Annotated in this window: 103 protein-coding genes and 2 pseudogenes (2 of these 105 cut by a window edge); 58 read left to right on the forward strand and 47 right to left on the reverse strand. The window is 62.4% G+C overall.

Annotated elements, in window-relative coordinates; all coding sequences use genetic code 11:
* The 8 genes from ftsW to lpxC all read left to right on the forward strand — a co-directional run.
* Positions 1-343: the 3' portion of a putative lipid II flippase FtsW gene (ftsW, locus tag ACIQUF_RS20550; RefSeq protein WP_403135322.1), read on the forward strand. 869 nt of this gene lie to the left of the window's left edge; only the last 343 of its 1,212 coding nucleotides appear in the window; the start codon falls outside the window, past its left edge; the stop codon is at positions 341-343.
* Positions 333-1,412, forward strand: coding sequence for an undecaprenyldiphospho-muramoylpentapeptide beta-N-acetylglucosaminyltransferase (murG, locus tag ACIQUF_RS20555; RefSeq protein WP_403134829.1), 1,080 nt, complete (start codon positions 333-335; stop codon positions 1,410-1,412). Before ftsW ends, murG begins: the two co-directional genes overlap by 11 nt.
* Complete coding sequence (gene murC / locus ACIQUF_RS20560) at positions 1,405-2,856, forward strand: UDP-N-acetylmuramate--L-alanine ligase (protein ID WP_403134831.1); 1,452 nt, start codon at positions 1,405-1,407, stop codon at positions 2,854-2,856. The genes murG and murC overlap by 8 nt, the downstream gene beginning before the upstream one ends.
* Positions 2,853-3,809 (forward strand): D-alanine--D-alanine ligase, encoded by a 957-nt coding sequence (locus ACIQUF_RS20565; RefSeq protein ID WP_403134833.1) that lies wholly within the window; start codon positions 2,853-2,855, stop codon positions 3,807-3,809. Before murC ends, ACIQUF_RS20565 begins: the two co-directional genes overlap by 4 nt.
* 6 nt (positions 3,810-3,815) lie before the next feature.
* Positions 3,816-4,685, forward strand: coding sequence for a cell division protein FtsQ/DivIB (locus ACIQUF_RS20570; protein WP_403134836.1), 870 nt, complete (start codon positions 3,816-3,818; stop codon positions 4,683-4,685).
* Positions 4,686-4,699: 14 nt separating this feature from the next.
* Complete coding sequence (gene ftsA, locus ACIQUF_RS20575) at positions 4,700-5,962, forward strand: cell division protein FtsA (RefSeq protein ID WP_186477488.1); 1,263 nt, start codon at positions 4,700-4,702, stop codon at positions 5,960-5,962.
* Positions 5,963-6,017: 55 nt separating this feature from the next.
* On the forward strand, positions 6,018-7,214 hold the full coding sequence (ftsZ, locus tag ACIQUF_RS20580) for a cell division protein FtsZ (RefSeq protein ID WP_003251871.1): 1,197 nt from the start codon (positions 6,018-6,020) through the stop codon (positions 7,212-7,214).
* 112 nt (positions 7,215-7,326) lie between these two features.
* Positions 7,327-8,238: a UDP-3-O-acyl-N-acetylglucosamine deacetylase gene (gene lpxC / locus ACIQUF_RS20585; RefSeq protein WP_403134838.1), complete on the forward strand. Its 912-nt coding sequence runs from the start codon at positions 7,327-7,329 to the stop codon at positions 8,236-8,238.
* Between the two features lie 47 nt (positions 8,239-8,285).
* On the opposite strand, the gene ACIQUF_RS20590 is transcribed toward lpxC, so the two are convergent.
* Positions 8,286-8,741, reverse strand: a complete 456-nt coding sequence (locus ACIQUF_RS20590; RefSeq protein ID WP_403134841.1) for a DUF721 domain-containing protein — start codon at positions 8,739-8,741, stop codon at positions 8,286-8,288.
* Positions 8,742-9,044: 303 nt separating this feature from the next.
* On the opposite strand from ACIQUF_RS20590, the gene secA reads away from it, so the two are divergent.
* The 4 genes from secA (at position 9,045) to ACIQUF_RS20610 (ending at position 14,714) form a co-directional block, all read left to right on the forward strand.
* The gene (secA, locus tag ACIQUF_RS20595; protein ID WP_403134843.1) at positions 9,045-11,780 is read left to right on the forward strand and encodes a preprotein translocase subunit SecA; all 2,736 of its coding nucleotides are present in this window, start codon (positions 9,045-9,047) and stop codon (positions 11,778-11,780) included.
* Between the two features lie 88 nt (positions 11,781-11,868).
* Positions 11,869-13,086 carry a bifunctional glutamate N-acetyltransferase/amino-acid acetyltransferase ArgJ gene (argJ, locus tag ACIQUF_RS20600; protein ID WP_403134847.1) on the forward strand — a complete coding sequence of 406 codons (1,218 nt, stop codon included), beginning with the start codon at positions 11,869-11,871 and terminating at the stop codon, positions 13,084-13,086.
* A 54-nt stretch (positions 13,087-13,140) separates the two neighbouring features.
* Positions 13,141-13,773 carry a glutathione S-transferase family protein gene (locus tag ACIQUF_RS20605; RefSeq protein ID WP_403134849.1) on the forward strand — a complete coding sequence of 211 codons (633 nt, stop codon included), beginning with the start codon at positions 13,141-13,143 and terminating at the stop codon, positions 13,771-13,773.
* Positions 13,770-14,714, forward strand: a complete 945-nt coding sequence (locus ACIQUF_RS20610; protein WP_403134851.1) for a Nudix family hydrolase — start codon at positions 13,770-13,772, stop codon at positions 14,712-14,714. Before ACIQUF_RS20605 ends, ACIQUF_RS20610 begins: the two co-directional genes overlap by 4 nt.
* Before the next feature lie 60 nt (positions 14,715-14,774).
* Here the strand turns inward: ACIQUF_RS20610 and ACIQUF_RS20615 are convergent, their stop codons facing one another.
* From ACIQUF_RS20615 to ACIQUF_RS20635, 5 genes are all read right to left on the reverse strand, one after another.
* Positions 14,775-15,620 (reverse strand): hypothetical protein, encoded by an 846-nt coding sequence (locus ACIQUF_RS20615; RefSeq protein WP_403134854.1) that lies wholly within the window; start codon positions 15,618-15,620, stop codon positions 14,775-14,777.
* On the reverse strand, positions 15,617-17,710 hold the full coding sequence (locus tag ACIQUF_RS20620) for a T6SS effector BTH_I2691 family protein (RefSeq protein ID WP_403134856.1): 2,094 nt from the start codon (positions 17,708-17,710) through the stop codon (positions 15,617-15,619). The genes ACIQUF_RS20615 and ACIQUF_RS20620 overlap by 4 nt, the downstream gene beginning before the upstream one ends.
* Positions 17,711-17,835: 125 nt before the next feature.
* The gene (locus tag ACIQUF_RS20625) at positions 17,836-18,411 is read right to left on the reverse strand and encodes a cob(I)yrinic acid a,c-diamide adenosyltransferase (protein WP_403134859.1); all 576 of its coding nucleotides are present in this window, start codon (positions 18,409-18,411) and stop codon (positions 17,836-17,838) included.
* 1 nt (position 18,412) lies between these two features.
* A complete protein-coding gene (locus tag ACIQUF_RS20630; protein ID WP_403134860.1) occupies positions 18,413-20,443 on the reverse strand; it encodes an ATP-binding protein in 2,031 nt (676 codons plus the stop codon).
* A gap of 37 nt (positions 20,444-20,480) precedes the next feature.
* Entirely contained in the window at positions 20,481-21,398 is a 918-nt protein-coding gene (locus ACIQUF_RS20635) for a putative 2-dehydropantoate 2-reductase (protein ID WP_403134862.1), read from the reverse strand.
* Positions 21,399-21,500: 102 nt separating this feature from the next.
* Here ACIQUF_RS20635 and ACIQUF_RS20640 point away from each other — a divergent pair, with 102 nt between their 5' ends.
* The 3 genes from ACIQUF_RS20640 to ACIQUF_RS20650 all read left to right on the forward strand — a co-directional run bounded on the left by ACIQUF_RS20640 (position 21,501) and on the right by ACIQUF_RS20650 (position 24,310).
* Complete coding sequence (locus ACIQUF_RS20640; RefSeq protein ID WP_400800036.1) at positions 21,501-21,986, forward strand: YajQ family cyclic di-GMP-binding protein; 486 nt, start codon at positions 21,501-21,503, stop codon at positions 21,984-21,986.
* Positions 21,987-22,099: 113 nt separating this feature from the next.
* Positions 22,100-22,942: a mechanosensitive ion channel family protein gene (locus ACIQUF_RS20645; protein WP_403134865.1), complete on the forward strand. Its 843-nt coding sequence runs from the start codon at positions 22,100-22,102 to the stop codon at positions 22,940-22,942.
* A 123-nt stretch (positions 22,943-23,065) separates the two neighbouring features.
* Entirely contained in the window at positions 23,066-24,310 is a 1,245-nt protein-coding gene (locus tag ACIQUF_RS20650) for an MFS transporter (protein ID WP_403134867.1), read from the forward strand.
* 70 nt (positions 24,311-24,380) lie between these two features.
* Here ACIQUF_RS20650 and ACIQUF_RS20655 read toward each other — a convergent pair whose 3' ends face one another.
* Positions 24,381-25,928, reverse strand: a complete 1,548-nt coding sequence (locus ACIQUF_RS20655) for an AmpG family muropeptide MFS transporter (RefSeq protein ID WP_403134870.1) — start codon at positions 25,926-25,928, stop codon at positions 24,381-24,383.
* A 43-nt stretch (positions 25,929-25,971) separates the two neighbouring features.
* Complete coding sequence (locus ACIQUF_RS20660; protein ID WP_403134872.1) at positions 25,972-26,325, reverse strand: MGMT family protein; 354 nt, start codon at positions 26,323-26,325, stop codon at positions 25,972-25,974.
* 151 nt (positions 26,326-26,476) lie between these two features.
* Between ACIQUF_RS20660 and ACIQUF_RS20665 the strand changes: the two genes are divergently transcribed.
* From ACIQUF_RS20665 to groL, 5 genes are all read left to right on the forward strand, one after another.
* Positions 26,477-27,487: a DUF481 domain-containing protein gene (locus tag ACIQUF_RS20665; protein ID WP_403134874.1), complete on the forward strand. Its 1,011-nt coding sequence runs from the start codon at positions 26,477-26,479 to the stop codon at positions 27,485-27,487.
* Between the two features lie 78 nt (positions 27,488-27,565).
* The gene (locus ACIQUF_RS20670; protein ID WP_403134876.1) at positions 27,566-28,297 is read left to right on the forward strand and encodes a HugZ family protein; all 732 of its coding nucleotides are present in this window, start codon (positions 27,566-27,568) and stop codon (positions 28,295-28,297) included.
* A 66-nt stretch (positions 28,298-28,363) separates the two neighbouring features.
* A complete protein-coding gene (locus ACIQUF_RS20675; RefSeq protein WP_403134877.1) occupies positions 28,364-28,825 on the forward strand; it encodes an FxsA family protein in 462 nt (153 codons plus the stop codon).
* 243 nt (positions 28,826-29,068) lie between these two features.
* Entirely contained in the window at positions 29,069-29,362 is a 294-nt protein-coding gene (locus ACIQUF_RS20680) for a co-chaperone GroES (RefSeq protein ID WP_016488938.1), read from the forward strand.
* 48 nt (positions 29,363-29,410) lie between these two features.
* Positions 29,411-31,054, forward strand: coding sequence for a chaperonin GroEL (gene groL / locus ACIQUF_RS20685; RefSeq protein ID WP_403134880.1), 1,644 nt, complete (start codon positions 29,411-29,413; stop codon positions 31,052-31,054).
* Between the two features lie 57 nt (positions 31,055-31,111).
* On the opposite strand, the gene ACIQUF_RS20690 is transcribed toward groL, so the two are convergent.
* Positions 31,112-31,840, reverse strand: coding sequence for a phosphatase PAP2 family protein (locus tag ACIQUF_RS20690; RefSeq protein ID WP_403134883.1), 729 nt, complete (start codon positions 31,838-31,840; stop codon positions 31,112-31,114).
* 181 nt (positions 31,841-32,021) lie between these two features.
* Between ACIQUF_RS20690 and colR the strand changes: the two genes are divergently transcribed.
* The 5 genes from colR to ACIQUF_RS20715 all read left to right on the forward strand — a co-directional run bounded on the left by colR (position 32,022) and on the right by ACIQUF_RS20715 (position 35,728).
* Positions 32,022-32,705 carry a two-component system response regulator ColR gene (gene colR, locus ACIQUF_RS20695; protein WP_003255215.1) on the forward strand — a complete coding sequence of 228 codons (684 nt, stop codon included), beginning with the start codon at positions 32,022-32,024 and terminating at the stop codon, positions 32,703-32,705.
* A complete protein-coding gene (locus tag ACIQUF_RS20700; protein ID WP_403134885.1) occupies positions 32,695-34,005 on the forward strand; it encodes a sensor histidine kinase in 1,311 nt (436 codons plus the stop codon). Before colR ends, ACIQUF_RS20700 begins: the two co-directional genes overlap by 11 nt.
* A 107-nt stretch (positions 34,006-34,112) precedes the next feature.
* Positions 34,113-34,793 (forward strand): class I SAM-dependent methyltransferase, encoded by a 681-nt coding sequence (locus ACIQUF_RS20705; protein WP_403134887.1) that lies wholly within the window; start codon positions 34,113-34,115, stop codon positions 34,791-34,793.
* A gap of 6 nt (positions 34,794-34,799) precedes the next feature.
* A complete protein-coding gene (locus ACIQUF_RS20710; protein WP_403134888.1) occupies positions 34,800-35,501 on the forward strand; it encodes a lipopolysaccharide kinase InaA family protein in 702 nt (233 codons plus the stop codon).
* Entirely contained in the window at positions 35,498-35,728 is a 231-nt protein-coding gene (locus ACIQUF_RS20715) for a hypothetical protein (protein WP_403134890.1), read from the forward strand. The genes ACIQUF_RS20710 and ACIQUF_RS20715 overlap by 4 nt, the downstream gene beginning before the upstream one ends.
* Positions 35,729-35,887: 159 nt before the next feature.
* Here the strand turns inward: ACIQUF_RS20715 and ACIQUF_RS20720 are convergent, their stop codons facing one another.
* From ACIQUF_RS20720 to ACIQUF_RS20760, 9 genes are all read right to left on the reverse strand, one after another.
* Positions 35,888-38,932 (reverse strand): multidrug efflux RND transporter permease subunit, encoded by a 3,045-nt coding sequence (locus ACIQUF_RS20720; RefSeq protein ID WP_403134892.1) that lies wholly within the window; start codon positions 38,930-38,932, stop codon positions 35,888-35,890.
* 13 nt (positions 38,933-38,945) lie between these two features.
* Entirely contained in the window at positions 38,946-40,094 is a 1,149-nt protein-coding gene (locus ACIQUF_RS20725; RefSeq protein ID WP_403134894.1) for an efflux RND transporter periplasmic adaptor subunit, read from the reverse strand.
* A gap of 202 nt (positions 40,095-40,296) precedes the next feature.
* Positions 40,297-41,394 carry a DUF1513 domain-containing protein gene (locus ACIQUF_RS20730; protein WP_403134897.1) on the reverse strand — a complete coding sequence of 366 codons (1,098 nt, stop codon included), beginning with the start codon at positions 41,392-41,394 and terminating at the stop codon, positions 40,297-40,299.
* Between the two features lie 2 nt (positions 41,395-41,396).
* The gene (locus ACIQUF_RS20735; RefSeq protein WP_403134900.1) at positions 41,397-42,461 is read right to left on the reverse strand and encodes an imelysin family protein; all 1,065 of its coding nucleotides are present in this window, start codon (positions 42,459-42,461) and stop codon (positions 41,397-41,399) included.
* An 18-nt stretch (positions 42,462-42,479) separates the two neighbouring features.
* Positions 42,480-43,907, reverse strand: coding sequence for a di-heme oxidoredictase family protein (locus ACIQUF_RS20740; RefSeq protein ID WP_403134903.1), 1,428 nt, complete (start codon positions 43,905-43,907; stop codon positions 42,480-42,482).
* A gap of 160 nt (positions 43,908-44,067) precedes the next feature.
* Positions 44,068-45,405, reverse strand: coding sequence for an imelysin family protein (locus ACIQUF_RS20745; RefSeq protein ID WP_403134905.1), 1,338 nt, complete (start codon positions 45,403-45,405; stop codon positions 44,068-44,070).
* 120 nt (positions 45,406-45,525) lie between these two features.
* A complete protein-coding gene (locus ACIQUF_RS20750; RefSeq protein ID WP_403134907.1) occupies positions 45,526-47,577 on the reverse strand; it encodes a putative bifunctional diguanylate cyclase/phosphodiesterase in 2,052 nt (683 codons plus the stop codon).
* Positions 47,578-47,835: 258 nt separating this feature from the next.
* Positions 47,836-48,432 (reverse strand): superoxide dismutase, encoded by a 597-nt coding sequence (locus ACIQUF_RS20755; RefSeq protein WP_012312902.1) that lies wholly within the window; start codon positions 48,430-48,432, stop codon positions 47,836-47,838.
* Positions 48,433-48,624: 192 nt separating this feature from the next.
* A complete protein-coding gene (locus tag ACIQUF_RS20760) occupies positions 48,625-49,224 on the reverse strand; it encodes a LysE/ArgO family amino acid transporter (RefSeq protein WP_403134910.1) in 600 nt (199 codons plus the stop codon).
* A gap of 90 nt (positions 49,225-49,314) precedes the next feature.
* On the opposite strand from ACIQUF_RS20760, the gene ACIQUF_RS20765 reads away from it, so the two are divergent.
* From ACIQUF_RS20765 to ACIQUF_RS20775, 3 genes are all read left to right on the forward strand, one after another.
* Positions 49,315-50,205: a LysR family transcriptional regulator ArgP gene (locus ACIQUF_RS20765; RefSeq protein ID WP_403134912.1), complete on the forward strand. Its 891-nt coding sequence runs from the start codon at positions 49,315-49,317 to the stop codon at positions 50,203-50,205.
* A gap of 46 nt (positions 50,206-50,251) precedes the next feature.
* Positions 50,252-51,247, forward strand: coding sequence for an NAD-dependent epimerase/dehydratase family protein (locus ACIQUF_RS20770; protein ID WP_403134915.1), 996 nt, complete (start codon positions 50,252-50,254; stop codon positions 51,245-51,247).
* Positions 51,248-51,334: 87 nt separating this feature from the next.
* A complete protein-coding gene (locus tag ACIQUF_RS20775; RefSeq protein WP_403134917.1) occupies positions 51,335-52,162 on the forward strand; it encodes an ATPase in 828 nt (275 codons plus the stop codon).
* Positions 52,163-52,282: 120 nt separating this feature from the next.
* On the opposite strand, the gene ACIQUF_RS20780 is transcribed toward ACIQUF_RS20775, so the two are convergent.
* Together ACIQUF_RS20780 and ACIQUF_RS20785 are read right to left on the reverse strand one after the other, a co-directional pair.
* Positions 52,283-53,332, reverse strand: coding sequence for an alkene reductase (locus tag ACIQUF_RS20780; RefSeq protein WP_403134919.1), 1,050 nt, complete (start codon positions 53,330-53,332; stop codon positions 52,283-52,285).
* A 17-nt stretch (positions 53,333-53,349) separates the two neighbouring features.
* Complete coding sequence (locus ACIQUF_RS20785) at positions 53,350-53,652, reverse strand: ArsR/SmtB family transcription factor (protein WP_403134922.1); 303 nt, start codon at positions 53,650-53,652, stop codon at positions 53,350-53,352.
* A 153-nt stretch (positions 53,653-53,805) separates the two neighbouring features.
* Between ACIQUF_RS20785 and ACIQUF_RS20790 the strand changes: the two genes are divergently transcribed.
* Positions 53,806-54,387 (forward strand): ACP phosphodiesterase, encoded by a 582-nt coding sequence (locus ACIQUF_RS20790; protein ID WP_400800107.1) that lies wholly within the window; start codon positions 53,806-53,808, stop codon positions 54,385-54,387.
* A 111-nt stretch (positions 54,388-54,498) separates the two neighbouring features.
* On the opposite strand, the gene ACIQUF_RS20795 is transcribed toward ACIQUF_RS20790, so the two are convergent.
* Positions 54,499-55,287, reverse strand: a complete 789-nt coding sequence (locus ACIQUF_RS20795) for a lysophospholipid acyltransferase family protein (RefSeq protein ID WP_403134924.1) — start codon at positions 55,285-55,287, stop codon at positions 54,499-54,501.
* The gene (gene olsB / locus ACIQUF_RS20800; protein WP_403134927.1) at positions 55,287-56,042 is read right to left on the reverse strand and encodes an L-ornithine N(alpha)-acyltransferase; all 756 of its coding nucleotides are present in this window, start codon (positions 56,040-56,042) and stop codon (positions 55,287-55,289) included. The genes ACIQUF_RS20795 and olsB overlap by 1 nt, the downstream gene beginning before the upstream one ends.
* Positions 56,043-56,187: 145 nt before the next feature.
* On the opposite strand from olsB, the gene ACIQUF_RS20805 reads away from it, so the two are divergent.
* The 7 genes from ACIQUF_RS20805 to ACIQUF_RS20835 all read left to right on the forward strand — a co-directional run bounded on the left by ACIQUF_RS20805 (position 56,188) and on the right by ACIQUF_RS20835 (position 61,614).
* The gene (locus tag ACIQUF_RS20805; protein WP_403134929.1) at positions 56,188-57,075 is read left to right on the forward strand and encodes an acyl-CoA dehydrogenase; all 888 of its coding nucleotides are present in this window, start codon (positions 56,188-56,190) and stop codon (positions 57,073-57,075) included.
* 47 nt (positions 57,076-57,122) lie between these two features.
* A complete protein-coding gene (locus ACIQUF_RS20810; RefSeq protein WP_403134931.1) occupies positions 57,123-58,202 on the forward strand; it encodes a serine hydrolase domain-containing protein in 1,080 nt (359 codons plus the stop codon).
* On the forward strand, positions 58,199-58,495 hold the full coding sequence (locus ACIQUF_RS20815; RefSeq protein WP_403134933.1) for an amidase: 297 nt from the start codon (positions 58,199-58,201) through the stop codon (positions 58,493-58,495). Before ACIQUF_RS20810 ends, ACIQUF_RS20815 begins: the two co-directional genes overlap by 4 nt.
* A gap of 44 nt (positions 58,496-58,539) precedes the next feature.
* Positions 58,540-59,121, forward strand: coding sequence for a YceI family protein (locus ACIQUF_RS20820; protein ID WP_403134936.1), 582 nt, complete (start codon positions 58,540-58,542; stop codon positions 59,119-59,121).
* 1 nt (position 59,122) lies between these two features.
* Positions 59,123-60,280 carry a phosphatidylserine/phosphatidylglycerophosphate/cardiolipin synthase family protein gene (locus tag ACIQUF_RS20825; protein WP_403134937.1) on the forward strand — a complete coding sequence of 386 codons (1,158 nt, stop codon included), beginning with the start codon at positions 59,123-59,125 and terminating at the stop codon, positions 60,278-60,280.
* Between the two features lie 51 nt (positions 60,281-60,331).
* Positions 60,332-60,910 carry a DJ-1/PfpI family protein gene (locus ACIQUF_RS20830; RefSeq protein ID WP_403134940.1) on the forward strand — a complete coding sequence of 193 codons (579 nt, stop codon included), beginning with the start codon at positions 60,332-60,334 and terminating at the stop codon, positions 60,908-60,910.
* 113 nt (positions 60,911-61,023) lie between these two features.
* Positions 61,024-61,614, forward strand: coding sequence for a GNAT family N-acetyltransferase (locus ACIQUF_RS20835; protein WP_403134942.1), 591 nt, complete (start codon positions 61,024-61,026; stop codon positions 61,612-61,614).
* Between the two features lie 82 nt (positions 61,615-61,696).
* On the opposite strand, the gene ACIQUF_RS20840 is transcribed toward ACIQUF_RS20835, so the two are convergent.
* Positions 61,697-63,220, reverse strand: coding sequence for a fumarate hydratase (locus ACIQUF_RS20840; RefSeq protein WP_403134944.1), 1,524 nt, complete (start codon positions 63,218-63,220; stop codon positions 61,697-61,699).
* A 248-nt stretch (positions 63,221-63,468) separates the two neighbouring features.
* Between ACIQUF_RS20840 and ACIQUF_RS20845 the strand changes: the two genes are divergently transcribed.
* Positions 63,469-64,389 (forward strand): iron-sulfur-binding ferredoxin reductase, encoded by a 921-nt coding sequence (locus tag ACIQUF_RS20845; protein ID WP_403134946.1) that lies wholly within the window; start codon positions 63,469-63,471, stop codon positions 64,387-64,389.
* A gap of 34 nt (positions 64,390-64,423) precedes the next feature.
* Here the strand turns inward: ACIQUF_RS20845 and pyk are convergent, their stop codons facing one another.
* Positions 64,424-65,878: a pyruvate kinase gene (pyk, locus tag ACIQUF_RS20850; RefSeq protein WP_403134948.1), complete on the reverse strand. Its 1,455-nt coding sequence runs from the start codon at positions 65,876-65,878 to the stop codon at positions 64,424-64,426.
* Positions 65,879-66,058: 180 nt separating this feature from the next.
* Between pyk and ACIQUF_RS20855 the strand changes: the two genes are divergently transcribed.
* The 3 genes from ACIQUF_RS20855 (at position 66,059) to sbcB (ending at position 68,403) form a co-directional block, all read left to right on the forward strand.
* Complete coding sequence (locus ACIQUF_RS20855; RefSeq protein WP_403134951.1) at positions 66,059-66,445, forward strand: tol-pal system YbgF family protein; 387 nt, start codon at positions 66,059-66,061, stop codon at positions 66,443-66,445.
* A 123-nt stretch (positions 66,446-66,568) separates the two neighbouring features.
* Positions 66,569-66,928, forward strand: a complete 360-nt coding sequence (locus ACIQUF_RS20860) for a PilZ domain-containing protein (protein WP_400800587.1) — start codon at positions 66,569-66,571, stop codon at positions 66,926-66,928.
* Positions 66,929-66,969: 41 nt separating this feature from the next.
* Positions 66,970-68,403, forward strand: a complete 1,434-nt coding sequence (gene sbcB, locus ACIQUF_RS20865) for an exodeoxyribonuclease I (protein ID WP_403134953.1) — start codon at positions 66,970-66,972, stop codon at positions 68,401-68,403.
* A gap of 83 nt (positions 68,404-68,486) precedes the next feature.
* On the opposite strand, the gene mvaT is transcribed toward sbcB, so the two are convergent.
* Positions 68,487-68,864 carry a histone-like nucleoid-structuring protein MvaT gene (gene mvaT / locus ACIQUF_RS20870; RefSeq protein WP_346614540.1) on the reverse strand — a complete coding sequence of 126 codons (378 nt, stop codon included), beginning with the start codon at positions 68,862-68,864 and terminating at the stop codon, positions 68,487-68,489.
* 296 nt (positions 68,865-69,160) lie between these two features.
* On the opposite strand from mvaT, the gene purU reads away from it, so the two are divergent.
* Positions 69,161-70,012: a formyltetrahydrofolate deformylase gene (gene purU, locus ACIQUF_RS20875; RefSeq protein WP_403134955.1), complete on the forward strand. Its 852-nt coding sequence runs from the start codon at positions 69,161-69,163 to the stop codon at positions 70,010-70,012.
* Positions 70,013-70,199: 187 nt separating this feature from the next.
* Here purU and ACIQUF_RS20880 read toward each other — a convergent pair whose 3' ends face one another.
* The 5 genes and pseudogenes from ACIQUF_RS20880 to ACIQUF_RS20900 all read right to left on the reverse strand — a co-directional run.
* Positions 70,200-71,192 (reverse strand): lysylphosphatidylglycerol synthase transmembrane domain-containing protein, encoded by a 993-nt coding sequence (locus ACIQUF_RS20880; protein WP_403134957.1) that lies wholly within the window; start codon positions 71,190-71,192, stop codon positions 70,200-70,202.
* Positions 71,189-71,953 (reverse strand): DUF2334 domain-containing protein, encoded by a 765-nt coding sequence (locus ACIQUF_RS20885; protein WP_403134960.1) that lies wholly within the window; start codon positions 71,951-71,953, stop codon positions 71,189-71,191. Before ACIQUF_RS20885 ends, ACIQUF_RS20880 begins: the two co-directional genes overlap by 4 nt.
* Positions 71,946-73,037: a glycosyltransferase family 4 protein gene (locus tag ACIQUF_RS20890; protein WP_403135326.1), complete on the reverse strand. Its 1,092-nt coding sequence runs from the start codon at positions 73,035-73,037 to the stop codon at positions 71,946-71,948. Before ACIQUF_RS20890 ends, ACIQUF_RS20885 begins: the two co-directional genes overlap by 8 nt.
* Before the next feature lie 164 nt (positions 73,038-73,201).
* A complete protein-coding gene (locus ACIQUF_RS20895; protein WP_400800589.1) occupies positions 73,202-73,966 on the reverse strand; it encodes a methyl-accepting chemotaxis protein in 765 nt (254 codons plus the stop codon).
* A 93-nt stretch (positions 73,967-74,059) separates the two neighbouring features.
* A pseudogene (locus tag ACIQUF_RS20900) lies at positions 74,060-75,145 on the reverse strand (cache domain-containing protein); the annotation flags it as partial.
* A 97-nt stretch (positions 75,146-75,242) separates the two neighbouring features.
* Between ACIQUF_RS20900 and ACIQUF_RS20905 the strand changes: the two are divergent.
* Positions 75,243-76,718: a helicase HerA-like domain-containing protein gene (locus ACIQUF_RS20905; RefSeq protein WP_403134962.1), complete on the forward strand. Its 1,476-nt coding sequence runs from the start codon at positions 75,243-75,245 to the stop codon at positions 76,716-76,718.
* A gap of 59 nt (positions 76,719-76,777) precedes the next feature.
* Here the strand turns inward: ACIQUF_RS20905 and ACIQUF_RS20910 are convergent, their stop codons facing one another.
* The gene (locus ACIQUF_RS20910) at positions 76,778-78,250 is read right to left on the reverse strand and encodes an inorganic phosphate transporter (protein ID WP_403134963.1); all 1,473 of its coding nucleotides are present in this window, start codon (positions 78,248-78,250) and stop codon (positions 76,778-76,780) included.
* Positions 78,251-78,578: 328 nt separating this feature from the next.
* Positions 78,579-78,779: a hypothetical protein gene (locus tag ACIQUF_RS20915; protein WP_400800167.1), complete on the reverse strand. Its 201-nt coding sequence runs from the start codon at positions 78,777-78,779 to the stop codon at positions 78,579-78,581.
* Positions 78,780-79,242: 463 nt separating this feature from the next.
* On the opposite strand from ACIQUF_RS20915, the gene pcaR reads away from it, so the two are divergent.
* The 9 genes from pcaR to pcaC all read left to right on the forward strand — a co-directional run bounded on the left by pcaR (position 79,243) and on the right by pcaC (position 88,735).
* Entirely contained in the window at positions 79,243-80,118 is an 876-nt protein-coding gene (gene pcaR / locus ACIQUF_RS20920) for a pca regulon transcriptional regulator PcaR (RefSeq protein WP_403134966.1), read from the forward strand.
* A 225-nt stretch (positions 80,119-80,343) separates the two neighbouring features.
* Complete coding sequence (locus tag ACIQUF_RS20925) at positions 80,344-81,687, forward strand: MFS transporter (RefSeq protein WP_403134968.1); 1,344 nt, start codon at positions 80,344-80,346, stop codon at positions 81,685-81,687.
* A 225-nt stretch (positions 81,688-81,912) separates the two neighbouring features.
* Complete coding sequence (locus tag ACIQUF_RS20930) at positions 81,913-82,773, forward strand: CoA transferase subunit A (RefSeq protein WP_403134970.1); 861 nt, start codon at positions 81,913-81,915, stop codon at positions 82,771-82,773.
* Positions 82,770-83,549 carry a CoA-transferase subunit beta gene (locus tag ACIQUF_RS20935; protein WP_400800178.1) on the forward strand — a complete coding sequence of 260 codons (780 nt, stop codon included), beginning with the start codon at positions 82,770-82,772 and terminating at the stop codon, positions 83,547-83,549. The genes ACIQUF_RS20930 and ACIQUF_RS20935 overlap by 4 nt, the downstream gene beginning before the upstream one ends.
* The gene (pcaF, locus tag ACIQUF_RS20940) at positions 83,546-84,751 is read left to right on the forward strand and encodes a 3-oxoadipyl-CoA thiolase (protein WP_403135329.1); all 1,206 of its coding nucleotides are present in this window, start codon (positions 83,546-83,548) and stop codon (positions 84,749-84,751) included. The genes ACIQUF_RS20935 and pcaF overlap by 4 nt, the downstream gene beginning before the upstream one ends.
* A gap of 126 nt (positions 84,752-84,877) precedes the next feature.
* Positions 84,878-86,167 (forward strand): MFS family transporter, encoded by a 1,290-nt coding sequence (locus ACIQUF_RS20945; RefSeq protein ID WP_403134974.1) that lies wholly within the window; start codon positions 84,878-84,880, stop codon positions 86,165-86,167.
* 9 nt (positions 86,168-86,176) lie between these two features.
* Complete coding sequence (locus ACIQUF_RS20950; RefSeq protein WP_403134977.1) at positions 86,177-87,529, forward strand: 3-carboxy-cis,cis-muconate cycloisomerase; 1,353 nt, start codon at positions 86,177-86,179, stop codon at positions 87,527-87,529.
* Between the two features lie 11 nt (positions 87,530-87,540).
* Positions 87,541-88,332 (forward strand): 3-oxoadipate enol-lactonase, encoded by a 792-nt coding sequence (gene pcaD, locus ACIQUF_RS20955; protein ID WP_403134979.1) that lies wholly within the window; start codon positions 87,541-87,543, stop codon positions 88,330-88,332.
* A 10-nt stretch (positions 88,333-88,342) separates the two neighbouring features.
* Complete coding sequence (gene pcaC, locus ACIQUF_RS20960) at positions 88,343-88,735, forward strand: 4-carboxymuconolactone decarboxylase (RefSeq protein ID WP_403134981.1); 393 nt, start codon at positions 88,343-88,345, stop codon at positions 88,733-88,735.
* On the opposite strand, the gene ACIQUF_RS20965 is transcribed toward pcaC, so the two are convergent.
* The 6 genes from ACIQUF_RS20965 to ttgA all read right to left on the reverse strand — a co-directional run bounded on the left by ACIQUF_RS20965 (position 88,732) and on the right by ttgA (position 97,662).
* Entirely contained in the window at positions 88,732-89,244 is a 513-nt protein-coding gene (locus tag ACIQUF_RS20965; protein ID WP_403134982.1) for a DUF962 domain-containing protein, read from the reverse strand. The two genes, pcaC and ACIQUF_RS20965, sit on opposite strands and share 4 nt — an antisense overlap.
* 68 nt (positions 89,245-89,312) lie before the next feature.
* Positions 89,313-90,236: a LysR family transcriptional regulator gene (locus tag ACIQUF_RS20970; RefSeq protein WP_403134984.1), complete on the reverse strand. Its 924-nt coding sequence runs from the start codon at positions 90,234-90,236 to the stop codon at positions 89,313-89,315.
* Between the two features lie 208 nt (positions 90,237-90,444).
* Positions 90,445-91,698 carry an OprD family porin gene (locus tag ACIQUF_RS20975; protein WP_403134986.1) on the reverse strand — a complete coding sequence of 418 codons (1,254 nt, stop codon included), beginning with the start codon at positions 91,696-91,698 and terminating at the stop codon, positions 90,445-90,447.
* Between the two features lie 202 nt (positions 91,699-91,900).
* A complete protein-coding gene (locus ACIQUF_RS20980; protein WP_403134988.1) occupies positions 91,901-93,355 on the reverse strand; it encodes an AdeC/AdeK/OprM family multidrug efflux complex outer membrane factor in 1,455 nt (484 codons plus the stop codon).
* Positions 93,352-96,504, reverse strand: coding sequence for a multidrug efflux RND transporter permease subunit TtgB (ttgB, locus tag ACIQUF_RS20985; protein ID WP_403134990.1), 3,153 nt, complete (start codon positions 96,502-96,504; stop codon positions 93,352-93,354). The genes ACIQUF_RS20980 and ttgB overlap by 4 nt, the downstream gene beginning before the upstream one ends.
* Positions 96,505-96,507: 3 nt before the next feature.
* A complete protein-coding gene (gene ttgA / locus ACIQUF_RS20990) occupies positions 96,508-97,662 on the reverse strand; it encodes a toluene efflux RND transporter periplasmic adaptor subunit TtgA (protein WP_403134992.1) in 1,155 nt (384 codons plus the stop codon).
* A 257-nt stretch (positions 97,663-97,919) separates the two neighbouring features.
* On the opposite strand from ttgA, the gene ttgR reads away from it, so the two are divergent.
* Positions 97,920-98,552 (forward strand): efflux transport transcriptional regulator TtgR, encoded by a 633-nt coding sequence (gene ttgR, locus ACIQUF_RS20995; protein WP_400800208.1) that lies wholly within the window; start codon positions 97,920-97,922, stop codon positions 98,550-98,552.
* A 72-nt stretch (positions 98,553-98,624) separates the two neighbouring features.
* Here ttgR and ACIQUF_RS21000 read toward each other — a convergent pair whose 3' ends face one another.
* Complete coding sequence (locus ACIQUF_RS21000; protein WP_403134995.1) at positions 98,625-100,076, reverse strand: MDR family MFS transporter; 1,452 nt, start codon at positions 100,074-100,076, stop codon at positions 98,625-98,627.
* A 355-nt stretch (positions 100,077-100,431) separates the two neighbouring features.
* Between ACIQUF_RS21000 and ACIQUF_RS21005 the strand changes: the two genes are divergently transcribed.
* On the forward strand, positions 100,432-101,301 hold the full coding sequence (locus ACIQUF_RS21005) for an oxaloacetate decarboxylase (protein ID WP_403134997.1): 870 nt from the start codon (positions 100,432-100,434) through the stop codon (positions 101,299-101,301).
* A 15-nt stretch (positions 101,302-101,316) separates the two neighbouring features.
* Here the strand turns inward: ACIQUF_RS21005 and ACIQUF_RS21010 are convergent, their stop codons facing one another.
* On the reverse strand, positions 101,317-102,225 hold the full coding sequence (locus ACIQUF_RS21010; protein ID WP_403135000.1) for a LysR family transcriptional regulator: 909 nt from the start codon (positions 102,223-102,225) through the stop codon (positions 101,317-101,319).
* 104 nt (positions 102,226-102,329) lie between these two features.
* Here ACIQUF_RS21010 and ACIQUF_RS21015 point away from each other — a divergent pair, with 104 nt between their 5' ends.
* Positions 102,330-103,205, forward strand: a complete 876-nt coding sequence (locus ACIQUF_RS21015; protein WP_403135001.1) for an MBL fold metallo-hydrolase — start codon at positions 102,330-102,332, stop codon at positions 103,203-103,205.
* Between the two features lie 27 nt (positions 103,206-103,232).
* Positions 103,233-103,847 carry an NAD(P)-dependent oxidoreductase gene (locus ACIQUF_RS21020; protein WP_403135004.1) on the forward strand — a complete coding sequence of 205 codons (615 nt, stop codon included), beginning with the start codon at positions 103,233-103,235 and terminating at the stop codon, positions 103,845-103,847.
* 6 nt (positions 103,848-103,853) lie between these two features.
* Here the strand turns inward: ACIQUF_RS21020 and ACIQUF_RS21025 are convergent, their stop codons facing one another.
* Complete coding sequence (locus ACIQUF_RS21025) at positions 103,854-104,729, reverse strand: LysR substrate-binding domain-containing protein (protein WP_403135006.1); 876 nt, start codon at positions 104,727-104,729, stop codon at positions 103,854-103,856.
* A gap of 114 nt (positions 104,730-104,843) precedes the next feature.
* Between ACIQUF_RS21025 and ACIQUF_RS21030 the strand changes: the two genes are divergently transcribed.
* Positions 104,844-106,481 (forward strand): 5-guanidino-2-oxopentanoate decarboxylase, encoded by a 1,638-nt coding sequence (locus ACIQUF_RS21030; protein WP_403135008.1) that lies wholly within the window; start codon positions 104,844-104,846, stop codon positions 106,479-106,481.
* Between the two features lie 3 nt (positions 106,482-106,484).
* Here ACIQUF_RS21030 and ACIQUF_RS21035 read toward each other — a convergent pair whose 3' ends face one another.
* Positions 106,485-107,405, reverse strand: coding sequence for an AraC family transcriptional regulator N-terminal domain-containing protein (locus ACIQUF_RS21035; protein ID WP_403135010.1), 921 nt, complete (start codon positions 107,403-107,405; stop codon positions 106,485-106,487).
* A gap of 202 nt (positions 107,406-107,607) precedes the next feature.
* Between ACIQUF_RS21035 and ACIQUF_RS21040 the strand changes: the two genes are divergently transcribed.
* Positions 107,608-107,901: a putative quinol monooxygenase gene (locus ACIQUF_RS21040; RefSeq protein ID WP_400800233.1), complete on the forward strand. Its 294-nt coding sequence runs from the start codon at positions 107,608-107,610 to the stop codon at positions 107,899-107,901.
* Positions 107,902-107,955: 54 nt separating this feature from the next.
* The gene (locus ACIQUF_RS21045; RefSeq protein WP_403135011.1) at positions 107,956-108,189 is read left to right on the forward strand and encodes a hypothetical protein; all 234 of its coding nucleotides are present in this window, start codon (positions 107,956-107,958) and stop codon (positions 108,187-108,189) included.
* Between the two features lie 12 nt (positions 108,190-108,201).
* Here ACIQUF_RS21045 and ACIQUF_RS21050 read toward each other — a convergent pair whose 3' ends face one another.
* The 5 genes and pseudogenes from ACIQUF_RS21050 to ACIQUF_RS21070 form a co-directional block, all read right to left on the reverse strand.
* Positions 108,202-108,807, reverse strand: a complete 606-nt coding sequence (locus ACIQUF_RS21050) for a flavin reductase family protein (RefSeq protein WP_403135013.1) — start codon at positions 108,805-108,807, stop codon at positions 108,202-108,204.
* 121 nt (positions 108,808-108,928) lie between these two features.
* Positions 108,929-109,174: pseudogene (locus tag ACIQUF_RS21055) on the reverse strand (hypothetical protein); the annotation flags it as partial.
* A gap of 268 nt (positions 109,175-109,442) precedes the next feature.
* On the reverse strand, positions 109,443-110,582 hold the full coding sequence (locus ACIQUF_RS21060) for a Fic family protein (RefSeq protein ID WP_403135016.1): 1,140 nt from the start codon (positions 110,580-110,582) through the stop codon (positions 109,443-109,445).
* Between the two features lie 158 nt (positions 110,583-110,740).
* Complete coding sequence (locus ACIQUF_RS21065; RefSeq protein ID WP_403135018.1) at positions 110,741-112,060, reverse strand: MFS transporter; 1,320 nt, start codon at positions 112,058-112,060, stop codon at positions 110,741-110,743.
* 269 nt (positions 112,061-112,329) lie between these two features.
* A protein-coding gene (locus ACIQUF_RS21070; RefSeq protein WP_403135021.1) for a sigma-54-dependent transcriptional regulator crosses the window boundary here: on the reverse strand, positions 112,330-113,313 show its 3' portion. The gene runs 351 nt beyond the window's last position; only the last 984 of its 1,335 coding nucleotides appear in the window; the start codon falls outside the window, past its right edge; its stop codon occupies positions 112,330-112,332.

The following is a 113,313-nucleotide window of genomic DNA, read 5'->3' on the forward strand; positions in this document are numbered from 1 at the left end:
GCTGGTGACCATCGCGCTGTTCGTCTTCGTTACCGTGCGCGCCTTGTACATTGGCCTGTGGGCCGAGAAGGCCAAACAGTTCTTTGCCGCCTACATGGCGTTCGGCCTGGCGTTCCTGTGGATTGGCCAGTTCCTGATCAACATTGGCGTGAACGTCGGCCTGCTGCCGACCAAGGGCCTGACCTTGCCGTTCCTCAGTTACGGGGGCAGCTCGCTGGTGATCTGTTGCGCCTGCGTGGGCTTGTTGCTGCGCATCGAATGGGAGAGCCGCACGCACCTGGGCAGTGAGGAACACGAATTCAACGAAAGCGATTTTGCCGAGGAGACCAGTCATGGCCGCTGACGGCAAGAACGTACTGATCATGGCAGGCGGTACCGGGGGGCATGTATTCCCGGCCCTGGCCTGCGCCCGTGAGTTCCAGGCGCGCGGTTACAGCGTGCACTGGCTGGGCACTCCGCGCGGCATCGAGAATGAACTGGTGCCACAGGCCGGATTACCGCTGCACCTGATCCAGGTCAGCGGCTTGCGTGGCAAAGGCAAGCTGTCGCTGCTCAAGGCGCCGTTCACTCTGGTCAAGGCGGTACTGCAGGCGCGCAGCATCATTCGTCAGCTAAAGCCGGTCTGCGTGCTGGGCTTCGGCGGCTATGTGACTGGCCCGGGCGGCGTGGCTGCGCGGCTGTGCGGTGTACCGTTGGTGATCCACGAACAGAATGCCCGCGCCGGTACCGCCAATCGCCTGCTGGTGCCATTGTCGGCGCGCGTCTGCGAAGCGTTCCCGGGCACCTTCGCCAGCGATGACAAACTGCGCACCACCGGCAATCCAGTGCGTGCGGAACTGTTCATGGACGCCCTGCGTGCCCCCCTGGCCGAGCGCCGCGCGCGCCTGTTGGTCATGGGGGGCAGCCTGGGTGCGGAACCATTGAACAAATTGTTGCCTAAGGCCCTGTCCGAAGTGCCCGCCAACCTGCGGCCCGAGGTGTTTCATCAGGCCGGCAAGCACCACGCGCCGATCACCGCCGAGCGGTATCAGGAGGCCGGTGTCGAAGCTCAAGTAGAACCGTTCATCAAAGACATGGCCCGTGCCTATGGCTGGGCCGACCTGGTGGTGTGCCGGGCGGGTGCCCTGACCGTGAGCGAACTCGCGGCGGCGGGCCTGCCATCGATGCTGGTGCCTTTGCCCCATGCCATCGACGATCACCAGACCCACAACGCCCAATATCTGGCTCGGGAAGGCGCCGCCTTCCTCATGCCACAAGCGACAACTGGCGCAGCGCAACTCGCTGAACGCCTGAACGAGGTGCTGATGCAACCCGAGAAACTCAACACCATGGCCGGCACCGCACGGCGCCTGGCCAAACCTGCGGCAACCAGCACCGTGGTCGATATCTGCCTGGAGGTGGCCCATGGTTGAAAGCCAAAAAGCCATGCCGCAGCCAAAGATGGGCCGTATCCGTCGCATCCACTTCGTCGGGATCGGCGGCGTGGGCATGTGCGGCATCGCTGAAGTGCTGCTGAACCTGGGCTATGAAGTGTCCGGTTCCGACCTCAAGGCGTCGCCGGTTACCGAGCGCCTGGAGTCGTTCGGCGCCGAGATCTTCGTGGGTCACCGTGCCGAGAACGCTGCCAATGCCGATGTGCTGGTCGTGTCCAGCGCCATCAACCCGGCCAACCCGGAAGTGGCCACCGCCCTGGAGCGGCGCATTCCGGTGGTGCCGCGGGCCGAAATGCTCGCCGAGCTGATGCGCTATCGCCACGGCGTGGCCGTTGCCGGTACCCACGGCAAGACCACCACCACCAGCCTGCTGGCCTCGGTGTTCGCCGCTGGCGGCCTGGACCCGACTTTCGTCATCGGTGGCCGCCTGACCGCTGCCGGCACCAATGCTCAGCTGGGCACCAGCCGCTACCTGATCGCCGAAGCCGATGAAAGCGACGCCAGCTTCCTGCACCTGCAGCCGATGGTCGCCGTGGTCACCAACATCGACGCCGACCACATGGCCACCTACGAAGGTGACTTCAACAAGTTGAAGAAAACCTTCGTCGAGTTCCTGCACAACCTGCCGTTCTACGGCCTGGCCGTGATGTGCCTGGACGACCCGGTGGTGCGCGAGATCCTGCCGCAGGTCAAGCGCCCGACCGTGACCTACGGGTTCAGCGAAGAAGCCGACATCCGCGCCATCAATGTGCGCCAGCAGGGCATGCAGACCCACTTCACCGTGCTGCGCCGCGACTGCGAGCCGTTGGAAGTGTCGGTGAACATGCCTGGCAACCACAACGTGCTCAACGCCCTGGCGACCATCGCCATCGCCACCGACGAAGGCATCAGCGACGCTGCCATCGTCCAGGGCCTGTCCGGCTTCCAGGGTGTCGGCCGACGCTTCCAGGTGTACGGCGAACTGCCGGTCGACGGCGGCAGCGTGATGCTGGTCGACGACTACGGCCACCACCCGACCGAAGTGGCCGCGGTGATCAAGGCTGTGCGCGGCGGCTGGCCAAGCCGCCGCCTGGTCATTGTCTACCAGCCGCACCGCTACAGCCGTACCCGCGATCTGTACGACGACTTCGTACAGGTGCTGGGCGATGCCAATGTGCTGCTGCTGATGGAAGTCTACCCGGCCGGTGAAGAACCGATCCCCGGAGCCGACAGCCGTCAGCTGTGCCACAGCATCCGCCAGCGCGGTGTATTGGACCCGATCTACATCGAACGTGGCGCCGAGCTGGCGCCGCTGGTCAAGCCGCTGCTGCGCGCTGGCGACATCCTGCTGTGCCAGGGTGCCGGTGACGTTGGTGGCCTGGCCCCGCAATTGATGAAAAGCCCGCTGTTCGCTGGCGCCAAGCAGGAGAAGAAGTCGAAATGACCAGCGCCTACGACAAGTTGCACTCGACCCTGGACGTCAAGGCGTTCGGCCGCGTCGCCGTGCTGTACGGTGGCAAGAGCGCCGAGCGTGAAGTCTCGCTGAAATCCGGCGCGGCGGTGATCGCCGCGCTGACCAGCGCCGGTGTCGACGTGGTCGCCATCGATGTGGGCGACGACCTGCTGACGCGCTTGCAGAACGAGAAGATCGACCGCGCCTTCATCATCCTCCACGGCCGTGGCGGCGAAGACGGCAGCATGCAAGGCCTGCTGGAGTGCCTGGGCATTCCTTACACCGGCAGCGGCATCCTCGCGTCGGCGCTGGCCATGGACAAGCTGCGCACCAAGCAGGTGTGGCAGAGCCTGGGTATTCCGACCCCGCGCCACGCGGTGCTCGCCAGCAAAGAGGATTGTGTTGCCGCCAGTGGGGAACTGGGCTTCCCGTTGATCGTCAAACCTGCCCATGAAGGCTCTAGCATCGGCATGGCCAAGGTGAACAGCGAGCAGGAACTGATCGCTGCCTGGCAAGACGCCGCTCAATACGATTCGCAAGTTCTGGTCGAGCAATGGATTCACGGCCCGGAGTTCACCATCGCCGTGCTGCGTGGCCAGGTGCTGCCGCCGATCGCGCTGGGCACCCCGCACGTGTTCTACGACTACGACGCCAAGTACATCGCCAATGACACCCAGTACCGCATCCCGTGCGGCCTGGATGCTGTCAAGGAACAGGAACTGATCGACCTGACCGCGCGCGCCTGCGATGCCATCGGCATCGAAGGCTGGGGCCGGTTGGACGTGATGCAGGACGAGCAGGGCCGGTTCTGGCTGCTCGAAGTCAACACCGCACCGGGCATGACTGATCATAGCCTGGTGCCCATGGCGGCCCGCGCGGCCGGCTTGGACTTCCAGCAACTGGTGCTGGCGATCCTGGCCGACAGCGTAGCGACGCGAGGTTAACCAGCCATGCAAGGCGCGATGATACGTCAGCAGCAACCCGTTACCGGCCGCAGCAAGCCGGTGCCGCGTGGTGCCAGCCGACTGGTGGCCGACGAGCCCGTATCGGCGCGCCTGCCGCGGCCGAGCCTGGGCGGCCTCAAGCGCCTGTTGTGGCCGGTACTGCTGGTGGCCGCAGGCTTCGGCGCTTATGAGGGCGCCATTCGCCTGATGCCGTATGCCGACCGGCCGATCACCAAGATCGACGTACAGGGCGACCTCAGCTACATCAGCCAGCAGTCGGTACAGCAGCGCATCGCGCCGTACGTGGCGGCGAGCTTCTTCAGCGTCGACCTGACGGCGATGCGTACGGAGCTCGAGCAGATGCCCTGGATCGCCCACGCCGAAGTGCGCCGGGTGTGGCCGGACGAGGTGGTGATCCGCCTTGAAGAACAGCTGCCGGTGGCGCGCTGGGGCGAGGAAGCCTTGCTCAACAACCAGGGCCAGGCCTTCACCCCGCGCGAGCTGGCCAACTATGAACACCTGCCGCAGCTGGCCGGGCCGCAGCGTGCTCAGCAACAAGTCATGCAGCAGTATCAGGTATTGAGCCAGATGCTGCGCCCCCTGGGCTTTTCCATCGCTCGCCTGGAGCTGCGCGAGCGCGGCAGCTGGTTCCTGACCACCGGTTCCGTCAACGACGGTCCGGGTGTCGAGCTGCTGCTGGGGCGCGACCATCTGGTGGAGAAGATGCGCCGTTTCATTGCCATTTACGACAAGACACTCAAAGAGCAGATCACCAACATCGCCCGCATTGATCTGCGTTATGCCAACGGACTTGCCGTTGGTTGGCGGGAACCGAACGCACCGACGACGGCCCAACCCGCCGTTGCGAAGAATTAGAGAGAGGCAGGACCATGGCAAACGCGCATAGCGGCAAAATGATCGTCGGGCTGGACATTGGCACCTCCAAGGTGGTGGCGCTGGTGGGCGAAGTGGGCGAAGACGGCACCCTCGAGATCGTCGGTATCGGCACCCACCCGTCCCGCGGCCTGAAGAAGGGCGTGGTGGTGAACATCGAGTCGACCGTGCAGTCGATCCAGCGCGCAGTGGAAGAAGCGCAACTGATGGCTGGCTGCCGCATCCACTCGGCGTTCGTCGGCGTGGCCGGCAACCACATCCGCAGCCTGAACTCCCACGGCATCGTCGCCATCCGCGACCGCGAGGTCAGCGTGGCCGACCTCGAACGTGTACTCGACGCCGCCCAGGCCGTGGCCATCCCGGCTGACCAGCGCGTGCTGCACACCCTGCCGCAGGATTACGTGATCGATAACCAGGAAGGCGTGCGCGAGCCGCTGGGCATGTCCGGCGTGCGTCTGGAAGCCAAGGTTCACGTGGTCACCTGCGCGGTCAACGCCGCGCAGAACATCGAGAAGTGCGTGCGCCGCTGTGGCCTGGAGATCGACGACATCATCCTTGAGCAGCTGGCTTCGGCCTACTCGGTGCTGACCGATGACGAGAAAGAACTCGGCGTGTGCCTGGTCGACATCGGCGGCGGCACCACCGACATCGCCATCTTCACCGAAGGTGCGATCCGTCACACCGCGGTCATCCCGATTGCCGGCGACCAGGTGACCAACGACATCGCCATGGCCCTGCGTACGCCAACCCAATACGCCGAGGAAATCAAGATCCGTTACGCATGCGCCCTGGCCAAACTGGCCGGCGCCGGCGAGACCATCAAGGTGCCGAGCGTGGGCGATCGCCCACCGCGCGAGCTGTCGCGTCAGGCCCTGGCCGAGGTAGTTGAGCCCCGTTATGACGAGCTCTTCACCCTGATCCAGGCCGAACTGCGCCGCAGCGGCTACGAGGATCTGGTGCCTGCTGGCATCGTCCTCACCGGCGGCACCGCGAAGATGGAAGGCGCCGTGGAACTGGCCGAGGAAATCTTCCACATGCCGGTACGCCTGGGCGTACCGCACAGCGTTCGGGGGCTGAGCGACGTGGTGCGCAACCCGATCTATTCCACCGGCGTGGGCTTGCTCACCTACGGCCTGCTCAAGCAGTCCGAGGACCTGGTCCTGACCGGTAATAGCAACAGCAGCAGCAACAGCTATGGCGATGAACCGAAGGCCCCAGTGCTTGAGCGCTTCAAGCGGTGGGTCCAGGGCAACTTCTAAGTTTCAAAGCAGTAGTGGTAGGCGCGACAACTAGAGAACTGTAAGGAGAGGGAAAATGTTCGAGCTCGTAGACAACGTCCCGCAAAGCCCGGTCATCAAGGTGATCGGCGTCGGCGGTGGCGGCGGCAACGCCGTCAACCACATGGTGAAGAGCAGCATCGAAGGCGTCGAGTTCATCTGCGCCAACACCGATGCTCAGGCGCTGAAAAACATCGGCGCACGCACCATCCTGCAACTGGGTACCGGCGTGACCAAGGGTCTGGGTGCCGGTGCCAATCCGGAAGTCGGCCGTCAGGCCGCGCTGGAAGACCGTGAGCGCATCGCCGAGGTGCTGCAGGGCACCAACATGGTGTTCATCACCACCGGCATGGGCGGCGGTACCGGTACCGGTGCTGCACCGATCATCGCCGAAGTGGCGAAGGAAATGGGCATCCTCACCGTCGCCGTGGTGACCCGCCCGTTCCCGTTCGAAGGCCGCAAACGTATGCAGATCGCCGATGAAGGCATCCGCATGCTGGCCGAGAGCGTCGACTCGCTGATCACCATCCCCAACGAGAAGCTGCTGACCATCCTGGGCAAGGATGCCAGCCTGCTGTCCGCCTTCGCCAAGGCTGACGATGTATTGGCCGGTGCCGTTCGCGGTATCTCCGACATCATCAAGCGCCCAGGCATGATCAACGTCGACTTCGCCGACGTGCGCACCGTGATGGGCGAGATGGGCATGGCGATGATGGGTACCGGTTGCGCCAGCGGCCCGAACCGCGCCCGCGAAGCCACCGAAGCGGCGATCCGCAACCCGCTGCTCGAAGACGTCAACCTGCAGGGCGCCCGCGGCATCCTGGTGAACATCACCGCAGGCCCTGACCTGTCGCTGGGTGAGTACTCCGACGTCGGTAGCATCATCGAAGCCTTCGCCTCCGACCATGCGATGGTCAAGGTCGGCACCGTGATCGATCCGGACATGCGTGACGAACTGCATGTAACCGTGGTCGCCACTGGCCTGGGCGCGCGCATCGAGAAGCCGGTCAAGGTGGTCGACAACACCCTGCAGACCGCTCAGCAGGCGTACGAGGCCTCCAACCCGGCCCCGGTTCGTCAGGAGCAGCCAGCAGTGAACTACCGTGACCTGGAGCGCCCAACCGTGATGCGCAACCAGGCCCATGCAGGTGCCGCTGCGGCAGCTAAACTCAACCCTCAGGATGACCTGGACTACCTGGATATCCCGGCCTTCCTGCGTCGTCAGGCTGATTAATGGAATTTATCAGGGGTATAAGGGTGATTGGTGTTCAGCAAAGGCGGGGTCTGTTATCATCCTCAGCCTTTGTTGATACCTGTTCGCAATTTGCGCTGAAGCGGCCAATGCCATGATTAGACAACGCACCCTGAAGAATACCATCCGTGCCACAGGCGTCGGCCTGCACTCCGGGGAGAAGGTCTACCTGACCCTCAAGCCTGCGCCTGTCGATACCGGCATCGTCTTCCGTCGCGCCGACCTCGACCCTGTGGTCGAGATCCCGGCACGTGCGGCCAACGTCGGTGAGACCACCATGTCCACCACGCTGGTCAACGGTGACGTCAAGGTCGATACCGTCGAGCACCTGCTCTCCGCCATGGCGGGTCTGGGCATCGATAACGCCTACGTCGAGCTCTCCGCCTCGGAAGTTCCGATCATGGATGGCAGCGCCGGTCCCTTCGTATTCCTGATTCAGTCTGCCGGCCTGGAAGAACAGGACGCAGCCAAGAAGTTCATCCGCATCCTGCGCGAAGTGACAGTGGAAGAGGGCGACAAGCGCGCCACTTTCCTGCCATTCGAAGGGTTCAAGGTGAGCTTCGAGATCGACTTCGATCACCCGGTCCTCAAGGGCCAGACCCAGAGCGCTGTCGTCGACTTTTCGAGCACCTCGTTCGTCAAGGAAGTCAGCCGCGCCCGTACCTTCGGTTTCATGCGTGACATCGAGTACCTGCGCAAGCACAACCTTGCGCTGGGCGGCAGTGTCGAGAACGCCATCGTCGTCGACGAGACCGGTGTATTGAATGAAGACGGCCTTCGCTCCGAAGACGAATTCGTCAAGCACAAGATCCTCGACGCCATCGGCGACCTGTACCTGCTGGGCAACAGCCTGATCGGTGAGTTCAAGGGCTACAAGTCCGGGCACTCGCTGAACAACCAGCTGCTGCGCAAGCTCATCAAGGAAACCGATGCCTGGGAAGTGGTCACGTTCGAAGATGCCAGCACGGCACCGATCTCGTACATGCGCCCTGTTGCGGCCGTGTAAGTTCGAACACTCTCTAGTTCATTGAGGCCACCTTCGGGTGGCCTTTTTTATGGCTTGTGTTTGGCATGACCTGCCAGACGTTCCAGGGCGGCGCGTAGCTTGGGGTCGGTGATGCCCTCAGCGGTATCGCGCAGGTTCTCGGCAGCGCTGTTCGATAACTCTGCGGCATGACCGCCACGCTTGGCCGGTACCAGTGGCGGCTGCACCTTGAACAGGATTCGCCGCAGGTTGCCGAACGCCTCCATGGCCTGCAAGGCGGCCAGCAAGCGCTTCTGCTGGTAGCGCAGACGCGTGGCCCAGTGCCCGTCGGTGACCACCAGCAGCAAGGTACCATCGCGCCACGACGCCACATGGCAATGCTCGCGGGCAGCCGGTTGCAGCTGGCTTTCCAACAGGCGTTGCAGATGCTCCAAGCGCTCGGCCTGGTTGAGCAGCAGGCGCAGCGGGCGGACCTGGCGCAACAGCGCTGAAGGCGGCTGGGCGGGGGAGGGTTTGTAGGCCATGGGGTACGCAGGAAGTTACAAGATCGGCAGTCTAGCATCTCTAGCGCTCTTGCCGGCCTCTTCGCGGGGCAAGCACTGACAAGACTCATTCTCGATACGTTTCATCATGCTCTGGGTTGAACTCGGGGAAAATGCCCCAATCATACAAACGCCCCCACCCAAGCGCTGTGCCAGCATCGTGGCAATCGACCACTTTCCTCACCATCGTTTCCGGGTAGAATGCTCGTTCGCATGCGGCCTCAGGGCTGCACGGGCGACTCATGGGGCCGCCCTCCATCCCTACGTGTGGAAGATCCTGCCGATATGTTTGCGCCTTTGTTAAAGAAACTTTTTGGAAGCAAGAATGAGCGTGAAGTCAAACGCATGCTCAAGACGGTGGCTATCGTCAATGCCTTCGAAGAGAAAATGGTCGCCCTCTCCGATGAGCAACTGCGCGCCAAGACCGCAGAGTTCAAGGAGCGCCTGGCCAAAGGCGAGACACTGGACCAGCTGCTGCCCGAAGCCTTCGCCGTGGCCCGTGAGGCCGGCAAGCGCGTAATGGGCATGCGCCACTTCGACGTGCAGCTGATCGGCGGCATGACCCTGCACGAGGGCATGATCGCAGAAATGCGTACCGGTGAAGGCAAGACCTTGGTCGGTACCCTGGCCGTCTACCTCAATGCCTTGTCCGGCAAAGGCGTGCACGTGGTCACCGTCAACGACTACCTGGCCCGCCGTGACGCCAACTGGATGCGCCCGCTGTACGAATTCCTCGGCCTGTCCGTGGGCATCGTCTCGGCCTTCCAGCCGCCGGAAGAAAAACGCGCCGCGTATGCGTCCGACATCACCTACGGCACCAACAACGAATTCGGTTTCGATTACCTGCGCGACAACATGGCGTTCAGCCAGGAAGAGAAGTTCCAGCGTGAACTCAACTTCTCGGTCATCGACGAAGTCGACTCGATCCTCATCGACGAAGCGCGTACCCCGCTGATCATCTCTGGCCAGGCCGAAGACAGCTCCAAGCTGTACATCGAGATCAACCGCCTGATCCCGCGCCTGACCCAGCACATCGAAGAAGTCGAAGGCCAGGTCACCCAGGAAGGCCACTTCACCATCGACGAGAAGAGCCGCCAGGTCGAGCTCAACGAAGCCGGTCACCAGTTCATCGAAGAGATGCTCACCCAGGCAGGCTTGCTGGCCGAGGGCGAGAGCCTTTACTCGGCGCACAACCTGGGCCTGCTGACCCACGTTTACGCCGGCCTGCGTGCGCACAAACTGTTCCACCGCAACGTCGAGTACATCGTTCAGGAAGGCCAGGTCCTGCTGATCGACGAACACACCGGCCGTACCATGCCCGGCCGTCGCCTGTCCGAAGGCCTGCACCAGGCCATCGAAGCGAAAGAGAACCTGAACATCCAGGCCGAGAGCCAGACCCTGGCTTCGACCACCTTCCAGAACTACTTCCGTCTGTACACCAAACTGTCCGGCATGACCGGTACCGCCGACACCGAAGCGTTCGAGTTCCAGTCGATCTACGGCCTCAACGTGATGGTCATCCCGCCGAACAAGCCACTGGCGCGTAAGGACTTCAACGACCTGGTGTACCTGACCGCCGACGAGAAGTACGCCGCGATCATCGCTGACATCAAGGAAAGCATGACTCAAGGTCGTCCGATCCTGGTGGGTACGGCGACCATCGAAACCTCCGAGCACATGTCGAACCTGCTGCAGAAAGAAGGGATCGACCACAAGGTACTGAACGCCAAGTACCACGAAAAAGAAGCCGAGATCATCGCGCAAGCCGGTGCCCCGGGCGCGCTGACCATCGCCACCAACATGGCCGGCCGTGGTACCGACATCCTCCTGGGCGGCAACTGGGAAGCCGAAGTGGCTGCCCTGGAAAACCCAAGCGCCGAGCAGATCGCCCAGATCAAAGCTGACTGGCAGAAGCGTCACCAGCAGGTGATTCAAGCCGGCGGCCTGCACGTGATCGCTTCCGAGCGCCACGAATCGCGCCGTATCGACAACCAGCTGCGTGGCCGATCCGGCCGTCAGGGCGACCCGGGCTCCAGCCGCTTCTACCTGTCGCTGGAAGACAGCCTGATGCGTATCTTCGCCTCCGACCGGGTGAAGAACTTCATGAAAGCCCTGGGCATGCAGTCCGGTGAAGCCATCGAGCACCGCATGGTCACCAACGCCATCGAAAAGGCCCAGCGCAAGGTCGAAGGCCGCAACTTCGACATTCGTAAGCAGCTGCTCGAATACGATGACGTGGCCAACGAACAGCGCAAGGTGATCTACCACATGCGCAACAGCCTGCTGGCTGCCGAGAACATCGGTGACACCATCGAGGAGTTCCGCAAGGAAGTGCTCGATGCCACCATCAGCCAGCACATTCCGCCACAGTCTCTGCCCGAGCAGTGGGATGTGGCTGGGCTGGAAGCCGCGCTGTCCAGCGACTTCGCCATGAAGCTGCCGATCCAGCAGTGGCTCGACGAGGACGATCACCTCTATGAGGAGACCCTGCGCGAGCGCCTGTTGAAGGAAATCACCGAGGCCTACACCGAGAAGGAAGACCAGGCCGGTATCGACGCCCTGCGCACCTTCGAGAAGCAGATCCTGCTGCGTGTGCTGGACGACCTGTGGAAAGATCACCTGTCGACCATGGACCACCTGCGTCACGGCATTCACCTGCGTGGTTATGCGCAGAAGAACCCGAAGCAGGAGTACAAGCGCGAATCCTTCAGCCTGTTCCAGGAGCTGCTCGAATCGATCAAGCGCGACACCATCCGCGTGCTGTCGCACGTTCAGGTACGCCGCGAAGACCCGATCGAAGAAGAAGCTCGCCTGCGCCGCGAAGCCGAAGAGCTGGCCAGCCGCATGCAGTTCCAGCATGCCCCGGCGCCAGGTCTTGAAAGCGAGCAGCTGAGCGAAGAGGGCGCCGAAGTGGCCGTGGCCGCTGCCCCGGTACGCAACGACCAGAAGCTCGGCCGCAACGAGCCGTGCTGGTGTGGTTCGGGCAAGAAATTCAAGCATTGCCATGGTCAGATCGAGTGATCTGAGCTGATTGTTGTATCGTGACAAACCTGGGGGCCGCATTGCGGCCCCCTTTTTCCATATTCACCGATTTTCTAGGAGCGCTCTAATGGCTGTTGGTCTTGGTCCTTTGCCCACCCTGCACCCGGTTCCGGGTTTTGAACTCGGCATCGCTTCTGCCGGCATCAAGCGCCCAGGGCGCAAGGATGTAGTGGTCATGCGCTGCGCCGAAGGGTCCAGCGTGGCTGGCGTGTTCACCCTCAATGCGTTCTGCGCCGCCCCGGTGATCCTGTCCAAGCAACGCGTTCAGGGCACCGTGCGCTACCTGCTGACCAACACCGGCAATGCCAATGCCGGCACCGGCGCGCCAGGCCTGGCCGCCGCCGAGCGCACCTGCGCCAAGCTGGCCGAGCTGACCGGCGTCCCTGCCGAAGCGGTGCTGCCATTCTCCACCGGCGTGATCGGTGAGCCGCTGCCCGTCGAGAAGATCGAAGGCGCCCTGCAGGCCGCGCTGGACGACCTGTCGGAAAACAACTGGGCCGAAGCCGCCACTGGCATCATGACCACCGACACCCTGCCCAAGGGCGCCAGCCGCCAGTTCCAGCACGAGGGCGTGACCGTCACCGTGACCGGTATCAGCAAAGGCGCGGGCATGATTCGCCCGAACATGGCCACCATGCTCGGCTACATCGCCACCGACGCCAAGGTCGCCCCCCAGGTGCTCAAGGACCTGATGCTCGACGGTGCCAACAAGTCGTTCAACCGCATCACCATCGATGGCGACACCTCGACCAACGACTGCTGCATGCTGATCGCCACCGGCAAGGCCGACCTGCCGGAAGTCACCGAAGCCAGCGGCGCGCTGTTCGAAGCGCTGAAAAAGGCCGTATTCGAAGTGTGCATGGAAGTGGCCCAGGCCATCGTCCGTGATGGCGAAGGCGCCACCAAGTTCGTCACCGTGCAGGTCAATGGCGGTGGCAATCATCAGGAATGCCTGGACGTCGGTTACGCTGTCGCCCACTCGCCGCTGATCAAGACCGCGCTGTTCGCTTCCGACCCGAACTGGGGCCGTATCCTGGCTGCCGTGGGCCGTGCTGGCGTACCGGAGCTGGATGTCAGCCTGATCGACGTGTACCTCGACAACGTCTGCATCGCCAGCCAAGGCGGCCGCAGCCCCACCTACACCGAAGCGCAAGGTTCGGCGGTGATGGCTCAGGAAGAGATCACCATCCGTATCGAACTGGGCCGCGGCCAGTGCAGCGAAACCATCTGGACCACCGACCTGTCCCACGAGTACGTGAAGATCAACGCCGAATACCGTACCTGATTTCATAATGGGGCTGCATAGCAGCCCCAAATTTCAGAAACATGGAGCCGACCCATGAGCTATCACCTGATCATCGGCGACAAGCTGTATTCTTCCTGGTCGCTGCGCGGCGCCCTGGCCCTTGAACTGGCCGGCGTACCCTACGAAGAAACCCTGATCAAACTCCGCCAGCCCGACACCCGCCAACGCATCCTCGCATTCTCCTCAACCGGCAAGGTGCCGCTGCTCAAGACCGAGCACGGTGTGATCGCCGATTCCCTGGCCATCGCCGAATACCTCAACGAACGCCACCCCGAAGCCCAGCTGTGGCCGGCTGACGTAGCCGCCCGGGCCCAAGCGCGCTCTGCGTGCGCCCAGATGCACAGTGGCTTTTCCGCCCTGCGCGAGGCAATGCCGTTCGACCTGTCGCGCGATGCAGCACTGGAAAGCATCCCGCTGGACGTGCAGGTGGACATCGACCGCATCGTCGCGCTGTGGTCTGAATGTCGTCTGGTGGCCAAGGACAGCGGGCCGTTCCTGTTCGGCAAACCAACCCTGGCCGATGCCTTCTTCGCCCCGGTGGCCGTGCGTCTGCGCAGTTACCGGGTGGAGGTGCCAGCGGAGGCGGCCACTTATATCGAGACCATTTACCAGTGGCCAGCCTTCCAGGCCTGGCAGCAAGCTGGCCTGGCGGAGCGTGTAGGGTGAAACGGATTCATGTAGCAGCAGCGGTCATTCGCGGTAACGATGGCCGCATCCTCATTGCCCGACGTGCTGACAGCCAGCACCAGGGCGGTTTGTGGGAATTCCCTGGCGGCAAGGTGGAAGAGGGCGAAAGCGTCGAAGCGGCGCTGGCCCGAGAGCTTCGCGAGGAGCTGGGTATCGACGTGACCCGTTCGCGGGCGCTGATCAAGGTCAGCCATGACTACCCGGATAAACAGGTGTTGCTGGATGTCCGCGAGGTCCTGGCTTTCACTGGCGAACCCCACGGCGCTGAAGGCCAGCCGCTCGCCTGGGTTACGCCACGGGAGTTGGCGCAATACGAATTCCCCGAGGCCAACAAGCCGATCGTGGCTGCGGCGCGCCTGCCGGACCAGTACCTGATTACCCCGGATGGCCTGGAAGTGCCGGAGATGCTCAAAGGCATTCAAAAGGCGGTGGCCAGCGGTATTCGCCTGATCCAGCTACGTGCCCCGGACATGTACGACCCCAAATACCGTGACGTTGCGGTGGATGCGGTGGGCCTGTGTGGCGGCAAGGCGCAGCTGATGCTGAAGGGGCCGCTGGAGTGGCTGGGTGACTTCCCGTCCGCTGGTTGGCACCTGACAGCTGCGCAATTGCGCAAATACGCAGCCAAGGGCCGGCCATTCCCGAAAAAGCGGTGGCTGGCGGCCTCCTGTCATAACGCTGAAGAGCTGGCGCTGGCCGAGCAGATGGGCGTGGATTTCGTCACCTTGTCACCGGTGCAGGCGACTCAGACGCATCCTGAGGCCGTACCGCTGGGATGGGATGAGGCGCAGCGGTTGATTGCAGGCTTCAGCCATCCGGTGTTCTTGCTGGGTGGGGTAGGGCCGGATGAGCGTGAGCGGGCCTGGGAAGCTGGGGCGCAGGGCGTTGCCGGGATTCGTGCGTTCTGGCCTGAGGCCTGACTAGCTCATTAGCCTGACAGCGGCGCTGGGCTGTCAGGCTTTCGTTGCAAGTGGTGATTTTCAAACCGGTGGGGGTGGACTCTTGACCTTGAACATCCAGCAAGTCGCGCACCAGCACAGCGCTACAAACATGTTGTAAGGGAAGAGCACCAGCCAGAGCGGCAGCATCCAGTTTTTCTTGCCCTGCATTTCACCGGGCTCGCCGGTGCGCCAGGGGGCGTAATGACGCCATGCCTGTTTCGGTGTCAGGCAAATCGTGTTCAGTGGGATGAGCCACCAGTTTGGCTCTCCGGGTGGGGGCAGTTTATCGGGGCCCTTGTTCATGAACTGGTAGATGTATTCCCACAATTCCTGTGCATAGACCGGGTCGCACTCAGTGGGCTCGTTGGTAGGGAACCAGATTGCGTCCGTTGGCTTGATCTTGCCATTTTCAGGGCGTTGGGCGATTGCCAGGGCATAGCTGATGCTGAAGGCACTGCCGCTGAACTCGGTTTTTTGAAGGAAGCCGCCTATGCATTTATTCCAATTCCATGTTGTGGTTTTTTTGCTTCCCATGATTATTATGGTTTTGGTTGTACGGTCAAAATAGAAGTGGGAGAGCCTTTTGATAAGAAAAAGTCGATACCAAAGAAAAGGTGTTGCAAAAAATGGTGCAATAATCGTTCCTGCTGCGAGAGGGGCGTGGAAAGTTTCAGGTTGCCATATATGTGAGTCATGCCAAAGGTAGATTTGTAGAATGATAAGGAAGAATGTTGACGCTGCATACATTTTTCCCATCAACACAGAATCTGGAATCCAAGGGTTGCGTAAGCAAAGAAATTTATCGGTTAATTTCACCAGTTGATCGTTAATGGCAGGTGAGATCGATGGGTTCGGTTTGTTTGGGAATATCCAGTCAATGTTCATGAATGGGCGCTCAGTGTTAGAGTCGCGGACGCGATGTTCTCTTCATTGATACCTGCTCTAGGATGGTATTCAATTGTTAAGCTCAGCGAGCTTCCTGGTGGAAGATTTGTCTTGAAGTTTAGAATTAGTCCTGTTGAGATTAATGTGCAGTTGGGTGTCCAGGTTAGAAGGCTAGTGCTTTTTGTAAGAGCTTCTATTAGAGTGGTTTTCGATGACCATGTGCTCTGGCCTAGTACAAAGCCACGCAAGAAAATTGTCATTTCTCCCAGGCTCGCTGTGTACTCGATTCCAGTTTGTACGATGGTTCCCCAGTCGGGATGTGCCCAACGTGAAATGTTTTGAATGCGGCTGCCAAAATTTGGTAACTGCAGTTCTTTCGCCTGTTCGTTAGTGATTTTCAATGGAGTGTAGTAGGTGGAGTACCATTTCTTGATTTCTTCAGTAATGGAGTCGAATCTAGGAAGCTTTCTAAACAAGTCAAGCTTAATGTCTTGACGCTCTTCACCGTCATTTTGACGTGTTCCGAATACACTGCGTGCTGCCCATAGCTCCAGCGGACTATGGAGGCGTTCAGTAGCTTTGGCTTGCAAAAATAACCCAGCTGCAAGAAGGGTAGCACCCAGTGCAACGATGACAACTGCGCCCCAGCCGGCAAACGGAATCACAATTGTTGGGCCTATAATTGCAAGCGTACCCTCCAAAATTGCCGCTGATCCGATTGAAATTGTTATTCCTGAGATTGCGGTGAAGCCGCCAGCGGTATCGTCTCCATTGTTTGATTGTCTTAGGCCTTTGAATATGTCAGAAGCAAGTCCGAATAGAATGGGCGGGTAGCCCGTCAGGCGCGCGAAAAGGTTACTGCTCATAAACTTATCCCATTGCCGAAGGCCATGCCCGGCGCCGAACTCGTAAGTTTTACTGCTACCGCCTTCTGCGCCGCTCGGACGGTGACGAGGGTTGTACTCAATGAGCCGATAACGCCAAATATGGCTGAAGCAAAAGCTGTCGTATATTCCGGAGCCTGACTCCGAGTAGTGCTCGTTAGTCAGGGCTTCGTAGCGTGCCAAGCCTATCGATTGATCGCTATTTGCCGCGCGTACGCTTGCCTCGTACTCCACATCCGGCGCGTTGGCTGGGTAGAGCGTATGCAGGGTTTTTTCCAGCAATGCGGCCACGATGCTCTTGTGGTGGTAGTCTTTGCTTTGCTTGCAGATGCGCTCCACATCGTATCGGTAACAAACGGGCACCTTCTCCTGGCTCTCTGGCGGGCCGCCGAACGCATGGCGGCTTGGGTCGGGTGCGGCGGGGTCGCGCATGGCGTGCTGATAGGCATTGGCCGACAGCCCCAGGTCCATCGAGATGCCTTCAGCGTCGTACAGTGCGATAACAGCAGGGATGCGCGGTTGTGTGGCGGGGTAATGACGCGCCATGCTGGCTAGAGTGCCGCAGGGCATTATTTCCGGGCATGGGTGGCTGCTCCAGTCCAGGCTCATGCGCAGCGCATCGGGCTTGAAGTCCTCGACCCAGCTTCGCAGGGCGCTGACAGGCAGCACATGGGCCTGGCGGGAGTTTGTTGGCTCGCCGGCAATAAGCTCAGGAATGTCCAGCGCCTGCATATGGCGTCGGCGTACCGCCGCAGAAGCCATGATCCGGGCAGTCATCGCGTTGCTCCACAAATGGGAGCTGTAGCCGATCCACACTTCACCGGCGGTGTCCTGATAGGTATCAGCCCAGACCCAACCTGAGGATGCGCCGCTGATGTACCTGTCCCGTCGGTGGTACTGCTCCAGGCCGTTGTAGCGGAGTTCTTTGTAGCGCCCCGCGCCGTCATGTTCGTGGATGACCAACTTCTCGCCGCAAGGGCCTGCCATGTAGACATACACATACCCGGCGCGCAGGGCGCGAAGGGTGTAGGCGCTTTGATGCAGTGCGGGGAAGCCCTGCTCCAGGGCGAAGCCGGCGTCGGCATATCGAAAGTAAGGCGCGTCGACTGCCTTGGGCACTACGGCGTAGCGAATGGGCAGAATGGGAATGCGAGCGCTGCAGGCAGGGCGGGAGACAGCACGGGAAACCGTGTTGCTATTCGGCATGAGTGGCTCCTTGTCCCGTTACCACCTTGGTTAAGGGTGGTAACTCTGGTATGAGACAAAGAGCTTAAAGTTGGCGTCGCGAATAATCTCCAGTGAAAAGGCTTATAAAGCCGTAGGAAAATTCGCTATTTGCTTTGATCGTCAGGTTTCGCACACGGCTGCCAAAGTACTTCAGGCACAGCTTGCCGCCGCCCGATGACCCGCGCCGCCACGAACAGCAGATCCGAAAGCCGGTTGATATAAGCCAGCCCAACGCCCTCCAGCGGCTCAACGGCATTCAGTTGCTGACAACGCCGCTCCGCACTGCGCGCCAGGCTGCGACACACATGCGCCTGGGCGATCAGCGCCGAGCCACTGGGCAAAATGAAGTTCTTCAGCGGCCCCAACTCTTCGTTCCACACATCGATGGCAGCCTCCAGGCGTTCTACTTCACTGAGGTTCAACGCCTGGTAACTCGGCATCGCCAGCTCGCCACCCAGGTCGAACAAGCGGTGCTGGCAAGGCGCGAGCACCTCACTCACCTCATCCAGTCCCTGCTCGGCCAGGCCCGCCAGCAGCAGTCCGAGTTGGCTGTTGAGGCTGTCCACCTCGCCAATCGCTTCGATCCGCGGATGGTCCTTGGGCACTCTGCGCCCGTCGCCCAGGCCGGTTTCGCCCTTGTCGCCGGTGCGGGTGTAGATTTTCGACAGGCGATAGCCCATGTCAGGTCTCCGTGTGAGTCGGCGCCGTGGTTGCCGGCTGGCCGAGGGGCAGGCGCAGGGTGAAGCAGGTGCCCTGGCCGGGCGTGGACTGCACTTCCATCTGCCCCTTGTGGTTGTTGGTGATGATGAAGTACGAAACCGACAGCCCAAGGCCGGTGCCCTGGCCGATTTCCTTGGTGGTGAAGAACGGTTCGAAGGTGCGTTTGCGCACCGCTTCGGGCATGCCGACGCCGTTATCCTCGACCTGGATTTCCGCCCACGGCGGGCTGAGCCGGGTGCGCAGGGTGATGCGCCCGGGTTCGCTGTTCGGCGGCCGCTGGTGAATGGCCTGGGCGGCGTTTTTCAGCAGGTTCAGCAGCACTTGTTCCAGCTCGTTGGCGGTGCACGGCACCGGGCCGAGGTTGGGGTCGAACTGGCGGACGATGGCCTGGCCCTTGAAATCGAAACCGATGGCCAGGTCGAAGTCGTTGCCGGCGATCTCTACGGCCTGGTCGATCAAGGCGGGGAGGTCGCAAGGGACCAGTTGGCGATTGCTGCGGCGGCTGAAGCTGAGCATGTGGGTGACGATCTTGGCGGCCCGAGCGCCGGCTTGCTGGATGCCATCGAGCAGTTGCGGTACCTCGCGGCTTTCCAGGTAACGGTTGACCAGCGGCAGCTCGATGCCCAGCTCGCTGGCCTGTTCCTGGTTGCGCGGCAGCTCTGGCGAAAGGCGTCGGCGAATATTCTGCACGTTGTGCAGGATCGCCCCCAGCGGGTTGTTGATCTCGTGCGCCATGCCGGCGGCGAGGCCGCCCACCGAGAGCATTTTTTCCGATTGGACCATCATTTCTTCCAGCGACAGGCGTTGGGTGATGTCGTCGATACGAATGACCACGCCACGGCCGCCGCCGCCCATAAGCGGATAGAAGGTCAGGGCGTAATGGCGCGGCTCGTCGTCCTTGGGCCAGGTGACCCGCTCGATTTTCGCCACGCGGTGTTTTTCCACCGTTTCCTTGAGTTGGGGCAGGAACGGCTTGAGCGGCTCGAAGGCGATGAAGATTGGCTGGTTCAGCGCCTCATCCAGTGGTGTGCCGGAGAGTACCGTGGCTTCGTGGTTCCACTGGGTCACATAGAGCTGTTCATCGAGTGCGATCAGTGCCGAGGGCATGGAATCGATGATGCTGTTCAGGTAATTCTGAAAGCCGGTGAGCTTTTTCTCGATCTTGCTGCGCACCTGGACTTCCAGCTCCAGCTTGCGGTTGGTGTGGCGGGTTTCCTCTGCCAGCCCCTGGGCCTGGTCGTACGCGTCCTGGAACTCGTCGCGGGTGCGCTTGAGCTGCTGTTCGCGCGCCTCGATGCGCGAGAGCATGGTGTTGAAGGCATTGGCCAGGCTGCCGATTTCGTCGTCGTTGCCACGTTTTGCACGCAACGCGTAACTTTCTTCACGGGTAACCTGGCGGCTGAGTTCTTCGAGCTGGTTGATCGGCTGGGTAATCAGGCGCTTGATCTGCCGGGCGATGACCAGCCATAGCAGGATGCTGAACACCAGGATCGCCAGGCTGGCGCTGAGCGTGCCGGTGTAGAAGGCCATGGGCAGTTCGCTGCTGGCCACCAGCAGCAGGTGCGCGGGCGGGCTGGCCTCGCGGGGGATGCGGATCAGCTGGGTGCTGCGAAACTCCATCAACCGCCAGCCATCGATGTTGCGGTAACGCTTGGGCAAGGCCAGTGGCTCGCCATGTTGCAGCTGGGCCAGCAGACGCCCATCGCCTCCGTAGACGGCAGCGGCGCGCAGCGGGGTGTAGCTGTCCAGTTCCTTGAGCAGCGCCGTGGCGGTGTCTGGATTGTCACCAGCGCGGGCGGCCAGTTGCGGGTTGGCGACCAGCCGGCCGATGGTCTGCAGTGCCTGCGGCGCCATGCTCTCCTGGGTGATCCAGTAGGCGGCGCTGATGAAGGTCAGGTTGGCCACCAACAGGATGGTCACCAGCAGCACCAGCAGGGCCGCCAGCAGCTTCTGCCCGACCGGGAGGTTTTCCAGGCGTTGGCGCAAGGTCATGGGCAAGGCAATGTCCGTATCCGGTTGAAAGGGCGCGTCAGGCGCAGGGCAAACCGCGCTTACGCAGGTTATCGACCAGGCGCTGGTGCAGGCGTTCCAGCTGTGGCAGCGCCATGCCGTGGCGGGCTGCGGCGCGGCAGGCGTGGCCCAGCAGGTAATGCACCTCGGTGCGCCGGCCAGCGCGGACGTCCTGATACATGGAAGAGTAGTTGGCTGAGGTGGCGAGGATCACCCGTTGCACTTCTTCGTCGAGGTTTTCCGCGGCCTCGGGCTGCCCGCAGCGGTGCAGCAACTGGGCCAGCTCTGCGCTCAAACCGTCGACTTCGCTCAGGTGTGCCAGCAAGCCGCCGTTGTGGCAGTCGTGCAGCACGGTCAGCGGGTTGATCGCGCAATTGAGCGCCAGTTTTCGCCACAGGCGGGTGAGGATGTCCACGGTCCATTCGGCGGGGATGCCGGCATCGTGCAGGTCGTCGAACCATTCCGGAGCGCCTGGGTTGGCCGGGTCGCCCAGCCAGTTGAAGCCGTGGCCGGCAAAGCGCACCCGCCAATCGTCCTCGCGAAATGCGCCTTCGGTGCTGGAGGCAAAGATGCAGCGGGTGTGCGGGACCTGGTCGGCGACTTCATCCTGGCTGCCCAGGCCATTTTGCAGCAGCACGATCTCGGCACCGTCCGCCAGGCGTGGCGCCAGGCGGGCGATGGCGGGCGCGGCGTCATAGGCTTTGCAGGCCACCAGCAGGCGGTGCACCGGCCCACTGGACTCGGCGGTTTCAGCCGGGATTGCGTAATGCGTCGCCTGGTCCTGTTCGACCAGCGTCAGGCCACCGGCCTGTTCGTAAGCCTGCAAGCGTTGCCGATCGCGCAGGATCAGCTGTACCGCCTTGCCCGCCCGTGCCAGGCGGCAGGCCCAAAGGCTGCCGAGGCTACCGGCGCCGAGAATATGCCAGGTGCTGCTCATCTGCGTTTCGCAACCCGTTATAATGAGCCCGCATTTTAACCTTCTAACCCCGACGCGCTCCATCTTCAGACTGAGCGCGCTTTCATTTTATGGAGAACAACCATGCCTTCGTTCGACGTGGTATCGGAACTGGACAAGCACGAAGTGCAGAACGCTGTCGAAAACGCCATCAAGGAGCTCGACCGTCGTTACGACCTCAAGGGCAAGGGTAGCTTCGAGTTCAAGGACAAGGAGCAGACCGTGATGCTGACCGCCGAGGCCGAGTTCCAGCTCGAAGCGATGGTCGAGATCCTGCGCCTGGCGCTGGTCAAGCGCAAGATCGACGTCAAATGCCTGGAAGTCAAAGACGCCTACGCCTCGGGCAAGGAAATGAAGCAGGAAGCCAAGTTCCGCGAAGGCATCGACAAGGAGCTGGCGAAGAAGATCGTCGCCCATATCAAGGACGCCAAGCTCAAGGTCCAGGCCGCCATTCAGGGCGAGCAGGTGCGTGTTACTGGCAAGAAACGCGATGACCTGCAAGAGGCGATTGCTGCATTGCGTGCCAAGGAATTCGACATGCCGCTGCAGTTCAACAACTTCCGCGACTGATCGCCGCTGTGGCGGAACCCTGGTGGCGCAGTGATGTCCATGGGGGCCATGGCCGCTGAATCGCTGGCGGCCTGCTTTACTGTGTATTTGCCGTTCGGCATCAGGAGATAAATATGGATTTGAACGCTGAAGTCGATCAGCTGGTCCGCCAGTCGCAGACCTGGATCCCCTTGATCATGGAATACGGCAGCCGTGTGCTGCTGGCACTGCTGACCCTGGCGGTCGGCTGGTGGATCGTCAACAAGGTCAGCGCACGCCTGGGCAAGCTGATCGGCCTGCGTAACGCCGACCTGGCGCTGCAGGGCTTCATCAGCACCCTGGCCAATATCGTACTGAAGGTCCTGCTGCTGGTCAGCGTGGCGTCGATGATCGGCATCGAGACCACCTCCTTCGTCGCCGCCATTGGTGCCGCCGGCCTGGCCATCGGCCTGGCCTTGCAGGGCAGCCTGGCGAACTTTGCCGGTGGCGTGCTGATCCTGATGTTCCGCCCGTTCCGCATCGGTGACTGGATCGAGGCGCAGGGTGTCAGCGGTACCGTCGACAGCATCCAGATTTTCCACACGGTGCTGCGTACCGGTGACAACAAGACGGTGATCATGCCCAACGGCAGCCTGTCCAACGGCATCATCACCAACACTAACCGTCAGCCGACACGCAAGGTGGTGTTCGATGTCGGTGTGGATTACGAGGCCGACCTGCAGAAGGCGCGCAACGTACTGCTGGAATTGGCGCAAGACCCTCGCGTGCTGGCCGACCCGGCGCCGGTGGCAGTGGTCTCGACGTTGGGCGACAGCTCGATCACTGTGTCGCTGCGCCTGTGGACCAAAACGGCCGATTACTGGGACGTGATGTTCATGCTCAACGAGCAGGCGCGTGACCGTCTGAAGGCCGAAGGGATCGACATTCCATTTCCACAGCGGGTGATCCGTGTGGTGCAGGAAACCGCAGCGCAGTAACGCTGCCGAGGATCCAGGGCCGCATTCGCGGCCCTTTTTTTCGCCTATTACACTTGTTCACAGCCAATCGCCGTCATTTCTGGCATATAGCCTGACCCCACCTGCCTCTACCCGAACGCCATCATGAAACCACTGCTGTACATCACCCCCCTCAGAGCCTTGCTGTTCGGCCTGACCCTGGCCCTGTTCGAGCTGCTGACCTACCTGGCCAGCGACGCCGTAATGCCGGCCATGCCCGTGGTCGTCGACCACCTGAACGCCAGCCCGGAATATATCCCCCATGCGCTCAATCTGTACCTGCTTGGTGGTGTGGTGCTGCAGTGGCTGATCGGCCCGCTGGCTGATCGCTACGGTCGCCGGCCGCTGCTGTTGACCGGTTGTGCGCTCTTCGGGGTGGCTTGTCTGGCCACTTACTGGGTGCAGGATATCGGCCTGTTCAACCTGCTGCGTCTTCTACAAGGCATCGGTCTGGGTTTCGTGGTGACGGTCAGCTATCCGGCGTTGAATGAGGCATTCAGTGAGGCAGACGCAGTTAGGATGATGGCCTTGTTGGCCAATATCGCGTTGCTGTCGCCACTGCTCGGCCCGCTGGTGGGCACCTTGATGCTGCAATGGCTGGACTGGCGCTGGCTGTTCGTGGCGTTCGCTGTCGGCGCTGTGCTGGTGTGGGGGCTATTGTACCGCCTGATGCCCGAAACCCTTGGCGTGGAACGTCGCGATGGTTCGCGCTTGCCGTTCACGCCGATTCACCTGTTGCCGTTGCTCGCAGGCTACGGGCAACTATTGGCCAACCGCCGCTTCGTTGCCGGCAGCGCCGCGCTGGGCCTGGTGGGCCTGCCGTTGATTGGCTGGATCGGCCTGTCGCCGGTGTTGCTGATCCACGATGAGGGGCTGAGCACGATGGAGTATGCGTTGTGGCAGCTGCCGGTGTTTGGCGGGTTGATCCTCGGTAACCTGATCATCAACCGCATCGCTGATCGCTATCCGCTGCCGGCACTGGTGCGCGGAGCATTATGGCCATACTTGGCTGGGTTGTGCCTGATGGTGCTGGCGACCTGGTACTGGCCGACGGTGACCAGTGTGGTGGCTGGCATGTCGCTGTATGCGCTGGGGTTGGGCGTGGCCAACGCGGTGCTGTACCGCATGACGCTGTTCTCCAGCGAGCAGAGCAAGGGGCTGGTGTCGGCGATGCTGGGGATGATCACCATTGCCTTGTTGGGACTGGGTGGAGCGGTGATGGCGATGATCGGGGCTGGGGCGAGCTTGATGCACTTTGCGCTGGCGGCGGGTGTGGCGGGGGCATTGGCGCTTTGGCCGTTGTGGTTTGTGGTCGGTGGTCGGCCGGATGAAGGGGCTGTCGCTCAGTAATTTTCAGCGTTACTCATGGCCTCTTCGCGGGCTTGCCCGCGAAGAGGCCGGGACAGGCGATAGAGCTGTATCAGGGCTGCTCGGCCGCCGAATTCTCCACCGGTGCCGGTTTCCCTTTGCCTGCTTCCTGGCGCCAATGCAGCGCGATCAGGATCAATGTCGGCACGCCCAGCAGCGCGGTTATCAGGAAGAAATTGTGATAGCCGAACTTCTCCACCATCACCCCCGAATAACCCCCGATCAGGCGCGGTAGCAGCAGCATGATCGAGCTCAGCAGCGCATATTGCGTGGCCGAGAACTTCAGGTTGGTCAGGCTCGACAGGTACGCGACGAACGCCGAGGTGGCCAGGCCTGAACTGAAGTTGTCCAGCGAAATGGTCACCACCAGCATTTCGAGGTTCGGGCCCATGTCGGCCAGCATCAGGAACAGGATATTGGTCGCCGCCGAAGCCGCGCCGCCGATGAACAGGATCGGCAGGATGCCGAAGCGCACGATCAGCAAGCCACCGGCACCTGCGCCGACCAGGGTCATGATCAGGCCGAAGATCTTGCTGACGCTGGCGATCTGGTCCTTGGTGAAGCCCATGTCGATGTAGAACACGTTGGCCATCACGCCCATCACCGTGTCCGACATGCGATAGGTGGCGATCAGCCCGAGTAGCAGCAAAGCTTGCCAGCGGTAGCGGCTGATGAAGTCGTTGACCGGCGTCAGCACCGGCGCCAGGCCGCGACGGCCCATGCTCGACAGGCACGCCCAGGTCAGCAGTGCATAGAGGATCAGGCGCAGGAACGCGCGGTCGTCGAGCAGCAGGTCAAGCGGCGTGGCTTCGCCGAAGATGACACTGGCCCAATCGGTGTTGAACAGCTGAGTAAAGCTGGCCGGTACCGAAACCAGCAGGATGATCAGCACGAACACCGAAGCCAGTTGGTGAACCAGCCCATAGCGCGCCGCCGACAACTGGGTGCGCAAGGGCACCGGCGGCTCGCGCATCACCAGGGTGGTGAACAGCGCCGGCAGCATCATCACGCCGAACAGCACGTAGGTGCCCGCCCAGGCTTTGTGCAGGTAGCTGAAACCGGTGGAGCCGAACCATTCGGCGAAGAACAATGCACCAGCGGTAGCGAGCAGGGCAGCGACGCGATACCCGGCCATATAGCTGGCAGCCAGGGCAGCCTGGCGCTGATCGTCGGCGATCTCCAGGCGATAGGCATCGACGGCGATGTCCTGAGTGGCCGAGGCAAATGCCACCAGCACCGCCAGGGCGATCAGCCACGAAAGGTGCTGCTGCGGGTCGCACAGACTCATGCCAACCAGCCCGATCACCACCAGCGCTTGAGACAGCAGCAGCCACGAGCGGCGCCGACCCATGCCGCCGAGCAGCGGCAGCCGCCACTGGTCGAGCAGCGGCGACCAGACCCACTTGAAGGCGTACGCCAGGCCGATCAGGCTGGCATAACCAATGGTTTCGCGCGCCACGCCAGCTTCGCGCAGCCACACCGAAAGGGTCGAAAACACCAGCATGTAGGGCAAGCCGGCAGCAAAGCCCAGCAGCAAAAGCACCAAAGTAGACGGGCTGGCATAGGCAGCAAGCGCAGCGCGCCAGGTTTTACGGGGCATGGGCCAACATCTGCCTCAAGTTTGCGAAAACAAAACGCGCACTCTAACCGCTGTGCTCCATTGGGCGCCAGCCATGGCGCGACATATCCACACGATTATTGGTTACATTCACGCCCTCCGCACGCAAGCGTGCCCGTTGTTCATCGCCCGATGGTGTGCCCAGCGCAAGGCTCAGGCGCCCGCCGGCACCCAGTACTCGATGCCAGGGTAGGCGTGTATCCGCAGGCAACTGCCCCAAGGTTCGGCCTACCCAGCGCGCCGCCCGACCCAGGCCGGCCAGTTCGGCGAGTTGACCATAACTGACAACCTTTCCCTCTGGCACTTGGCCCAGAACCGAATACAGTGCCGTTCGTCGGGCCTCAGGCGTTTCCAGTGCGTGCTCGTATTCCTCAGACATTGCGCCAGCCTTGGCCTGAAGTGAAACCGGACGAGTGGTCGCGGTAAATGAGAGTTGAACTCAACGGCATGTCTGTCGGTCTGTCCTTGCTCTGGTCGTTGGTATCTGGATAATGCCCGGCTTTTTCGCTAATCGAACCCGTAGTCCGCTTATGCATTCTAGATCGTTGTTGTGCCTGTTGACCGCCTCCCTGTGCGCTGCCCCTGCGTTCGCCGACACCGTGTGGATGAAGAACGGTGACCGTCTGAGCGGCAAGATCCGCGTCTTCGACGGCGGCAAGCTGCTGCTGGAGACGCCTTACGGTGGCTCGATCTCGCTGGACTGGAAACAGGTCCAGACGCTGGAGAGCGACCAGGAACTGCTGGTCAAGCAGGATGCCTACAACGGTGAGCGCGCCAAGTCGTTGAAGGCCGCCGAGCCTGGCAAAGTGACCCTGGCCAATGGCGATGCGCCGAAGACCGTCGACCTGGCCAGCATCGAACAGATCATGAAGCCCAAGCCCGTGGTCGAGGACCTGGTGTGGAAAGGCAACGTCGACGTCGCGCTGGACTACAAGCGGGCCGAGAACGATACCGACGACTATGACGTCGGCTTCAAGACCACCGCGCGCCATGGCCGCTGGCGGCACAATGCCGAGGGCGAGTACAACCGCGAGACCAAGGACGAGGTCACCACCACCAACAACTGGAGCGCCGAGTACGCACTCGACCGCTTCATCACCGAGAAGTGGTTCTGGCAGGGGCGCCTGGAATACAAGCGCGACCAGATCGAAGACCTGGCCCGCCAGCGTACCGTGGGTACCGGCCCGGGTTACCAGTTCTGGGATGACGAGCTGGGCGCGTTCTCGCTGGGTACGTTGATCAACCGCACCGACTTCGAATACCGCGATGGCGCGAAGGACAACTTCTATGCGGCGGCGCTGAAATGGGATTACACCCGTTATCTGATCGGCAAGAACGTCCAACTGTTCACCAATGGCGAGTTCGCCAAGCCGCTGGGCGGCGTCGCCGACTACTCGCTGGATGCCGAAGTTGGGCTGCGCTACAAGGTCACCGAATGGGCCTCGCTCAACCTCAAGGCTGAAAAGGACATCATCACTGGCACGCGTGAGAGTGACCTGGACAAGACCCGTTACACCGCTGGGTTTGGTGTGACCTGGTAATTAGCCGGGCGCTGTGGCACTGGCGGGTGATAATGCTTATCTTGTCACCCATCCAGTCCGCCGCCAGGAGCGCCCCCAGTGAGTAACAACGCCATCCGCCCCGCCCGGGAACTGCTGCTCAAGGAATACCGCGGCGTGCTCTCGACCCACTCCAAGTCCATGCCCGGTTTCCCCTTCGGTTCGGTAGTGCCCTATTGCCTGGACGCCGAGGGCAACCCGCTGATCCTCATCAGCCGTATCGCCCAGCACACCCACAACCTGCAGAAAGACCCCAAGTGCTCGCTGCTGGTCGGTGAGCGTGAAGCTGAGGATGTACAGGCCGTTGGCCGCCTGACGGTGATGGCCGAGGCCCGCAAACTGGTCGACGAATCCGCCGTCGAGGCTGCTGCCGAGCGCTACTACCGCTATTTCCCCGATGCCGCCAACTACCACAAGGCGCACGACTTCGATTTCTGGGTGCTGCAGCCGGTGCGCCACCGCTACATCGGCGGCTTCGGCGCGATCCACTGGCTCGACCAGGTAACCCTCGCCAACCCGTTTGCGGGCAAGGCCGAGGCCAGCATGATCGAGCACATGAACAGCGACCACGCCAATGCCATCGCCCACTACGTCGAATTGAGCGACCTGCCACGCAGCGCAGCGGCGCAACTGGTCGGCATCGACAGCGAAGGCATGCACCTGCGCATTGGCCAGGGCGTTTACTGGCTGCCATTCCCGAGCACCTGCAATACGCCGACACAAGTTCGCGAAGCCCTGGTTTTGCTGGCGCGCGCCGACCAATGGCCGGCTGCGACTGAAGTCGAAGCTTGAAAAAGCGAGCGCACGCATCCATCTGTTGGTCTTAAAGGAAGATTGTCTTCCGTCGAGGAATCCTTGATGCGTGCTTTTCTACTGCTGTTTCTACTTTTCCCTGTGCTGGAGTTGTTCGTTTTCGTCAAGGTCAGCGCAGCCATTGGTTTCTTCCCGGCGCTGCTGTTGATCATCGCCGGTTCTGCACTGGGTGTGGTGGTGATGCGCGTGGCCGGCCTGGCCACCGCCCTGCGTGCCCGTGAGAGCCTGCAGCGTGGCGAACTGCCTGCTGAGGACATGTTCCAGGGCATGATGCTGGCGGTAGGCGGTGGCCTGCTGCTGTTGCCGGGTTTCATCAGCGACGTGCTGGGCCTGCTATGCCTGCTGCCATTCACCCGCCACCTGGCCGCGCGCAAGCTGCGCCAGCGTGCCGAGGCCCAGGCCATGCGCCAGCGCGCGTTCCAGGATGACCCGTTCCAGGCACAGCCGCGCGACAGCGGCCACCGGCCAAATGTGATCGAAGGCGAATACGAACGCCGCGACAAGTGAATACCCTTGGGGCCGTTGTTTGCGGCCCCATCTTTTTCAGGTCACTGAAAAATTTTGCACAGCAAGCCTTGTAATTGATTATGTCGGCCTCATGTATGTGGTCACCGCAAGGTTTCTGGTGGCAACGCCAGACAATACACAGGTGGTTCGCCCATTGCGGGCCACCCCCGGCAACGCCGGACCGCATCAACCCGCCGGTGTCGACACCGGCCGATGAAAACCACAATTTGGGAGAGATCGACAATGAAGCTTCGTCCTCTGCATGACCGCGTAGTTATCCGTCGCAGCGAAGAAGAATCGAAAACCGCTGGCGGTATCGTCCTGCCGGGTTCGGCCGCTGAAAAACCAAACCGTGGCGAAGTTGTCGCCGTCGGCACCGGTCGCATCCTGGACAACGGCGAAGTTCGTGCGCTGGCCGTGAAAGTAGGTGACAAAGTGGTTTTCGGCCCTTACTCGGGCAGCAACACCGTGAAAGTCGATGGCGAAGACCTGCTGGTCATGGCCGAGAACGAAATCCTCGCCGTAGTCGAAGGCTGATTTCCCCGACTTCCCGTTACTCCAAAGAATTCCAAGGATTAAACGATCATGGCTGCTAAAGACGTAAAATTCGGCGATTCCGCCCGTAAGAAAATGCTGGTTGGTGTCAACGTTCTGGCTGACGCGGTAAAAGCGACCCTGGGCCCGAAAGGCCGTAACGTGGTCCTGGCCAAGAGCTTCGGCGCGCCGACCATCACCAAGGACGGCGTTTCCGTCGCCAAAGAAATCGAGCTGAAAGACGCCTTCGAAAACATGGGCGCTCAGCTGGTCAAGGAAGTCGCTTCCAAGGCCAACGACGCTGCCGGTGACGGCACCACCACCGCTACCGTTCTGGCTCAAGCCATCGTCAACGAAGGCCTGAAAGCCGTCGCTGCCGGCATGAACCCGATGGACCTGAAGCGCGGCATCGACAAGGCCACCGCTGCCGTTGTCGCCGAGCTGAAAAACCTGTCCAAGCCATGCGCCGACTCCAAGGCCATCGCTCAGGTAGGTACCATCTCCGCCAACTCCGACAACTCCATCGGTGAAATCATCGCCGAAGCCATGGAAAAAGTCGGTAAAGAAGGCGTAATCACCGTTGAAGAAGGCTCGGGCCTGGAAAACGAACTGTCCGTCGTAGAAGGCATGCAGTTCGACCGTGGCTACCTGTCGCCATACTTCGTCAACAAGCCGGACACCATGGTTGCCGAGCTGGAAGGCCCGCTGCTGCTGCTGGTCGACAAGAAGATCTCCAACATCCGTGAGCTGCTGCCAGTTCTGGAAGCCGTTGCCAAGGCCGGTCGTCCACTGCTGATCGTTGCCGAAGACGTCGAAGGCGAAGCGCTGGCTACCCTGGTCGTCAACAACATGCGCGGCATCGTCAAGGTTGCTGCGGTCAAGGCACCAGGTTTCGGCGACCGCCGCAAAGCCATGCTGCAGGACATTGCCGTCCTGACCGGCGGCCAGGTCATCTCCGAAGAAATCGGCCTGTCCCTGGAAACCGCTACCCTGGAGCACCTGGGTAACGCCAAGCGCGTGATCCTGTCCAAGGAAAACACCACCATCATCGACGGTGCTGGCGTTGACGCCGACATCGAAGCACGCGTCAAGCAGATCCGTGCCCAGATCGAAGAAACCTCTTCGGATTACGACCGTGAGAAACTGCAAGAGCGTCTGGCCAAGCTGGCTGGCGGTGTTGCCGTGATCAAGGTCGGTGCTGGCACCGAAGTTGAAATGAAAGAGAAGAAAGCCCGCGTTGAAGACGCCCTGCACGCTACCCGTGCAGCCGTCGAAGAAGGCGTGGTGCCTGGCGGTGGTGTGGCCCTGGTTCGCGCCCTGGCTGCCGTCGTCGACCTCAAAGGCGACAACGAAGACCAGAACGTCGGTATCGCCCTGCTGCGTCGCGCTGTTGAAGCGCCGCTGCGTCAGATCACTGCCAACGCCGGCGACGAGCCAAGCGTTGTGGCCGACAAGGTCAAGCAGGGTTCGGGCAACTACGGCTACAACGCTGCTACCGGCGAATACGGCGACATGATCGAGATGGGTATCCTCGACCCAGCCAAGGTCACCCGTTCGGCGCTGCAAGCTGCCGCTTCGATCGGCGGTCTGATGATCACCACCGAAGCCATGGTTGCTGACGCTCCAAGCGAAGCTCCAGCTGGCGGCGGCATGCCAGACATGGGCGGCATGGGTGGCATGGGCGGCATGATGTAAGCCAGCCTTACCCAGCAGTAAGAAAAAGCCCCGCCTAGTGCGGGGCTTTTTCGTTGGTCAGGCGACACTGCGCTCAGTGGTAGCCACTTCTTCTGTCCCCCGCCGATACAGAATCAGGTAATAAGACCCCAGCCCGATCAGCCAGCAGAACACCGCTGTCCACACGTTGTGCGACAGGAAGTGCGCGCCCTGCATCATCCTGCCGAGCGACAGCACCGAGCCCGCTACAAACGCTACGGCCAATGCCAGCCGAGCCAGGCGCGGCTTTCGATCACGCAGCATGAAGAACAGGCCGAACAGGCAGAAACCGGTCGCTGCATGGCCGCCTGGCCAGCACAACCCAGGTTTGTCGGTGGCCGGACGTGGCTCCAGCAACTTACTGTAGGTTTCTTTACCGCCGAATTGGCTCAAGCTCCAGGGGCACTGCACCTGAGTGACCTTCTTCAAGGGCGTGACAAAGGCTGTTGAAAGGCCCAGCGCCAACACCAGGCAACCCAATTCGCGACGCCAGCCAAACAGGCGCTCCCAGAAGAAACTCAGGGCGAATGTCAGCAAGGCCAGCAGCCCCAGCAAGATCACCCCCTGCTTGACCCGATCATGCAGGATGTTCTCCAGCAAATAGCTATGGCGGCCGATGAACTCACCAGCGGCCCGGTCGTAAAACAGGTTGGCAACGTCCATGTCGACCGCGGTCAACTCCAGCAGGATCAAGGCCACCGCAGCAGCCACAGGGATACCCAGGTACAGCCAGAAATTGATGGGGCGAGGGCGAATGCGTTGTTGCATGACGGCTCCAGGGGATGGAAAAGACCGGGCATTGTCCTGCCCCCGCTATGCTGTGTCCGTGAAGGATGGGTGAAAAAACCGTCAACTTCGCTGAATTTATCCAAGGGCTGGCACAGACTCGGGGATGGCCTTAAGCTGCGCCTGCCGCGCACCACAGCGAAGCGCCGCACAGGAGAACCCGATGCGTATTCTTTTGGTTGAAGACAACCGCGATATCCTTGCCAACCTTGCCGACTATCTGGGCATGAAAGGCTACACCGTCGATTGCGCCCAGGACGGCTTGTCCGGTTTGCACCTGGCCGCCACCGAGCATTACGACCTGATCGTGCTCGACATCATGCTGCCCGGGATCGATGGCTACACCCTGTGCAAGCGCCTGCGCGAGGACGCGCGCCGCGATACCCCGGTGATCATGCTCACTGCCCGTGACCAGCTGGATGACCGCCTGCAGGGCTTCCGCTCCGGCGCCGATGACTACCTGTTGAAACCCTTCGCCCTGTCGGAGTTGGCCGCACGCATCGAAGCGGTGTTGCGCCGCGCTCAGGGTGGTGGGCGCCGTACCTTGCAGGTCGCCGACCTCAGCTACGACCTCGATACCCTTGAAGTCACCCGTCAGGGCCGCCTGCTCAAGCTCAACCCGGTCGGCCTCAAGCTGCTCGCCGTGCTGATGCAGAAGAGCCCGCATGTACTGCGCCGCGAGGTGCTGGAAGAGGCCCTGTGGGGCGATGACTGCCCCGACAGCGACAGCCTGCGCAGCCATGTGCATCAGCTGCGCCAAGTGATCGACAAACCGTTCGAAAAACCGCTGCTGCATACCGTCCATGGCGTCGGCTATCGCCTCGCCGAGGGCCGTGATGGAGTTTAAGCAAAGCCTGGCGCAGCGCATCATCATTGCCTTTGCGCTGATGAGTGCGCTGGTTGCAGGGGCCTTCGCCTTCGGTATCGTCGCCACAGTGCACCTGGTCGAAGAGCGGTTGATTTCCTCGGTGCTCGGTGGCGACCTGCAACGCTTGCTGCGCATGGACAGTGTCAGTGACTGGAGCCATCGCCCGCGTCCCGATCAGCTGTTCTACTTCAGTGGTGGGCGCGACGATTTCGAGCTGCCCAAGGACCTGCGCCACCTCGATAAAGGCTTCCACGAGGTATTCCGCGACCAACTGTCCTACCACGCGATGGTCGAGATCGTCGACGGTCGCCACTATGTGCTGCTGCAGGATCAGAGCGACTTCGAAGAGCGTGAACGGGTGCTGTTCGCGGTCGTGGTAGTCGGCTTCGTGCTCAGCCTGGTGTTGGCGGTGTTTCTCGGCTGGCTGCTGGCACGGCGGGTGATGGCGCCGGTGATCCGCCTGGCGCGACAAGTGCGTCACCGAGACCAGTTGCTGGGTTTGGCTCCGCCCTTGGCGCCGGATTACGCAGCCGATGAAGTGGGCCAGTTGGCGGTTGCCTTCGACGACACGCTCGGGCGCTTGCGCGATGCACTGACCCGCGAACGCCTGTTCACCAGTGACGTCAGCCATGAATTGCGTACGCCGTTGATGGTGCTTGCCACCTCCTGCGAGCTGTTGATGGAAAACCCCAACCTCGATACCCGCTCGCGTAACCAGGTCGAACGGATTGCCCGCGCCACCGAAGAAATGCGCGAGCTGGTCAAGACCTTCCTGATGCTCGCCCGTGCCCAGCGCGATCAGGGCGCCGTGGCGTCGCAGGCGACCCTGCGCGAGGTGGCTGACGACCTGATCGGTGTGTGGCGCGACACCATCGAGCAGAAGGGCCTGACGCTGTATTTCGATGGCCGCGTCAGCGCCGGTCCGTTGTTGTACAACGCCACCTTCCTGCAATCGGTGATGGGTAACTTGTTGCGCAATGCTGCGCACTACACCGACAGCGGCTACATTCGCCTGAGCCTGGAAGCCAATGGTTTCAGCGTTGAAGACAGCGGTGTCGGCATTCCGGAAGAGCAGCGCGAAGCGATGTTCAAGCCCTTTGTGCGCGGCGACGAGCGGCGTGGCGAGGGTTTGGGCCTGGGCTTGTCACTGGTGCAACGCATCTGCGATGACCAAGGTTGGCGCGTGACATTGACTGCGACCGCGCCGCATGGGTGCCGCTTCCAGGTGGACTTGAGCCAAGGCGCCGAGAGGATCGATCCTTCCCTGCTTCGTGAGTAATGCGCTGAAACATCTTGCTTTGGTGATAACACTTTTTTCACATTGGCATGACCTGTTTCCTACGCTCCCTTACGTAAGGTGGGCGCTATGGAGCCAGGAGATGCCTAATGCGTAGCCCGATCAAACTCGAATTTTCCGAGAAGTACGACCAGCAACATGCGCGCGAGTACTTCCTCAAGCACCAGGATGGCCTGGCGCGTCGCTTGTCCCACAAACGTGACGAGCAATTGGCTCGTCGTGCCCTGGCGCTCGCCGGAGAGCCGGGATTGGTGCTGGACTTGCCCTGCGGTGCAGGGCGGTTCTGGCCGCTGCTGGCGGAAAAGCATAACCGGGTGATCATTGGCGCCGACAATTCCGAGGCGATGATCGAGACAGCCTGTGCGGCACAGCCGCCAGAAGTGGTGGCACGGGTACGGCCTTTGCAGACATCTGCGTTCGCTATCGATTTGCCGGATAACGCGGTGGACAGCATTTTCTGCATGCGGCTGTTCCACCACATTGGCGAGGCCGCCCATCGAAAGACGATTCTTTCGGAATTTCATAGAGTTAGCCGTGACAGCGTAATCCTGTCATTGTGGGTGGACGGTAACTTCAAGGCCTGGCGCCGGCAAAAGCTTGAACAGCGCCGTAGCGCAAAAGCCGAGCAGGGTAGTTACCAGAATCGCTTCGTGTTACCAGCGGAGACGGTTGAAGAAGAATTCCAGGCTGCAGGCTTCAGAATTCAGGAGCGCCTCGATTTCCTGCCGTTCTATGCCATGTGGCGGGTTTATGTATTGCGTAAGGGGTAGTGTTTGATGGCTGTAGCCCAGAGCGGGGAGTCACGCTTCGATTATTACTGGCGTCAGCAGGGCGAATGGGTGGAAGAACCCAACCAGCGGCGCGGCGGTGAAAGTGGGGTGCAACGCCTGAACGACGCTAATGGCAAGTTGCTGTATGCCAAGCGTCAGGTAGGCCATATCTATCGCAGCCTGTTGCATCCGTTCGGCAGGCCGACGGTATTGCGTGAACTCGACGCACTGAACAGCTTCGAGCAACTGGGTGTGCGGGTACCGCGCATTGTCTTTTGCGGTGCCGAGCGCGATGCCGAGCACCAATGGCGGGCACTGCTGGTCAGCGAAGCCTTGGATGGTTTCATCGAACTCGACACCTGGCATGCCGAAGGTGCCCGTGAGCGCTATCCGCAGGTGGTTCATGAGCGGATGCTCAAGGACCTGGCCGACAACTTGGCGCGCATGCACCTGGGGCACTGGCAGCATGGCTGCCTGTATGGCAAGCACGTTTTCATCAAGGTAATCGGCGAGGGTGAACAGGCCCAGGTCGAAGTGGCCCTGCTCGATCTGGAGAAGTGCCGCCGGCGTATCAGCTGCCAACGAGCAGCCGGCAACGACCTGCGCCAGCTGCGCCGCCATTCGTCGCTCAACGACGCAGAGTGGCAATCCCTGCTCTATTTTTACCAGATGGCGTTTGGCAGCGTTGTCAAAGGGTTAGGGCAATGAAACTAGAAATCGCTCGAGCTTTGTTTCTGGTAGCTGGCTTGGCGGTGACCACGGTGGCGATAGCCGCCTGGGAAGAACCGCGGGCAGTGGTGTTCAGCAAGGCTGAGCAGGCAGAGCAGTGCGCGTTGCCGAGGGATGTGAAGCAACAGCAGGCTCAGGCGCAGCCTGATCAGGACCTGTTGCTGTTTCTGTTCGGGTTGCGGCAGGGGTTGCGGCCGTTCGGCTGACCCTGTTCGAGCAAATGAGGCACCGCGATTGCGGGGCTTTTTGATGTATGCGTTGCCTGGGCCGGCCTCATCGCGGCTGAAGCCGCTCCTACAGATACCCCACTGCTTCAGGTTTAATGCGGTCCCAGTGGGAGCGGCTTTAGCCGCGAAGGGGCCGGATCAGACAACGACAGGCTCCTTGGCCGCAGTCTTGTGCGCCAACAAGGTGTAGATGCAAGGCAACACGAACAAGGTAAACAAGGTCCCAATCGACATCCCCGTCGCGATCACCGTGCCGATATCGAAGCGGCTCACCGCCCCGGCCCCGGTCGCCAAAATCAGCGGCACCATGCCGAACACCATCGCCGCCGTGGTCATCAGCACCGGCCGTAGACGAATCGCCGCCGCCTCTTCGATGGCCTCCCGCACGCTCAGGCCCTTTTCCTCACGCAACTGGTTGGCGAACTCGACGATCAGAATGCCGTGCTTGCTGATCAAGCCGATCAGCGTCACCAGCCCGACCTGGGTGTAGATGTTCATGCTGGAAATCCCCAGGAACAGCGGCAGCAGCGCCCCGCAGATCGAAAGCGGCACTGTCACCAGAATCACCAGCGGGTCGCGGAAGCTTTCGAACTGTGCCGCCAGCACCAGGAAGATGATCGCCAGCGCCAGGCCGAAGGTCACCCACAGCGCGCTGCCTTCCTGGATGTACTGCCGTGCGGCACCGGCGTAGTCGAAGGAAAACCCCTCCGGCGCTTCCTCGGCGGCAATGTCCCGGACCGTCTGCAAGGCCTCGCCGATACTGACCAGCGGCACGCCCTGGATGATTGCCGAGTTCAGCTGCTGGAACTGGTTGAGCTGGCGTGGCCGGGCGCGGTCGCTGAGGGTGATCAGGGTCGACAAGGGCAATAATTGGCCCTGGTCGTTCTTCACGTAGTAATTGTTCAGCCAGCCGGCATTGTCCCGGTAGGGCCGTTCGACCTGGGCGATCACCTTGTAGCTGCGGCCCTCCAGGGTGAAGCGATTGATCTCTGCCTCGCCCAGCAGGGTGGCCAGCGTGCCGCCCAGAACATCCATGGAAACGCCCATCTGCGCCGCCTTGGCCCGGTCGATATCGACCACCACTTCGGGCTTGTCGAAGGCCAGGTCGATGTCGAGGAAGGCGAACTTGCCCGAGGCCTGGGCGCGCTCCTTGACCCGTTGGGCCACCTCCAGCAACGCCGGGTAATCGCCTGCGGTGTTGATCACGAATTGGAACGGCAGGCCTTCGCCGGTCCCAGGCAACGACGGCAGGTTGAAGCCGAAAATCTGCAGCCCGCCGATTTCTTCGAGCTTGCTTTGTACCAACGGCAGCAGCTCCATTTGCGTGCGCTCGCGCTCGTTCCAGGGCTTGAGCAGAAAGCCGCCGATGCCGCTCTGCACACCGTTGAAACCGTTGATCTGGAACGATGAGTAGTATTCGGGGAAGGCCTTGAACAGCGGTGTGAACTGGTCGGTGTAGGCGTTCAGGTAGTCGAGGTTGGCCGGCTGCGGCGAACTGCTCATCATGAAGATCACCCCTTGGTCCTCGTTCGGCGCCAGTTCGTTCTGGGTGAACTTGAGCAGCACCGGGATCAGGCACAGTATGATCACGGCGAACACCAGCACTACCGGCCGGCTGTCCAGGGTGGTGTGCAGCAGGCGCTGGTAGCGGCCCTTGAGGCGTTCGAACAGCACGTCCAGGCGATGGGCCAGGCCGTGGGCGTTCTGCTCCTGGCGCAGCAGCAGGGCGCACATCATCGGCGACAGGGTCAGCGCGACGATGCCGGAGATGATCACCGCACCGGCCAGGGTCAGGGCGAACTCCTTGAACAGGGCTCCGGTAAGCCCGGTGAGAAAGCCGATCGGCGCGTACACCGCCGCCAGGGTGATGGTCATCGACACCACCGGCATGGCGATTTCCCGTGCACCTTCCAGCGCTGCGTCGAACGGGGTTTTGCCTTCCTCCATGTGCCGGTGGATGTTCTCCACCACGACAATGGCGTCGTCCACCACCAGGCCGATGGCCAGCACCATCGCCAGCAGGGTCAGCAGGTTCAGGGAGTAGCCCATCATCTGCATGAAGAACAGCACGCCGATCATCGACAGCGGGATGGTCACCACCGGGATCAGCACCGAGCGCAGGGCGCCGAGGAACAGGAACACCACCACGATGACGATCAGCACCGCTTCGCCGAGGGTCTTGATCACCTCGTCGATGGACGCCTGGATGAACAGCGTGGCGTCATAGGCAATGGACACCTTGAGCGCGGAAGGCAGCTGGCTTTCCAGCTCCGGCATGATCCGCCGGACTTCCTTGATCACATCCAGCGGGTTGGCCGCCGGGGTGGCCTTGATGCCGATGTACACGGACGGCGTGCCATCGAACGAGCTGACCGTGTCGTAGTTCTCCGCGCCCATCTCCACCCGCGCCACATCGCCCAGCAACACGCGGCTGTTGCCGGCGGTCTTGACCGGCAGCGCGGCAAACGCTTCGGCCGATTTCAGCTCGGTGTTGGCGTTGATGCTGGTGACCACATACTCGCCCTTGACCTCACCGGCGGCGGCGAGGAAGTTGTAGCGGCGCACGGCATTGGTCACATCGGTGGCGGCGAGGCCGAAACCGGCGAGCTTTACCGGGTCGATCCAGATGCGCATTGCGAACACCTGGTTGCCGAGGATTTCGGCCTCGGCCATGCCCGGCAAGGTCGCGAGTTTGGGCTGGATGACCCGGGACAGGTAGTCGGTGATCTGCGGGTTGCTCATTTCCTTGCTGTAAAAGCTGACGTACATCAGTGCGGATGCGTCGGCGGCTTCTTTGCTCAGCACCGGGTCTTCGGAGTCCTGCGGCAGCTGGTTGCGCACTTCGTTGGCCTTGGCCAGCAACTCGGTGAACAGGCGGTCGCTGTCGGCGCCGATACGCGCGTAGATGGAGATGATCGAGAAGTTCTGCCGGCTCACCGAGGTCATGTAGTCAATGCCTTCGGCGCTGGCCAGGCTCTGCTGCAGCGGCTGGGTGATATAGCCCTGAATGGTCTCGGCGTTGGCCCCGGGGTAGGCGGTGGTCACCGTGATCAGGGCGTTTTCCATTTGAGGGTACTGGCGGATCTGCAGCTTGCTCCAGGCCTGGAACCCCAGCAGCAGGATCAGCAGGCTGACCACGCTGGCCAGGACTGGGCGGCGGATGAACGGGTCGGTGAACGCCATGCCTGCCTCCTGGTCAGTCCGCGCGCGGGGCGCCTGCTTCGGGTTTGAGGGCAGTGTCCTGGCCGATGCGAATGGCCGCACCTGGGGTCAGCTTGAGCTGGCCGGCGGTGACCACCTGCTCGCCGGCCGTGAGCCCCTTGCTGACCACCACCACGCCATCGCGGCGTTCGCCGGTCTGCACGCTGCGCTGTTCGGCGCTGAGCTGCGGCTGACCCTTGTCGTCGCGTTCGGGGTTGCCGTCCTTGTCCTTTTTCGCTGTGGCGACATACACCGAGTTGCCATACAGCGTGTAGGTGATGGCACTTTCCGGCACCACCACCTGCGGGCGCGGATCGGGCAGCAGTACCAACAGGTTGGCGAACATGCCCGGCAGCAGCTTGCCGTCCGGGTTGGCCAGGGTCGCCCGCACCAGCAGGTTGCGTGTGCTCTCCTCGATCTTGGGGTTGATCGCGCTGAGGCTGGCAGGAAAGGTTTGGCCGGGGTAGGCCGCCACTTGCACCAGCACCTGCTGACCGAGGCTCAACTGCGGCAGCGCTTGTTCCGGCACATTGAAGTCGACGTAGAGGCTGGACAGGTCCTGCAGCGTGGCGATCACCGTGCCGGCGGCCAGATAGTCGCCGACATCCACCTGGCGGATGCCGATGGTGCCGCTGAACGGGGCGCTGATGCTTTTCTTGGTCTTCGATGCCTTGAGCTGCTCGACCACCGCCTGGTTGCGGCGGTATTGGGCGGTGAGACGGTCGTACTCGCCCCGGGAAATGGCAGAATCGCCGACCAGCTGGCTGCCCCGGCCAAAGTCGACCTTGGCCAGCCCCAGGTCGGCCTGGGCGGTGCCGAGCAGGGCGGTTTCCTGGTCGTCGTTGAGCTGCAGCAGCAGTTGCCCGACCTTGACCTTCTGGCCGGAGTCGAAGTGCAGCGATTTGACCGTGCCTTCGACTTCCAGGCTCAGCTCGACGCCCTGCGACGCCTTGAGGCTGCCCACGGCAGGCAGGCGCTGCTGCCACTGGCGTTCTTCGGCCAGTGCGGCGGCCACGGTGATGGGCGGCTTGGGGGCGGTGAACATCTGGATCTGCTGGTAGATCGAGAAGGCTTTGTAGCCCCCCAGGGCCAACACGATCAGCAGAACCACGGCCAACATGATGAGCATGCGGCGGCGCAGCATAAGTCCGGTTCCTTGGAAGCGTGATTGTTATTCGTTTTGACACGACAACGGGCGATCCTGCCCACGTGTGGATGGGGGAAGTATTGACTGTTTTTGGCGGGAAGGGGAATTGCTTTGTTTGTGCTGGCCTCTTCGCGGATGAATCCGCTCCTACAGGATCTACGCAAGCCTTGTAGGAGCGGATTCATCCGCGAAAGGGCCCTCAAGCCAGATGCAGGTGGTTGTCCCAGAACCCTGAAGGCAGGTCCATCGGCTGCCCGATCAACTCAGCCTTGCGGCAATCGTAATAGCGACAACGCCCCTGTCCGGAGGTGACCACAAACCCATCCTTCACCGCCCCGACCCCCGCACAATCCGGCATCGGCGCATCGAGCTTCACCGCACCACTGTCCAGGTCCCAGACAAACAGGCGATTGGCCCGTGGCGCGGTCAGTGCCACCAGGCGCAGGTCGCTATGGATGGCGACGCTGGCAGTGTACTGGGCCATCGATTGCAGCTGGCGCTCGGGCACCGGGAAGGCCTTGAACGGCTCGCCCGGGCGCTTGATCGCCAGCAACTCGGCGGTTTCATCGGCATCGCCCATGAACTGCTGGCAGGCGGCGATGGTGCCATCGCTGCCGACGGCCAGGTGGCGCACGCTGTTCATCTGCTGGGCCAGGGTCTCCTTGCTCAGCAGGGTGCCGTCGCGCTGCATCAGCACCAGGCTCGGCTCCATCGCGTTGAGGTTCATCTCGACCCGGCTCTCGGCTTCGGTGCGGATACCGCCGTTGGCCACGATCAGAGTCTCGCCATCCGGCAGCCAGGCCACTTCATGGGGGCCGATGCCGTGGGTCGAAATTTCTCCAGTGTGCACCAGGCGCTCGCCTTCGAAGCGGTACACACCCAGCACGCCACGCCCGGGGTCGGTGGTGTCGTTCTCGGTGGCGTACAGCCATTCGCCGCCTTTGTGAATCACCGCATGGCCATAGAAGTGCCGGTTGGGTTGCGAGGTGATGGTCTGCAGCAGGCGCCCGTCGCGCAGGTCGACCAGGTAGCTTTCGGTACCGGGGCGGCGCGCGACGAACAGGGCGATCGGCAATTCAGGGTGATTGATGATGGCATGGCAACGCTGGCCCACCTGGGTGCTGAACACCTGGGTACCGTCCAGGCGGAACCCGACCGCATAGTGCTTGCCTTCGCCATCGTCACGCGCCGACAGCAGCAAGGGTTCGCTGCCTTTGTTGCGAAACAGGCTCCAGCCGCCCAGGGTCAGGGCGCTGAGCACTACGCTAGCGAGTTTGAGGGCCTGGCGTCGCAGCATGATCAGTCACCGTCGTTGGCATTGAAGCCCAGCTGGATATTCAACGCCTTGGCCAGCTCGCCTTCGTGCAGGCGGTGGACGACGTTGAGGCTGTCGTAGATCTGGTTCAGGCTCTGCTGGCCGGCGTCATCGGCCAACAGCTCGCCCAGGGTCTTCTGGTTGTCGGCCAGCAGTTTGAGCGAGGTAGCGTAGGCGTCGTCGATCTTTTCTGCCAGGGCTTTCTGATCGCTGGGCAGCAGGCCGCGCAGGCCCTGATTGTCGACCCCGACCCAGACGGCCTGGGCCGCTTTGAGGGTGGCTTCGATGCTCTTGATCGACGAATGGCTGCGCCAGGCTTCGGCCTGCAGCGGCTGCGGGATGCCCTTGCTCTGGCGGCCCATCGGCGCACCGAGTTTCTTCTTCAGGGTATCCAGGGCGGTGACCTGGGAGCGCAACAGGTCGGCGATGGCTTCGTGGGAATCGGCGTAGCGCTGGTTGGGGAACTTGGTCATCTGCGACAGCATGCCGTCGGTGCTGTTCCAACCCTTGAGGATCTCTTCGGCCAGGGCCTTCTGGTGCTCACCGATGGCGACCAGCAGCGGGCAATAGCGGGCCTTCTGCTCAGCCGTGGCGATGTCCGGCTTGCTGTCGAACAGGATGTATTCGTAAGCCGACAGGCCGCGCACCACGACGCTGGATTTGCCCAGGCTTTCGGCATCTACCGGCTTGTCGCCGTTGACCAGTTGCTCGACCTGGCGGCCGACCAGGTTCTTCTTGTCGGGCCAGAACTGTACCTGCCAGGCGCGGTTGCCTTCGGCCAGCGGGCCGACCAACAGGGGCTGCAACTCGGCCCAGGCTTTTTGCGCGTGGAGGAAGTCGGCGCGCGCGGTGTCCAGGCTTTCCTTGCCCTCACAGTAGGCCAGGGCGCTGACGGCCAACTGGCGATCGGCTTCGACCCAGCGGCTGTAGGTCGGCAGGATCACCTGCTTGGCGATGGCAGCGGAGGTCACGGCCTGTGGGTCCTGCGGCGAGCAGGCACCGAGGGCGAGTGCGGCGAGGCTGGTGAACAACAGTTTGGGTCGGAACATGCCCGGCTCCTTGCGCGTTTAAAGTGAGTTCAGGAACGCCAGCAACGCAGTGCGCTGCTCGGCATCGAAGGTCAATACATGGTCGCGCGCCGCCTGCGCTTCGCCGCCGTGCCAGAGCACGGCTTCGAGCAGGTTGCGGGCGCGGCCGTCGTGCAGGTACTGGGTGTGGCCACTGACCGCTTCGCTCAGGCCGATGCCCCACAGCGGTGCGGTGCGCCAGTCCTGGCCGTTGGCGGCGAATTCGGTGCGCTCGTCGGCCAGGCCCGGACCCATGTCGTGCAGCAGCAGGTCGCTGTAGGGGCGAATCACCTGGCCGGCCAGTTCGGGTTCGCTGGCGTCGGCGGCGGTGGTGAATTGAGGTGTGTGGCAGCCCTGGCAACCGGCCTGGAAGAACAGATTCTTGCCGGCCAGCACTTGTGGGGCGCCGACATCGCGCCGTGCCGGCACGCCGAGGTTGCGGGTGTAGAAGGTCACTAGGCGCAGGATGTTGTCGCTGACTTCCTTTTCGCCGTCGGCGCCGTCGCCATTGGCGGCGGCCAGGCAATCACGCTGCGCCGGGGTGCAATCGTCCTTGGGCTGCAGGGTGCTGGTCAGGCCCATGTCGCCGTTGAAGGCGTGCACGTTCTGCTGGTTGACGTTGGGCTGCCCGGCTTTCCAGCCGAAACGGCCGATCACGGTGGTGCCCTGGGCGTCGTCCCAGACCCGGTTGGCGCGCCCGCGAATGCCATCGCGGTTGCGATCGTCCGGGTCTTCGTTGGCCAGGATATCGGCTTCGGGAATGGCTTCGAGCAGGCCCAGGCCGATCATCGGCGGCGCCACGCGCGCGGAAAAGCGCGTGTCGGGATGCATCGGGCCGTAGCCGAGCTGGGTGATATGCAGGGTGGGGCGGCGCAGCTCGACCTGATGGCCGTCCTTGAAGGAAACGGTCTGGTTTTCGTAGCTCACCCGCACCTTGCCCTCGGGAGCCACGCCTGGAATGGCCATGTCCTGCAACTGGGTGCCGTAGACCGGCTCCGGGACGACGCCCAGGCGCTCGATTTCCTTGGCCAGATAAGGCTGGTCGGGGATCGACAGGCGCACCAGCATCGACACGGCATTGCTGTCACCGGGCTCCGGCGGATGACCGCGGCCATCGCGCACGTGGCAGTTCTGGCAGGCGTTGGTGTTGAACAACGGGCCCAGGCCATCGCGCGCGGTGGTGGTGGACGGGGCGATCACCCACGGGTTGCGGAAGAAACTGTTGCCGACGGCAAAGTCCAGGCGCCGCTCGGGCGAGAGGTTGGCCGACGGCAGGGAAAAGGCATTGCGATCACTGCGCTGGACAGTCGCCTGGCCACCGGACAGCGCTTCGCCGGGCTCGGCCTGGGTGAAACGCGGGGCGTCGTCACAGGCGGCGAGGGCGAGGGCCAGCAGCGGAAGGGATAGTCGGGACAGCGACAAGGACATGCAAAATCCTGGGCGTGGGCGAAAAACCGGCGTGCAAGCTTAGCAGGGTGGGGGAGTTTGAATAAGAGCAATTTGCAATTGCTGGATGAAATTGGTGTCAGCAACCGAAGAAAAAAGGCGACCCGAAGGTCGCCTTTTTCATAACACCATCACCGCCGAATCAGAACTCGTGATCGGCAGTGTCCGGGTTCAGGTTGGCAATGCCCAGCTTGCCAGCGGCCTGTTCGATCGCACCGGTCTGCTTGACCAGCGATGCAATGGCATCACGCACGATCTGGTTGCCGGCAGCGTTGTCGGCGGCGATCAGCTGATCGTAGTGCTCGCCCTTGAGCGCGTGGTCGACCATGACCTGGATTTTCGCCTCGGTGGCTTCCAGGTCGGCCTTCAGGGTTGCGTCGGCGGCCGGGTCGGCCTTGGCCACCAGCGACGACAGGCTCGGGCCGGTCAGCTTGGTGCCGTCGGTGCGGGTGTACTCGCCCAGGTAGACGTTGCGGATGCCCTTGGCGTCGTAGAAGTGCGAGTAGTGGGTGTTGTCGCTGAAGCAGTCCTGCTCGTCTTCCGGCGAGTTGGCTTCCAGCGAAACCTTCATGCGCTCGCCGGCCAGCTCGCCCAGCGACAGGCTGCCCATGCCGAACAGCATCTTGCGCAGGCCGTCGGTGACAGGCTCGGCTTCCAGGGTGGCGCGGTAGTTGTCGGCGACGTTCGGCGCCCAGTTGCCGACCATCTCTTCGAGGTCCTTGACCAGCAGCTCGGTAACCGACTTCAGGTAGGCACGGCGACGGTCGTTGTGGCCGCCGGTGGCGCCTTTGCCTTCGAGGTAGTCGGAGGCTGGACGGTTGCCCGCGCCTGGGCCGGTGCCGTTGAGGTCCTGGCCCCAGAGCAGGAATTCGATGGCGTGGTAGCCGGTGGCGACGTTGGCTTCGGAACCGCCCAGCTCGTTCAGGCTGGCCAGCTTCTCGGCAGTGATGTCCTTGACGTCGACTTTCTCTTCGCCGACCTGGATCTCGGTGTTGGCGATGATGTTGGCGCTGGCCGCCGGGTTGCCCAGGGCGTGCTCGTAGCTCTTGTCGACGTAGTCGATCAGGCCTTCGTCCAGGGGCCAGGCGTTCACTTGGCCTTCCCAGTCGTCGATGATGGTGTTGCCGAAGCGGAAGGCTTCGCTCTGCAGGTACGGAACGCGAGCGGCGGCCCAAGCAGCCTTGGCGGCTTTCAGGGTGTCGTCGTTGGGCGTTGCGAGGAATGCGTCGATGGCGGTCTGCAGGGTCTTGGCGGTGCTCAGCGAGTCGCTGTACACGGCGTAGACCATCTCGGCGTAATGCTTGACCACGGCCTTGCCGGCCGCTTCGTCGACAGCCCCGGGCGCCGCAGCGGTGGTGCTGGCGGCAGCAGGTGCCTGAGCTTGCGGAGCGGCGGCCTTGTCGTCCTTGCCTTCACCGCAGCCGGCGAGAGCGATGGCGATGGCCAGGAGGCTGGCGGAGGCCAGAGGCATTCGAATCATTATTGGTTTCCCTGCGTCGTGTGGTTGGACAGTGCGCCGTGGCACGTGAAACCGCAACATCATGCGAAAGATTTGCATTTGCTGTAAAGGGGCCAGCACGCAATTCATGCAAATGCCCCGCTACAGGGCGGAGACCTGATTACGCTGTGCCTGGCGCAGGAAACTGGTCAGCTCGCGCGCCGACAATGGCTTGCTGTAGTGGTAGCCCTGACCTTCGTGGCAGCCTTGGGCGATGATGTAGGTCTCCTGCTCGGCGGTTTCCACACCCTCGGCGATCACCTGCATGCCCAGGCTCTTGCCCAGCTGGATGATCGCCCGAACGATGGTGGCATCGTCGTCGTCGTCGAGCAGGTCCTGGACGAAGCTCTTGTCGATCTTGATCTTGTCCAGCGGCAGCGACTTCAGGTAGCTCAGCGACGAGTAGCCGGTGCCGAAGTCGTCGATGGCGATCATCGCCCCGGAGCGGCGCAGGCTCAGCAGGTGCTGGGCGGCGGTGGTGATGTCTTCCATCAGGCCGGTTTCGGTCACTTCCAGTTCCAGGCTGCGCGGCGGCAGGCGGTAGGCTTGCAGCAGGTTGTTGACCACCCGGGGCAGCTCGTTGTGGTGCAGCTGCACGGTGGACAGGTTGACCGCCATGCGCAGTTCGCTGAAGCCCAGGTCGTGCCATTCGCGCAGTTGTCGGCAGGCCTGGTCGAGCACCCATTCGCCGATGGTGATGATGTAGCCGTTCTGTTCGGCCAGCGGGATGAACTGGTCCGGCGGGACCAGGCCCAGCTCCGGGTGTTGCCAGCGCAGCAGCGCTTCGACGCCCACCACGCGGTGGTCGCGGTAGCTGATCTGCGGCTGGTAGACGAGGTACAGCTGGTTGCGCGACAGGGCTTCGCGCAGGTCCTTTTCCAGCTCACGACGGCGGCGCATTTCGCTGTCGACGCTGGCGATGTAGAACTGGTAGCGGTTGCGCGAGCGAGCCTTGGCCAGGGTCATGGTCTGCTCGGCTTTCTGCAGCAGCTTCTCGGTGCTGTCGCCGTCTTCGGGGAACAGGGTGATGCCGATGGTGGCGCGCAGGCGGATCTGCTGGTGGTCGAAGCCGAACGGCACCTCCAGGTCGTCGAGGATGCTCTGGGCCAGCTCTGCGGCTTCGTACGGTTGCTCGATATTGGCTTGGACCAGGGCGAACTGGTCGCCGCCCAGGCGGGCCAGTGCGCCCAGCCGGCCACTGTGGGCCCGCAGGCGGTCGGCCAGGGCCAGCAGCAGCTGGTCGCCGACCTGGTAGCTGAACTGTTCGTTGATGCCCTTGAAGTCGTCCAAGCCTACGCACAATACGGCGACGCGGTGCTGCAGGCGGCCGCCGTCGACCAGGATCTTGTCCAGCTGTTCCTGCAATTGCTGGCGGTTCGGCAGGCCGGTCAGGAAGTCGTACTGGGCCATGCGCTGCAGGCTGTTCTCGGCCTCGTGGCGCAGGTGGGTATTGCGCTCGATCGAGGCCAGCAGCTGGTTGGCGGTGTTGACCCAAATGCCCAGTTCGTTCTTCTCGTGGCCCTTGAGCAGCGGGATCTGGTGCTGGCTGGGGCGGTCGGGGTTGATCTGGGTGAGGTGCTCGATGATTTTCGACAGCGGCTTGGTCAGCAGCCAGTGGTAGACCAGGTACAGCACCAGGCCCATGGCCAGCGCGCGCAGCACGCCGGAGATGAAAATGATGATGGCGTTGACCAGGAAGTCTTCCCCGTACGACGCGGTGTCGAGGGTGATGCTCAGGTCGCCGTAATATTCGCTGTAGGGGCCGCGGCCGACCAGTTGGGTGGTGAATGTGCGTTCCTGGCCGAGGATCAGGTCGGTCAGCCAGCGCATGGACGCGTCCTTCAATGGGCGGGACTTTTCCGCCAGCATGGTTTCGTTGGGGTGGCCGATCGAGGCCTGGCGCACCGATTCGTCCTGGAACAGGCCTTCCATCACCTGCATGCCCATTTCCCGGTCGAGGCTGTACACCGCCTGGGTAGAGGGGTCGCGGAACATGTCGAGGATGCGCTGGGCGTCATTGGTGACGGCCTGGCGGGTCTTGTAGGTGTCGTAGACGATCTGCGCGCAACTGAGGACGACGCCGACCGCCAGCGCCGAAAGCAGCACGACCCTGAGCAACTTGACCGATAAGCTGTTCCGCAATTCCAGCTTCAATGGGGTTTCCTTAATCCATGCGCATGGCATCATTTTGCCATTAACGTTGGCAATACACTATCGGCCGGTAGGGCTGTCCTGAGCAGTGTATCGGTTGCTTGACCCTGCAACTTGAGTGCGCTGTAGCGAACGTCCAGACGTTTAATGTTAGCGCGCTATACGGGGTGAGCAAGAGCCCCGCAAAAAACTGAAGATTGGATCCAAACTGCACAAAAAAACCCGGCACGTGGCCGGGTTTTCTGTTCAAGGCATGAGTACTCAGGCCTTGAAAGTCTTGCCTTCGAACTGTTCGGCAACAAATGCCCAGTTGACCAGGTTCCAGAACGCCTCGACGTACTTCGGACGCAGGTTGCGGTAGTCGATGTAGTAGGCGTGTTCCCAGACGTCGCAGGTCAGCAGCGGGGTGTCGCCGCTGGTCAGCGGGCAGCCGGCGCCGATGGTGCTGGCCAGGGCCAGGGAGCCGTCGGCTTTCTTCACCAGCCAGCCCCAGCCGGAACCGAAGGTGCCAACCGAAGTCTTGGTGAACTCTTCCTTGAACTTGTCGAAGGAACCGAAGGCGGCGTTGATGGCCTCAGCCAGGGCACCAGTAGGCTGGCCACCGCCATTTGGCGACAGGCAGTTCCAGTAGAAGGTGTGGTTCCAGACCTGAGCGGCGTTGTTGAAGATGCCGCCCGAAGAGCTCTTGACGATCTCTTCCAGGGTCTTGCCTTCGAATTCGGTGCCTGGGACCAGGTTGTTCAGGTTCACGACATAGGTGTTGTGGTGCTTGTCGTGGTGATACTCCAGGGTTTCCTTGGAGATGTGCGGCTGCAGGGCATCGTGGGCGTATGGCAGCGGCGGCAATTCAAAAGCCATGGTGGATCTCCTGATTCAGGTCTAGTTCGCGGTTTGCGCAGGGCCGATCACGGGCGGCCCTATGTGCGTCGGCGAGTTTGTACTCTTTGCGACGCAAGGGCTGGATCATAGCACCAGCCCCGGCGCATAACCACGCAACAAAGATAGGGAATAGAGGTTCCAGAGCGGTTGGCCGGCGCCGACCGGCGGCCTTCAATTGAAGATCAGCTGCGCCGCCACGGCGAACATCATCACTGCGACCATCAGGTCGAGCATGCGCCAGGTGGCCGGGCGCGCCAGCCACGGCGCGAGCCACGCGGCACCGATCGCCAGGGTCGAGAACCACACCAGCGAGGCACTGGCGGCACCGGCCACGTAGGCGCCGGGTACGGTCTGCTGGGCGCCGAGTGAACCGATCAGCAACACGGTGTCGAGGTATACGTGCGGGTTGAGCAGCGTCACCGCCAACGCGCTGAGCAGCACCGCGCGCCGTGAGCGCACGCCCTGGCCTTCCTGATGTTGCAGGCTCTGTTTGGAGCAGGCGCTGCGCAGCGCCTTGGCGCCGTACCAGATCAGGAACACCGCGCCACCCCAGCGGGCGATCGCCAGCAGCGTCGGGTTATGCGCCAGCACCGTCGCCAGGCCGAAGACACCGGCCGCTACCAGCAACGCATCGCAGACGATGCACAGCGCCGCCACGGGTAAATGATGTTCACGACGCAGGCTTTGCGCCAGGACGAAGGCGTTTTGCGCGCCGATGGCCATGATCAGGCCGAAGGCGACCAGCATGCCGTTCAGATAGCTTTGCCACATGGCACGTACTCCCTAAAAGATGCTGGCTATTGTGAAGATCGGCGCTGTATAAGAAAAACCAATAAAGCTCATCCATCATTAGGAAAATCGATGTTCGACTACAAGCTGCTTGCCGCCCTGGCGGCGGTGATCGAGCAAGGTGGTTTCGAGCGCGCCGCGCAGGTGTTGGGGCTGTCGCAATCGGCCATTTCCCAGCGCATCAAGCTGCTGGAGGCGCGGGTCGGCCAGCCAGTGCTGGTGCGCGCCACGCCGCCGAGCCCGACCGAAGTCGGCCGCCAGTTGCTCAACCATGTGCAGCAGGTGCGCCTGCTCGAACGTGACCTGCAGCGCCAGGTGCCGGCACTGGACGAGGAGGGCATGCCGGAGCGCCTGCGCATCGCGCTCAACGCCGATAGCCTGGCCACCTGGTGGGCGGGTGCGGTGGGTACCTTTTGCGCCGAACATCAATTGCTCACCGATTTGGTGGTGGAAGATCAGGAGGTCGGCCTCAAGCGCATGCGCGCCGGTGAAGTGGCGGCCTGCCTGTGTGGCAGCGAGCGACCGGTGGCCGGCGCGCGCAGCCTGCCGCTGGGCGCCATGCGCTATCGGGCGCTGGCCAGCCCGGCGTTCATGGCGCGGTATTTCCCGCAGGGGTTCGACGCCAGGCGCCTGGCGCGCACGCCGGCCATTGTCTACGGTCCGGACGATTTCCTGCAGCACCGGTACCTGGCGTCGCTGGGGATCGAGGATGGTTTCCTGCATCATCTCTGTCCGTCGTCCGAAGGCTTCCTGCGCATGACCGAAGCTGGCCTGGGTTGGGGCCTGGTGCCCGAGTTGCAGGCGCGCGAACAGCTGGCGGACGGCAAACTGGTGGAAATATCTGTCGATACCCCTATCGACGTGCCGCTGTACTGGCATCATTGGCGCAATGGCGGGCAACTGCTCGCGCAACTGACCGAACACCTGCGGCACACGGCACGGCATTGGCTGGTGCCGTTGTAACGGCGGCTGGCGTCTGTTGCATCTGAAATCTGAGGCGGAGTGTTACATGCGAATTCTGGTCACGGGCGCGAGCGGCTTCATTGGCGGGCGCTTTGCGCGCTTTGCCCTGGAGCAGGGCCTGGACGTGCGGGTCAGCGGCCGGCGCGCCGAGGGCGTCGAGCACCTGGTCAAGCGCGGTGCGCAGTTCATCCCCGGCGACCTGGGCGATGCCGAACTGGCCCGGCGCCTGTGCCAAGGCGTCGAGGCGGTGGTGCATTGCGCAGGCGCGGTGGGCAACTGGGGGCGTTACCAGGACTTCTATCAAGGGAATGTGGCGGTCACCGAGAATGTGGTCGAAGGGTGCCTGAAAGAACATGTTCGGCGCCTGGTGCACCTGTCGTCGCCTTCGATTTATTTCAATGGCCGCTCGCGCCTGGATATCCGCGAAGACCAGGTGCCGCGCCGTTTCCACGATCATTATGGGCGGACTAAATACCTGGCCGAACAAAAGGTGTTTGGTGCCCAGGAATTCGGCCTGGAGGTGCTGGCGCTGCGCCCGCGTTTCGTCACCGGTGCCGGTGATGCCAGCATTTTCCCACGGCTGATGCAGATGCAGCGCAAAGACCGCGTGGCGATCATCGGCAATGGCCTGAACAAGGTCGACTTCACCAGCGTGCACAACCTCAACGAAGCGCTGCTCAGTGCGTTGTTCGCCGATGACCGCGCCCTTGGCCAGGCCTACAACATCAGCAACGGCCAGCCGCTGCCGTTGTGGGACGTGGTCAACTACGTGATGCGCCAGATGCAGCTGCCCCAGGTCACCCGCTACCGCTCCTACGGCCTTGCCTACAGCGTGGCCGCGCTGAACGAAGCGGCCTGCATGCTTTGGCCGGGGCGGCCGCAACCGACCCTGTCGCGCCTGGGCATGCAGGTGATGAGCCGTGATTTCACCCTGGACATCAGCCGTGCGCGGCAGTACCTGGATTACCAGCCCAAGGTCAGTCTGTGGACGGCACTCGATGAATTCTGCGTGTGGTGGAAGCACCAGCCACAGGGCCAGTGAACCTGGCGCAAGGATGATGGTCATCAGTGCGCCGCGTTAGCGGTTTATAATCATGCCTCTTTGCTATTACTGCGGTTGAAACCATCCATGCGCAACGATGCCCACGACGATTTCGATGACGTGCCAGCCCTGCGGGCCGGTACCCCTGATGATGACGAGCTTCTGCCTGCGCACGTGTCGCGCAGCCGCCAGAAGGCTGCCAAACCGGCCAGCACCGGCCCGCTGTGGGCGCTGCTCGGCGCCTCGTTCATTGCCTTGGCCGGGCTTGGCTGGTGGAGTTTTCAGCAGATTTCGCTGATGGAGCAGCAGTTGGTGGCTACCCAGGAAAGCTTCGCGCGCATCAGCGAAGAAGCGGCGGGCCGCCTCCAGGCGATCAGCGGCAAGGTCGAGGCCAGTGAGACCACGAGCACCACCGGCAGCGAAGCCTTGAAGCTGCAGATTCGCCAGTTGCAGGCCAGCCTGGCCGAGCAGGGTAAGCAACAGCAGGGCGTGGCAGGGCAGGCGGGTGATTTGGGCAAGCGTCTGGAGCAGGTGCTGGCCGATACCCGCGAGCAGCAGAAAGCCGTGACTGAACTGCAGACTCAACTGCAGGCGCAGTTGAAGGCGGTGAATGGCGAGCTAGCGGCACTGAAGTCGGGCCAGGTGGACGGCGGCAAGCTCGACGGGCAGCTCAAGAGCCTGAGCGATGAAGTGGCGGCGCTGAAGAAGCAGGGCAATCCCAAAGCGGCTATCGAAAGTTTGGAGCAGGATGTGCTGGTGTTGAAGAGCCAGGCGGACAATCGCCCGGCTGCGGCGGCGGCCAGTGGTGCTTCGGTGCAGGAGTTCGATGCGTTCCGCGGGCAGACCACGCGTAACCTGAACACCCTGCAGAGCCAGATCCAGAACCTGCAGCAGCAGATCAACGCAAGGCCTTGATTAGCAGATGAGAACCTCTGTGGGAGCGGCTTCAGCCGCGAACACCGGCTGGGCCGGTGCCATCCACCGCGTCGCTTGCTTCGCGGCTAAAGCCGCTCCCACAGGTTGCTCGCTACCCGATTACAACCGCGGATAATCGATGTAGCCCACCGGCCCCTTGGCATAGAAGGTTTCCGGATGCGCCTGGTTCAACGGCGCATCGGCCGCCAGCCGTGCTGGCAAATCCGGGTTGGCAATGAACGGCACGCCAAACGCCACCGCATCCGCCTTGCCGCTGGCCAATGCCGCATTCGCGCTGGCTTTGTCGAAACGTTCGTTGACGATGTAAGGGCCGCCGAAGGCTTCTTTGATCAACGGCCCGATGCTGTCGTCAGCCTCCTTCTCCCGCGAGCAGATGAAGGCGATACCGCGTTTGCCCAGTTCCCGTGCCACATAGCTGAAGGTCTCGGCGCGGTCGGCGTCGCCCATGTCATGGGAATCGGCACGCGGCGCCAGATGCACACCGACACGGCCTGCGCCCCATACCTCGATGGCCACGTCAGTCACCTCCAGCAGCAAGCGGGCACGGTTTTCCAGCGAGCCGCCATAGCGGTCAGTGCGCTGGTTAGTGCTGCTCTGCAGAAACTGGTCGAGCAGGTAACCGTTGGCACCGTGGATTTCCACGCCATCGAAGCCGGCCGCCTTTGCATTCTCGGCGCCGCTGCGGTAAGCCTCGACAATGTCGGCGATCTCTTCGGTTTCCAGGGCGCGTGGGGTTGGGTATTCAGTGATCGGGCGCACCAGGCTGACATGACCCTTGGGCTGGATAGCACTGGGCGCCACGGGCAGCTCGCCGTTCAGGTAGCTGGGGTGCGAGATGCGGCCAACATGCCACAGTTGCAGGAAGATCCGCCCGCCAGCGCCGTGCACGGCTTTGGTGATGTTGTTCCAGCCGCGTACCTGTTGGTCGTTCCAGATGCCAGGCGTGTCGGGATAACCGACGCCCATTGGCGTCACCGAGGTCGCTTCGCTGAGGATCAGCCCGGCGCTGGCGCGCTGCACGTAGTACTCGGCCATCAGCGCGTTGGGAATGCGCCCTTCATCGGCGCGGCAGCGGGTCAGCGGGGCCATGATGATGCGGTTGGGCAGTTGCACGTCGCCCAAGGTGATCGGATCGAAAAGCGTGGTCATAAGGTTTACCTGCTTTGTCAGAGTGCTTGGCGCAGTTGTTCGAGGAATGCCTGGATGGCGGCTTCGTTACGTTTGAAGAAGTGCCACTGGCCGACTTTCTGGCTGCTGATAAGCCCGGCGCGCTGCAAATTTGCCAGGTGGGCCGAGACCGTCGATTGCGACAGGCCGCAACGTTGGTCGATCTGCCCGGCACACACGCCGTTCTCAAGGCTGTGGTGCTGGGCGGGGAAGTGCGCTGCCGGGTCTTTCAACCAGTGGAGGATTTCTCGGCGGACCGGGTGGGCCAGGGCTTTTATTATTTCGTCGAGGTCGAGAGGCATGGTTAACAGGCTCGTGGTGTAGCGGTATATCGCGATGGGACGAAATATAAGTCGGCCTTTGGCGATATGGAAATATGAACGGGTTCTGAGCTGAGCACGAATCGATATATCGCGTTATAACGATATGCCGGTGGCTGGTGCTAGACTGGCGCCATGAACTACCTCGCACACCTGCACCTGGGCGGCCCTGCGCCGCAACAACTGCTCGGCAGCCTGTATGGCGATTTCGTCAAGGGTTCGCTGGAGGGGCGCTTTGCGCCGGAACTGGAAGCAGCGATTCGCCTGCACCGGCATATCGACAGTTACACCGATCGGCACCCGTTGGTGCTGGCGGCGCTGGCGCGGTTCCCACGTGAGCGCCGACGTTATGCCGGGATCGTGCTGGACGTGTTCTTCGACCATTGCCTGGCACGACATTGGGGTGACTATGCCGAACAGCCGCTGGCGCAGTTCACCGGGGCGTTCTATCGCGTGCTGCTGGCCGAGCCCGAGTTGCCAGGGCGGCTGGCGCGGATTGCGCCGTTCATGGCGGCGGATGATTGGCTGGGGGCGTATGGCGATTTCGCCACGCTGGAGCAAGTGTTCAATGGGATCGGGCGGCGTTTGTCGCGGCCGGAGGGCATGGTTGGGGTGATGGGGGAGTTGGAGCGGTTGTATGAACCGCTGCTGGCGGATTTTCGTGAGTTCTATCCGCAGCTGCAGGTGTTTGCAGCTGAGCAGAGAGCTTCTACTTGAGCAATGTGGTGTGCGTGCCGGCCCTTCGCGGCTGAAGCCGCTCCTACAGGTGCCCACCATCCTGTAGGAGCGGCTTCAGCCGCGAAAGGGCCAGAACAGACACCCAAAAAATCAAGCAGCCCGAGCCTGTCGGCGCGGCGCCAACTCAACCTCATCAACCCCGAACAGCGCCATGTGAATGGCCTGCTGCGCCTGAAACGCCAACACTGCACGTTCCTTTTCCACACTGCAGATCGGCTGCAACAGCTGAATGCAAACCTCACCCCGAGGCTCTGCAAACAGGCGCATCAGGTGCGACACCAGATCATCATCGCCAATGAACGGCGCAATCGGATCCGCCTCGCCATTGCGCAAATACTGGATGGCCACCGGCTGCACCGCCACACCTTGATCGATGGCACCGGCCAGCAAGCGACCATGGAAAGTACGCAGTTGCCGTCCATTGGTCGTGGTGCCTTCAGGGAAGATCAACAGCGGCCGGGCCTGGCCCAGTTGTTCCGTGATCTGCTCGCGCAGGCGCTGTGCGTCACCCCCGCCGCGACGAATGAAAAGCGTACCGGCCTTTTCCGCCAGCCAGCCGGCCACTGGCCAATGACGTACTTCGGCCTTGGACAGAAACGACAGCGGCAACAGCATGCCAAGCAGCGGGATATCGGTCCACGACACGTGGTTGCTGACCCACAGCATCGGCATTTTGGGCACTTCACCGATCACCCGCACCTCGAACGGCAGGGCCGCGACCAGGCGTTTCATGAACAGGCAGGTCCAACGCTGGCGGCGTTCGATGGACGCTTTGAGGCCCAGGCGTTCACCGCAGGCGATCACGCCGGCCATGAGCATGCCGAACAGCAGCACCAGCAAAAGCCTAGCGAGGCGGGCACAAACCCGCATCTTCGGCATCACACCGCCGCCTTGAAATGGCGGGCGTAGCGCGGGCAGAGGTCGGCACGCTTGAGCAGAATGAACACGTCGGCAACCTGGAAGTCCTCGTCCCAGCATGGCTCGCCACAGATCTTCGCACCCACGCGCATGTACGCCTTGAGCAGCGGTGGCATTTCGGCGATGACGTTGCCAGGCATGTCCAGGCTCGGCAGCGGCTTCTTCGGTTCGGCACGCAAGTGCTCGGTGCACAGGTAGCGTTCGCGCAGGCGCTGCATGATAGCGTGGGCCTGCACGCCGCCGTCCTGCATGGGAATGCTGGCGCAACCCATCAGGTAGCTGTAGCGGCCTTCGTTGAGTACTTCGGCCAGCTCGCCCCAGAGCACGGCAATGGTGCCGCCGTTGCGGTACTCGGCGGCGACGCACGTACGGCCCAGTTCGAGGATCGGGCCTTGTAGTTGCCGCAGGCCATGCAGGCTGAATTCTTCTTCGCTGTAGAACCGCCCCAGGCTGCTGGCAGCCTGATGGTCGAGCAGGCGGGTGGTGGCGACCAGTTCGCCGGTGCTCAGGTCGCGCACGCCGATGTGTTGGCAGTGGACATCGTAATCATCCATGTCCAGGCCCTGGTCGGCGCCTTTGAGCTTGGCCTTGAATTCTGCGCTGAACACCTTGTAGCGCAGGGCCTGTGCTTCCTGCAGGGCCGCGGCGCCGACCAGGCGCTCGGCTTGTAGACGGCGTTCAGTGCGGTTGTCGCCAGAGCGAGCGATCCGAGTCATTGCGAGTCTCCATAAGCCAGCCATGAAGGGTTGCGGCCGGTCGGCTTTGTTGTGCAAAGTCAGCCTAGGTAGGCGCGGTGTCACCCCTGTGAATCTTTGGTGATGCTTGCGTGACACCCCACAACAGCCCCTCAAGGAGCGTCCGATGGCCTGGTTGCAACGACTCAACGATCCCCTCCGCCAGCCCCTGGCTGGCACCCTGGGCGAGACCTATGCCGCGCAGCTCGAACACCTCGGCGCAGTCGCCCCATTCGAACTGGCGGTGCTCGGCGGCCGCGCAATGGCCACGCCCGGGCTGGCGTTTCTCATCGGCTACCAGGCCGCCTTGCGCATGCTCTGGCCCAGCGCCCCGGCCAGCCTCGGCGCGCTGTGTGCTACGGAGCGGCGCAGCGTGCGCCCAGCGGACATGCAAACCCGCCTGGAGGGCTTGCGCCTGACTGGCAGCAAGGATTTCGTCACCGCCGGGCTCGATGCCGAATGGCTGCTCGTGGCGGCGCGCAGCGAAAAGCCGGGTGAGGCGCCGCGGTTGAATTTGGCGGTGCTCTATCCGGGCGAACCAGGGGTGACCCTGGAGGCACTGCCGACCCTGCCCTTGATGCCGGAGGTCGGCCACGGCCGACTCCATTTGAAGCAGGCGGCCTGCGAGCTGCTGGCCGGCGATGGCTGGGATGCCTACGTCAAACCGTTCCGCTCGCTGGAAGACTTGTACGTGCTGGCGGCGATGGTGGCCTGGCTGTACGGCGTGGGGCAGGAGTGCGGCTGGCCGCAGGCATTGCAGCTGCGCCTGATCGGCTTGCTGGCGGGGTGTGCCGAGGCCAGCCGCCAGTGTGCCGACAGCGTCGGCTGCCATTTGTTGCTGGGCGGTTTGTTCACCCAGTTTCAGGAACTCAAGGGCGCTATCGACAAAGCGTTGCTGGCAGGGCCGGCACAGTGGGCGCAGCTCTGGGAACGGGACCAGGGGGTGATGGCGTTGGCTGCCGCAGCCCGGGAAAAACGTTTGGCGAAGGCCTGGAGTGCTGCTGGATTGTCATGAACGCCTGTCAGGATGTGGCGCACTGTTGAGCGTAGGGGCGGTTTGTGATGAAGGTGTGGTGGTTGATGTTGGCGATGGCGGTCGGGCCTGTTAGCGCCGAGGATTGGCCCTTGCCGGATTGGCAGGCGGCAACCAGCGCCACCGACTGGCAGGCCGTCGACAGCTATGCCTTCCCCAAGCGCAACGCGCTTGAACGCAGCGGTGTCCGCAGCGACGCGCTGTTGATCATTCGCGATGGCCGCATCCTGTATGAACGCTACGCCGCCCCCACCTCGGCAAGCACCGCGCACCTCACCTGGTCGGTGAGCAAGAGCGTACTGGCCACAGTGCTGGGCGTCGCCCAAGCCGAAGGGCGCTTCAAGCTGCAGGATGCTGCGGCGCGCTTCTTCCCGCCAATGCAGGCGCACCCTGATGTGCGCCTGGTCGACCTGCTGCATTGGGCCAGCGGCCTGGACTGGCAGGAAGACTACGAATACGCGCCGCTGAAGTCCTCGGTGGTGGCCATGCTCTACACCCGGGGGCGGAACGACATGGCGGCCTATACTGCCGCACGTTCAATTGCCGAAAAGCCCGGCACGCGCTTTCTGTATTCCAGTGGCGACAGCAATGTGTTGGCCGCCGCCTTGCGCGGTATGCTCGACTCCGCTGCCTATGCCGATTACCCCTGGCAGGCGCTGTTCACCCCGCTGGGTATCCACAGCGCGGTGTGGGAGCGCGATGGCTCCGGCACTTTCGTCGGTTCTTCCTACCTGTACCTCAGCGCGCGTGACCTGGCGCGCATCGGCCTGTTGATGCAGCGCGAAGGGCGCTGGGCTGATCGTCAGCTGTTGCCGGCCCGTTGGGTAGCGTTCAACCGCACGCTGTTCAGCCAGGCGCAGGCCATCCCCGGCGAAGCCAACCCCGGCGGCCACTGGTGGCTCAACCAGCCGTTGAAGGGCAGTGCGGCGCCTTGGCCCGATGCGCCGACGGACACCTTCGCCGCCCTCGGCCACTGGGGCCAGGCCCTGTATGTATTGCCGACACAGAAGCTGGTGATCGTCCGCTACGCCGATGACCGCGATGGCAGTTACAGCCATAACGAACTGCTCAAACGCGTACTGGCAACGCTGGCCAAGGAGGGCGCATGAAGCGTCTGTTGCTGCTGGTGTTCGTCGCCTTGCTGGGCTGGGCCTGGCTCGAACGCCAGGCCTTGGCGGACTTCCCCGGCATCCTTTCGGCCTATTCGGCCAAGGAGTATTGCTCGTGCCGCTTTGTGATGGGCTTCGACGAAGCCTATTGCCGAAGTTACGTAAATCAATGGCTGCCGCTGAGCGCATTGGAAGAGGACAGTTCTCAGCGATTGATCACCGCCGAAGGCCTCGGCCAGCGCAACCAGGCCGCCTGGCAGTCCGCGCAGGCCGGCTGCCGCTTGCTGCCGTGAAGGCGGGCGGTTAAGGTTGACGGTCTGGTTTCACGAGATCTGTCATGTTCAAGCTGCCCCGTCTTCTGCCCGCCCTGCTGCTGGCTTTATGCATGCCCGCCCACGCCAACTGGCACCTCGATGGTGAGTCCTCACGGCTGTCATTCGTCACCGGCAAAAACGGTGACACGGCCGAGGTCCATCGTTTTCTGGTGCTGCATGGCAGCGTCGACCGCAAAGGCGCGGCTGGGCTGCGTATCGAGATGGACTCGGTGAGCAGCGGCATCCCGCTGCGCGACGAGCGCATGCGTGATGACTTGTTCGAGGTTGGCCGTTTTGCCGAGGCGACGGTCAAGGCCCAGCTCGATCTGCGGCCGATCAACGACCTGGCCGATGGGGCGCAGATCGAATTGCGCCTGCCGCTGACCGTCACCCTGCATGGCCAGTCCCACAGCTACAACGCTCTGCTGCTGGCAACCCGCTTGGATGCGCGACGCTTTCAGGTGGTGACCCTCGAACCCTTGATTCTGCGTGCCGAGGACTTTGGCCTGGCGCCAGGCCTGGAAACCTTGCGCAAGTTCGCCAAGCTCAAGTCCATCAACCCGACGGTACCGGTCAACGCGGTGCTGATCTTCAACGCGCGCTGACATGCCGGGGCCGGTCTTCCCCTGGCGCGAAGGCAATCAGTTCGAGCTGCTGATCGACGGGCCTGAATTCTTCCCGCGCATGCTCCAGGCGATCGAGCGCGCCGAGCGCCAGGTCGACCTGGAGCTGTACCTGGTCGAGGCGGGCGCCTGTGCCGAAGCGGTGGTCGAGGCGCTGGAGCAGGTAGCCCGGCGCGGTGTACGGGTGCGCTGCCTGTTCGACGATTACGGTTCGCTCGCTTTCAATTCCGCCTTGCGCCAACGCCTGCTGGACGCTGGCGTCTACCTGCGCTGGTACAACCGCCTGCGCTGGCGCCGTGGTTTGCGTAACCTGTACCGCGACCACCGCAAGCTGCTGCTGGTGGATGAAAGCTGGGCGGTGGTGGGGGGGACCGGCGTCACCGACGAGTTCTGGACCCCGGGCGAGGCCACCAGCGAGTGGCACGAGGTGATGGTGCAGATCCAGGGCCCGCTGGTCAGCGACTGGCAACTGCTGTTCGATCGCCAGTGGCAGGCCAACAACCGCCGTACCGCCTGGCGCCCCCCCGAAGGCTTCGGCCTGCCACGCCTGCCCAAGGTGCCCGCGCAAGGGCAGGGCATGGGCCGAGTGGCCTACGCCGACGCCCGCCAGCACCGCGACATCCTGCATTCGCTGGTGCGTGCACTGAACAGTGGCAAGCAACGGGTGTGGCTGGCCACGCCTTATTTTCTACCCACCTGGAGCGTGCGCCGCTCGCTGCGCCGGGCTGCGGGTAAAGGCGTCGATGTGCGCCTGCTGCTCACCGGCCCGCGCACCGATCACCCTTCGGTGCGTTATGCCGGCCATCGCTATTACCCCCGTTTGTTGCGCGCCGGGGTGCGAATTTACGAATACCAGCCATGCTTCCTGCATCTGAAAATGGCCCTGGTGGACGAGTGGGTCAGCATTGGTTCGTGCAATTTTGACCACTGGAACCTGCGCTTCAACCTGGAGGCCAATGTCGAGGCACTGGACCCACCGCTGACGGCCGCCGTGCTGGCCAGCTTCGAGCGCGATTTTGCCCTCAGCGAAGAAGTCGACCTGGACCACTGGCACGCACGACCGTTGTGGCGCCGGGTGAAACAGCGGGTGTGGGGCTGGCTGGACCGGCTGGTGGTCAACCTGCTCGACCGCCGCGACTGAGACCGGCTATCGTGCAGTGACTGTTCCCCTGCAAACGAAGGAGTGGATGCGATGACGGCGAAGAAGATTCTCATGCTGGTGGGCGACTACGTCGAAGACTACGAGGCGATGGTGCCGTTCCAGGCCCTGAGCATGGTCGGCCACACGGTGCACGCGGTGTGCCCGGAAAAAATCGCCGGGCAGACCGTGCGTACGGCGATCCATGATTTCGAGGGCGAACAGACCTACGGTGAAAAACCGGGGCACAACTTTGCCTTGAACCATGACTTCGTGCAGGTGCGCCCGGAAAGTTACGATGCCTTGTTGATTCCCGGTGGGCGTGCCCCGGAATATTTGCGCCTGGATGAGCGGGTGCTGGCGTTGGTGCGCGCCTTCGATCAGGCCGGCAAGCCGATTGCTGCGGTGTGCCATGGTGCTCAGTTGTTGGCGGCGGCAGGGGTGCTGGAGGGGCGCCAATGCAGTGCCTATCCGGCCTGTGCGCCGGAAGTGCGGCTGGCGGGTGGCACATTCATCGATATCGCGGTGGACCAGGCGCATGTCGATGGCAACCTGGTGACGGCGCCTGCATGGCCTGCGCATCCTGCCTGGCTGGCGGCCTTCCTGGAGGTGTTGGGCACGCGTATTAGCTGACGCGTCCGATAGCGGTCACGGAACAATACCTGTCGCGCAGGGAAAAGGCGCAGTGTCGAGTCGGATGGTAGGGTTTCCCCTTGTCATCCACACCGACAGGACGACCGGCAAGTATGCAAATACGCCTGTTGCACGGCGCCGCTATCGCGCCCTACATCGATGAACTCGCTCGCCTGCGCCTGACCGTGTTTCGTGAGTTTCCCTATCTGTATGAAGGTACCCCGGAGTACGAGACCGATTACCTGGCGGCCTATGCCCGCTCTGGCCGCAGCCTGGCGGTGCTGGCGCTGGAGGACGGCAAGGTGGTCGGCGCCTCGACCGGGGTGCCGCTGGTGGACGTGGCGTCCGCGTTCCAACAGCCGTTCCTGGCGCAAGGGCGCGACCCGGCCAGCGTGTACTATTTCGGCGGTTCGTTGGTGCTGCCCGAATACCGGGGGCGCGGTTTGGGCGTGCGCTTCTTCATCGAGCGCGAGTCTTACGCACATAAGTTGGCCGAGTTCGACTATTGCGCGTTCTGCGCCGTCGAGCGTCCGGGTATGCACCCGCTGCGGCCCGCCAACTACAAACCCTTGCATGGGTTCTGGCGCAACCGCGGTTTTCTGCACGATCCTTCGTTACGCACCACATACGCCTGGCGTGACCTGGACGAACAGGAAACGTCCGACAAGATCATGTCGTTCTGGCTCAAGGAACTGCCGGTGTAACTCACCCGAGCCGTTCGAACGCGTTCCATGAATGAAAACGCCCGGCAAAATGCCGGGCGTTTCGATCAAGCCAGTCGGTGAATTACTTCACCTCAACGGCCAAGCTCTCGGCAATCTTGCCCTGCCACAGCGCAGGCCCGGTGATGTGCACCGACTCACCGTTGCTGTCCACCGCGACGGTAACCGGCATGTCCTTCACGTCGAACTCGTAGATCGCTTCCATGCCCAGCTCGGCGAACGCCAGGACCTTGGACTTGCGAATCGCCTGGGCCACCAGGTAGGCGGCGCCGCCGACGGCCATCAGGTACACGGCCTTGTTGTCCTTGATCGCTTCGATGGCGGTCGGGCCGCGCTCGGACTTGCCGATCATGCCCAGCAGGCCGGTCTGTTCGAGGATCTGGCGGGTGAACTTGTCCATGCGCGTGGCGGTGGTCGGGCCGGCTGGGCCTACCACTTCGTCACCGACCGGGTCGACCGGGCCGACGTAGTAGATGAAGCGGCCTTTCAGGTCGACCGGCAGTTCTTCGCCACGGTTGAGCATTTCGACCATGCGCTTGTGCGCAGCGTCGCGGCCGGTGAGCATCTTGCCGTTGAGCAGGATGGTCTCGCCCGGTTTCCAGCTGGCGACTTCTTCCGGGGTGATGTCGTCAAGGTTGACGCGGCGGGCGCTCGGGCCGGCCTCCCAGACGATCTCCGGGTAGGCGTCCAGCGAAGGCGCTTCCAGCTCGGCAGGGCCGGAACCATCGAGCACGAAGTGAGCGTGACGAGTGGCGGCGCAGTTCGGGATCATGCACACCGGCAGGGAGGCGGCGTGGGTCGGGTAGTCCATGATCTTGACGTCGAGCACGGTGGTCAGGCCGCCCAGGCCCTGTGCGCCGATGCCCAGCTGGTTGACCTTTTCGAACAGCTCCAGGCGGATCTCTTCCAGGCGGTTCTGCGGGCCGCGGGCCTTCAGTTCGTGAATGTCGATGGACTCCATCAACACTTCCTTGGCCATCACCGCGGCCTTCTCGGCGGTACCGCCGATGCCGATGCCGAGCATGCCAGGCGGGCACCAGCCAGCGCCCATGGTCGGCACGGTCTTCAGGACCCAGTCGACGATCGAGTCGGACGGGTTGAGCATGGCCATCTTCGACTTGTTCTCGGAACCGCCGCCCTTGGCCGCGACGTCCACTTCGACCTTGTCGCCCGGGACGATCGAGTAGTGGATGACGGCCGGGGTGTTGTCCTTGGTGTTCTTGCGGGCACCGGCCGGGTCGGCCAGGATCGAAGCGCGCAGGACGTTTTCAGGCAGGTTGTAGGCGCGACGCACACCTTCGTTGATCATGTCGTCGACGCTCAGGGTGGCGCCGTCCCAGCGCACGTCCATGCCAACGCGGACGAACACGGTGACGATACCGGTGTCCTGGCAGATCGGGCGGTGGCCGGTGGCGCACATGCGCGAGTTGATCAGGATCTGGGCGATCGAGTCGCGCGCGGCAGGCGACTCTTCACGCAGGTAGGCCTCGTGCATCGCCTGGATGAAGTCGACGGGGTGGTAGTACGAGATGAATTGCAGGGCGTCGGCGACGCTCTGAATCAGGTCGTCTTGCTTGATCACGGTCATGCAGCGCGCTCCTCTTAAAGACGGGAACATTTGTAAAGGCCTTTCGACACTGCACACGGTGTGTCGAAACGCCTGGCAAGGCGCCGGCAGGTCAGGCCGACGTAAAAAGGCGCGGCAGTATAGCGCGCCTGTGGCGGCGAAACACCTGCGTGTGGTCTGGACCATGGTCGGCTGGTGGCGGGCATCCTTTTTGCTGCCAGCACTGGCTTGCCTTAGAGTGGCCCTGTAGACCTGGAGAAATGATGACCATGCCTGAACTCTGCGTGGGCGAGCGCCGCTGGACGGTGCCCACCGGCAGCAACCTGCTCGATGCCCTGAACGAGGCGGGGTTGAATGTGCCTTACAGCTGCCGCGCCGGCAGCTGCCACGCTTGCCTGGTGCACTGCCTGGACGGGCAACCGGCAGATGCCTCGCCCGAGGCGCTGGCGCTGGAAAAGCACGCACAGGGCTGGCGCCTGGCTTGCCAATGCCGGGTGGTAGGTGACTTGCGTGTGGCGGTGTTCGACCCGCTGCAGGACGGGATTTGCGCTCAGGTCTGTGCACTGGACTGGTTTGGCGATGTATTGCGATTGCGCCTGCGGCCCGAGCGGGCGCTGCGTTACCAGGCGGGTCAGCACGTGGTGCTGTGGTGCGGATCGATCGCGCGGCCGTATTCGCTGGCTAGCCTGCCGGGGGAAGATGATTTTCTTGAATTTCATATCGACTGCCAGCGGCCAGGCGCCTTCTGTGACAGCGCCCGTCAGTTGAAGGTTGGCGATACGCTGCGCTTGGGGGAGCTCAGGGGCGGCGCGTTGCACTACGATCCGGACTGGCAGGCGCGACCGCTCTGGCTATTGGCGGCGGGGACCGGGCTGGCGCCGTTATGGGGCATCTTGCGAGAGGCAGCGCGGCAGGGGCATCGGGGCGAAATCAGGATACTGCATGTGGCGCGCGATGGCGCGGGGCATTATCTGTCGGAGTCTTTGCTGGGCATCGAAGGCGTGAGTTTCGAGCCGGTATTGGCTGAACAGTTGGACGAGGCGTTGGCTGCATTGCGCCCCTCATCACGACAGACCGTAGCGCTGTTGTGTGGCTCGCCGGGGAGTGTCGAGCGCTTTGCGCGGCGGCTGTTTATTGCGGGAATACCGAGGAATCAGGTGTTTGCCGATGTGTTCGTCGAGCATGCATGAAATAGGGGCCGCAGAGCGGCCCCTTTGACGGCTATCAGCCGACCAGCGGATCACCGACGTGCAGGATCTTCATGCCGTTGGTGCCACCGATGGTGTGGTAGCTGTCGCCCTTGGTCAGGATCACCCAGTCACCTTGCTCCACCAGCCCACGCTTGAGCAGTTCGTCGACTGCCGCCTGGCTGACCTTGTCGGCCGGCAGCGAGGCCGGGTCGAAGGCGATCGGGTAAACACCGCGGAACATCGAGGTGCGAGCCTGAGTGGCGCGGTGTGGAGTGAGCGCGAAGATCGGCACGTGCGAGCGCAGGCGCGACATGATCAGCGGGGTGTAGCCACTTTCGGTGAGGGCGATGATCGCCTTGACGCCGGGGAAGTGGTTGGCGGTGTACATGGCCGCCAGGGCGATGCTTTCGTCGCAGCGCTCGAAGGTGGTGTGCAGGCGATGGCTGGACTTCTGGTTGGTCGGGTGCTTCTCGGCACCCAGGCAGATCCGCGCCATGGCCTGGACGGCTTCGATCGGGTAGGCACCGGCAGCACTTTCGGCCGACAGCATCACCGCATCAGTGTTGTCGAGCACGGCGTTGGCCACGTCGGACACTTCGGCACGAGTCGGCATCGGGTTCTGGATCATCGACTCCATCATCTGGGTCGCGACGATCACCGCCTTGTTGTTGCGGCGGGCGTGCTGGATGATCTTTTTCTGGATACCGATCAGCTCGGCGTCGCCGATTTCCACGCCCAGGTCGCCACGGGCAACCATGACCGCGTCGGAGGCGGCGATCAAGCCGTCGAGGGTTTCGTCGTCGGCAACGGCCTCGGCGCGCTCGATCTTGGCCACCAGCCAGGCGCTGCCGCCGGCTTCGTCACGCAGCTTGCGGGCGTACTCCATGTCCTTGGCGTCACGCGGGAACGACACGGCCAGGTAGTCCAGGTCCATTTCCGCAGCCAGCTTGATGTCGGCCTTGTCTTTTTCGGTCAGGGCCGGTGCGGTCAGGCCGCCACCTTTGCGGTTGATGCCTTTGTGGTCCGACAGCGGGCCACCGACGATCACCACGCAGTGCAGGGCATCGGCGGTAGCGGTTTCGACGCGCATGACCACGCGGCCATCGTCGAGCAGCAGTTCGTCATTTACGCCGCAGTCCTTGACCAGGTCGGGGTAATCGATCCCGACGATGTCCTGGTTGCCTTCGGTCAGCGGGTGGACGGTGGAGAAGGTGAACTTGTCACCGACTTTCAGTTCGATGCGCTTGTTGCTGAACTTGGCGATGCGGATCTTCGGACCCTGCAGGTCGCCCAGCAGTGCGACGTGGCGGCCATTCTTGGCGGCGATGTCACGGATCAGGCGGGCGCGCGCCTTGTGCTCTTCCGGGGTGCCGTGGGAGAAGTTCAGGCGTGCCACGTCCAGGCCGGCGAGGATCAGTTGTTCGATCACTTCCGGCGAGTTGCTGGCGGGGCCAAGGGTGGCGACGATTTTGGTACGGCGGATGGTCATGCACAGACTCCTATAGTGAAGCGCAGCGAAAGGCTACTCCTCAATTGCGCTGTAGTCATTGTTCCGTTGCACTACCTGCACGCAAGACAGGGTGGCATTTGAACGGTCGGCGTATGCTTGCAAAACCCTGTGAAGATTTGCCGGTGCTGGCCGATACATTGGCATCAAAGGAGATACCCCATGCGAGCCCTGATCGTTTTCGTCCTGGCGGCCAGCGCCGTCGGCTGCACCCGCTGGTCCATGGACCATCACTTGAACAACGCCTACCGCGCCTACGACCGTGGCGATTGCCAGAAGGTCATGCTGGAACTGTCGCAGGTCGACCGCACCAGCCGTGCCCGGCCGTTCATCCACCCGGAAGTTTCGCTGCTGCGTGGCCAGTGCCTGGAACGCCAGCAGTTGTTCGTGGACGCTGCGCAAACCTACGAGTACTTGATTCAGCAGTACCCGCGCAACGAATACGCCTACCGTGCCAAGGCGCGTCTGCAGACTCTGGAGAAGCTTGGCCACTATCGTGCTGGCCAGCCGGCGGTGGCCAGCCCGGTAAATACCTCTCCTTGGCGTTAACACCAAGGTATCGTTTATTTCACGGGATTTGCCGTGCGCGCTGCGCTAACCTGTAACTCAGTTGTTACAACAACCGCCAGTACCGCGTATTCCTGGCACCGGGTACGGACTGCACTTGTGACCATGTTCAACCAGCGCCATATCGAACGCCATCAGTTGCCTTGTGTACTCAAGGTCTTCAACCGCTTCACCGATCAGCCGATCGGGCAGTTGGGCAATGCCTCTGAAGATGGCCTGATGTTGATCAGCCAGCTCCCTGTGCTGGTTGGGCCGGACTACGAGCTGCAGTTGCGTAGGCCGCTGGCCGGGGGCGGCTTTCAGTTCATCAACCTGACCGCCAGTTGCCTCTGGTGCCGCGAAGATCAGACGCCGGGGCATTACGACTCGGGCTTCATGCTGTTGCAGGCGTCGCGCGAATACGACGAGTTCGTGCGCTCGTTGCGCGACTTTTTCAGTTTCAACTCGGCCAACGCTTCTGTCTGAGGTCCGCTAGAATCGGGGCGACCTAGCATCAGGACCGCCCCGTGACCTCCATCTTCTGGCACGACTACGAAACCACCGGCATCAACCCGCGCTGCGACCGCCCGTTGCAGGTGGCCGGTGTGCGCACCGACTTCGACCTCAATGAAGTCGACGAGCCGATCAACCTTTATTGCCGCCCATCCGACGATATCCTCCCTCACCCGGCGGCTTGTCTGGTAACCGGCATCACGCCGCAACAATTGGCTGACAAGGGCCTGTGCGAAGCCGAGTTCATGACCCGGGTGCACGAGCAGCTGGCACGCCCGGGAACCTGTGGCGCCGGCTACAACACGCTGCGCTTCGACGACGAAGTCACCCGTTACAGCTTGTACCGCAACTTCTTCGACCCCTATGCCCGCGAATGGCAGGGCGGCAACAGCCGCTGGGATCTGATCGACGTAGTGCGTACTGCGTACGCCCTGCGCCCGGAAGGTATCGTCTGGCCACAGCAGGACGGGCGCACCAGCCTACGCCTGGAGTTGCTCAGCCAAGCCAATGGCATCGACCATGGGTATGCGCACGAGGCACTTTCCGACGTGCGGGCAACCATCGCGCTGGCGCGGCTGATTCGCCAGCAGCAACCCAAGTTGTTTGAATGGCTGTTCCAGTTGCGCAGCAAGCATAAGGTGATGGAGCAAATCCGTTTATTGCAACCGCTGGTGCATATATCGGGACGCTTCTCGGCAGCCCGTCATTATCTGGGCGTGGTCTTGCCATTGGCCTGGCACCCACATAATCGCAATGCACTGATTGTGTGCGACTTGCATCAGGAAACCCTACCGTTAATAAGGGAAAGTGCCGAGGTCCTTCGTGAGCGGTTGTACACGCGCCATGAAGCATTGGCTGAAGATCTATTGCCGGTGCCTTTGAAGTTGCTGCAGATCAATCGCTGCCCGGTCGTTGCACCACTTTCGGTTTTGCGGCCGGCGGATCAGCAACGGCTGGGTATCGATTTGGCATTGCTGCAAACACGTGCTGACGCATTGGCCAATCAACAGGCACAGTGGCAAGACAAGCTGGAACATATTTACAGCAAGGAAAACTTTACGCCGAGTGAAGATCCGGAGCAGCAGTTGTATGACGGTTTTCTCGGCGACCGAGATCGGCGTCTGTGCGAGCAAGTGCGCACCTTGGACCCCGCTCAGTTGGGGCATGGCCACTGGATGTTCGATGATCCGCGCATGCCGGAGTTGTTGTTCCGTTACCGGGCACGCAACTTCCCCGAGACGTTGAACAGTGAAGAGCGTCAGCGCTGGCATGGCTTCTGTCAGCAGCGGCTCAGCGACCCGCAGTGGGGCGCGCCGAACACACTGGGCGACTTCGAGCAGGCGCGGCAGGGCGCCTTGGCCAACGCCGACGAGGCGGGGCGGCGGGTGCTGGATGCCTGGCAGGCCCATGCCCAGCAATTGTCCGAGCGGTTCGCCGTCAATCCTTGAGTGACGTGTTGCTTGAATAAACAAAAACGCCGGCATTGAGCCGGCGTATTTGTTAGAAGCTGTAACAGGTGAAGGCGGGCAAATCAGTCCAGCAGGGTCGCCCAGCTTTCAACCACATCACCACCCCACTTGGCTTTCCACTCTTTCAGGGTTTTGTGGTTGCCGCCTTTGGTTTCGATTACTTCACCGTTGTGCGGGTTCTTGTATTGCTTGACCTTACGCGCGCGCTTGGTAGCGGTGGCTTTGACTGCACCGCGTGGGGCTTTGCTCAGTTTCGACTCTGGGTCGAGAAGGGCAATGACGTCACGCAGCGACTTGGAGTATTCGCCCATCAAGGTGCGCAGTTTGCCTTCGAACTCCAGTTCTTTTTTCAGCTTGTCATCCTGCGACAGGTTGGCCAGGCGGGCCTGAAGTTCCTTGATGGCTTCTTCGGTAGCGCGGTATTCGTTGATCAGAGACATGGAGTGTTCCTTGATGCGTGTTCGGAAATGTGTGGTGCAATAATAGACAGGCGAAACTCTCAAGTAAACCTATTAATCAGGACATAAACTCTTAATGTGCCTGTGACAAAATATCTCAAGGTTAAGAAAAATTTACATATGGCCCTGCAATTCGTCATGTTTGTCATCTGACTGCAGTGGCAGGTTGTCGCAGCCTGCGCTGCCGGGCGGCGCTGGGGGCGGGCACAATGATTACTGCGTTTTTTCGGGCAGGCCGCTAGAATGTGCGCCTTTGCGAAGTTCTTGGAGTCTTATTCATGCGCACCTATCGTCTGGTGATCGCCTGCCCCGACCGTGTTGGTATCGTGGCGAAAGTCAGTAATTTCCTGGCTTTGTACAATGGCTGGATCAACGAGGCCAGCCACCACTCCGATGAGCAGAGTGGTTGGTTCTTCATGCGCCATGAAATCCGTGCCGAATCCCTGCCGTTCGGTATCGAGGCCTTCCGCGAAGCATTCACGCCGATCGCCGAAGAGTTCTCCATGACCTGGCGCGTGACCGACTCGGCGCAGAAGAAGCGTGTCGTGCTGATGGCCAGCCGCGAATCCCACTGCCTGGCCGACCTGCTGCACCGTTGGCACACCGACGAGCTGGATTGCGAGATCCCATGTGTGATCTCCAACCACGACGACCTGCGCAGCATGGTCGAGTGGCACGGTATTCCGTTCTTCCACGTACCGGTCGATCCGAAAGACAAGGCACCGGCATTTGCCGAGGTATCGCGCCTGGTCCAGGAGCATGCGGCTGACGTGGTGGTACTGGCGCGCTACATGCAAATCCTGCCGCCGCAGTTGTGCCAGGATTTCGCAGAACGGGTGATCAACATCCACCACAGCTTCCTGCCATCGTTCGTCGGCGCCAAGCCTTACCATCAGGCCGCACTGCGCGGCGTGAAGCTGATCGGTGCGACCTGCCACTACGTAACCGAAGAGCTGGACGCGGGTCCGATCATCGAACAGGACGTGGTGCGCGTGAACCATGCCGACAGCATCGAGGACATGGTCCGCTTCGGCCGTGATGTCGAGAAGATGGTGCTGGCCCGTGGCCTGCGCTATCACCTGGAAGACCGCGTGCTGGTGCATGGCAACAAGACGGTGGTGTTCGACTGATAAACCCGGGGGCTGCATTGCAGCCCCTGTTATTTTGGGGGGACGACAATGGCAACTTCCCGCAACAAGCCCACCGCTTCACCGCCACCCACCCTCGGCGAAGGCTGCCTGGCCCGTTACGACCTCGACGCCCTCAGCGAAGAGGATGGGGCCGACTTTGCCGACGCCGCCGATCTCTGGCGCCAGCTCAACCCGCCTGACGCCGCCAGCGCTCCAGCAACGGACGCGCCAGCAGGCAGACGAACACCGGCCCCCCGGCCAGCAGATAAAAGTAATACGTGACCGCGCGCCAGATCAGGATGGCCGCGGCGGCAGTCGAGCTGCCCACCAAGGGCGTCAGCAGGCTGGCCGAGGTCAGTTCGGCGGCTCCGGCGCCACCCGGCAACAGGCTGAACTGGCCGGCGCTGAGCGAGAGCATCTGCACCAGAAAACTGGGGATCCACGAAAGCTCCACGCCCAGGCCTTGCAATACCAGGTACAGCACGCTGTAGCGCAGGCTCCAGTGGGCGCAGGTGAGGGTGAACACCAGCACCAACGTGCGTTTTGGCAGTTGCCAGGTTTGCCCCAGGGCCGCGATGAAAGAAAGCAGTTTGCGCGCCCAGCGGCGTCGGCGCCGTGGCGACATGCCCAGACGCTGTAATAGGCGCCCATTCGCTCGCATCACTGCGCGGCGATAGCGCAGCAGCAACCCTATAGCCGCCAGGGCCGAACACAGCAGCAGGGCACTGCCAAGCAGCATGGTTTCCTGGCTGCGGCCGAGGCTGTGGAACAGGGCGTAGCCGGCAATCGCCAGCATCGCGCAGAAGAAGAACAGCAGGTCGTTCAATTGATCCATGGCAAACACAGCGCCGCTGCGCGCTGGGCCGATGCGTTCGCGGGCCAGTAGCGCCATGAGGGTAAGCGGCCCGCCGCTGCCGCCTGGCGTGGTGCAGATGGCGAACTCGGTGGCCATTACCACGCCGAGACTGCGTACGTGCCCAAGCTGTGCGCCTTGTTGGCCAAGCAGCAGTCGCAGGCGCAGGGCATTGATCATCCAGCACAGCAGGATCATGCCCAGCAGTGTCAGCATCAGGCCGGGGTCGAACGCCTGGAGCCTGGGCACCAGCTCGCTGCCGCCCAGCAACGTCGGTACCAGCACCGCGCACAGCATTGCCAGCGCCAGCCAGCCGAGGCGGCTCATGCGATCACCTGGCGCTCCAGCCAGGCCGATTTGGTCAGTGGCTCGCGGCCTTGCAGCAGCAAGTTGTCGAGCGTTTGTAGCCAGTAGTTACGCGAGGAGCGGTGGCGCATGTCCACCGGGTGCAGGCCAAGACGTAAGGTTTCGGCGGCCCGCCAACGCTTGCACTGCCAGTCGCAAACCACCCTCGACAGGCCGCGGCGCCAGGCGCTGCGGGCGCTCCAGACCAGGCCTGGCGCCGCGTACGCGGTGAAGTCCGGCAAACGATACAAATGCTGGGGAGTGCTGGTATAGCGCAATGGCAGCTGGCGCAGGGCATCGCGCGTGCCCTGACTCATCAGCCAGGCGGGGGCGACGAAGCCGGAGACCGGCCAGCCCTGCTGGGCGAACAACGCCAGGCCTGCTTCCAGGCGTTGCAGGGCCTGCGCCTGGTCCAGGCCATAGAATTCGCCTTCATGGGTGTAGAGGCGGCGCATGAAGAACTCGCCCGGACTGCGTGGCGTCGGCCCTTCGTCGGCATGGTAGAACCCATGCAGCGCCAGTTCGTCGCCCCGCGCCAGTCGCCGTTCGAGTAACCGGCAGAAGGTCGGCGAGCGGGTCAGTGGGTTGCGGTGATGGAAGTCCGGCACCACCAGCCAGGTCATGGGCACGTTGCCCATCTCGTCGACCGCTTGCACGAACGGCTGGTAGTCCGGCCAGGTTTCGGGCGCGATGTCGTGCAGCACCAGCATCAGGCTGCGCGGGGCGATGCTTGCCTCAGCCATGGGCGCGAACCAACGGCTGATGGCCGAGCACCGCTTGATAATGCAGCAGCAGCCCGTTGACGACGTTGTCCCATGAATAGTGCTGCTCGACATGGCTGCGGGCCTGGGCGCCCAGCTTGCGTACGCCGTCCTCGAACACCTCGCGCACAGCCGTGGCCATGGCCAGGCCATCGTTGGCCCGGCACAGGCGTCCGCACTGGTCGTTGACGATCTCGCTGAAGGCTCCGGCGCGCACGGCGACCACGGGGGTGGCGCTGGCCATTGCTTCGAGAATGACCAGGCCGAAGGTTTCCTGGTCACCAGCATGCACCAGCAAGTCGGCACTGGCGACCAGTCGGGCGACCTCCTGCGGTGCGCAGAAATGATTGATCACACTGACATTGCCCGGGACGTTGGCGGGCATGTTCGATCCCACCAGCAGCAAGTGGTAGGGGCGGCCCAGGCGCTGCATGCAGTCGAGCAGCACCGGAAGGTTCTTTTCCCGCGAGCCACGGCCAGCGAAGACCAGCAGCCGGCTGGTGTCGGGGATGCCCAGTTCGGCGCGCAGCTGTGGGTCGCGGTGCTGCGGGTTGAAGGTCTGCAGGTCGACGCCCAGGCGCTGCACATGGACATCACGCACGCCCAGGCGGCGCAGTTTGTCGGCCATCACCTGGCTGGGTGCCAGCACCCGGTCGAAATTGCCGTACAGCTTGCTGACGTAGGCTTCGACATTCGGGGTGAACCAGTTGCCCATGCGGTTGCTGACCAGCAGCGGCAGGTCGGAATGGTAGAAACCGATCACCGGCACGTCGAGCTGCCGCCGCGCCTCCAGGGCAGCCCAGGCTGTGAGGTAGGGGTCGCCCACCTCGATCAGGTCGGGCTTGAGGCCGCGCAGCACATTGCACCAGGGCGCCAGGCGCACCGGGAAACGGTAGCCGTTGCCAAAGGGCAGGGGTGGGGCGGGGACGTGGTAGATGCCATCGGCGTGGCGCGCACTGGCACCGGGGATCAGCAAGCTGTGGCGCACGCCCTGGAGGGCATCGAGGCGGTGGTGTTTGGCATCAAGGTAAGTCCGTACGCCGCCACTGGCCGGGGCGTAGAACATGGTGATGTCAGCGATGTGCACGATCAGCGTCCCTCCGGGATCGTCTTCGGGTCTGTCATCCGGCTGTAATGAGCCGGCGATGACGCGCCTAAAGGTTGACCTACCAGAAGGATAGTTTGTTCGGTTGGATTCGCGGCAGGCAGCTGGCTGCCTGCCGCTGGAGGTCAGATGCGGAAGCTGCCGACCAGGTGCTTGAGGCGGCTGGCCTGCTGCTCAAGGTCCGAGCACGCGCGCAGGGTGGCCTGCAGGTTCTCGACCCCTTCCTGGTTGAGCATGTTGATCTCGTTGATGTCCATGTTGATCGAGTCGACCACGGCCGTCTGCTCTTCGGTGGCGGTGGCTACCGACTGGTTCATGCCGTCGATCTCGCCGATGCGCACGGTGACGCTGTCCAGGCGCTCGCCGGCCTGGTTGGCGATGGCCATGCTGTCCTGGCTGTGGCGCTGGCTCTGGCCCATGGTATCGACGGACTCGCGTGCGCCGACCTGCAGCTCCTCGATCATGGTCTGCACCTGCTGCGCCGATTCCTGGGTGCGGTGCGCCAGGTTGCGAACCTCGTCGGCCACCACCGCGAAACCACGCCCGGCTTCACCGGCCCGGGCCGCTTCGATCGCGGCGTTGAGCGCCAGCAGGTTGGTCTGCTGGGAGATGCTGGTGATCACTTCGAGGATCTGGCCGATGTTCACGGTCTTGCTGTTGAGCGTCTCGATGTGCGCGCTAGAAGTGACGATCAGGTCCGACAGGCGGTTCATCGCATCGATGTTGCGCGCCACCACCTGTTGCCCTTCTTCAGCCAACAGGCGCGCGGAGCTGGCATGCTGCGAGGCCTGGGCGGCATTGCCGGCGATTTCCTGGGCAGCGGCGCCCAGTTCGTTGATGGCGGCGGCTACGCTGTTGGTGCGATTTGATTGCTCGTCGGAATTGGTCATCGACGAATTGGAGGCGCTGATCACCCGCAGGGCGACTTCGTTGACCTGCTCGGTGGCCGAGGACACTTCGCGGATCGACCCGTGGATACGTTCGACGAAGCGGTTGAACGCGGTGCCGAGGATGCCGAATTCGTCATGGTTGTGAATCTTCAGGCGCTTGGTCAGGTCGCCTTCGCCTTCGGCGATGTCTTCCATCGCGCGGGTCATGGTCAACAGCGGTTGCATCAGCACGCGGATCAACAGGCCGAGCAGGCCGATGATAATCACCACCGCGACCACCGTGGCGATCACCGCCGAGGTGCGGAAGGTGCTGAGCATGGCGAAGGCTTTGTCTTTGTCCACCGACAGGCCGATGTACCAGTTGGCCGATGGCAGGCCCTTGATCGGGGTGAAGGTCAGGAGGCGGGTCTGGCCGTCGGCCTGAATTTCAGTCAGTTCACCGGACAATTTCGGTGTGTGCTGCGGGAACAGATCCGACAGCGATTTCATCACCAGCGCCTGGTCCGGGTGCACCAGGATCTTGCCCTGGTCGTTGACCAGGAAGGCATAGCCCATGCCGCCGAAATTCAGCGAGTTGATGATCTGCACCAGGCCGTCCAGGGCCAGGTCGCCGCCGACCACGCCGACGCTTCCGGAGACCTTGCTGAGGATGCCGATGACCATCTTGTTGGTGGTCATGTCGATGTAGGGCTCGGTAAGGATGGCGCCCTGGGCATTCATGCCGTCCTTGTACCAGGGGCGGGTGCGCGGGTCGTAGCCCTCGGGCATCGGCGAGTCGGGGCGCACGCTGAAGCCGCCGTCGACCTTGCCCAGGTAGACGGTCAGAAAGCTCGAGATCAGCGCGTTCTGGCCCATCAGCGTTTCAGCATTGGCAGGTTGCTGGGCAATGTTCTGTGCCAGGTTTTCAACCAGCTTGATACGGCCTTCGAAGAGGTTGCGAATGTTGGTGGAAGTGGACGCACTCATTTCCGCCAGATAATTCTCCAGGTTTTCGCGGATGGCATTACGCTGAAGATAATCGTTGTAGAGCGTGAACAGGCTGAAAGCGAGTATCACGATCAATGAGGCGGCGAAAAGAATCTTGTGGCTGAAACGAAGGCTTTTGTTCATGGCGTAATCGGTTCCGCTAAGGTTTTTATCGGGCGTTCGCACAAGTACCGCTATAAAACAGTGCAACATCCCGAAAATCCTTTCAGGGGTGTTCTGTCTTTAAAGGCGAATATCATCCCGACGTATCGGCCGACGGGTGGCCAAGCTTGAGTAGAGGATTGAAAAGATGCCGGAATCTTCGACCATAGTTGTAGGCGCTGGCCCGGATGGCCAGCCAGTCCATCAAGCCATGCGCCTGGCCAATCGCCACGGGTTAGTGGCCGGTGCCACCGGTACTGGTAAGACCGTGACCTTGCAGCACTTGGCAGAGGTGTTCAGTGATGCTGGCGTGGCTGTGTTCGCGGCTGATGTCAAAGGCGACCTGTGCGGTGTCGGGGCCGCAGGCGCGCCGCAGGGCAAGGTGGCCGAGCGAATCGCTGGCATGCCTTGGCTGGGCTATCAGGCCCAGGCTTATCCGCTGAGCCTGTGGGATATCGCCGGGCAATCTGGCCATCCGCTACGCACCACGCTTAGCGAAATGGGGCCGTTGTTGCTCGGCAACCTGCTGGAACTGACCGACAGCCAGCAGGCAGCGCTGTATGCCGCGTTCAAGGTGGCCGACCGGGATGGCTTGCTGCTGCTTGACCTCAAGGACCTCAAGGCGCTGCTCGCGCACTTGAAAGACAACCCGCAACTGCTGGGCGAAGACAGCGCACTGATGACCACCGCCTCGACCCAGGCCTTGCTGCGCCGTCTGGCAACACTGGAGCAGCAGGGCGCTGAGGCGCTGTTCGGTGAACCGGCCCTGCAACTGGAAGACCTGTTGCGGCCCGACGGTGATGGCCGCGGGCGCATTCATTTGCTCGATGCCAGCCGCCTGGTGCACGAGGCGCCAAAGGTATACGCCACCTTCCTGTTGTGGTTGCTGGCCGAGCTGTTCGAGCAACTGCCGGAACGCGGCGATGCTGACAAGCCAGTGTTGGCGCTGTTTTTCGATGAGGCGCATCTGCTGTTCAACGGCACGCCCAAGGCTCTTCAGGACCGCCTGGAGCAGGTGGTGCGGTTGATTCGTTCCAAAGGCGTGGGAGTATTTTTCGTCACCCAATCTCCGGGTGACCTGCCGGATACCGTGCTGGCCCAGTTGGGGCTGCGCATCCAGCATGGTTTGCGCGCGTTCACCGCCAAGGAGCAGAAGTCGCTGAGGGCCGTGGCGGATGGTTTTCGGCCAAATCCTGCATTCGACACCTTGGCGGTGTTGACCGAGCTGGGTATTGGTGAGGCGCTGGTAGGCACCCTGGAAGAGAAGGGCACACCGGCGATGGTCCAGCGGGTGCTGATTGCGCCGCCACAGTCGCGCATTGGGCCGTTGAGCGCGGCCGAGCGCAGTGCGTTGATTGCCGGGTCGCCGTTGGCGGGGCGCTATGACAAGCCGATTGACCGCGAGTCGGCTTATGAAATGCTGACCCAGCGCAAGGGCGAGCCGGTAGAGCCGGCGCCGGTGCCGAAGGCGGATGAAGAGAGCCTGGCCGACAAGGCTGGGGATTTTCTGCAGAGTGCGGCGGGGCAGGCGATCAAGTCTGCGGTGCGCCAGGCGGCCAACCAGTTGGGGCGGCAGCTGATGCGCGGGTTGATGGGGTCATTGCTTGGAGGCAAGAAGCGCTAGCGCTTCTTGCCCATGAAAAAGGCGCCTCGAAGGCGCCTTTTTCATGTCAGCAGCAGGGCTCAGCCAATCGCTTTGGACGCCAGCCAGAACAGGCCGGCCGACAGGCCCACCGTTGCAGGCAGAGTCAGTACCCAGGCCAGCAGGATGGTCTTCACCGTGCCGCCTTGCAGGCCGCTCTTGTTGGCGACCATGGTGCCGGCCACGCCGGACGACAGCACGTGGGTAGTCGACACCGGCAGGGCGAAGACGTTGGCCAGACCGATGGCGCAGGCTGCGGTGATCTGTGCCGACATGCCCTGGGCATAGGTCATGCCCTGCTTGCCGATCTTCTCGCCAACGGTCAGTACCACGCGCTTCCAGCCGACCATGGTGCCCAGGCCGAGGGCCAGGGCGACGGCTACGATCACCCAGAACGGGGCGTATTCGGTGGTGGCGGTGAGGTCTTTGCGCAGCTTGTCCAGGTCGGCCTTTTCACGGGCCTCCAGGCCTGGCAGCTTGCCGACTTTCTTAGCGGTGTCATCCAGGCACAGCAGGTAGCGGCGGACTTCCACGCGCTTCTCGGCATCCAGGGCACGGTAATCGGTCACACCTTGCAGCGAGGACTGCAGCGCGGCGATGGTCGGCTCGGTCTGTTGCGGATTGCAGCTGAACTGCTCCGGCAGGTCGCTGGCCTGTGCCTTGCCCAGCGCCAGGAACTCACCCAGGGTAGCGGCGTTGCGCTGATAGAACTGGCTCAGGTGAGTGGTCGCGTCGCGGGTGCGTTCGATCTGGTAGGTGGTGCTGTTCAGGTCGAGCACGAACTTGGCCGGGACGATACCGATCAGCACCAGCATGATCAGGCCGATGCCCTTCTGGCCATCGTTGGAGCCGTGCACGAAGCTCACGCCCATCGCCGAAATCACCAGTACCAGGCGGTTCCAGAACGGTGGGTGCTTCTTGTCGTCGAGCTTGCGACGCTGCTCTGGCGTCTTGTGCATCTTCGACAGCGGGCGCCACCACTTCAGGCCGAGCAGCAGCAGTGCGGCGACAGCGAAACCGGCCATTGGCGAGACCACCAGCGACATGGCGATGTCGATCGCCTTCTGCCAGTTGACGCCGTCACCCAGTGGGATGTCGTTGATCATGGCGTTGGCCAGGCCCACACCGAGGATCGAGCCGATCAGGGTGTGCGAGCTGGAAGCCGGGATGCCGAAGTACCAGGTGCCCAGGTTCCAGGCGATGGCCGCGGCCAGCAGCGAGAAGACCATGGCCAGGCCATGCCCGGTGTTCACATTGATCAGCAGTTCGACCGGCAGCAGGTGCACGATGGCGTAGGCCACCCCGACACCACCGAGCAGTACGCCGAGGAAGTTGAACACCCCGGAGAAGAACACGGCCAGGTGTGGTGGCATGGCTTTGGTATAGATGACGGTGGCTACCGCGTTGGCGGTGTCATGAAAGCCATTGATGAACTCGAATGCGAGCACGAAGGTCAGGGCGAGCAGCAGGCTCACCAATACCCAGGCATCCAGTCCGCTGAATAAATCGATCATGAAGGTTGTCTGGCGGTCATTTGGGGGGCGGGATTATGCCAGAAAACCTTTGCAATCGATGCACCCGTAGCTGACCGATGGCACCTTTGTGATCTGCCTCAAAGCTTTGCTGGCGACGGAATAAACCGGTAAAAGTTCCGTAAAAAGCTACAAAAATAGCCTAAGTCCGCCAAATGTCTGAAAACGGCAAGGCGAGACAGCAGTTCAAACGGGTGTATGAAATTTGTGTAATTCCTTTTCATCCTCGGCTGTTCGGCAAGGATAAGCCGCATCGGGGGACGTTGGCCCCACGACGCGATGGCAGATGCAAGCGGATGGGCAAGGCTGCTCAGGGCTCTTCGCTGCGCAGTTCTTTTTCCATCTTTTCCAGTTCCTGGCTGAACACTTGATCCTGAACCGTGGCACGTTTGCGCCAGGGTTTGCGTTCCGGTTCCGGTTGCGCCGCGTAAGTGGTGACTTCACCACCGTAAACTTCCTTGTAACGTTCAGCCTGGCGCTCGAGTTCCGCGCGCAGTTCATCTTTCGTCACAGTAGTACCTGAATGTAGAAGGCTGGTGTTGCGTGCACGGGGTAGTTGCCCATGCACAGGATGTGCTGGTCGTCGTATAAGGGTCAGGCGGGTGTTAACTGCCGGAGTATCGATCCGGGCCAGCAGAATCGATTATAGCAATGGTAAAAACGGCAAACAGACTTATTTACTCAACCCTGACATCAGTTGTCAAAGTTTGCGGGTTGCGCCTGCCTGTGCAAAGTTTGAACAGGCACTTATCGCAAAGTTCGCTGCTGTTGCGCCTGCCAGCGAGGCAAATAAAACGGCCCCGCACAAGGCGAGGCCGTTGCCTGGGGACTTCTACGGTGGGTACCTGACCAGTCTCTCCAAAGAAGCCACATGTGGCAGGAGAAAGGTATAAGCAAACGTGTCAGCGGTCAATTGCGATTATCGGCCGTTTGTTCGATAATCGCACGAAGCAGCGTTTTTTTTGAGGTGAGCGATGAGCGACGAAACTCCGGTCAACGAATCTGCCAGCCCTGACTCGGCACGCCCGACGACACCGGCCATGGCACCGCCCATCGTGGCGTCACCAGCCAAGCGTATTCAGGCATTCACGGGCGATCCGGATTTCATGACCTCGCTGGCCCGAGGCCTTGCCGTCATCCAGGCCTTCCAGGAGCGCAAGCGCCACCTGACCATCGCGCAGATCAGCCACCGTACCGAAATCCCCCGTGCGGCCGTGCGTCGATGCCTGCATACGCTGATCAAATTGGGCTATGCCACCACTGACGGGCGCACCTATTCGCTGTTGCCCAAGGTGCTGACCCTGGGCCATGCCTACCTGTCATCGACGCCGCTGGCGGTATCAGCCCAGCCTTATCTGGATCGCATCAGCGATCAATTGCACGAGGCCGCCAACATGGCCACCCTCGAAGGCGACGACATTCTTTATATAGCCCGTTCCGCCACGGTCGAGCGGCTGATCTCGGTCGACCTCTCGGTCGGTGGGCGGTTGCCGGCCTATTGCACGTCGATGGGGCGTATCCTCTTGGCGGCGATGGACGACACCAGTTTGCGCGAGTACCTCGACCGCGCCGACCTCAAGGCGCGGACCAGCCGAACCCTGCACGACCCCGAGTCGCTGTTCGCCTGTATCCAACAGGTACGCGCGCAAGGCTGGTGCGTGGTCGATCAGGAGCTGGAGCAGGGGCTGCGCTCGATTGCCGTGCCGATATATGACGCTTCGGGGCAGGTGCTGGCGGCGCTGAACGTCAGCACCCATGTCGGACGGGTCAGCCGTAGCGAGCTGGAGCAGCGTTTCCTGCCGATCCTGCTGGCTTCGAGCCGTGATCTTTGCCACCAGCTGTTTGGCTGAGTGCCCTTTGCACCCATATCGAACACTCCCTCCGTTTCTTGTGCGATAAACGCACATTGTCGCTCCGGGCGAATTGCGCCCCCTTCATTCGCTGATTAATGTCTCTCGCAACGGTCGGCTTAGCCGACCGAACAAGAACAATTAACCGGCGCATTCCTCGATCCACAACCCTGTACTGGTTGCCCAGTGCAGCGGCCCGATTGTGCGCACTTCTGGATAACAACAATGAACAAGCCTCAATCAGTCGGGAACTGCCTCGACGTCCAGTCGTTCATCAATGACCAACCACTGTCGCGCTATCAATGGCGAGTGGTGATTCTGTGTTTCCTGATTGTTTTCCTCGATGGCTTGGACACTGCCGCCATGGGTTTCATCGCCCCGGCGTTGTCGCAGGAGTGGGGGATCGACCGCGCAAGCCTCGGCCCGGTGATGAGCGCTGCATTGATCGGTATGGTCTTCGGCGCACTGGGATCAGGGCCATTGGCTGACCGCTTTGGCCGCAAGGGCGTGCTGGTCGGCGCGGTACTCGTGTTTGGCGGTTTCAGCCTCGCTTCGGCCTATGCCAGCAACGTCGACCAGTTGCTGGTGCTGCGTTTCCTGACCGGCCTGGGCCTGGGCGCCGGCATGCCAAACGCTACTACGCTGCTCTCCGAATACACCCCCGAGCGCCTCAAGTCGCTGCTGGTCACCAGCATGTTCTGCGGCTTCAACTTAGGTATGGCCGGTGGCGGTTTCATCTCCGCCAAGATGATCCCGGCCTATGGCTGGCACAGCCTGCTTGTGGTCGGTGGGGTGCTGCCGCTGCTGTTGGCGGTGGTGCTGATGGTCTGGTTGCCGGAGTCGGCGCGCTTCCTGGTAGTACGCAATCGCGGTACCGACAAGGTGCGCAAGACCCTGGCGCCGATCGCCCCGGCGGTGGTGGCGCAAGCGGCCAGTTTCAGCGTGCCGGAACAGAAAGCCGTGGCTGCGCGCAACGTGTTCGCGGTGATTTTCTCCGGCACCTACGGCCTGGGCACGATGCTGCTGTGGCTGACCTACTTCATGGGCCTGGTGATCGTCTACTTGCTGACCAGCTGGTTGCCGACGCTGATGCGTGACAGCGGTGCGAGCATGGAGCAGGCGGCCTTCATCGGTGCGTTGTTCCAGTTCGGTGGCGTGCTCAGCGCCGTGGCGGTGGGCTGGGCCATGGACCGCTACAACCCGCACAAGGTCATCGGCATCTTTTACCTGCTGGCGGGCGTGTTTGCCTACGCAGTCGGCCAAAGCTTGGGCAACATCACTGTGCTTGCCACGTTGGTGCTGGTCGCCGGCATGTGCGTGAACGGCGCGCAATCGGCCATGCCGTCGCTGGCGGCGCGTTTCTACCCGACCCAGGCGCGCGCCACCGGCGTGTCCTGGATGCTGGGCATTGGTCGCTTCGGCGCGATCCTCGGTGCCTGGAGTGGCGCGACGCTGCTGGGCCTGGGCTGGAACTTCGAGCAGGTGCTGACGGCGTTGCTGGTGCCGGCGGCTTTGGCGACCGTGGGTGTCATCGTGAAAGGCTTGGTAAGCCACGCGGACGCGACCTAGTAGGAGCGGCTTCAGCCGCGAACACCGGCGGAGCCGGTGCCATCCACCGTGTCGCTTGCTTCGCGGCTAAAGCCGCTCCCACGGGGGCTGCAGTGGATTTTAGAGAGAGGGAGTTGGGCAACAAATAGTTCGATAATCGCACGAATAGTCGATTATCGGATTGTCAGCGACCCACCCGGCTCCTTAATCTGAGCTCAACGTAGCACCCTGACCAGGAGTCTCCAAATGGCTGCAATTCTCCCGCTTCACGAAGCCGTGAAGCAGTTCATCCAGGACGGCGATACCGTCGCCCTCGAAGGCTTCACCCACCTGATCCCGACCGCCGCCGGCCACGAGATCATCCGTCAGGGCAAGCGTGACCTGACCCTGGTGCGCATGACCCCGGACCTGATCTACGACCAGCTGATCGGTGCCGGCTGCGCCAGCAAGTTGATCTTCTCCTGGGGCGGCAACCCCGGTGTCGGCTCGCTGCACCGCCTGCGAGATGCTGTCGAGAAGCAGTGGCCGCATGCGATCGAAATCGAAGAACACAGCCACGCCGACCTGGCCAATGCCTACGTCGCCGGTGCCTCTGGTTTGCCGTTTGCAGTACTGCGTGCCTACGCCGGGTCCGATCTGCCGAAGGTCAACCCGCTGATCAAGAGCGTCACCTGCCCGTTCACCGGTGAAGTGCTCGCAGCGGTGCCGTCGGTACGTCCGGATGTGACCGTGATCCACGCGCAGAAGGCCGACCGCAAGGGCAATGTGCTGCTGTGGGGCATCCTCGGCGTGCAGAAAGAAGCCGCCCTGGCCGCCAAGCGCTGCATCGTCACCGTCGAGGAAATCGTCGATGACCTGCAGGCGCCGATGAACGCCTGCGTACTGCCGACCTGGGCGCTCAGCGCGGTCTGCCTGGTGCCTGGTGGCGCACACCCGTCCTACGCCCACGGTTACTACGAGCGTGACAACCGTTTCTACCAGGCCTGGGACCCGATCGCGCGCAATCGTGAGTCGTTCACCGCCTGGATCGACACCTACATCCGTGGCACCGCCGACTTCAACGAATTCAAAGCCAAGCTGGCCAGCACTGCGGAGGCTGCACAATGAGCTACTCCACTTCTGAAATGATGACTGTTGCCGCCGCCCGTCGCCTGCGCAATGGGGCAGTCTGCTTCGTCGGCATCGGCCTGCCGTCCAAGGCCGCCAACCTGGCGCGCCTGACTTCGTCGCCAGACGTGGTGCTGATCTACGAATCCGGCCCGATCGGCGCCAAGCCGAGCGTGCTGCCGCTGTCGATCGGTGACGGCGAGCTGGCCGAAACCGCCGACACTGTGGTGCCAACCGGCGAGATTTTCCGCTACTGGCTGCAAGGTGGCCGTATCGACGTCGGCTTCCTCGGTGCGGCCCAGGTCGACCGCTTCGGCAACATCAACACCACCGTGGTCGGTGATTATCACGCCCCGAAAACTCGCCTGCCGGGTGCCGGTGGCGCGCCGGAAATCGCAGGCTCTGCCAAGCAGGTACTGATCATCCTCAAGCAGTCGCCGCGTGCCTTCGTCGACAAGCTCGATTTCATCACCTCGGTCGGCCACGGTGAAGGCGGCGATTCGCGTAAACGCCTGGGCCTGCCAGGCGAAGGCCCGGTCGGCATCATCACCGACCTGTGCATCATGGAGCCGGAAGCCGGCACCCACGAATTCGTGGTCACCGCCATCCACCCGGGCGTGACCCGCGAGCAGATCACCGCCGCCACCGGCTGGGCGATCCGTTTCGCCGACGATGTGCAGACCACCGCCGAACCCACCGAGGTCGAACTGGGTGCACTGCGTGACCTCGAAGCCCGCACCGCCGCGGCCCATGGCCAGGTGGCAGGAGAAGCCTGATGCGCGACGTATTCATCTGTGACGCTATTCGCACGCCGATCGGCCGCTTCGGCGGCGCCCTGGCCGGCGTGCGTGCCGACGACCTGGCAGCGGTCCCGCTCAAGGCGCTGATCGAACGAAACCCGGGCGTGCAGTGGGATCAGCTCGACGAAGTGTTCTTCGGCTGCGCCAACCAGGCCGGTGAGGACAACCGCAACGTTGCGCGCATGGCGCTGTTGCTGGCCGGCCTGCCGGAGAGTGTCCCAGGCGTGACCCTCAACCGCTTGTGCGCTTCGGGCATGGACGCCATCGGCACGGCATTCCGTGCCATCGCCAGCGGCGAGATGGAGTTGGCCATTGCCGGCGGCGTCGAGTCGATGTCGCGTGCGCCGTTCGTCATGGGCAAGGCTGAAAGTGGCTATTCGCGCAACATGAAGCTTGAGGACACGACCATCGGCTGGCGCTTCATCAACCCGCTGATGAAGAGCCAGTACGGCGTGGACTCCATGCCCGAAACCGCTGACAACGTGGCCGACGATTACCAGGTTTCGCGTGCCGACCAGGACGCCTTCGCCCTGCGCAGCCAGCAGAAGGCTGCCGCCGCCCAGGCTGCCGGCTTCTTTGCCGAAGAAATCGTGCCAGTGCGTATCGCCCACAAGAAGGGGGAAACCATCGTCGAGCGGGACGAGCACCTGCGCCCGGAAACGACCCTGGAAGCGCTGACCAGACTCAAACCGGTCAATGGCCCGGACAAGACCGTCACCGCCGGCAACGCTTCGGGCGTGAACGACGGTGCTGCGGCACTGATCCTCGCCTCGGCGGATGCGGTGAAGAAGCACGGCCTGACCCCGCGCGCCCGTGTATTGGGCATGGCCAGCGGTGGCGTTGCCCCCCGCGTGATGGGCATCGGCCCGGTGCCGGCAGTGCGCAAGCTGACCGAGCGCCTGGGTGTGGCGGTGAGCGATTTCGACGTGATCGAGCTCAATGAAGCGTTTGCCAGCCAAGGCCTGGCGGTGCTGCGTGAGTTAGGTGTGGCCGATGATGCACCGCAGGTAAACCCCAATGGCGGTGCGATTGCCCTGGGGCATCCGCTGGGTATGAGTGGGGCGCGGTTGGTGTTGACTGCGCTTCACCAGCTGGAAAAGAGCGGTGGGCGTAAGGGACTGGCGACCATGTGTGTTGGGGTTGGCCAGGGCTTGGCGCTGGCAATCGAGCGCGTTTGATCAGTACCGGCCTCTTCGCGGGGCCGGCCCTGTAAGACACAAGGCTAATGGGCGGCCCTAAAGCGGAACGAGTGTGTTACTAGGTATGTCTAGACTTACCTAGCACCCTCCAGGAGTAAAACCATCATGACCTCAGCCTATTACACCGGCGAAGAGCGCAGTAAGCGCATCTTCGCCATCGTCGGTGCCTCCTCAGGCAACCTGGTGGAATGGTTCGACTTCTACGTCTACGCCTTCTGCGCGATCTACTTCGCCCCGGCCTTTTTCCCCTCCGACGACCCGACCGTGCAGTTGCTCAATACCGCCGGCGTGTTCGCGGCGGGCTTTTTGATGCGCCCCATCGGTGGCTGGATCTTCGGCCGCCTGGCCGACCGTCATGGTCGCAAGAATTCCCTGATGATCTCGGTGCTGATGATGTGCTTCGGCTCCTTGATGATCGCCTGCCTGCCCACCTATGCCAGCATCGGCACCTGGGCGCCGGCGCTGCTGTTGCTGGCGCGCCTGATCCAGGGCCTGTCGGTGGGTGGCGAGTACGGCACCACCGCCACCTACATGAGTGAAGTGGCGCTGCGCGGCCAGCGTGGTTTCTTTGCCTCGTTTCAGTACGTGACGCTGATCGGCGGCCAGTTGCTGGCGGTGCTGGTGGTGGTGATCCTGCAACAACTGCTGACTGAAGAGGAACTGCGCGCCTGGGGCTGGCGCATTCCGTTCGTGGTCGGCGCCATCGCCGCGTTGATCTCGCTGATGCTGCGCCGCTCGCTGCACGAAACCAGCAGCGCCGAAACCCGTAATGACAAGGATGCGGGCTCGGTCAAAGGCCTGTTCCGCAACCACGCCGCAGCCTTCATCACCGTGCTCGGCTACACCGCCGGCGGTTCGTTGATCTTCTACACCTTCACCACCTACATGCAGAAGTACCTGGTCAACACCGCTGGCATGACCGCGAAGCACGCCAGCTACGTGATGACCGGCGCGCTGTTCCTGTTCATGGTGCTGCAGCCGTTCTTCGGCATGCTCTCCGACCGCATTGGCCGGCGTAATTCGATGCTGCTGTTCGGTGCCTTGGGTACGCTGTTCACTGTGCCGCTGCTGATGGCGCTGAAAACCGTGACCAGCCCGTTCATGGCCTTCGTGCTGATTACCCTGGCCCTGTGCATCGTCAGTTTCTACACCTCGATCAGTGGCCTGGTGAAAGCCGAAATGTTCCCGCCGCAGGTACGTGCGCTGGGTGTCGGCCTGGCCTATGCAGTGGCGAATGCAATGTTCGGCGGCTCGGCCGAATACGTGGCCCTGGGCTTGAAAACCCTGGGCATGGAGAACACCTTCTACTGGTACGTGACAGCGATGATGGCCATTGCCTTCCTGTTCAGCCTGCGCCTGCCGAAACAGGCAGCGTACCTGCACCATGATGATTAAGGACGTTGCATGACCAACCAGCTGTTCGACGCCTATTTCACCGCCCCGGCCATGCGCGAGATCTTCTCCGACCGCGGTCGCCTGCAGGGCATGCTTGATTTCGAAGCAGCTCTGGCGCGGGCCGAAGCTGCGGCGGGGTTGGTGCCGCATAGCGCCGTGGCCGCCATCGAGGCCGGCTGCCAGGCTGAGCGCTATGACGTTCGCGCGCTGGCCGATGCCATCGCCACCGCTGGTAATTCGGCGATCCCGCTGGTCAAGGCATTGGGCAAAGTGATCGCCAGCGGTGTGCCCGAGGCGGAGCGGTATGTACACCTCGGCGCCACCAGCCAGGATGCGATGGACACCGGTCTGGTGCTGCAGTTGCGCGATGCGCTGGGCCTGATCGAGGCGGATCTTGCCAAACTGGCCGATACCTTGTCGCGCCAGGCCCTGCAGCATGCCGACACGCCGCTGGTGGGGCGGACCTGGCTGCAGCATGCAACGCCCGTGACCCTGGGCATGAAGTTGGCCGGTGTGCTCGGGGCTCTGACCCGTCACCGCCAGCGCCTGCAGGAGCTGCGCCCGCGTTTGCTGGTGCTGCAGTTCGGGGGTGCCTCGGGCAGCCTTGCGGCCCTTGGCAGCAAGGCGCTGCCGGTCGCCGAAGGTTTGGCCGAACAGCTCAAATTGACCTTGCCTGAACAACCGTGGCACACCCAGCGTGACCGCCTGGTGGAATTCGCCTCGGTGCTGGGCCTGATCGCTGGTAGCCTGGGCAAATTCGGCCGCGACGTCAGCCTGCTGATGCAGACCGAAGCGGGCGAAGTGTTCGAACCCTCCGCGCCGGGCAAGGGCGGCTCGTCGACCATGCCGCACAAGCGCAACCCGGTGGGCGCGGCGGTGCTGATCGGTGCCGCCACCCGCGTACCCGGCCTGGTGTCGACGCTTTACAGTGCAATGCTCCAGGAGCACGAGCGCAGCCTCGGCCTGTGGCATGCCGAGTGGGAAACATTGCCGGATATCTGCTGCCTGGTTTCGGGTGCCCTGCGCCAAGCCCAGGTGATCGCCGAGGGCATGGAGGTGGATGCCGAGCGCATGCGCCGCAACCTCGACCTGACCCAGGGCCTGGTGTTGGCCGAAGCGGTGAGCATCGTCCTGGCCCAGCGCCTGGGCCGCGACCGCGCCCATCACCTGCTGGAGCAATGCTGCCAGCGCGCCGTGGCCGAACAGCGCCACTTGCGCGCCGTGCTGGGCGACGAACCCCAGGTGACCGCCGAGCTGACCGAGGCCGAACTCGATCGGCTGCTCGACCCTGCCCATTACCTCGGCCAGGCCCTCGTCTGGGTGGCGCGCGCCGTGGCTGAACATCAACGTTTCACTGCCTGAAGGAGACCGCTGTGGCGCATGTGCAACTGGCCGATGGCGTACTGAATTACCAACTCGACGGCCCGGAAGATGCCCCGGTGCTGGTGCTGTCCAACTCGCTGGGTACCGATCTTGGCATGTGGGACAGCCAGATTCCGCTGTGGAGTGAGCACTTCCGAGTGCTGCGCTATGACACCCGTGGCCACGGCGCTTCGCTGGTTACCGACGGTCCCTATAGCATCGAACAGCTGGGCCAGGATGTACTGGCACTGCTCGATGCCCTGGACATCCAGCACGCCCATTTCGTCGGCCTGTCCATGGGCGGCCTGATCGGCCAGTGGCTGGGCATCCATGCGGGTACTCGCTTGCATAGCCTGACGTTGTGCAACACCGCAGCGAAAATCGCCAACGATGAGGTATGGAACACCCGCATCGACACCGTGCTCAAGGGTGGCCAGCAAGCCATGGCCGACCTGCGCGATGCCTCCATCGCCCGCTGGTTCACCCCCGCGTTTGCCGAGGCGCAACCCGAGCAGGCGCAGCGCATCTGCCAGATGCTCGCGCAGACGTCCCCCGAAGGCTATGCCGGTAACTGCGCGGCCGTGCGCGATGCCGATTTCCGTGAGCAACTGGGCCGTATCCAGGTGCCTACGCTGGTCGTGGCCGGCACTGAGGACGTGGTGACCACGCCGGAACATGGCCGCTTCATGCAGGCCAACATCATCGGTGCCACTTACGCCGAGTTCCCGGCGGCGCACCTGTCCAACGTCGAAATCGGCGAGGCATTCAGCCGCCGCGTGCTCGACTTCCTGCTGGCTCGCTGAGGACCACGCCATGGATGAGAAACAACGTTACGAAGCCGGCATGCAAGTACGCCGCGCAGTGCTTGGCGATGCCCACGTGGACCGCAGCCTGGAGAAGCTCAACGACTTCAACGGCGAGTTCCAGAACATGATCACTCGCCATGCCTGGGGTGATATCTGGACCCGCCCGGGCCTGCCACGCCACACCCGCAGCCTGATCACCATCGCCATGTTGATCGGCATGAACCGCAACGACGAGCTCAAGCTGCACCTGCGCGCTGCGGCCAACAACGGCGTGACCCGTGACGAGATCAAAGAAGTGCTGATGCAAAGCGCTATCTACTGCGGCATTCCGGCGGCCAATGCCACCTTCCACCTGGCGGAGTCGGTGTGGGATGAATTGGGTGTGGAGTCGCGGGATTAACTACCGCGAATCGCCACCGGCCCGGCATTGGCTTCCACGGCCTGTTTCAGTGCCGGGCACAGGCCCAACATGAAGGCCGCTTCGGCCACTACGAACAGAGGCCCGATGATCAGCCCGCTGACATCATCGACGAACGCCGGCTTGCGGCCCTCGTAATGATGCCCGACGAATTGAATGATCCAGCCCACCACGAACGCCCCTATTCCGACGCTTAGCCACAGCGAAGTGCTTTGCACCGCCAACACCTGTCCCACCCACAGGCACAGCCCCAGCAGCACACCCATCACCAGCCCGAAGCGCAGGTCCAGGCGCAGGTAGAACCACACCGAGGCCGCTGCGGCCAGCAGGGCAGGGGACAGCCAGATGCCCGCCAGGTCCCAGCCGGGTCGCGACAGCAGGATGGCCACCGCCGCCACGATCAGCGGGATGCCGATGAAGTGTGTGCCTATATTGCGCGGGTCGCGGTGGTAGTTGGCGTACTGGCTCAGGTGTTCGACGAGGTTTTTCATTGTTGTTCCTCCTTGGCTGACCTCCCCCAATAATGCTGAGGATAGCCGGAAGTCACAGCATCATCAGTTCAGCGAATGGCAGCACTGCGCAGCGGCGCATCAAGCCCCACCAGCGTCTCGATCATCGCCCGCGCCGCCGGTGACAGGCGGTAGCCGCTGCGGCTGACCACGCCACAGCGCACGCTCAGCACTTCCAGTGCAGGTGGCAGATTGCGCCAGTGCAGGCGTACCAGGCGCCCGGCAGCCAGGTCATCGGCCACCGCCTCCTCGCTGGCGGTGCCTATTGCGTCGGTAGACTGCACAACGCTGCGCAGTATGGCGAGGTGCTCGGTCTGCAGGTGCGGGGTGAAGTCGCTACGTCCGCTCAGGTTGGCCAAGCGCTTGCGCACGCCGGGGGCGAGTAGGGCGCTGGCGAGGGGGTAGGCGAACAGGTCGTTGGTCGACAGGCTGTCCTTGGCCAGCAACGGATGGCCGGGGCGGCAAAAGAACAGACCGGGGCGTGGGCTGAGCGGTTCGGTGTGGAAGTTCGGGTCGGCTTCGAACGGGCGGATGTCATCGACGAAGAACTCGATCTGTTCGCGGCGCAGGGCCTGGCCCAGGCGTTCGGCGTTGTCGACCAGCAGCGCGGTGCGGATCCCAGTGTGGCTAGCAATGAAGTGGCGCAAGGCTTCCGGGACCAGGCGCACGGCCAGGGCGGGGCCGCTGCCGAAATGCAGTTCGCCGGCATCGAGCTTGGTCATCTGCAGCACTTCGTTGCTCAGTTGCGCGGCGCCTTGGACCAGGCGCCTGGCGTGTTGCAGTACTACCAGACCTTCGGGGGTTGGCGGCAGGGCTTTGCTGGCGCGGTCGACCAAGGCACAGCCGAAGGCCTGCTCCAGGCCCTGGATGGCGCGGCTGAATGCGGGTTGGGTGATACCCATGGCCTCGGCGGCGCGGACGAAGCTGCGGTACTCGGTGAGGGCGATGAAGTAGCGCAGTTGGCGAAGGTCCATGTCAGGCTCTGCAGCGGAAACAGGGCTCGATTTAATCGGCTGATTTATATGTCGTCAAAGAAGGTTTATTGATTTGTTTATTTCTTTTGGTTATTTGCTGGGGCGTATGGCCTCATCGCGGCTAAAGCCGCTCCTACGGGTCATGCACAGGTGTTGAAGTGGTGAGGAACCTGTAGGAGCGGCTTCAGCCGCGATGAGGCCAGCACATTCAAAGCAGATTCAACGGATAGCTCACAATCAACCGATTCTCATCGAACGAATTGGTGCTGAAGTCACGGCGCATGGTCGAGTTACGCCACTTCACCGACAAATCCTTGAACGACCCGGATTGCACCACATAGGCCAGCTCCGTCTCGCGCGCCCATTCCTTGCCATCGGTCACGCCGCCTGCCGTGACATTGTCACCCTTGATATAGCGGTTCATCAGGGTCAATCCCGGTATGCCGACAGTGACGAAATTGAAGTCATGACGCACCTGCCAGGAGCGCTCCTTGGCATTGTCGAAACTTGAGTTGTAGCTGTCGTTGGCCAGGGTGCCGCCACTGGTGCCGTTGACTCGCAACCAGGCATCGTCGCCGCTGACCTTCTGCAGGCCGACATAGAAAGTACTACCCTTGTAACGCGCCGAGAGCATCGCCGAGGCCGTGCGGTTGTCGAGTTCGCCTGCCCGTTCAGCGCCATCCTCCTTGCCGATGAAGTAGCCGAGGTTGGCGCCCAGGGTCCATTCGCCGAGCGGCTGGCTGTGTACCAGGTTGAGGTACTGCTGGCGGTAGATATCCTTGAGCTGGGCATCCCACAGGCCGATCATCGTGCGCTTGTCGTTGAAGGTGTACTCACCGCCGCCGAAGTTGAAGCGGTCGGAGGTGAAGGCCGCGCGGCCGTTCAACGACATGTCTTCCATGCTGGCGTCGTTGCGCGGGCTGTTGCCGCGGAACTGGCCGGCGTACAGGGTCAGGCCGTCGATTTCCTTAGAAGTCAGCTGGCCGCCGCGGAAGGTTTGCGGCAGCGAGCGGCCATCGTCCGAGCGCAGGATTGGCAGCACCGGCATCCACTCGCCGACTTTCAGTTCGGTTTGCGACAGCTTGGCTTTCAGCGCCACGCCCAGGCGGCCGAAATCGTCGGCAGGGCGGCCATCGTCGTGCACCGGCAGCAGGTGGGTATTGGTGGTGCCTTTACCGCCATCGAGCTTGACCGAGTACAGGCCCAGCACGTCCACGCCGAACCCCACCGTGCCCTGGGTGAAGCCGGAACGGGCATCGAGGATGAAGCTTTGCGTCCATTCTTCGCCCTTGGCTTGCGAGTGGGCCGGGTCGACGAAATTGCGGTTGATGTAGAAGTTGCGCAGGTTGAGGCTGGCCTTGGCGTCCTCCATGAACCCGCCTTCGGCGGCGAACGCGGGGAGCGCGCAGGACATGGCCAACAGGCCGGGCAGCAGCTGGCGTGCGGGGTGCGAAGTGCTCATCTGTCGTGGATCTCTTGTTTTTATTGGCGAGCCGATGGGGCGTTGCTGGAGGCGATGGTGCGGGGAAGGGAAGGGGCGAGGCAATTCGCCGCAGGCGGAAGCGGGCGATAATCGAACGGAATGTTCCAGCTGGTTAGTTGTTCATCGGTGCACCAACAAAAAGCCCACCGCGAGGGTGGGCTTGGTGCTGCTACAGAAGCATTCAGCTCTTCGGTGCTTCCACCGAAGCCTGCTGATTGGCCTGCCCGGTCTGCTCGTACCAACCACCGCCGAGCGCCTTGTACAGATTGACCTCGCTGGTCAGCTGCGACAGGCGATCGGTGATCAGCGACTGCTGCGCACTGAACAGGTTGCGCTGGGCATCGAGGAAGGTCAGGTTGCTGTCGATGCCGATGCGGTAACGGCGTTCGGCCAGGCGGTAGTAGTCCTGGTTCGCCTGCACCAGGTCGCGTTGCGCCTGCAGCTGCTCTTCGAAGGTCTTGCGCGCCGCGAGGCCATCGGAGACTTCCTGGAAGGCGGTCTGGATGGTCTTTTCGTACTTGGCGACGTTGATGTCCTTCTGGATCTTCGAGTAGTCCAGGCTGGCCTTCAAGCTGCCGGCGTTGAAGATCGGCAGGTTGATCTGCGGCTGGAACAGCCAGGTGCCCGAACCTCCCTTGAACAGCCCGTCCATGTCCGGGCTCAGGGTCCCGGCGTTGGCGGTCAGGCTGATGCTTGGGAAGAACGCTGCGCGCGCCGCACCGATGTTGGCATTGGCGGCCTTGAGCAGGTGCTCGGCTTCCTGAATGTCCGGGCGGCGGGTCAGCAGGTCGGATGGCAGGCCAGCAGGCACCTCGGCCAGCTGGTCGGCATCGAGCTTCAGCGCTGCCGGCAGGTTGGCCGGTACGCCGGTGCCGAGCAGCACGGCCAGGCTGTTGACGTCCTGGGCGACCAGGCGCTGGTACTGCGAGTACTTGACCCGGGCGCCTTCCACGGCGGTGCGCGCCTGGCTCAGGTCGAGTGCCGAGGCTACACCCACTTCGTTGCTGCGGCGGGTCAGGTTGTAGCTTTCCTCGTACGTCTTGAGGGTGTCTTCGGTCAATTTGAACAGCGCCTGGTCGGCCTGCCAGGTGTAGTAGGCGTTGGCCACGCTGGCCACCAGGGCGATCTGCGTGGAGCGGCGCGCCTGCTCGCTGGACAGGTAGGTCTCCAGAGCCTGGTCGGTCAGGCTGCGCACGCGGCCGAACAGGTCCAGCTCATAGGCGCTGACACCCAGGGTGGCCGAGTACTGGCTGGTGATGCTGGATTCGCCAGTGGTCGACAGGTTCGCCGGAAGGCGCTGGCGGCTGCCGCTGCCGGTGGCCGAAACCGCCGGGAACAGGTCGGCACGCTGGATGCGGTACTGGGCGCGGTAGGCGTCCAGGTTCAGCGCCGCGACACGCAGGTCGCGGTTGTTCACCAGCGCGGTCTGGATCAGCTGCTGCAGCGCCGGGTCATGGAAGAACTGGCGCCAGCCCTGTTCGGCGGCGGCGACGTCTGCCGACTGGGTCGGCGAGTACGCAGGGCCTTGCGGCCACTGCTGGGCCACCGGCGCTTCCGGGGTCTGGTAGTCAGGAATCAGCGAGCAGCCGCCAAGAATGAAAGCGGTTACCGCCAGGGACAACAAAGACTTGGTCATTGCCCAGCCTCATAACGTGGAGTTTCAGGGGTGACGTCCTTTTCCGGCTCTTTGCTGCCGAACAGCGACGACACTGCGACGAAGAATAGCGGTACCCAGAAGATTGCCAGAATGGTCGCACTGATCATGCCGCCGATCACGCCGGTGCCGATGGCGTGCTGGCTGCCCGCACCGGCGCCGCTGGCGATGGTCAACGGTACCACGCCGAGAATGAACGCCAGCGAGGTCATGATGATCGGGCGCAGACGCATGCGGCACGCTTCGATTGCGGCGTCGTACAGGCTCTTGCCCTGCTCGTGCAGTTCCTTGGCGAATTCGACGATCAGGATCGCGTTCTTCGCCGCCAGGCCGATGGTGGTCAACAGGCCGACCAGGAAGTACACGTCGTTGGACAAGCCGCGCATGCTGGTGGCAATCAGCGCACCGATGATACCCAGCGGTACCACGAGCACGACGGCAATCGGGATCGACCAGCTTTCATACAGGGCTGCCAGGCAGAGGAACACGAACAGTACCGAGAGGGCGAAAAGTGCCGGCATCTGCGAGCCAGAGAGTTTTTCCTCGTAGGACATGCCGGTCCAGGAGAAGCCGATACCGTCCGGCAATTCGCCTGCGATGCGTTCCACCTCGGCCATGGCTTCACCGGTACTGTAGCCAGGGGCTGGCGCACCGAGAATTTCCATTGCCTCGACACCGTTGTAACGGGACAGCTTGGGCGAACCGTAGGTCCACTCGCCTTTGGCGAAGGAGGAGAACGGCACCATCTCGCCTGCACCGTTGCGCACGTACCACTTCTGCAGGTCTTCAGGGCTCATCCGGGCGTCTGATTCACCCTGGATGTACACCTTCTTGACCCGGCCACGGTCGATGAAGTCGTTGACGTAGCTGGCACCCAAGGCAATCGACAGGGTGTTGTTGATGTCGGCGATGGTCACACCCAGGGCGCTGGCACGTTCGTCATCGATGGTCAGCTGGTACTGCGGCTCATCGTTCAGGCCGTTCGGGCGCACGGCGCTGAGCACCTTGCTTTGCGCGGCCTTGGCGAGGAATTCGTTACGTGCCTCCATGAGCTTGGCATGGCCGACACCGCCACGGTCCTGCAGGAACACGTCGAAGCCGGTGGCGTTACCCAGCTCGAGCACCGCAGGCGGGGCGAAGGCGAATACCATCGCATCGCGGAAGGTGAAGAAGTGCTGCTGGGCGCGCTGCGCCAGGGCGAACACGCTGTTCTCCTTGGAACGCTCACCCCACGGTTTGAGCATGATGAACGCCATACCGGAGCTCTGGCCGCGGCCGGCGAAGTTGAAGCCGTTGACGGTGAACACCGAAGCTACCGTGTCGCCTTCTTCCTCCAGCAGATATGAGCGCATCTGGTCGACCACCACCTGGGTACGCTCGGCACTGGAACCAGCCGGTGTCTGTACCTGGGCGAACAGTACGCCCTGGTCTTCCTCTGGCAGGAACGCCGTTGGAATACGGGTGAACAGCCAGATCATGCCGACCACGATCAGCGCGTAAGCGAGCAGGAACGGAATCTTGTTGCGCAGGATGGCACCGACGCTGCGCTCGTAGCCATTCACGCTGCGATCGAAGTTACGGTTGAACCAGCCGAAGAAACCGCCCTTGGCCACGTGATGCTCGCCCTTCTTCAGCGGCTTGAGCATGGTGGCGCACAGCGCCGGGGTGAAGATCAGTGCCACCAGCACCGACAGGCCCATGGCCGAGACGATGGTGATGGAGAACTGCCGGTAGATCACACCTGTCGAGCCGCCGAAGAAGGCCATTGGCAGCAGTACCGCCGACAGCACCAGGGCGATACCCACCAGGGCGCCCTGAATCTGCTCCATCGAACGCTTGGTCGCCTCCTTGGGCGGCAAGCCTTCTTCGGACATGACCCGTTCGACGTTCTCCACCACGACGATGGCGTCGTCCACCAGCAAACCGATGGCCAGCACCATGGCGAACATGGTCAGGGTGTTGATGCTGAAGCCCGCTGCGGCAAGGATGCCGAAGGTACCCAGCAACACCACCGGTACGGTCATGGTGGTGATGATGGTGGCGCGGAAGTTCTGCAGGAACAGGTACATCACCAGGAACACCAGGACCACGGCTTCGATCAGGGTGTGGATTACCCCGCTGATCGATTCGGTGACCACCGGCGTGGTGTCATACGGGAATACCGCTTTCACCCCAGGCGGGAAGAACGGTTCCAGGTCCTTGATGGTCTGGCGCAGGGCCTTGGCGGTGTCCAGGGCGTTGGCACCGGTCGCCAGCTTGACTGCCAGGCCCGAGGCCGGCTTGCCGTTGAACTGGGCGCTGATTGCATAGTTTTCACCACCGAGGCCGACCTGGGCGACATCACCCAGGCGCACCTGTGAACCATCCTTGTTGACCTTGAGCAGGATCTTCTCGAACTGCTCGGCGGTCTGCAGGCGGGTCTTGCCGATGATGGTGGCGTTGAGCTGGGTACCCGGCAGGGCAGGCAGGCCGCCGAGCTGGCCGGACGACACCTGCACGTTCTGCGCGGCGACCGCGGTCTTGACGTCGACCGGGGTCAGCTGGAACTTGTTCAGCTTGGCCGGATCCAGCCAGATACGCATGGCGTACTGGGCACCGAACACCTGGAAGTCACCTACACCCGCGGTACGCGAGATCGGGTCCTGCATGTTGGAGACGATGTAGTTGGCCAAGTCATCCTTGGTCATGCTGCCGTCTTCGGACACCAGGCCGATCACCAGCAGGAAGTTTTTCACTGCCTTGGTGACACGGATACCTTGCTGCTGCACTTCCTGCGGCAGCAACGGGGTCGCCAGGTTCAGCTTGTTCTGAACCTGAACCTGGGCCGTGTCGGAGTTGGTGCCCTGCTCGAAGGTGGCGGTGATGGTCATGCTGCCGTCGGAGTTACTCTCCGAAGACACATAACGCAGGTTGTCGATACCGTTGAGCTGCTGCTCGATGACCTGCACCACGGTGTCCTGCACGGTCTGCGCCGAGGCGCCCGGGTAGGTCACGGCGATGGCGATGGCCGGCGGTGCGATGCTTGGGTACTGGTTGATCGGCAGCTTCAGGATCGACAAGGCGCCGACCAGCATGATCACCAAGGCGATCACCCAGGCGAAGATCGGGCGATCGATAAAGAACTTCGACATGGTTTACTCCGCTTTGGCGTCTGCTTTGGCCGCGTTGGCCTGATCAGGGCTACCTGGCTTCTTGACGTTGGTGGCATCGCTGACCTTGACCTCGACGCCAGGGCGCACGTACTGCAGGCCTTCGGTGATCAGGCGGTCGCCCGGGTTCAGGCCTTCCTCGATCAGCCAGTCACTGCCCAAGGTACGGCTGGCCTTGAGCTGGCGCAGTTCGACCTTGTTCTCCTGGTTGACCACCAGCGCGGTCGGTGCACCCTTGAGGTCACGGGTGACGCCTTGCTGTGGGGCCAGGATGGCGTTGCTGTTGACCCCGGCCTTCAGCCGCGCATGCACGAACATGCCAGGCAGCAGGGTGTGGTCCGGGTTGGGGAAGATCGCGCGCAGGGTCACGGAGCCGGTGGTCTCGTCGACCGCGACTTCGGAGAACTCCAGGCGACCGTCACGTTTGAACAGGCTGCCATCTTCCAGAACCAGCTGCACCGAAGCCGAGTTGTCGCCGGCCTTCTGCAGTTGGCCGCTTTCCAGGTCACGGCGCAGCTTGAGCAGCTCGGCGGTGGACTGGGTGACGTCGACGTAGATCGGGTCGAGCTGCTGGATGGTGGCCATGGCGTTGGTCTGGCCATTGCTGACCAGGGCGCCTTCGGTGAACGACGAGCGCCCGATGCGGCCGCTGATTGGTGCCAGGACCTTGGTGTAGCGCAGGTCGATCTGGGCGCTTTTCAGCGAGGCATCGGCTTGCAATCGTTTGGCATTGGCGTCGTCGTATTCCTGCTTGGACACCGCCTGCTCATCGATCAGCTGCTTATAGCGCTCGGCCAGCGAGCGGGTAGCCTGCAGGTTGGCCTGGGCGTTGGCCAGGTTGGCTTCGTACACGGCCGGGTCGATCTGATACAGCTGCTGGCCTTCCTTGACGTCGCTGCCTTCCTTGAACAGGCGCTTGAGAATGATGCCATTGACCTGTGGGCGAACTTCGGCAACGCGGTAGGCGCTGGTGCGCCCCGGCAGTTCCGAGGTCAGGGTGAAGGCTTGTGGCTGAAGGGTCACGACGCCGACCTGAGGAGCCTGTGCTGCGGGCGCGGCTTCTTCTTTCTTGCAGCCACTTAGCAGAGTTGCCAGGGCGACGGCGGAAACCAGAGCGGTAACGGCTGGCTTGAATTGCATGAGGATCCTCGGGTCGCTAGAGCTGGGAGATGCTCAAGAGTAATGGAAGAGTCTTGTCAGAAAAAATTCTATCGGGTGGATATATAGCTTGCTAACGAATATACTTACATTCATGGTTGTTTGTAAATACCGTTGGGTAGTACTTGGCTACCATCCCAGCCCTTTGATTAGCCTATCCGGGCGGCACCCTGCAGAGGTGGCCCCGGCGGATTTCCCGCACGCGAAGTGCTTGCGGGCCCAGATGAGGTTGTACTGCCATGGTCCGTCGAACCAAAGAAGAAGCCCAGGAAACCCGCGCGCAAATCATCGAGGCTGCGGAAAAGGCCTTCTACAAGCGCGGGGTAGCGCGAACCACCCTGGCTGACATCGCCGAGCTGGCGGGCGTGACCCGCGGTGCGATCTACTGGCATTTCAATAACAAGGCAGAGCTGGTGCAGGCGCTGCTCGACAGCCTGCACGAAACCCATGACCACCTGGCACGCGCCAGCGAAAGCGAGGACGAAGTCGACCCGCTTGGCTGCATGCGCAAGCTGCTGCTGCAAGTGTTCAACGAGCTGGTGCTCGACGCCCGTACCCGGCGTATCAATGAAATCCTGCATCACAAGTGCGAGTTCACCGATGACATGTGTGAAATTCGCCAGCAGCGCCAGAGCGCAGTGCTGGATTGCCATGAGGGCATTACCCTGGCGCTGGCCAATGCCGTGCGCCGTGAGCAGTTGCCGGCGGAGTTGAATGTGGAACACGCGGCCGTGGCGTTGTTTGCCTATGTCGATGGCCTGATCGGGCGCTGGTTGCTGTTGCCAGACAGCTTCGATCTGTTGCGCGATGTCGAAAAATGGGTCGATACCGGGCTGGATATGCTGCGCTTGAGCCCTGCATTGCGCAAATGACACTTTGTTAAGGATTGTGAGGGAGTGTTTCCCCCCGATATTAAGGGGGGATTAATACCTTAGGCTGATGCCTTAATGCCCGCGCAGTTGCCGGTCGGGTAAAGCCAACGCTGCCACCAGGCCCAGCAATGCCACCGCTGCGCTGCCCAGCAACAGGTGGCGGAAGGTTTCCAGCAAGCGTGCCTGGGTCGTCGGATCCGGCTCGCCTGCCTGCAAGCTCCCCAGCAGCGGATTACCCAGCAGCTCGAAGCCACCCTGGTGCAGCAGCGCCAGCAGCAGGCTGGACATGCAAGCCACGCCCATGGCCCCGCCAAGCGAGCGGAACAGGTTGGTGGTGCTGGTGGCCACGCCGATGTCCTTGCTACTTACCGCACTCTGGGTGCCGACCAGCGAGGTCGGGAACTGCAGGCCGCAGGAGATACCGGTCAGGAGCATGAACACGGCGCTGAGCAGCGCGGATTGCGGCGGTGTGATGGCCATGGCGAGGATCGCCACCGGCATCAGCAGCGCGCCGGCGAGAATCTGCGGTTTGTAGCGGCCCGTGAAACTGGTCATGCGTCCGCCGGTAAACGCCCCAATGGGCAGGCCAATCGCCAAGGGCAACAGGTGCAGCGCCGCGCTGTCGGCACCTGCACCGGTGATGCCCTGGTAACGCAGGGGCATCAGCATGGTCAGCGAGATCGACTGGAAGCTGGCAAAAAAGATCACTCCCCAACACAGCACGGCCACCCGGTTGCCAAATAGGCCGAGCGGCAGCAAGGGCTCCGGGTGGCGACGTTCGTGACCGATGAATAATGCCGTGCCCAGGCCTGCGCAGGCGAACAGGGCCAGCACGGAAGGCGCGTTCCAAGGCTGGCCCTGGCCGACGAGTGTAATACCCAGCAACAAACTACCTAACCCCAGAATCAGCAACACCGCCCCGAGATAGTCCACCTGCGCCTGCCGGCGCTGTACCGGCATGCCGCTCAGCGCACGCTGGATCGCCCACAGGGCGACCAGGCCCAGGGGCAGGTTGATCCAGAACACCCAGCGCCACGACAGGTATTCGGTCAGCCAGCCACCCAGCACCGGCCCGGCAACGCTCGCCACGGCATACATGCTGCTGAAATAGCCCTGATAGCGCCCACGCTCCCGGGGTGGCACGAAATCACCGATGATCGCCTGGCTCACCGACACCATGCCGCCCGCGCCGATCCCTTGCAGCACCCGCGCCAGCACCAGCTGCTGCATGTCCTGGGCCAGGGCACAGGCGATCGAGGCCAGGGTGAACAGGCTGATGCCGGTGAGAATCATGCGTCGGCGCCCGTAGAGGTCACCGAGCTTGCCATAGATCGGCACGGCTACGGTCATCGCCACCATGTAGCCGGAGATCACCCAGGCCAGCAGGCCGACGTCGTTGAACTGGGCGGAGATGGCTGGCAGGGAGACAGCGACGATGGTCTGGTCGAGAGCGCCCAGGAAGATCGCCAGCATCAATGCGGTGAGGACGTTGCGCAGAGCGGTTGGGGGCAGTGCGGCTGTCACGGGAGTACCTTCGGTCAGCGGGTGGCGTATGAAGAGTGTCGAATTGTAACCCGAGTTAGGTAGCTTCCTATGTACTATCTGCATCCCCTATGCAAGATCGGCATTGGCGCATTCATCCAGTGCTGCATGGCCGCGTGATATCGTGCTTGGGCCGCAGGGGCTGAAATCCGGGGCTTGCACCAGCTTGGTGCAGCATGTTGTCGCAGGATTTGAGTGCCGCTGTATCCCACACCTTTTATTCCTCTGCCTGCATGTCGAGCATGACCGCCCAGATGGCGACGGTTGGAACAGGTCAGGTAGACCCGATTCAGGGGTCGGTAGCAACCGTTCAATTTCACCTATAAGCGGAGTGATCATGCCCAGGGCTTCCCACCAAGATTTGCGTTTTGCCTTCCGCGAGCTGCTCGCTTCAGGTTCCTGCTATCACACGGCATCCGTGTTCGACCCGATGTCGGCGCGCATCGCCGCCGACCTGGGTTTTGAAGTCGGTATTCTCGGCGGCTCGGTCGCGTCGTTGCAGGTGCTGGCTGCGCCGGACTTCGCCCTGATCACCCTGAGCGAATTCGTCGAGCAGGCCACCCGCATCGGCCGCGTGGCTCAGTTGCCGGTGCTTGCCGATGCCGACCATGGTTACGGCAACGCGCTCAACGTCATGCGCACGGTGATTGAACTGGAGCGTGCCGGGGTCGCCGCGCTGACTATCGAAGACACCCTGCTGCCGGCCCAGTTCGGGCGCAAGTCCACCGACCTGATCCCGGTTGAAGAAGGTGTCGGCAAAATCCGCGCGGCTCTGGAAGCGCGGGTCGACTCGTCGCTGGCGATCATCGCCCGCACCAACGCCGGGGTGCTCAGCACGGAGGAAATCATCGTGCGTACCCAGAGCTACCAGAAGGCCGGCGCTGACGGTATCTGTATGGTGGGCGTGAAAGACTTCGAGCAGTTGGAGCAGATTGCCGAGCATCTGACCGTGCCGTTGATGCTGGTGACCTACGCCAACCCCAACCTGCGCGATGACGAGCGCCTGGCGCGTTTGGGCGTGCGCATCGTGGTCGATGGCCACGCCGCGTATTTTGCCGCTATCAAGGCCACCTATGATTGCCTGCGTCTGCAGCGCGGTCAGCAGAACAAGTCGGAAAACCTCAGTGCCACCGAGCTCTCGCACACCTACACCCAGCCCGAGGATTACATCCGCTGGGCCAAGGAGTACATGAGCGTCGAGGAGTGATCGGGACGCTGCCCTTCACGACAAACCGGCATCCCACTCAGGCTCATCGCTGAACCGCTGCGCGAGGAAGTCCAACATGCTGCGCAACGTTGCCGGCATGTGCTTGCGTGACGTGTACACCGCGTTCAGGTTCAGCTCCAAGGGCCGCGCATCGGGCAGCAGGCGGATCAGTTCGCCCGTGCGCAGGGCCGGCGCAGCCTGATAGGTCGGCAGCATGGCGATCCCGGCGCCGGCCAGTGCCGCCTTCTGCAGCGTCAGCGCCTCATTGGCACTGATATTCCCCTCCACCGGCACGGCGATTTGCCGGCCGTCCACTTCGAACTGCCAGACGCTATGGCCGAAGTAGGCATGGGTAAGGCAGTTGTGCCGACTCAGCTCCTCCACCCGCTGCGGCGTACCATGCGCAAGCAGATATGCCGGTGCCGCACAGATGACTGAGCGGCAAACGGTTAGCCGCCGGGCAATCAGGTTGGGGTCGAGGTCGTTGCTGGTACGGATGGCCAGGTCGATGCGCTCGTCCACCAGGTTGACGGTGCGATCGAGCATCTGCAGTTCGACCTTCACCCCAGGGTAGCGCCGCACATACGCGGCCACCGCATCCACCAGCTGTGCCTGGCCGAATGAAGTACTGACACTGATGCGCAGTGCGCCCCGGGGAGCATCCTCCGGTTGGCGCACGGCGGTCTGCAGGTCGCCGGCCAGTTCCAGCAACTGGCGGCAACGGGGTAGCGTTTCCAGGCCGGCGGCGGTCAGGCTCAGCTTGCGCGTAGTGCGCTGCATGAGGCGCGCGCCGACCCACTCTTCCAGTTCTGCCAGGTAGCGCGAGACCACAGGCCGCGATAGCTGCAGATGATCCGCCGCTGCCGACTGGCTGCCCAGGTCGACCACGGTGATGAAAACGCGCATGGCGCTGAGACGATCCATGATTTGCTCGTTTTTAGAAACAAACTATGTTGGAGCATCGCATTTTTTGTCATGGATTTGGCAACTAAGCTGTTGATCATTCTTCTAGCGGACGGTCACAGAGCATGTCGATTTTCATTCCCTTGCGCAGCCTGGTTCTGGCATGCCTGGCCCTGACGGGTCAGGCCCAGGCCGCCGAGCCATTGCAACTGGATATCTACAACCCAGGCCATGAGGCGATCTTCCCGGTCAGCTCGGTGATCGTCAGCGGCGAGAAAGACGCCATCCTGGTCGATGCCCAGTTCGGCAAGGCCCAGGCTGAACAGGTGGTGCAGCGCCTGCGTGCTGGCGGCAAACACCTGACGACCATCTATATCAGCCATGGCGATCCCGATTACTACTTCGGCCTCGACACCCTCACCCAGGCATTCCCGCAGGCCAAGGTGGTCGCCTCGGCTGCCACCGTTGCCCATATCCGCCAGACCATGGACGCCAAGCTGGCCTACTGGGGCCCGCAGATGGGCGCGGACAAACCGGCACGCCTGGTGGTCCCGCAGGTGCTCGATGGCAATCGCCTGACGTTGGAGGGGCAAGCGCTCGATGTCATGGGGCTGGATGGCCCGCAACCTGAGCGCAGCTTTGTCTGGATCCCCTCGATCAAAGCGGTGGTCGGTGGCGTGGTGGTTTCCGAAAACATCCACGTGTGGATGGCTGATACCCAGTCGGCCAAGTCCCATGCCGACTGGTTGGCCACGCTCACGCAGATCGAACGGTTGGCGCCGCGCACCGTGGTGGCCGGGCACTACCTGGGCCAGAGCAAGCATTCGCTCGATGCCGTGCGCTTCACGGCGGGCTATATCCGCGCATTCGATGCTGAAGCGGCCAAGGCCAAGGATGCCAATGCACTGATTGGCGCGATGAAAAAACGTTACCCGGACCTGGCCGACGAAAGCTCGCTGGAGCTCGGTGCCAAGGTCGCCAAGGGCGAGATGAAGTGGTAATTCCATTCAATTGAAGGAGTGTTCCTAATGAGCAAGATCGCAATCATCGGTGCCACTGGCCGTGCCGGCAGCCAATTGCTGGAAGAAGCCCTGCGTAGGGGGCACAGTGTGCTGGCCATCGCCCGCGACCCTTCAGCCCTGCAAGGGCGAGCCGGTGTCACCGTGCAGGTACTCGATGTAAAGGACAGTGCGGCGTTGCAAAATGCTGTCGATGGTGTGGATGCCGTGCTGAGCGCGGCGCATTTTTCGACCATCGAGCCACACGCGATCATCGAGCCGGTCAAGCGTGCCGGAGTCAAGCGCCTGTTGGTGGTGGGGGGTGCCGGTAGCCTGCTGTTGCCTTCCGGGCATCGGGTGATCGACAGCCCGGACTTCCCGGAGGCCTACAAGGCCGAGGCCAGTGCCGGGGTACGTTTTCTCGACGTGCTGCGCCAGGAGCAGAACCTGGACTGGACCTTCCTGTCGCCCTCGGCAGAGTTCGTCGAAGGCGAGCGCACAGGGCACTTCACCTTGGGCAAGGACCATCTGCTGATTGGCGCTGATGGCAAAAGCTGGATCACCTTTGCCGACTTTGCGATTGCCATGCTCGATGAGCTGGAAAAACCAGCGCATTCGAAGCAGCGGTTTACTGTCGGCTACTAAGGCCTGTCATTGCCCCGCGCGATCTTCCAGCCAGTCCATCAGCTCGACCAGCCCCGCTGGCAGGCTTTTGGCCTGGCTGACCAGGTAATAGCCTTTACCGGTGATCACCTTCAAGCCGAACGGCATGCACAAGCGCCCGCTGCGCAGGTCATCGCCAATCAGCGCCCAGTCGCCAATGGCCACCCCGGTGCCCTGGGAGGCCATTGCCATGGCCATGTCCAGGGTCTCGAAATGCTGCTTCGGCCCTTGCAGGTCGAGCGCTGCGCCGGCCGACTGCAGCCATAGTCGCCAATCATGCTCATCCCGCGACGGGTGCAACAGCATATGGCGCGCCAGGTCCTCGATCTGTTTCAACGGTACCGGCCCCGCCAGTAACGATGGCGCACAGACCGGCGTGAGTTGCTCGTCGAACAGTTTGCGCACCCGCAGCCCGTGATTGGGCAAGCTGCCATAGACAACGGCTGCATCGAATCCTTCTCTGCGAAAGTCCACCCCGTGTTGCACCGTAGTGGTCAGTTCCACCGGCACATCCGGGCGCAGCGCCTGCCATTCCATCAAGCGCGGCAGCAACCAGCGCATCACGCAGGTCGGCGCCTTGAGCTGCAGGGTGGTGCTGCGCCCACCCACTTCGCGTACACCTTGTTCGATCAGGGCGAACACCTGCTGTACCCGCGGCAGCCAGTCCTGCCCCTCGCGGGTCAGGCTCAAGCCCCGGGCCTGGCGCTGGAACAAGGCGTAACCCAGGTGTTCCTCCAGCCCGGCGATCTGCCGGCTGACGGCACCTTGGGTGATATGCAACTGCTGCGCGGCACGGGTGAAATTGCAGTGCTGGGCGGTGACCAGAAACGTGTGCAGGGCAGGGAGGGGCGGGAGGCGTTTCATCGCGGCAAGCCATGATTACAGGACATGGCTAGTATGTGTTTTTTTGCCTTGTGGCGATAGCCGTGGGTTGGGTCCAATGCGCGTAGATTCCAACAAGATCCAAGGTGAAACCCGATGGCAACCTGCGGCGAAGTATTGGTCAAACTCCTCGAAGGCTATGGCGTAGACCATGTCTTCGGCATCCCCGGCGTGCATACCGTGGAGCTTTACCGCGGCCTGGCGGGCTCGGCTATCCGGCACATCACCCCTCGCCACGAGCAGGGCGCCGGGTTCATGGCTGACGGCTATGCGCGCACCCGTGGCAAGCCGGGCGTATGTTTCATCATCACCGGCCCCGGGATGACCAACATCACCACCGCCATGGGCCAGGCCTACGCCGATTCGATCCCGATGCTGGTGATTTCCAGCGTACAGTCGCGCGACCAACTGGGCGGTGGCCGAGGCAAGTTGCACGAGTTGCCCAATCAGAGCACGCTGGTGGCCGGCGTGGCAGCCTTCTCGCAAACGCTGATGAGCGCCGACGACCTGCCGCAGGTGCTGGCGCGTGCCTTTGCCGTGTTCGATGGCGCGCGGCCTCGCCCGGTGCATATCGAGATCCCGCTGGATGTGCTGGTAGAACCCGCCGACCACCTGCTGCCGGGCCGTCCGGTACGCAGCAGCCGCGCGGGCGCCGCGCCGCAGGCCGTGGCACAGATGGCCGAACGCCTAGCCACGGCGCGCAAGCCGCTGATCCTGGCAGGCGGCGGTGCGCTGGCTGCAGGCGCTGTACTGGCGCGCCTGGCTGAGCACTTGCAGGCCCCGGTAGCGCTGACCATCAATGCCAAGGGCCTGCTGCCGGCAAAACACCCGCTGCAAATAGGTTCGACGCAATCGCTGGTCGCCACCCGTGCGCTGGTGGCTGAGGCTGATGTGGTGCTGGCGATCGGCACCGAGCTGGCCGAGACCGACTACGACGTGACCTTCAAGGGTGGCTTTGAAATCCCCGGTAGCCTGCTGCGTATCGACATCGACCCGGATCAGACCGTGCGCAATTACCTGCCGGAGCTGGCCCTGGTAGCCGACGCCGAACTGGCGGCGCAGGCGCTACTCGACCGTTTGCAGGTACTGCCGCAGCCGGCCCGTGATGGCCGCTGGGGCGCAACACGTGTGCAGCGCCTGCGAGAGGCGCTGAACGCTGATTGGGATCAGCCGACGCTGAGCCAGACCCGCCTGCTGACCAGCATCCTGGAGCGTCTGCCCACTGCCATCCTGGTGGGAGACTCGACCCAGCCGGTGTACACCGGCAACCTGACCTTGGACATGGATCAGCCACGCCGCTGGTTCAATGCCTCGACCGGCTACGGCACCCTCGGCTATGCGCTGCCCGCAGCCATGGGCGCCTGGCTGGGCAGCGCCGAACAACCTGCCGCGCGCGCGCCGGTGGTGTGCCTGATTGGCGATGGCGGCCTGCAGTTCACCCTGCCGGAGCTGGCAAGCGCGGTGGAGGCGCAGGTGCCGTTGATCGTGCTGCTGTGGAATAACCAGGGCTACGAAGAGATCAAGAAGTACATGGTCAACCGCGCCATCGAGCCGGTCGGTGTGGATATCCATACCCCGGACTTCATCGGTGTCGCCCGGGCCTTGGGGGCAGAAGCCGAAGATGTCGGCGATGTGGCGCAACTGCAGGTTGCCCTCGGGCGGGCGGTGGAGCGCCGAGGGCCGACCTTGATCCAGGTCGATCAGAGCCAGTGGCAGGCGGCCGTGCAGGGCTGACTTTCAGCCGGCACTGGCACGCAACCGTGCGACATCGCGGATCGGTGGCGCGCCGTACAGCCGGCTGTATTCGCGGCTGAACTGGGACGGGCTTTCATAGCCCACCCGATAACCCGCCACCGCTGCCTCAAGGCCGTCGTTAAGCATCAGCCGGCGCGCCTCCTGCAGGCGCAATTGCTTCTGGTACTGCAACGGGCTCATGGAGGTCACCGCCTTGAAGCGGTGGTGCAGGGTGGAGGTGCTGAGGTTGACCTCCCGCGCCAGGTCCTCGATACGCAATGGCAGCTGGAAGTTCTGGTTGAGCCAGGTGATGGCCTGGCACACCCGGTGCGTCTGGCTGTTGGCCAGGGCGATTTCGTACAGCCGGTAGCCCTGTGGGCCACGCAGCAGGCGGTAAAGAATTTCCCGACGGATCAGCGGCGCCAGCATGGCAATGTCACGGGGCGCGTCCAGCAGGCGGATCAACCGCAGCAGTGCATCGAGCAGTTGCGGGTCGGTTTTTTCCACGAACAGGCCGCGGCCGGACGGCAGGTTGGGGACCAGCATCGGGCCGCTTTCGGCGATCAACTGGCTGATTTCGGCCGGGTCGAGGTCCAGGCGCAGGCCAAGGCACGGGTTCTCCGGGCTGGCATCGAGCTTCGCACCGCTTAGCGGCAGGGCCACCGACACCACCATGTAATGCAGCGGGTCGTAAGCGTACTGCTCATCGCCGAGAAACAGGCTTTTGCTGCCCTGGGCCAGGATGCACAGGGCGGGTTGCGCCACGGACGGTACGGAGCGGACATTCTCGGTGTAGCGCACCAGGTATAAGTCATCGATGGCCGAGGCTGGGCCGTGGGCGTCGCCACCGTGACGGCTGATCAACTCCGCCAGCTCCAAGCGCTGTACTTCCAGGGTAGGATCGATGGACTGGGTAGTGGTCATGATGGCTTTCCTCTGCTGACCGACGCAGCATAGGTTTGGGCAATGCCGGGCGCTAGTCGAAAGCTGCACATCGATTGCCTGATCCTGCAGCGCGGCAGGATCAGGCAATCGGCGTGCAGTAATGGCCTAACGCGCGATGCAGGGGCGCACCTAATCTTGGCAGCCTGGTTTTTCTGTCCGCCTGCTTCAAGGAGATCGTGCAATGGCCCTTTCACAACCGGTCACCCACTTGGCTTTCATCCGTGCCAGCAGCGGTCGTTCGGCAGAGCTGGGCGCGCGTCTGCGTGACCTGCTCGAACCCTCGCTGAGTACGCCTGGCTGCCTGAGCTTCACTGTACAGCGCTCCCAAGCCGATGCTGACCTGTGGCTGCTTAGCGGTAGCTGGCGCGATCAGCAGGCAATGAGCGGCTATTTCGCCTCGCCGACCCTGCAGTTATTTGGCGAGTTGGTGCAAGCCCAGGTAGTCAGCAGCCTGGACTTGCATACCTTCGATTGAATGCCCCGTCACACAGGTTAGAATGCCGCCTCGATAAACCAGGCGGACAGCAACATGGCACGTAGAGAATTCCCCCATTTCGAAGCGGTTTCGGCGATGGTCCCAGTAGAAGGGGGCGGATACAACGCCGCCATTGCAGTCAAAGCCCTGGGCATGGGCGGTGCGCCGCGTTTCCACAAGGTGCTGAACGGTCAGGTTTTCAAAGGCGCCATGGCGGCCGATGAAGCCGCCTGCGCGGAGCTGGAGCGCCTTCAGGGCGTCAGCGAAGACGGCGAGCTGGTCTGGTAACAGCGCTTTCGATCAGACTTGCGGCCTGCGCATCTGGAACAGATTGCCCAGCTCGAAGTAATCCGCCGGGCCACCGCCACGCAAGATCGGTTCGGCGGCGGCCGTGTCGTAGATGCCGTCCTTGAGCAAATGCTCGGCAATATGCACCGCCACCACTTCGCCAAGAATCAGCCAGCTTGGCACCAGTTCCTGATCGGCACGCTTGAGCTGGACGATCTGGCTCACCTTGCATTCGAAGGCCACCGGGCTTTCGCCCACGCGCGGCACTTGAACGATGCTCGACGGCGTTGCAGTCAGGCCGCTCAGCTGGAATTCGTTCACATCCGCCGCCACTGCCGCACAGCTCTGGTTCATCTGCTCCGCCAGCGGGCGGGTCGCCAGATTCCAGACGAACTCACCGGTCTGCTCGATATTGTTCAGGCTGTCTTTGCGCCCGACGCTGCAGAACCCGATGATCGGCGGAATGTAGTTGAAGGCGTTGAAGAAACTGTAGGGCGCGAGGTTCAGTTGGCCTTCGCTGCTTTGCGAAGAGATCCAGCCGATCGGGCGCGGGCCGACGATGGCATTGAACGGGTCGTGGGGCAGGCCGTGGCCTTTGGCGGGTTCGTAGTAATACATCTGCGTCGGGCTTGCTGGCCCTACCTCTGAGGGGACGAGGCGCCTAGTGTGCCAATTCTGTGTCTGCCTGAAAATGATCAAGCCCGGCCGAGGCCGGGCGAATGACACGCATCAGTGATCAGCTGAAGCGGTGGGCGTTGGTGCGGTCGAAGCCATTTTCTGCAAAGCGCTGGCCGCCGGTGCGATCAAAGCCGTCTTCGGCGAAACGCTGAGCACCCGTGCGATCGAAACCATCTTCGGCATACGTGGCTGCTTGAGTCTGAGCGGCTGCGAAGGTGTGTGCGTTGGTTCGGTCGAAGCCATCTTCGGCGAAGGCGCCAGTTGCGAAAATCGAGAGGGCCAGGGTGAGGATCAGTTTGTTTTTCATGGTCGTTGCTCCGTGGGGTTCGAGGGGTTGTTTGTTTCTATGGGTTCGATGCTACGCTTATTTTTTTGATAAAAAAGCGCAATTATCAGAGGTTTCTAATCAGTTTTATTGATTTATTCGCGCGCGGCTTCTGGTTACCGACATTTAATAAGCGCCGGTACTTAAGAAAGCGGGCATGGATGGCGAAGCGCTTTTCAGCCAGCCATCACAGAGTGATGGCGTCGAATTAATGCGGGGTTAAATGGGCTGAAAGTCGGCGCGGGACGTATCAGGCGGCGGGAATGCTTTGAATGTTTATCTGATAGCACGTGCTTCGCCCCCCCCCGGGGAGGCGAATCAGGCATGCTTTGTCGAGCAGGTCGGTCAAATGGCGGGTTGCAGTGGCCTTCGATACCTTTGCAACTGCCTGATACTGCGTTGCATTGATGCCCTCTTCGAAACCTCGTGGTCCACCATCAAGCAGCCTGTTGAGTACCTTGACTTGCTCAGGCAGCAAGCCGTCAGCGCGATGGGCATTCCAGAACCTCGCTTTGACCAGCACCCGGTCGATCCGTAGCGAAGCCTCCTCAAGGCTGCGTAGCAGCGTTTCGAGGAACCAAACCAGCCAGAGGGTAATGTCCATTCCTCCTCTCTGGCTGTTCTCCAATATCCGGTAATAGCCTGCGCGATCCTCAAGGATGCTCGCGGACATGGCATAGAAACGAATCGCCTGACGTTCCCCTTGAGCAAGTGCCAGATCGGTAAGAGCGCGGGTAAGACGACCGTTGCCATCGTCGAAAGGGTGCAAGGTTACGAACCAGAAATGGGCGATGCCTGCCCGAAGCATTGGGTCGAGCTCAGCGACGTTCTGGCTGGTTGCAAACCATTGAAGAAAAGCTTCGAGTTGATCTTCAAGCCCGGCGCGTGGCGGTGCTTCAAAATGCACGGTGGGTTTGTCGATTCGACCGGAGATGACTTGCATCGGAGCTTCATCGCGCAACTGGCCAACCAGTATCGGTTTCGAGAGGCTTTCATTTTTGTCTGGCAACAACCAGTGATGCCAAGCGAACAGGCGGTGCAAGGTCAGCGGCTGGCCATACCCTTGCGTCGCATCGAGCATTAGCTCTGCCAGGCCTTCACTTCGCGCGTTGGTAGCGCCTTGCTGGTGTAAGCCCAAACGACGAGCGAGAGAGGAACGTACTGAGCCCACATTCAGTTGCTCGCCCTCGATTTCGGATGAGGTGACGATGTTCTGCAATAGGGTGTCGAGAATGTTTTGGCACTCACTGAATTCATCGACCGCTCCCATCCTGCCCAGCAGGAGACCCTGGGCTTCTACGCAGCTGCGCAGCAAGGGGGCGAGCTGTGCATTTTGCCATTCGAAGTGGGGCCAATTTGGCTGTTGCCAGATCCAGCGATGAGCGTTCATGGTTGCCTCAGGATGTATCGTGAGCCGAATAATAGCGGTATTCGGCTCACTTGGTGAGCCGAATAAGCTTTCTATTCGGCTCACCACTTGGCAATCGCATGCAACAAAGGGCGCCCGTTATCCGCGAGACGCCCTTTATCAAGCTGACGAATCCGGTGTCAGTCAGTGGTAATTCGCGAATGCTGCTTGGTGTCCTTCATGGTCGCGTACACCAACAGCGAGCAGGCGATGCACGCCGTGACGTACCAGTAGAAACCGCTCTCCATCCCGGCGCTCTTGAACCACAGGGCCACGTATTCGGCAGTGCCGCCGAAGATGGACACGGTCAGAGCGTAAGGCAGGCCAACCCCCAGGGCGCGGATTTCGGTTGGGAACAGCTCGGCTTTGACCACGGCATTGATCGAGGTATAGCCACTGACGATGATCAGCGCCGCCATGATCAGGAAGAACGCGCCCCACCAGGTCTGAATGGTGTGCAGGGTGCTGAGGATTGGCACGGTGAACAGGGTACCGAGCACACCAAAGGCGATCAGGATCGGGCGACGGCCGATCTTGTCGGACAGGCCGCCGATGATCGGCTGCAGGCACATGAACAGGAACAGTGTGGCCGCCGAGATGGTGGTCGAGTCACTGATGCTCATGCCCACGGTGTTGACCAGGTACTTCTGCATGTAGGTGGTGTAGGTGTAGAACGCCAGGGTGCCGCCCATGGTCAGGCCGACCACGGTCATCAATTCCTTGGGATGGCGCAGCAAGGTGCGCATCAGGCTTTCCTTGGCCTTTTCCTTCTTGGTGAACGAGGCGGTTTCTTCCATGCCACGGCGCAGGTACAGGGCAACCACCGCGCACAGCGCGCCGATCACGAAGGGTACACGCCAGCCCCAGGCATACAGTTCCTCGGTGGTCAGGGTCTGCTGCAGGATGATCAGTACCGCCAGGGCGATGAGCTGACCGGAGATCAGGGTCACGTACTGGAAGCTGGAGAAGAAGCCACGGCGCTCCTTGCTGGCCATCTCACTGAGGTACGTGGCCGAGGTGCCGTATTCGCCACCCACCGACAACCCTTGCATGAGGCGCGCGACGACCAGCAACACCGGCGCAGCGACACCGATGGTGTCATAGCCCGGGGTTAGGGCGATCAGCAGGGAGCCGGCGCACATCAACAGTACCGAGGCCATCAAAGCAGCCTTGCGCCCCTTGCGGTCGGCGTACAGGCCCATCAGCCAGCCACCGATCGGGCGCATGAGGAAGCCCACGGCGAAGATAGCGGCGGTGTTGAGCAGTTGTGCGGTGGAGTCGCCGGCCGGGAAGAAGGCCTTGGCGAAGTACAGCGAGAATGCGGCGTAGACGTACCAGTCGTACCATTCGACCATGTTGCCGATGGAGCCACTGAAAATCGACTTGAGGCGGCTGGAGGTGGTTTTTTCTGCGGCCGGCGCGGCGGCCGCCCCGGTTGGCAGGGAGGTGGCGTTATCCATCAGGGATACCTTCTCGTTGTTTTTGTGGAGCGCGCCTGGGGCGCTGCTTGCCAGAGCAATTGCAGAAGGTGTGCCAAATGGGGGCGTTGCGATTCATTTGAGTGCGCGGCGCGCCCTTCGCGGGGCAAGCCCGCTCCCACGGCCCGTGTAGTTCCTGATGTTGCGCCTTAAACCTGTGGGAGCGGGCTTATCCCGCGAAGGGCGCGCCGCGAATCTCGAGGATAAGCGGATTTACGCCCAGTTAGGCTTAATGGCCGGCGGAATTCCGCTCATTCCCGAGCTACGAAATCCTCACGCAGCAACCCATGCCGCTGCATCTTTTCATTCAGTGTGCGTCGCGGTAGTTGCAACGCTTCCATCACGCTCTTGATTTCACCTTTATGCATGCGTAGCGCAGCACGCAGGCATTGTGCCTCGAACGTTTCCATCTGCTCGACCAGTGACTGGCCTATAACACTCGAATCGGTGTTTGGCGAGTTCAGCCCCAACGCGTGCCGCTCTGCCGCATTGGCCAGTTCACGCACGTTGCCCGGCCAGTCGTGTGATAACAACTGTGCCAACTGCGTGCCCGACAGCGGTGCCGCAGTTCGGCCAAGCTTCACGGCTGCGGCATGGGCGAAATGCTCGAACAACAAGGGGATGTCCTCTCGCCGCTCTCGCAGCGGTGCCAGACGCAGCTCGGCAACATTCAGGCGATACGCCAGGTCTTCGCGAAAACGCCCGGCACGTGCTTCTTCGAGCAGGTCGGGCTTGGTTGCGGCAATGATTCGCAAGTCGACGCTGATGCTCTGGTTGGCCCCCAACCGCTCCAGTTTCTGCTCCTGGATCACCCGCAGCAGCTTGGCTTGCTGGGCCAGCGGCATGCTTTCGATTTCGTCGAGGAACACCGTGCCGCCGTTGGCATACTCCAGCTTGCCGATGCGCTTGCCCTGTGCCCCTGTAAAGGCGCCGCTCTCATGGCCGAACAGCTCGGCCTCGAACAGGGTCTCGGGGATCGCTGCGCAGTTGAGCGCGACGAAGGGTTTGCCGGCGCGTGGGCCGAAGTCGTGCAGGCACCGCGCCACCCGCTCCTTGCCACTGCCGGTTTCGCCACGAATCAGCACATTGACCGGCAGGCTGGCCAGGTCGAGCACCTGTCGGCGTAGCTGTTGCAAGCCTTGAGACATGCCCAGCAGGGTGGCTTCCAGGCGTGACTTGAGGTCGGCCTGCTCATGCAGGCGGCGGTTTTCCAGTACCAGCTGGCGTTTCTCCAG

Source organism: Pseudomonas sp. NPDC090233, assembly GCF_044772285.1.
Lineage (GTDB): Bacteria > Pseudomonadota > Gammaproteobacteria > Pseudomonadales > Pseudomonadaceae > Aquipseudomonas.

Coding starts and splice junctions, on each gene's coding strand:
- murG (WP_403134829.1), top strand. CDS start 333: ATGGCCGCTGACGGCAAGAACGTACTGATCATGGCAGGCGGTACCGGG.
- murC (WP_403134831.1), top strand. CDS start 1,405: ATGGTTGAAAGCCAAAAAGCCATGCCGCAGCCAAAGATGGGCCGTATC.
- ACIQUF_RS20565 (WP_403134833.1), top strand. CDS start 2,853: ATGACCAGCGCCTACGACAAGTTGCACTCGACCCTGGACGTCAAGGCG.
- ACIQUF_RS20570 (WP_403134836.1), top strand. CDS start 3,816: ATGCAAGGCGCGATGATACGTCAGCAGCAACCCGTTACCGGCCGCAGC.
- ftsA (WP_186477488.1), top strand. CDS start 4,700: ATGGCAAACGCGCATAGCGGCAAAATGATCGTCGGGCTGGACATTGGC.
- ftsZ (WP_003251871.1), top strand. CDS start 6,018: ATGTTCGAGCTCGTAGACAACGTCCCGCAAAGCCCGGTCATCAAGGTG.
- lpxC (WP_403134838.1), top strand. CDS start 7,327: ATGATTAGACAACGCACCCTGAAGAATACCATCCGTGCCACAGGCGTC.
- ACIQUF_RS20590 (WP_403134841.1), bottom strand. CDS start 8,741: ATGGCCTACAAACCCTCCCCCGCCCAGCCGCCTTCAGCGCTGTTGCGC.
- secA (WP_403134843.1), top strand. CDS start 9,045: ATGTTTGCGCCTTTGTTAAAGAAACTTTTTGGAAGCAAGAATGAGCGT.
- argJ (WP_403134847.1), top strand. CDS start 11,869: ATGGCTGTTGGTCTTGGTCCTTTGCCCACCCTGCACCCGGTTCCGGGT.
- ACIQUF_RS20605 (WP_403134849.1), top strand. CDS start 13,141: ATGAGCTATCACCTGATCATCGGCGACAAGCTGTATTCTTCCTGGTCG.
- ACIQUF_RS20615 (WP_403134854.1), bottom strand. CDS start 15,620: ATGAACATTGACTGGATATTCCCAAACAAACCGAACCCATCGATCTCA.
- ACIQUF_RS20620 (WP_403134856.1), bottom strand. CDS start 17,710: ATGCCGAATAGCAACACGGTTTCCCGTGCTGTCTCCCGCCCTGCCTGC.
- ACIQUF_RS20625 (WP_403134859.1), bottom strand. CDS start 18,411: ATGGGCTATCGCCTGTCGAAAATCTACACCCGCACCGGCGACAAGGGC.
- ACIQUF_RS20630 (WP_403134860.1), bottom strand. CDS start 20,443: ATGACCTTGCGCCAACGCCTGGAAAACCTCCCGGTCGGGCAGAAGCTG.
- ACIQUF_RS20635 (WP_403134862.1), bottom strand. CDS start 21,398: ATGAGCAGCACCTGGCATATTCTCGGCGCCGGTAGCCTCGGCAGCCTT.
- ACIQUF_RS20640 (WP_400800036.1), top strand. CDS start 21,501: ATGCCTTCGTTCGACGTGGTATCGGAACTGGACAAGCACGAAGTGCAG.
- ACIQUF_RS20645 (WP_403134865.1), top strand. CDS start 22,100: ATGGATTTGAACGCTGAAGTCGATCAGCTGGTCCGCCAGTCGCAGACC.
- ACIQUF_RS20650 (WP_403134867.1), top strand. CDS start 23,066: ATGAAACCACTGCTGTACATCACCCCCCTCAGAGCCTTGCTGTTCGGC.
- ACIQUF_RS20655 (WP_403134870.1), bottom strand. CDS start 25,928: ATGCCCCGTAAAACCTGGCGCGCTGCGCTTGCTGCCTATGCCAGCCCG.
- ACIQUF_RS20660 (WP_403134872.1), bottom strand. CDS start 26,325: ATGTCTGAGGAATACGAGCACGCACTGGAAACGCCTGAGGCCCGACGA.
- ACIQUF_RS20665 (WP_403134874.1), top strand. CDS start 26,477: ATGCATTCTAGATCGTTGTTGTGCCTGTTGACCGCCTCCCTGTGCGCT.
- ACIQUF_RS20675 (WP_403134877.1), top strand. CDS start 28,364: ATGCGTGCTTTTCTACTGCTGTTTCTACTTTTCCCTGTGCTGGAGTTG.
- ACIQUF_RS20680 (WP_016488938.1), top strand. CDS start 29,069: ATGAAGCTTCGTCCTCTGCATGACCGCGTAGTTATCCGTCGCAGCGAA.
- groL (WP_403134880.1), top strand. CDS start 29,411: ATGGCTGCTAAAGACGTAAAATTCGGCGATTCCGCCCGTAAGAAAATG.
- ACIQUF_RS20690 (WP_403134883.1), bottom strand. CDS start 31,840: ATGCAACAACGCATTCGCCCTCGCCCCATCAATTTCTGGCTGTACCTG.
- colR (WP_003255215.1), top strand. CDS start 32,022: ATGCGTATTCTTTTGGTTGAAGACAACCGCGATATCCTTGCCAACCTT.
- ACIQUF_RS20700 (WP_403134885.1), top strand. CDS start 32,695: ATGGAGTTTAAGCAAAGCCTGGCGCAGCGCATCATCATTGCCTTTGCG.
- ACIQUF_RS20705 (WP_403134887.1), top strand. CDS start 34,113: ATGCGTAGCCCGATCAAACTCGAATTTTCCGAGAAGTACGACCAGCAA.
- ACIQUF_RS20710 (WP_403134888.1), top strand. CDS start 34,800: ATGGCTGTAGCCCAGAGCGGGGAGTCACGCTTCGATTATTACTGGCGT.
- ACIQUF_RS20715 (WP_403134890.1), top strand. CDS start 35,498: ATGAAACTAGAAATCGCTCGAGCTTTGTTTCTGGTAGCTGGCTTGGCG.
- ACIQUF_RS20720 (WP_403134892.1), bottom strand. CDS start 38,932: ATGGCGTTCACCGACCCGTTCATCCGCCGCCCAGTCCTGGCCAGCGTG.
- ACIQUF_RS20725 (WP_403134894.1), bottom strand. CDS start 40,094: ATGCTGCGCCGCCGCATGCTCATCATGTTGGCCGTGGTTCTGCTGATC.
- ACIQUF_RS20730 (WP_403134897.1), bottom strand. CDS start 41,394: ATGCTGCGACGCCAGGCCCTCAAACTCGCTAGCGTAGTGCTCAGCGCC.
- ACIQUF_RS20735 (WP_403134900.1), bottom strand. CDS start 42,461: ATGTTCCGACCCAAACTGTTGTTCACCAGCCTCGCCGCACTCGCCCTC.
- ACIQUF_RS20740 (WP_403134903.1), bottom strand. CDS start 43,907: ATGTCCTTGTCGCTGTCCCGACTATCCCTTCCGCTGCTGGCCCTCGCC.
- ACIQUF_RS20745 (WP_403134905.1), bottom strand. CDS start 45,405: ATGATTCGAATGCCTCTGGCCTCCGCCAGCCTCCTGGCCATCGCCATC.
- ACIQUF_RS20755 (WP_012312902.1), bottom strand. CDS start 48,432: ATGGCTTTTGAATTGCCGCCGCTGCCATACGCCCACGATGCCCTGCAG.
- ACIQUF_RS20760 (WP_403134910.1), bottom strand. CDS start 49,224: ATGTGGCAAAGCTATCTGAACGGCATGCTGGTCGCCTTCGGCCTGATC.
- ACIQUF_RS20765 (WP_403134912.1), top strand. CDS start 49,315: ATGTTCGACTACAAGCTGCTTGCCGCCCTGGCGGCGGTGATCGAGCAA.
- ACIQUF_RS20770 (WP_403134915.1), top strand. CDS start 50,252: ATGCGAATTCTGGTCACGGGCGCGAGCGGCTTCATTGGCGGGCGCTTT.
- ACIQUF_RS20775 (WP_403134917.1), top strand. CDS start 51,335: ATGCGCAACGATGCCCACGACGATTTCGATGACGTGCCAGCCCTGCGG.
- ACIQUF_RS20780 (WP_403134919.1), bottom strand. CDS start 53,332: ATGACCACGCTTTTCGATCCGATCACCTTGGGCGACGTGCAACTGCCC.
- ACIQUF_RS20785 (WP_403134922.1), bottom strand. CDS start 53,652: ATGCCTCTCGACCTCGACGAAATAATAAAAGCCCTGGCCCACCCGGTC.
- ACIQUF_RS20790 (WP_400800107.1), top strand. CDS start 53,806: ATGAACTACCTCGCACACCTGCACCTGGGCGGCCCTGCGCCGCAACAA.
- ACIQUF_RS20795 (WP_403134924.1), bottom strand. CDS start 55,287: ATGCCGAAGATGCGGGTTTGTGCCCGCCTCGCTAGGCTTTTGCTGGTG.
- olsB (WP_403134927.1), bottom strand. CDS start 56,042: ATGACTCGGATCGCTCGCTCTGGCGACAACCGCACTGAACGCCGTCTA.
- ACIQUF_RS20805 (WP_403134929.1), top strand. CDS start 56,188: ATGGCCTGGTTGCAACGACTCAACGATCCCCTCCGCCAGCCCCTGGCT.
- ACIQUF_RS20810 (WP_403134931.1), top strand. CDS start 57,123: ATGAAGGTGTGGTGGTTGATGTTGGCGATGGCGGTCGGGCCTGTTAGC.
- ACIQUF_RS20815 (WP_403134933.1), top strand. CDS start 58,199: ATGAAGCGTCTGTTGCTGCTGGTGTTCGTCGCCTTGCTGGGCTGGGCC.
- ACIQUF_RS20820 (WP_403134936.1), top strand. CDS start 58,540: ATGTTCAAGCTGCCCCGTCTTCTGCCCGCCCTGCTGCTGGCTTTATGC.
- ACIQUF_RS20825 (WP_403134937.1), top strand. CDS start 59,123: ATGCCGGGGCCGGTCTTCCCCTGGCGCGAAGGCAATCAGTTCGAGCTG.
- ACIQUF_RS20830 (WP_403134940.1), top strand. CDS start 60,332: ATGACGGCGAAGAAGATTCTCATGCTGGTGGGCGACTACGTCGAAGAC.
- ACIQUF_RS20835 (WP_403134942.1), top strand. CDS start 61,024: ATGCAAATACGCCTGTTGCACGGCGCCGCTATCGCGCCCTACATCGAT.
- ACIQUF_RS20840 (WP_403134944.1), bottom strand. CDS start 63,220: ATGACCGTGATCAAGCAAGACGACCTGATTCAGAGCGTCGCCGACGCC.
- ACIQUF_RS20845 (WP_403134946.1), top strand. CDS start 63,469: ATGCCTGAACTCTGCGTGGGCGAGCGCCGCTGGACGGTGCCCACCGGC.
- pyk (WP_403134948.1), bottom strand. CDS start 65,878: ATGACCATCCGCCGTACCAAAATCGTCGCCACCCTTGGCCCCGCCAGC.
- ACIQUF_RS20855 (WP_403134951.1), top strand. CDS start 66,059: ATGCGAGCCCTGATCGTTTTCGTCCTGGCGGCCAGCGCCGTCGGCTGC.
- ACIQUF_RS20860 (WP_400800587.1), top strand. CDS start 66,569: ATGTTCAACCAGCGCCATATCGAACGCCATCAGTTGCCTTGTGTACTC.
- mvaT (WP_346614540.1), bottom strand. CDS start 68,864: ATGTCTCTGATCAACGAATACCGCGCTACCGAAGAAGCCATCAAGGAA.
- purU (WP_403134955.1), top strand. CDS start 69,161: ATGCGCACCTATCGTCTGGTGATCGCCTGCCCCGACCGTGTTGGTATC.
- ACIQUF_RS20880 (WP_403134957.1), bottom strand. CDS start 71,192: ATGAGCCGCCTCGGCTGGCTGGCGCTGGCAATGCTGTGCGCGGTGCTG.
- ACIQUF_RS20885 (WP_403134960.1), bottom strand. CDS start 71,953: ATGGCTGAGGCAAGCATCGCCCCGCGCAGCCTGATGCTGGTGCTGCAC.
- ACIQUF_RS20890 (WP_403135326.1), bottom strand. CDS start 73,037: ATGTTCTACGCCCCGGCCAGTGGCGGCGTACGGACTTACCTTGATGCC.
- ACIQUF_RS20895 (WP_400800589.1), bottom strand. CDS start 73,966: ATGACCAATTCCGACGAGCAATCAAATCGCACCAACAGCGTAGCCGCC.
- ACIQUF_RS20905 (WP_403134962.1), top strand. CDS start 75,243: ATGCCGGAATCTTCGACCATAGTTGTAGGCGCTGGCCCGGATGGCCAG.
- ACIQUF_RS20910 (WP_403134963.1), bottom strand. CDS start 78,250: ATGATCGATTTATTCAGCGGACTGGATGCCTGGGTATTGGTGAGCCTG.
- pcaR (WP_403134966.1), top strand. CDS start 79,243: ATGAGCGACGAAACTCCGGTCAACGAATCTGCCAGCCCTGACTCGGCA.
- ACIQUF_RS20925 (WP_403134968.1), top strand. CDS start 80,344: ATGAACAAGCCTCAATCAGTCGGGAACTGCCTCGACGTCCAGTCGTTC.
- ACIQUF_RS20930 (WP_403134970.1), top strand. CDS start 81,913: ATGGCTGCAATTCTCCCGCTTCACGAAGCCGTGAAGCAGTTCATCCAG.
- ACIQUF_RS20935 (WP_400800178.1), top strand. CDS start 82,770: ATGAGCTACTCCACTTCTGAAATGATGACTGTTGCCGCCGCCCGTCGC.
- ACIQUF_RS20945 (WP_403134974.1), top strand. CDS start 84,878: ATGACCTCAGCCTATTACACCGGCGAAGAGCGCAGTAAGCGCATCTTC.
- ACIQUF_RS20950 (WP_403134977.1), top strand. CDS start 86,177: ATGACCAACCAGCTGTTCGACGCCTATTTCACCGCCCCGGCCATGCGC.
- pcaC (WP_403134981.1), top strand. CDS start 88,343: ATGGATGAGAAACAACGTTACGAAGCCGGCATGCAAGTACGCCGCGCA.
- ACIQUF_RS20965 (WP_403134982.1), bottom strand. CDS start 89,244: ATGAAAAACCTCGTCGAACACCTGAGCCAGTACGCCAACTACCACCGC.
- ACIQUF_RS20970 (WP_403134984.1), bottom strand. CDS start 90,236: ATGGACCTTCGCCAACTGCGCTACTTCATCGCCCTCACCGAGTACCGC.
- ACIQUF_RS20975 (WP_403134986.1), bottom strand. CDS start 91,698: ATGAGCACTTCGCACCCCGCACGCCAGCTGCTGCCCGGCCTGTTGGCC.
- ACIQUF_RS20980 (WP_403134988.1), bottom strand. CDS start 93,355: ATGACCAAGTCTTTGTTGTCCCTGGCGGTAACCGCTTTCATTCTTGGC.
- ttgB (WP_403134990.1), bottom strand. CDS start 96,504: ATGTCGAAGTTCTTTATCGATCGCCCGATCTTCGCCTGGGTGATCGCC.
- ttgA (WP_403134992.1), bottom strand. CDS start 97,662: ATGCAATTCAAGCCAGCCGTTACCGCTCTGGTTTCCGCCGTCGCCCTG.
- ttgR (WP_400800208.1), top strand. CDS start 97,920: ATGGTCCGTCGAACCAAAGAAGAAGCCCAGGAAACCCGCGCGCAAATC.
- ACIQUF_RS21005 (WP_403134997.1), top strand. CDS start 100,432: ATGCCCAGGGCTTCCCACCAAGATTTGCGTTTTGCCTTCCGCGAGCTG.
- ACIQUF_RS21010 (WP_403135000.1), bottom strand. CDS start 102,225: ATGGATCGTCTCAGCGCCATGCGCGTTTTCATCACCGTGGTCGACCTG.
- ACIQUF_RS21015 (WP_403135001.1), top strand. CDS start 102,330: ATGTCGATTTTCATTCCCTTGCGCAGCCTGGTTCTGGCATGCCTGGCC.
- ACIQUF_RS21020 (WP_403135004.1), top strand. CDS start 103,233: ATGAGCAAGATCGCAATCATCGGTGCCACTGGCCGTGCCGGCAGCCAA.
- ACIQUF_RS21025 (WP_403135006.1), bottom strand. CDS start 104,729: ATGAAACGCCTCCCGCCCCTCCCTGCCCTGCACACGTTTCTGGTCACC.
- ACIQUF_RS21030 (WP_403135008.1), top strand. CDS start 104,844: ATGGCAACCTGCGGCGAAGTATTGGTCAAACTCCTCGAAGGCTATGGC.
- ACIQUF_RS21035 (WP_403135010.1), bottom strand. CDS start 107,405: ATGACCACTACCCAGTCCATCGATCCTACCCTGGAAGTACAGCGCTTG.
- ACIQUF_RS21040 (WP_400800233.1), top strand. CDS start 107,608: ATGGCCCTTTCACAACCGGTCACCCACTTGGCTTTCATCCGTGCCAGC.
- ACIQUF_RS21045 (WP_403135011.1), top strand. CDS start 107,956: ATGGCACGTAGAGAATTCCCCCATTTCGAAGCGGTTTCGGCGATGGTC.
- ACIQUF_RS21050 (WP_403135013.1), bottom strand. CDS start 108,807: ATGTATTACTACGAACCCGCCAAAGGCCACGGCCTGCCCCACGACCCG.
- ACIQUF_RS21060 (WP_403135016.1), bottom strand. CDS start 110,582: ATGAACGCTCATCGCTGGATCTGGCAACAGCCAAATTGGCCCCACTTC.
- ACIQUF_RS21065 (WP_403135018.1), bottom strand. CDS start 112,060: ATGGATAACGCCACCTCCCTGCCAACCGGGGCGGCCGCCGCGCCGGCC.